At 70.5% G+C, this 111092-nt stretch carries 107 protein-coding genes and 1 pseudogene (1 of these 108 running past the window's edge); 51 read left to right on the top strand and 57 right to left on the bottom strand.

What is annotated here, in order from left to right:
- From tuf to BM144_RS08575, 9 genes are all read right to left on the bottom strand, one after another.
- Positions 1–950, bottom strand: a 950-nt coding sequence (tuf, locus tag BM144_RS08535; RefSeq protein ID WP_092951168.1) for an elongation factor Tu, incomplete at its 3' end; no start/stop codon positions are given.
- A 223-nt stretch (positions 951–1173) separates the two neighbouring features.
- Positions 1174–3276 carry an elongation factor G gene (gene fusA / locus BM144_RS08540; protein WP_092951170.1) on the bottom strand — a complete coding sequence of 701 codons (2103 nt, stop codon included), beginning with the start codon at positions 3274–3276 and terminating at the stop codon, positions 1174–1176.
- An 82-nt stretch (positions 3277–3358) separates the two neighbouring features.
- Positions 3359–3832 (bottom strand): 30S ribosomal protein S7, encoded by a 474-nt coding sequence (gene rpsG, locus BM144_RS08545; protein ID WP_011793519.1) that lies wholly within the window; start codon positions 3830–3832, stop codon positions 3359–3361.
- A 167-nt stretch (positions 3833–3999) separates the two neighbouring features.
- Complete coding sequence (rpsL, locus tag BM144_RS08550; RefSeq protein ID WP_092951172.1) at positions 4000–4377, bottom strand: 30S ribosomal protein S12; 378 nt, start codon at positions 4375–4377, stop codon at positions 4000–4002.
- A 156-nt stretch (positions 4378–4533) separates the two neighbouring features.
- Entirely contained in the window at positions 4534–5715 is a 1182-nt protein-coding gene (locus tag BM144_RS08555) for a D-alanyl-D-alanine carboxypeptidase family protein (RefSeq protein WP_092951174.1), read from the bottom strand.
- Between the two features lie 92 nt (positions 5716–5807).
- Positions 5808–6449, bottom strand: a complete 642-nt coding sequence (locus tag BM144_RS08560; RefSeq protein ID WP_092951176.1) for an alpha/beta hydrolase — start codon at positions 6447–6449, stop codon at positions 5808–5810.
- 93 nt (positions 6450–6542) lie between these two features.
- Complete coding sequence (locus BM144_RS08565) at positions 6543–6893, bottom strand: (2Fe-2S) ferredoxin domain-containing protein (RefSeq protein ID WP_092951178.1); 351 nt, start codon at positions 6891–6893, stop codon at positions 6543–6545.
- A gap of 9 nt (positions 6894–6902) precedes the next feature.
- The gene (locus BM144_RS08570) at positions 6903–8021 is read right to left on the bottom strand and encodes a VanZ family protein (RefSeq protein WP_092951180.1); all 1119 of its coding nucleotides are present in this window, start codon (positions 8019–8021) and stop codon (positions 6903–6905) included.
- A gap of 16 nt (positions 8022–8037) precedes the next feature.
- Positions 8038–8466 carry a CopD family protein gene (locus BM144_RS08575; protein ID WP_092951182.1) on the bottom strand — a complete coding sequence of 143 codons (429 nt, stop codon included), beginning with the start codon at positions 8464–8466 and terminating at the stop codon, positions 8038–8040.
- Between the two features lie 83 nt (positions 8467–8549).
- Between BM144_RS08575 and hemB the strand changes: the two genes are divergently transcribed.
- The 6 genes from hemB (at position 8550) to BM144_RS08605 (ending at position 16184) form a co-directional block, all read left to right on the top strand.
- Complete coding sequence (hemB, locus tag BM144_RS08580; protein WP_092951817.1) at positions 8550–9557, top strand: porphobilinogen synthase; 1008 nt, start codon at positions 8550–8552, stop codon at positions 9555–9557.
- Between the two features lie 39 nt (positions 9558–9596).
- The gene (locus BM144_RS08585; protein ID WP_092951184.1) at positions 9597–10850 is read left to right on the top strand and encodes a magnesium transporter CorA family protein; all 1254 of its coding nucleotides are present in this window, start codon (positions 9597–9599) and stop codon (positions 10848–10850) included.
- Between the two features lie 222 nt (positions 10851–11072).
- Positions 11073–11567 (top strand): MarR family winged helix-turn-helix transcriptional regulator, encoded by a 495-nt coding sequence (locus BM144_RS08590; protein WP_092951186.1) that lies wholly within the window; start codon positions 11073–11075, stop codon positions 11565–11567.
- 34 nt (positions 11568–11601) lie between these two features.
- Positions 11602–13164 (top strand): efflux transporter outer membrane subunit, encoded by a 1563-nt coding sequence (locus BM144_RS08595; RefSeq protein ID WP_092951188.1) that lies wholly within the window; start codon positions 11602–11604, stop codon positions 13162–13164.
- An 85-nt stretch (positions 13165–13249) separates the two neighbouring features.
- On the top strand, positions 13250–14581 hold the full coding sequence (locus tag BM144_RS08600) for an HlyD family secretion protein (protein ID WP_092951819.1): 1332 nt from the start codon (positions 13250–13252) through the stop codon (positions 14579–14581).
- A 34-nt stretch (positions 14582–14615) separates the two neighbouring features.
- Positions 14616–16184, top strand: a complete 1569-nt coding sequence (locus tag BM144_RS08605) for a DHA2 family efflux MFS transporter permease subunit (protein ID WP_092951190.1) — start codon at positions 14616–14618, stop codon at positions 16182–16184.
- A gap of 132 nt (positions 16185–16316) precedes the next feature.
- Here BM144_RS08605 and BM144_RS08610 read toward each other — a convergent pair whose 3' ends face one another.
- Positions 16317–17006 (bottom strand): dienelactone hydrolase family protein, encoded by a 690-nt coding sequence (locus BM144_RS08610; RefSeq protein ID WP_092951192.1) that lies wholly within the window; start codon positions 17004–17006, stop codon positions 16317–16319.
- 141 nt (positions 17007–17147) lie between these two features.
- Between BM144_RS08610 and BM144_RS08615 the strand changes: the two genes are divergently transcribed.
- The 6 genes from BM144_RS08615 (at position 17148) to BM144_RS08640 (ending at position 22784) form a co-directional block, all read left to right on the top strand.
- Positions 17148–17897, top strand: a complete 750-nt coding sequence (locus tag BM144_RS08615) for an SDR family oxidoreductase (protein WP_092951194.1) — start codon at positions 17148–17150, stop codon at positions 17895–17897.
- Between the two features lie 44 nt (positions 17898–17941).
- Positions 17942–18577, top strand: a complete 636-nt coding sequence (locus BM144_RS08620) for a MarC family protein (RefSeq protein WP_092951196.1) — start codon at positions 17942–17944, stop codon at positions 18575–18577.
- Between the two features lie 2 nt (positions 18578–18579).
- Positions 18580–19263: a response regulator gene (locus tag BM144_RS08625; RefSeq protein ID WP_092951198.1), complete on the top strand. Its 684-nt coding sequence runs from the start codon at positions 18580–18582 to the stop codon at positions 19261–19263.
- Positions 19264–19474: 211 nt separating this feature from the next.
- A complete protein-coding gene (creC, locus tag BM144_RS08630; protein ID WP_092951200.1) occupies positions 19475–20935 on the top strand; it encodes a two-component system sensor histidine kinase CreC in 1461 nt (486 codons plus the stop codon).
- A gap of 104 nt (positions 20936–21039) precedes the next feature.
- Complete coding sequence (gene creD, locus BM144_RS08635; protein ID WP_092951202.1) at positions 21040–22452, top strand: cell envelope integrity protein CreD; 1413 nt, start codon at positions 21040–21042, stop codon at positions 22450–22452.
- Positions 22449–22784 (top strand): hypothetical protein, encoded by a 336-nt coding sequence (locus BM144_RS08640; protein WP_092951204.1) that lies wholly within the window; start codon positions 22449–22451, stop codon positions 22782–22784. The genes creD and BM144_RS08640 overlap by 4 nt, the downstream gene beginning before the upstream one ends.
- Positions 22785–22809: 25 nt before the next feature.
- On the opposite strand, the gene BM144_RS08645 is transcribed toward BM144_RS08640, so the two are convergent.
- The 5 genes from BM144_RS08645 to BM144_RS08665 all read right to left on the bottom strand — a co-directional run bounded on the left by BM144_RS08645 (position 22810) and on the right by BM144_RS08665 (position 26665).
- The gene (locus BM144_RS08645) at positions 22810–23994 is read right to left on the bottom strand and encodes a hypothetical protein (RefSeq protein WP_139225679.1); all 1185 of its coding nucleotides are present in this window, start codon (positions 23992–23994) and stop codon (positions 22810–22812) included.
- A gap of 190 nt (positions 23995–24184) precedes the next feature.
- A complete protein-coding gene (locus BM144_RS08650) occupies positions 24185–24703 on the bottom strand; it encodes a hemerythrin domain-containing protein (protein WP_092951208.1) in 519 nt (172 codons plus the stop codon).
- Between the two features lie 202 nt (positions 24704–24905).
- Positions 24906–25484, bottom strand: a complete 579-nt coding sequence (locus tag BM144_RS08655) for a hypothetical protein (RefSeq protein WP_092951210.1) — start codon at positions 25482–25484, stop codon at positions 24906–24908.
- A 105-nt stretch (positions 25485–25589) separates the two neighbouring features.
- Positions 25590–25811 (bottom strand): CsbD family protein, encoded by a 222-nt coding sequence (locus BM144_RS08660; protein ID WP_092951212.1) that lies wholly within the window; start codon positions 25809–25811, stop codon positions 25590–25592.
- Between the two features lie 227 nt (positions 25812–26038).
- Positions 26039–26665 carry a phosphoadenosine phosphosulfate reductase domain-containing protein gene (locus BM144_RS08665; protein ID WP_092951214.1) on the bottom strand — a complete coding sequence of 209 codons (627 nt, stop codon included), beginning with the start codon at positions 26663–26665 and terminating at the stop codon, positions 26039–26041.
- Positions 26666–26856: 191 nt separating this feature from the next.
- Between BM144_RS08665 and BM144_RS08670 the strand changes: the two genes are divergently transcribed.
- The 6 genes from BM144_RS08670 to BM144_RS08695 all read left to right on the top strand — a co-directional run bounded on the left by BM144_RS08670 (position 26857) and on the right by BM144_RS08695 (position 33371).
- Complete coding sequence (locus BM144_RS08670) at positions 26857–27447, top strand: RNA polymerase sigma factor (protein WP_092951216.1); 591 nt, start codon at positions 26857–26859, stop codon at positions 27445–27447.
- Positions 27437–28411: a FecR family protein gene (locus BM144_RS08675; protein ID WP_092951218.1), complete on the top strand. Its 975-nt coding sequence runs from the start codon at positions 27437–27439 to the stop codon at positions 28409–28411. Before BM144_RS08670 ends, BM144_RS08675 begins: the two co-directional genes overlap by 11 nt.
- Before the next feature lie 243 nt (positions 28412–28654).
- Positions 28655–31057: a TonB-dependent siderophore receptor gene (locus BM144_RS08680; RefSeq protein WP_092951220.1), complete on the top strand. Its 2403-nt coding sequence runs from the start codon at positions 28655–28657 to the stop codon at positions 31055–31057.
- Positions 31058–31279: 222 nt separating this feature from the next.
- Positions 31280–31942, top strand: coding sequence for a DUF8616 domain-containing protein (locus tag BM144_RS08685; protein ID WP_092951222.1), 663 nt, complete (start codon positions 31280–31282; stop codon positions 31940–31942).
- Entirely contained in the window at positions 31939–32643 is a 705-nt protein-coding gene (locus BM144_RS08690) for a hypothetical protein (RefSeq protein WP_092951224.1), read from the top strand. The genes BM144_RS08685 and BM144_RS08690 overlap by 4 nt, the downstream gene beginning before the upstream one ends.
- Before the next feature lie 8 nt (positions 32644–32651).
- Entirely contained in the window at positions 32652–33371 is a 720-nt protein-coding gene (locus BM144_RS08695) for a hypothetical protein (protein WP_092951821.1), read from the top strand.
- Between the two features lie 86 nt (positions 33372–33457).
- Here BM144_RS08695 and BM144_RS08700 read toward each other — a convergent pair whose 3' ends face one another.
- The 4 genes from BM144_RS08700 to BM144_RS08715 all read right to left on the bottom strand — a co-directional run bounded on the left by BM144_RS08700 (position 33458) and on the right by BM144_RS08715 (position 37158).
- Positions 33458–34129 carry an ABC-type transport auxiliary lipoprotein family protein gene (locus tag BM144_RS08700; protein WP_175525983.1) on the bottom strand — a complete coding sequence of 224 codons (672 nt, stop codon included), beginning with the start codon at positions 34127–34129 and terminating at the stop codon, positions 33458–33460.
- Between the two features lie 62 nt (positions 34130–34191).
- Positions 34192–35172, bottom strand: a complete 981-nt coding sequence (locus BM144_RS08705) for an MlaD family protein (RefSeq protein ID WP_092951226.1) — start codon at positions 35170–35172, stop codon at positions 34192–34194.
- The gene (locus tag BM144_RS08710; protein ID WP_092951228.1) at positions 35172–36026 is read right to left on the bottom strand and encodes an ABC transporter ATP-binding protein; all 855 of its coding nucleotides are present in this window, start codon (positions 36024–36026) and stop codon (positions 35172–35174) included. The genes BM144_RS08705 and BM144_RS08710 overlap by 1 nt, the downstream gene beginning before the upstream one ends.
- Before the next feature lie 4 nt (positions 36027–36030).
- A complete protein-coding gene (locus BM144_RS08715) occupies positions 36031–37158 on the bottom strand; it encodes an MlaE family ABC transporter permease (protein WP_092951230.1) in 1128 nt (375 codons plus the stop codon).
- Between the two features lie 335 nt (positions 37159–37493).
- On the opposite strand from BM144_RS08715, the gene BM144_RS08720 reads away from it, so the two are divergent.
- On the top strand, positions 37494–39188 hold the full coding sequence (locus BM144_RS08720) for a GMC family oxidoreductase (protein WP_092951232.1): 1695 nt from the start codon (positions 37494–37496) through the stop codon (positions 39186–39188).
- A 492-nt stretch (positions 39189–39680) separates the two neighbouring features.
- Positions 39681–40439, top strand: a complete 759-nt coding sequence (locus tag BM144_RS08725; RefSeq protein WP_092951234.1) for a sulfite exporter TauE/SafE family protein — start codon at positions 39681–39683, stop codon at positions 40437–40439.
- Here BM144_RS08725 and BM144_RS08730 read toward each other — a convergent pair.
- Positions 40418–41389, bottom strand: a complete 972-nt coding sequence (locus BM144_RS08730) for a LysR family transcriptional regulator (RefSeq protein WP_245783597.1) — start codon at positions 41387–41389, stop codon at positions 40418–40420. The genes BM144_RS08725 and BM144_RS08730 overlap by 22 nt on opposite strands.
- 154 nt (positions 41390–41543) lie before the next feature.
- Between BM144_RS08730 and BM144_RS08735 the strand changes: the two genes are divergently transcribed.
- The 5 genes from BM144_RS08735 (at position 41544) to BM144_RS08755 (ending at position 46756) form a co-directional block, all read left to right on the top strand.
- Positions 41544–42932 (top strand): L-serine ammonia-lyase, encoded by a 1389-nt coding sequence (locus tag BM144_RS08735; RefSeq protein ID WP_092951236.1) that lies wholly within the window; start codon positions 41544–41546, stop codon positions 42930–42932.
- 172 nt (positions 42933–43104) lie between these two features.
- Positions 43105–43872, top strand: a complete 768-nt coding sequence (locus BM144_RS08740; protein WP_092951238.1) for an ABC transporter substrate-binding protein — start codon at positions 43105–43107, stop codon at positions 43870–43872.
- Between the two features lie 225 nt (positions 43873–44097).
- Positions 44098–44880 (top strand): amino acid ABC transporter permease, encoded by a 783-nt coding sequence (locus BM144_RS08745; RefSeq protein WP_092951240.1) that lies wholly within the window; start codon positions 44098–44100, stop codon positions 44878–44880.
- Entirely contained in the window at positions 44877–45626 is a 750-nt protein-coding gene (locus BM144_RS08750) for an amino acid ABC transporter ATP-binding protein (RefSeq protein ID WP_092951242.1), read from the top strand. Before BM144_RS08745 ends, BM144_RS08750 begins: the two co-directional genes overlap by 4 nt.
- A 215-nt stretch (positions 45627–45841) precedes the next feature.
- Positions 45842–46756: a DMT family transporter gene (locus BM144_RS08755; protein ID WP_092951244.1), complete on the top strand. Its 915-nt coding sequence runs from the start codon at positions 45842–45844 to the stop codon at positions 46754–46756.
- A 51-nt stretch (positions 46757–46807) separates the two neighbouring features.
- Here the strand turns inward: BM144_RS08755 and mrdA are convergent, their stop codons facing one another.
- The 4 genes from mrdA to BM144_RS08775 all read right to left on the bottom strand — a co-directional run bounded on the left by mrdA (position 46808) and on the right by BM144_RS08775 (position 51398).
- On the bottom strand, positions 46808–48748 hold the full coding sequence (mrdA, locus tag BM144_RS08760) for a penicillin-binding protein 2 (protein WP_092951246.1): 1941 nt from the start codon (positions 48746–48748) through the stop codon (positions 46808–46810).
- Positions 48749–48793: 45 nt separating this feature from the next.
- On the bottom strand, positions 48794–49312 hold the full coding sequence (gene mreD / locus BM144_RS08765; RefSeq protein WP_092951248.1) for a rod shape-determining protein MreD: 519 nt from the start codon (positions 49310–49312) through the stop codon (positions 48794–48796).
- Positions 49309–50226 (bottom strand): rod shape-determining protein MreC, encoded by a 918-nt coding sequence (mreC, locus tag BM144_RS08770; protein ID WP_092951250.1) that lies wholly within the window; start codon positions 50224–50226, stop codon positions 49309–49311. Before mreC ends, mreD begins: the two co-directional genes overlap by 4 nt.
- Before the next feature lie 128 nt (positions 50227–50354).
- Entirely contained in the window at positions 50355–51398 is a 1044-nt protein-coding gene (locus BM144_RS08775; protein ID WP_092951252.1) for a rod shape-determining protein, read from the bottom strand.
- Positions 51399–51603: 205 nt separating this feature from the next.
- Here BM144_RS08775 and gatC point away from each other — a divergent pair, with 205 nt between their 5' ends.
- Genes gatC through gatB form a run of 3 tightly spaced genes read left to right on the top strand, consistent with a single transcriptional unit; the run spans position 51604 to position 54875 of the window.
- Positions 51604–51903 carry an Asp-tRNA(Asn)/Glu-tRNA(Gln) amidotransferase subunit GatC gene (gatC, locus tag BM144_RS08780; protein ID WP_092951254.1) on the top strand — a complete coding sequence of 100 codons (300 nt, stop codon included), beginning with the start codon at positions 51604–51606 and terminating at the stop codon, positions 51901–51903.
- Positions 51904–51925: 22 nt separating this feature from the next.
- Complete coding sequence (gene gatA, locus BM144_RS08785) at positions 51926–53422, top strand: Asp-tRNA(Asn)/Glu-tRNA(Gln) amidotransferase subunit GatA (RefSeq protein WP_092951256.1); 1497 nt, start codon at positions 51926–51928, stop codon at positions 53420–53422.
- Between the two features lies 1 nt (position 53423).
- Entirely contained in the window at positions 53424–54875 is a 1452-nt protein-coding gene (gene gatB / locus BM144_RS08790; protein WP_092951258.1) for an Asp-tRNA(Asn)/Glu-tRNA(Gln) amidotransferase subunit GatB, read from the top strand.
- Between the two features lie 82 nt (positions 54876–54957).
- Here the strand turns inward: gatB and BM144_RS08795 are convergent, their stop codons facing one another.
- Both BM144_RS08795 and pyrE read right to left on the bottom strand, forming a co-directional pair.
- Entirely contained in the window at positions 54958–55635 is a 678-nt protein-coding gene (locus BM144_RS08795; RefSeq protein WP_434802658.1) for a DUF4124 domain-containing protein, read from the bottom strand.
- Positions 55636–55698: 63 nt separating this feature from the next.
- Complete coding sequence (gene pyrE, locus BM144_RS08800; protein WP_245783598.1) at positions 55699–56421, bottom strand: orotate phosphoribosyltransferase; 723 nt, start codon at positions 56419–56421, stop codon at positions 55699–55701.
- Between pyrE and BM144_RS08805 the strand changes: the two genes are divergently transcribed.
- Positions 56420–57235 (top strand): exodeoxyribonuclease III, encoded by an 816-nt coding sequence (locus BM144_RS08805; RefSeq protein ID WP_092951262.1) that lies wholly within the window; start codon positions 56420–56422, stop codon positions 57233–57235. The two genes, pyrE and BM144_RS08805, sit on opposite strands and share 2 nt — an antisense overlap.
- Positions 57236–57351: 116 nt before the next feature.
- Here BM144_RS08805 and dkgB read toward each other — a convergent pair whose 3' ends face one another.
- Positions 57352–58179: a 2,5-didehydrogluconate reductase DkgB gene (gene dkgB, locus BM144_RS08810; RefSeq protein WP_092951264.1), complete on the bottom strand. Its 828-nt coding sequence runs from the start codon at positions 58177–58179 to the stop codon at positions 57352–57354.
- Positions 58180–58335: 156 nt separating this feature from the next.
- Entirely contained in the window at positions 58336–59538 is a 1203-nt protein-coding gene (locus BM144_RS08815; protein WP_092951266.1) for an MFS transporter, read from the bottom strand.
- Positions 59539–59655: 117 nt separating this feature from the next.
- Here BM144_RS08815 and BM144_RS08820 point away from each other — a divergent pair, with 117 nt between their 5' ends.
- Positions 59656–60555 (top strand): LysR substrate-binding domain-containing protein, encoded by a 900-nt coding sequence (locus BM144_RS08820; RefSeq protein ID WP_092951268.1) that lies wholly within the window; start codon positions 59656–59658, stop codon positions 60553–60555.
- A 150-nt stretch (positions 60556–60705) separates the two neighbouring features.
- Here the strand turns inward: BM144_RS08820 and BM144_RS23790 are convergent, their stop codons facing one another.
- Positions 60706–61887, bottom strand: coding sequence for an SRPBCC family protein (locus tag BM144_RS23790; protein ID WP_092951270.1), 1182 nt, complete (start codon positions 61885–61887; stop codon positions 60706–60708).
- A gap of 90 nt (positions 61888–61977) precedes the next feature.
- On the opposite strand from BM144_RS23790, the gene BM144_RS08830 reads away from it, so the two are divergent.
- The 3 genes from BM144_RS08830 to BM144_RS08840 all read left to right on the top strand — a co-directional run bounded on the left by BM144_RS08830 (position 61978) and on the right by BM144_RS08840 (position 64931).
- Entirely contained in the window at positions 61978–62502 is a 525-nt protein-coding gene (locus BM144_RS08830) for a GAF domain-containing protein (RefSeq protein ID WP_092951272.1), read from the top strand.
- An 82-nt stretch (positions 62503–62584) separates the two neighbouring features.
- Positions 62585–63223 (top strand): MBL fold metallo-hydrolase, encoded by a 639-nt coding sequence (locus tag BM144_RS08835; RefSeq protein WP_092951274.1) that lies wholly within the window; start codon positions 62585–62587, stop codon positions 63221–63223.
- A gap of 175 nt (positions 63224–63398) precedes the next feature.
- Positions 63399–64931, top strand: a complete 1533-nt coding sequence (locus BM144_RS08840) for an SLC13 family permease (protein WP_092951276.1) — start codon at positions 63399–63401, stop codon at positions 64929–64931.
- Positions 64932–65057: 126 nt separating this feature from the next.
- Here BM144_RS08840 and BM144_RS08845 read toward each other — a convergent pair whose 3' ends face one another.
- Complete coding sequence (locus BM144_RS08845; RefSeq protein ID WP_092951278.1) at positions 65058–65957, bottom strand: M48 family metallopeptidase; 900 nt, start codon at positions 65955–65957, stop codon at positions 65058–65060.
- A 66-nt stretch (positions 65958–66023) separates the two neighbouring features.
- Positions 66024–66998, bottom strand: coding sequence for a DMT family transporter (locus tag BM144_RS08850; RefSeq protein ID WP_092951280.1), 975 nt, complete (start codon positions 66996–66998; stop codon positions 66024–66026).
- 149 nt (positions 66999–67147) lie between these two features.
- On the opposite strand from BM144_RS08850, the gene BM144_RS08855 reads away from it, so the two are divergent.
- The gene (locus BM144_RS08855; protein ID WP_092951282.1) at positions 67148–67627 is read left to right on the top strand and encodes a hypothetical protein; all 480 of its coding nucleotides are present in this window, start codon (positions 67148–67150) and stop codon (positions 67625–67627) included.
- A 31-nt stretch (positions 67628–67658) separates the two neighbouring features.
- Here the strand turns inward: BM144_RS08855 and BM144_RS08860 are convergent, their stop codons facing one another.
- Positions 67659–68423 carry an AraC family transcriptional regulator gene (locus tag BM144_RS08860; RefSeq protein ID WP_245783599.1) on the bottom strand — a complete coding sequence of 255 codons (765 nt, stop codon included), beginning with the start codon at positions 68421–68423 and terminating at the stop codon, positions 67659–67661.
- A 103-nt stretch (positions 68424–68526) separates the two neighbouring features.
- Here BM144_RS08860 and BM144_RS08865 point away from each other — a divergent pair, with 103 nt between their 5' ends.
- From BM144_RS08865 to BM144_RS08875, 3 genes are all read left to right on the top strand, one after another.
- Entirely contained in the window at positions 68527–69900 is a 1374-nt protein-coding gene (locus BM144_RS08865; protein WP_092951284.1) for an AmpG family muropeptide MFS transporter, read from the top strand.
- 99 nt (positions 69901–69999) lie between these two features.
- Positions 70000–70719 carry a response regulator gene (locus tag BM144_RS08870; RefSeq protein ID WP_092951286.1) on the top strand — a complete coding sequence of 240 codons (720 nt, stop codon included), beginning with the start codon at positions 70000–70002 and terminating at the stop codon, positions 70717–70719.
- Between the two features lie 233 nt (positions 70720–70952).
- Positions 70953–72245 (top strand): HAMP domain-containing sensor histidine kinase, encoded by a 1293-nt coding sequence (locus tag BM144_RS08875; protein WP_092951288.1) that lies wholly within the window; start codon positions 70953–70955, stop codon positions 72243–72245.
- Positions 72246–72326: 81 nt separating this feature from the next.
- Here BM144_RS08875 and BM144_RS08880 read toward each other — a convergent pair whose 3' ends face one another.
- On the bottom strand, positions 72327–73637 hold the full coding sequence (locus tag BM144_RS08880; RefSeq protein WP_092951290.1) for a YbfB/YjiJ family MFS transporter: 1311 nt from the start codon (positions 73635–73637) through the stop codon (positions 72327–72329).
- Positions 73638–73694: 57 nt separating this feature from the next.
- Here BM144_RS08880 and BM144_RS08885 point away from each other — a divergent pair, with 57 nt between their 5' ends.
- The 6 genes from BM144_RS08885 to BM144_RS08905 all read left to right on the top strand — a co-directional run bounded on the left by BM144_RS08885 (position 73695) and on the right by BM144_RS08905 (position 79128).
- Complete coding sequence (locus tag BM144_RS08885; RefSeq protein WP_092951292.1) at positions 73695–74567, top strand: LysR family transcriptional regulator; 873 nt, start codon at positions 73695–73697, stop codon at positions 74565–74567.
- A gap of 283 nt (positions 74568–74850) precedes the next feature.
- On the top strand, positions 74851–75048 hold the full coding sequence (locus BM144_RS22705; protein ID WP_139225680.1) for a hypothetical protein: 198 nt from the start codon (positions 74851–74853) through the stop codon (positions 75046–75048).
- A gap of 48 nt (positions 75049–75096) precedes the next feature.
- A complete protein-coding gene (locus BM144_RS08890; protein WP_092951294.1) occupies positions 75097–75612 on the top strand; it encodes a type 2 periplasmic-binding domain-containing protein in 516 nt (171 codons plus the stop codon).
- Positions 75609–76946, top strand: a complete 1338-nt coding sequence (locus tag BM144_RS08895) for a DUF6421 family protein (RefSeq protein WP_139225681.1) — start codon at positions 75609–75611, stop codon at positions 76944–76946. Before BM144_RS08890 ends, BM144_RS08895 begins: the two co-directional genes overlap by 4 nt.
- A 72-nt stretch (positions 76947–77018) precedes the next feature.
- Positions 77019–77939, top strand: a complete 921-nt coding sequence (locus tag BM144_RS08900) for a branched-chain amino acid transaminase (protein ID WP_217644336.1) — start codon at positions 77019–77021, stop codon at positions 77937–77939.
- 112 nt (positions 77940–78051) lie between these two features.
- Entirely contained in the window at positions 78052–79128 is a 1077-nt protein-coding gene (locus BM144_RS08905) for an NAD(P)H-dependent flavin oxidoreductase (protein ID WP_092951300.1), read from the top strand.
- 95 nt (positions 79129–79223) lie between these two features.
- On the opposite strand, the pseudogene BM144_RS23795 reads toward BM144_RS08905, so the two are convergent.
- The 8 genes and pseudogenes from BM144_RS23795 to radA all read right to left on the bottom strand — a co-directional run.
- Positions 79224–79367: pseudogene (locus BM144_RS23795) on the bottom strand (DUF6402 family protein); the annotation flags it as partial.
- A 304-nt stretch (positions 79368–79671) separates the two neighbouring features.
- A complete protein-coding gene (locus tag BM144_RS08910) occupies positions 79672–80646 on the bottom strand; it encodes a glycosyltransferase (RefSeq protein ID WP_092951302.1) in 975 nt (324 codons plus the stop codon).
- 51 nt (positions 80647–80697) lie between these two features.
- The gene (locus BM144_RS08915; protein ID WP_092951304.1) at positions 80698–82005 is read right to left on the bottom strand and encodes an O-antigen ligase family protein; all 1308 of its coding nucleotides are present in this window, start codon (positions 82003–82005) and stop codon (positions 80698–80700) included.
- Complete coding sequence (locus BM144_RS08920; protein WP_092951306.1) at positions 82005–82826, bottom strand: glycosyltransferase family 2 protein; 822 nt, start codon at positions 82824–82826, stop codon at positions 82005–82007. Before BM144_RS08920 ends, BM144_RS08915 begins: the two co-directional genes overlap by 1 nt.
- Before the next feature lie 114 nt (positions 82827–82940).
- Positions 82941–83147, bottom strand: coding sequence for a zinc-finger domain-containing protein (locus BM144_RS08925; protein ID WP_092951308.1), 207 nt, complete (start codon positions 83145–83147; stop codon positions 82941–82943).
- 48 nt (positions 83148–83195) lie between these two features.
- Positions 83196–84134, bottom strand: coding sequence for a branched-chain amino acid transaminase (locus BM144_RS08930; protein ID WP_092951310.1), 939 nt, complete (start codon positions 84132–84134; stop codon positions 83196–83198).
- Between the two features lie 54 nt (positions 84135–84188).
- Positions 84189–84647: a glycerate kinase gene (locus tag BM144_RS08935; protein ID WP_092951312.1), complete on the bottom strand. Its 459-nt coding sequence runs from the start codon at positions 84645–84647 to the stop codon at positions 84189–84191.
- Between the two features lie 119 nt (positions 84648–84766).
- Entirely contained in the window at positions 84767–86146 is a 1380-nt protein-coding gene (gene radA / locus BM144_RS08940) for a DNA repair protein RadA (protein ID WP_092951314.1), read from the bottom strand.
- 271 nt (positions 86147–86417) lie between these two features.
- Here radA and BM144_RS08945 point away from each other — a divergent pair, with 271 nt between their 5' ends.
- The 3 genes from BM144_RS08945 (at position 86418) to BM144_RS08955 (ending at position 88780) form a co-directional block, all read left to right on the top strand.
- Positions 86418–86822, top strand: coding sequence for a hypothetical protein (locus BM144_RS08945; protein WP_092951316.1), 405 nt, complete (start codon positions 86418–86420; stop codon positions 86820–86822).
- Between the two features lie 176 nt (positions 86823–86998).
- The gene (locus BM144_RS08950; RefSeq protein WP_092951318.1) at positions 86999–87991 is read left to right on the top strand and encodes a 2-dehydropantoate 2-reductase; all 993 of its coding nucleotides are present in this window, start codon (positions 86999–87001) and stop codon (positions 87989–87991) included.
- A gap of 147 nt (positions 87992–88138) precedes the next feature.
- Positions 88139–88780: a glutathione S-transferase family protein gene (locus tag BM144_RS08955; RefSeq protein WP_092951320.1), complete on the top strand. Its 642-nt coding sequence runs from the start codon at positions 88139–88141 to the stop codon at positions 88778–88780.
- Between the two features lie 38 nt (positions 88781–88818).
- Here BM144_RS08955 and BM144_RS08960 read toward each other — a convergent pair whose 3' ends face one another.
- From BM144_RS08960 to alr, 3 genes are all read right to left on the bottom strand, one after another.
- Positions 88819–90399 (bottom strand): ABC transporter substrate-binding protein, encoded by a 1581-nt coding sequence (locus tag BM144_RS08960; RefSeq protein WP_092951322.1) that lies wholly within the window; start codon positions 90397–90399, stop codon positions 88819–88821.
- A gap of 119 nt (positions 90400–90518) precedes the next feature.
- Positions 90519–91415, bottom strand: coding sequence for a hypothetical protein (locus BM144_RS08965; protein WP_092951324.1), 897 nt, complete (start codon positions 91413–91415; stop codon positions 90519–90521).
- Entirely contained in the window at positions 91415–92521 is a 1107-nt protein-coding gene (gene alr, locus BM144_RS08970) for an alanine racemase (RefSeq protein WP_092951326.1), read from the bottom strand. The genes BM144_RS08965 and alr overlap by 1 nt, the downstream gene beginning before the upstream one ends.
- A 140-nt stretch (positions 92522–92661) precedes the next feature.
- Here alr and lplT point away from each other — a divergent pair, with 140 nt between their 5' ends.
- The 4 genes from lplT to BM144_RS08990 all read left to right on the top strand — a co-directional run bounded on the left by lplT (position 92662) and on the right by BM144_RS08990 (position 96726).
- Positions 92662–93942 (top strand): lysophospholipid transporter LplT, encoded by a 1281-nt coding sequence (gene lplT / locus BM144_RS08975; RefSeq protein ID WP_092951328.1) that lies wholly within the window; start codon positions 92662–92664, stop codon positions 93940–93942.
- Positions 93943–94045: 103 nt separating this feature from the next.
- The gene (locus BM144_RS08980; RefSeq protein WP_092951330.1) at positions 94046–94921 is read left to right on the top strand and encodes a DMT family transporter; all 876 of its coding nucleotides are present in this window, start codon (positions 94046–94048) and stop codon (positions 94919–94921) included.
- Positions 94922–95163: 242 nt separating this feature from the next.
- A complete protein-coding gene (locus tag BM144_RS08985; RefSeq protein WP_092951332.1) occupies positions 95164–96195 on the top strand; it encodes a TRAP transporter substrate-binding protein in 1032 nt (343 codons plus the stop codon).
- Positions 96196–96231: 36 nt separating this feature from the next.
- Positions 96232–96726 (top strand): glutathione peroxidase, encoded by a 495-nt coding sequence (locus BM144_RS08990; protein ID WP_092951334.1) that lies wholly within the window; start codon positions 96232–96234, stop codon positions 96724–96726.
- 30 nt (positions 96727–96756) lie between these two features.
- Here the strand turns inward: BM144_RS08990 and BM144_RS08995 are convergent, their stop codons facing one another.
- Together BM144_RS08995 and BM144_RS09000 are read right to left on the bottom strand one after the other, a co-directional pair.
- On the bottom strand, positions 96757–97230 hold the full coding sequence (locus BM144_RS08995; protein ID WP_092951336.1) for a hypothetical protein: 474 nt from the start codon (positions 97228–97230) through the stop codon (positions 96757–96759).
- 14 nt (positions 97231–97244) lie between these two features.
- Entirely contained in the window at positions 97245–97970 is a 726-nt protein-coding gene (locus BM144_RS09000; protein WP_092951338.1) for a hypothetical protein, read from the bottom strand.
- 287 nt (positions 97971–98257) lie between these two features.
- On the opposite strand from BM144_RS09000, the gene BM144_RS09005 reads away from it, so the two are divergent.
- Positions 98258–99838 (top strand): hypothetical protein, encoded by a 1581-nt coding sequence (locus BM144_RS09005; protein WP_245783600.1) that lies wholly within the window; start codon positions 98258–98260, stop codon positions 99836–99838.
- 10 nt (positions 99839–99848) lie between these two features.
- Here BM144_RS09005 and BM144_RS09010 read toward each other — a convergent pair whose 3' ends face one another.
- The 11 genes from BM144_RS09010 to BM144_RS09060 all read right to left on the bottom strand — a co-directional run.
- Positions 99849–100532, bottom strand: coding sequence for a helix-turn-helix transcriptional regulator (locus BM144_RS09010; protein ID WP_092951342.1), 684 nt, complete (start codon positions 100530–100532; stop codon positions 99849–99851).
- Between the two features lie 94 nt (positions 100533–100626).
- Positions 100627–101055, bottom strand: a complete 429-nt coding sequence (locus BM144_RS09015) for a VOC family protein (RefSeq protein WP_175525985.1) — start codon at positions 101053–101055, stop codon at positions 100627–100629.
- A 188-nt stretch (positions 101056–101243) separates the two neighbouring features.
- Positions 101244–102125 carry a ProQ/FINO family protein gene (locus tag BM144_RS09020; RefSeq protein WP_092951344.1) on the bottom strand — a complete coding sequence of 294 codons (882 nt, stop codon included), beginning with the start codon at positions 102123–102125 and terminating at the stop codon, positions 101244–101246.
- Between the two features lie 171 nt (positions 102126–102296).
- Positions 102297–103193 carry an alpha/beta hydrolase gene (locus BM144_RS09025; protein WP_092951346.1) on the bottom strand — a complete coding sequence of 299 codons (897 nt, stop codon included), beginning with the start codon at positions 103191–103193 and terminating at the stop codon, positions 102297–102299.
- A complete protein-coding gene (locus BM144_RS09030; protein ID WP_092951348.1) occupies positions 103190–103981 on the bottom strand; it encodes a TSUP family transporter in 792 nt (263 codons plus the stop codon). Before BM144_RS09030 ends, BM144_RS09025 begins: the two co-directional genes overlap by 4 nt.
- 25 nt (positions 103982–104006) lie before the next feature.
- Positions 104007–105125: a Fe(II)-2OG oxygenase family protein gene (locus BM144_RS09035; RefSeq protein ID WP_139225682.1), complete on the bottom strand. Its 1119-nt coding sequence runs from the start codon at positions 105123–105125 to the stop codon at positions 104007–104009.
- A 179-nt stretch (positions 105126–105304) separates the two neighbouring features.
- Positions 105305–106564, bottom strand: a complete 1260-nt coding sequence (gene glcF / locus BM144_RS09040) for a glycolate oxidase subunit GlcF (protein ID WP_092951352.1) — start codon at positions 106562–106564, stop codon at positions 105305–105307.
- Positions 106565–106586: 22 nt separating this feature from the next.
- Positions 106587–107384: a YoaK family protein gene (locus BM144_RS09045; protein WP_092951354.1), complete on the bottom strand. Its 798-nt coding sequence runs from the start codon at positions 107382–107384 to the stop codon at positions 106587–106589.
- 16 nt (positions 107385–107400) lie between these two features.
- Positions 107401–108579: a glycolate oxidase subunit GlcE gene (gene glcE / locus BM144_RS09050; protein ID WP_092951356.1), complete on the bottom strand. Its 1179-nt coding sequence runs from the start codon at positions 108577–108579 to the stop codon at positions 107401–107403.
- Positions 108580–108740: 161 nt separating this feature from the next.
- The gene (locus BM144_RS09055) at positions 108741–109724 is read right to left on the bottom strand and encodes an SMP-30/gluconolactonase/LRE family protein (protein ID WP_092951358.1); all 984 of its coding nucleotides are present in this window, start codon (positions 109722–109724) and stop codon (positions 108741–108743) included.
- Between the two features lie 258 nt (positions 109725–109982).
- A protein-coding gene (locus tag BM144_RS09060) for an ammonium transporter (RefSeq protein ID WP_092951360.1) crosses the window boundary here: on the bottom strand, positions 109983–111092 show its 3' portion. Its footprint extends 333 nt past the window's final position; the window shows 1110 of its 1443 coding nt (coding positions 334–1443); the start codon falls outside the window, past its right edge; the stop codon is at positions 109983–109985.

Consider the following 111092-nt stretch of genomic DNA (forward strand, 5'->3'; position numbering starts at 1 on the left):
TCCTTGGACAGGACATACACCTCAGCGGTGAAGTGGGTGTGTGGCTTGATGGAGTTGGGCTTGCACAGCACTTGGCCACGCTCCACGTCTTCACGCTTCGTACCGCGCAGCAGCAGGCCGACGTTGTCGCCAGCCTGGCCTTGGTCCAGCAGCTTGCGGAACATTTCCACGCCGGTGCAGGTCGTCTTCTGCGTGTCGCGGATACCGACGATTTCGATTTCTTCACCGACCTTGATGATGCCGCGCTCGATACGGCCGGTCACCACGGTGCCGCGGCCGGAGATGGAGAACACGTCTTCCACGGGCATCAGGAAGGCGCCGTCCACAGCGCGCTCTGGCGTGGGGATGTAGGTGTCCAGGGCTTCAGCCAGCTTGTCGATGGCTTGCTCGCCCAGAGGGCCCTTGTCGCCTTCCAGCGCCAGCTTGGCGGAGCCGCGCACGATCGGGGTGTCGTCGCCGGGGAAGCTGTACTTGTCCAGAAGTTCGCGCACTTCCATTTCGACGAGTTCGAGCAGCTCTTCGTCGTCCACCATGTCGCACTTGTTCAGGAACACGATGATGTAGGGCACGCCCACCTGACGCGCCAGCAGGATGTGCTCGCGGGTCTGGGGCATCGGGCCGTCAGCGGCCGAGCACACCAGGATAGCGCCGTCCATCTGGGCAGCGCCGGTGATCATGTTCTTGACGTAGTCGGCGTGGCCGGGGCAGTCCACGTGGGCGTAATGGCGGTTGGCCGTTTCGTATTCCACGTGAGCGGTGTTGATGGTGATGCCGCGGGCCTTTTCTTCAGGTGCCGCATCGATTTCGTCGTACTTCTTGGCTTCGCCGCCGAACTTGGCGGACAGCACCGTGGCGATCGCTGCCGTCAGCGTCGTCTTGCCATGGTCCACGTGGCCGATCGTGCCCACGTTGACGTGGGGCTTGGTACGTTCGAACTTACCTTTTGCCATTTTTCAATCTCCAAAGAGCATTGCTTGTGTCAGGGTTTAACGTCTGCACCCGATTGCTTGTTCGCCCCGCACAAGGCCACAGGACGGCACCGGATCGCAGATTGCAAGAATCTTGCTGCTGTCTTGATCGCTGCCGGCGCTTGCACAACAAGGGCCGGCAGGGATCTCACTCAAACCAACCAGGAAAGCGGCCGTCGAAACAGCCGCCTCTCCTCTGTGCCAATTACTTGGCGCGCGCCGCCATGATGGCTTCGGACACGTTGCGAGGAGCTTCGCTGTAGTGCTTGAATTCCATCGTGTAGGTGGCACGGCCTTGCGTCGCGGAACGCAGCGAGGTCGAGTAGCCGAACATTTCGGACAGGGGCACTTCGGCCTTGATGGCCTTGCCGCCACCGACCATGTCGTCCATGCCTTGCACCATGCCGCGGCGCGAGGACAGATCGCCCATCACGGTACCGGCATAGTCTTCAGGCGTTTCGACTTCCACAGCCATCATGGGCTCCAGGATCACGGGGTTGGCCTTGCGGCAACCTTCCTTGAAACCGAAGATCGCGGCCATCTTGAACGCCAGTTCGTTCGAGTCCACGTCGTGGTACGAACCGAAGTGCAGCGTGACCTTGACGTCCACCACCGGATAACCGGCCAGCACGCCTTGCGTGACCGCTTCGTTGAAGCCCTTTTCCACCGCAGGGATGAATTCGCGAGGAACCACACCGCCCTTGATGGCGTCGACGAACTCGTTGCCCTTGCCGGCTTCGTTCGGTTCGATCTTGAGCACGACGTGGCCGTACTGGCCCTTGCCGCCGGATTGGCGCACGAACTTGCCTTCGGCTTCTTCCACCGTCTTGCGGATGGTTTCGCGGTAGGCGACCTGGGGCTTGCCCACGTTGGCTTCCACGCCGAATTCACGTTTCATGCGGTCCACGATGATTTCCAGGTGGAGCTCGCCCATCCCGGCAATCAGCGTCTGGCCGGACTCTTCGTCGGTCTTCACGCGGAACGAAGGATCTTCGGCGGCCAGGCGCTGCAGGGCGATGCCCATCTTTTCCTGGTCGGTCTTCGTCTTGGGTTCCACGGCCTGCGTGATCACAGGCTCTGGGAACACCATGCGCTCCAGAATGATCTGCGAGTCGAGATCGCTCAGCGTTTCGCCGGTCGTCACGTCCTTCAGGCCCACGCAGGCAGCGATGTCGCCGGCGCGGATTTCTTCGACTTCCAGGCGTTCGTTGGCGTGCATCTGCACGATACGGCCGATACGCTCCTTCTTGCCCTTGATCGGGTTGTAGACGGTGTCGCCCTTCGTCAGCACGCCGGAATACACGCGCACGAAGGTCAACTGGCCCACGAACGGGTCGGTCATCAGCTTGAACGCCAAGGCCGAGAACTTCTCGTTGTCGTCCGCCTTGCGGGTCACGGGGTTCTCGTCCTCGTCGGTGCCCGTCACGTCGTCGATGTCGGTGGGCGCCGGCAGGTAGTCGATCACGGCGTCGAGCATGCGCTGCACGCCCTTGTTCTTGAACGCGGTGCCGCACAGCATCGGCTGGATTTCCGTCGCGATCGTGCGCGTGCGCAGACCGGTCTTGATCTCTTCCTCGGAGAGGTCGCCCTCTTCCAGGTACTTGTTCATCAACTCTTCGGAGGCTTCAGCCGCGGCTTCGACCATCTTCTCGCGCCATTCCTTGGCGGACTCCACCAGATCGGCCGGGATGTCCTCGAAGGTGAACTTCATGCCTTGCGAGGCTTCGTCCCAGATGATCGCCTTCATCTTGAGCAGGTCGACCACGCCGGTGAAGTTGTCTTCCGCGCCGATCGGGATCACCACGGGCACGGGGTTGGCCTTCAGGCGCAGGCGCATCTGGTCATAGACCTTGAAGAAGTTGGCGCCGGTGCGGTCCATCTTGTTGACGAACGCGAGGCGGGGCACCTTGTACTTGTTGGCCTGGCGCCAGACGGTTTCCGACTGGGGCTGCACGCCACCCACGGCGCAGTAGACCATGCAGGCACCGTCCAGCACGCGCATGGAACGCTCCACCTCGATGGTGAAGTCCACGTGGCCGGGGGTGTCGATGATGTTGAAACGGTGCTCGGGGTAGGACATGTCCATGCCCTTCCAGAAGCAGGTGGTGGCGGCGGACGTGATCGTGATGCCGCGCTCCTGCTCCTGCTCCATCCAGTCCATGGTCGCAGCGCCGTCGTGCACTTCGCCGATCTTGTGGTTCACACCCGTGTAGAACAGGATACGTTCAGTCGTCGTGGTCTTGCCAGCGTCGATGTGGGCCGAGATACCGATGTTGCGGTAGCGCTCGATGGGAGTCTTGCGTGCCATGATGGTCTTTCGTTAACAGCCAAAGAGCCCGCCCGCCGGTATGGCGGATCGGGCTCCAGGCCTTCGAGATGAAGGGATGGGCTTAGAAGCGGAAGTGGCTGAATGCCTTGTTGGCTTCTGCCATGCGGTGCACTTCGTCACGGCGCTTCATCGCACCGCCACGGCCTTCCGTGGCTTCCAGCAGCTCGTTGGCCAGGCGCTGGGCCATGGACTTCTCGCCCCGCTTGCGGGCGGCTTCCTTGAGCCAACGCATCGACAGGGCCAGGCGACGCACGGGGCGCACTTCGACGGGCACCTGGTAGTTGGCACCACCGACGCGGCGGGACTTCACTTCCACCATGGGCTTCACGTTGTTGATGGCAACGGTGAACGCCTCCAGGGGGTCCTTGTCGGGGTGCTTCTTCTGGATCAGTTCCAGGGCGCCATAGATGATGCGCTCTGCAACTGCCTTCTTGCCGCCTTCCATGATCACGTTCATGAATTTGGACAGCTCGACGTTGCCGAACTTCGGGTCCGGCAGGATTTCACGTTTGGGGACTTCGCGACGACGTGGCATTTCTCACCTCTATCTTTGCTTCAGTTGGCGCCTTTCCAGGCACCGCGAGAGCCATTCAGGACTCCCACTTACTCGGCCCGCGCAGAACACCTGCGGGTGGGGCCACTACGCTGCTTCACCGCGCCACGCGGGAACAGCACCGAAATTCCTGTGCAAAAGCGCAGGGCTTACTTGGCCTTGGGCTTCTTGGCACCGTACTTGGAACGGGCCTGCTTGCGATCCTTCACGCCTTGCAGGTCCAGGGAACCGCGCACGATGTGGTAACGCACACCGGGCAAGTCCTTGACACGACCGCCACGGACCAGCACGACGCTGTGTTCCTGCAGGTTGTGGCCTTCGCCGCCGATGTAGGAGATGACTTCGAAGCCGTTGGTCAGGCGCACCTTGGCGACCTTCCGCAGAGCGGAGTTAGGCTTCTTGGGCGTCGTGGTGTACACACGGGTGCACACGCCACGGCGCTGTGGAGAGTTTTGCATCGCGGGGCTTTTGGACTTGGTCGTTTCGACCTCGCGCCCGTGACGCACAAGCTGGTTGATGGTTGGCATGAATCGTCCCTAAACGTGAAAACTTCGCCCGATGGATTCGGTTCGGGCAAAGACGTGAATCCCTTCGGAAATTCCGAAAAGCCTTCTAATGTATCAGCTTGGCCAGACCGAGGCAACAGGCAGCCCTCTTGCAGAGCGCCGCCCGCCAGGGGACCTTCACTTGATCCAGAGCCGGATGGCGTCCCAGGCACGGCCGAAGATGCCGGCCTGCTCGACGGTCTCCAGGGCAACGAGCGGCACTTCGGCGATAGGCTGCTCGCCCAGCGAGACCTTCAAGGTACCGACGGACTGCCCCTTGGTGAACGGCGCCACCAGCGGATCCTGGCGCACGATCTGTGTCGTGACCTTGCCGGCAGAGCCCGAGGGCACGGTGACGACGATGGGTTCGGGGCGCCCGATCTTGAGGGTGTTCTGCGTGCCCTTCCAGACGGCCGGCGTGGCCGCGGGCTGGCCGCCATCGAAAAGCTTGACGGCGTCGTACGCGGTGTAGCCCCAGTTCAGCAGCTTCTGGCTCTCGTTGGCCCGGGCATTCTCGCTCGCGGTGCCGAGCACGATGGACAGCAGGCGGCGCTGGCCCACATTCGGGAAATCGCGCTTGGACGTGGCCACGAGGCAGTAGCCGGCCGCCGCGGTGTGCCCGGTTTTGAGGCCATCCACGGTCGGATCGCGGAACAGCAGCGAGTTGCGGTTGGTGCCGTTGGAGGGCGGCGTGCCCGGATAGGCGTAATGCTTGGTGGAGTAGTAGTGCATGTACTCCGGGAAATCCTTCATGAGCCGCGTCGCGAGCACGCCCAGGTCGCGTGCCGTGGTCGTGTGGCCCGGCTCCGTGAGGCCTTCGGGGTTCTTGTAGGCCGTGTTCTTCATGCCCAGGGCCTTGGCCTGGTCATTCATGAGCTTCACGAAATTCTCGGCAGAGCCCCCCACGCCCTCGGCCAGGGCCATGGATGCATCGTTGCCCGACTGCACGATCATGCCCTTGAGCAGGTCGTCCACCGGCACCTGCATCTTCGGGTCGATGAACATGCGCGAGCCGGGCATCTTCCAGGCCAGCGTGCTCACCGGCAGCTTCTGCTCCAGCGTGATCTTCTTGGCGCGCAACGCGTCGAACACCAGGTAGGCCGTCATGAGCTTGGTGAGGGAGGCCTGCTCCACCGGAGCGTCGATGTCCTTGGCGGCCAGCACCTGGCCGGCGGTCACGTCCAGCAGCAGGTAATTGCGCGCGGCGATCTCCGGCGGCTGGGGCACCTGGCCCTGGGCCCAGAGCACGGGGGGCGCGAGCGCGGCCGCCAGGGCAAGAGAGCGCAGCAGGGGCGGAAAGGACTTCAGGGAAACAAGCATTGCGAAACGGTCCGGGAAAAGGGGAAGCGGGGAGCAAAAGCAGATCGGGAAAAGGCGAAGCGGAGCCGACTCGGCGGGAGGGGCGGAGCGCGTCAGGCCTGCGCCGCGAGATGCCGGGCCACGAGGCTCTTGAGCAACGGCAATTGTCCGTGAAAGAAATGCCCGCCGCCGGGCACGACTGTCACAGGGAGTGTCTGCGGGCGGGCCCAATCCATGACGGCTGCGAGCGGCACGGTGTCGTCCTGCTCGCCATGCACGACGAGCGTGCGCTCATGCGCCTCCGGGGGGACGGGGGCGACGGTGAAGCGGCTGGCGGCGGTACCCACGAGCACGGCACGTTCGATGCTGCGGGCACCCCATAGCCGCGCGAGCGCATGGCTGGTGACGAAGGCGCCGAAAGAAAAACCCGCCAGCGCGATGGGACCCTGGGGTGCAGCCTGCTCGATCACGGCCAGCAGGTCATCGAGTTCGCCGCGCCCTTCATCGTGGGTACCGGCCGTGCCGCCCACGCCGCGGAAATTGAACCGCACCGCCGTCCAGCCATGGGCGACGAAGGCACGGGCCAGGGTCTGCACGACCTTGTTGTCCATGGTGCCGCCGAAAAGCGGATGGGGGTGCGCGATCACGGCGACGCCGCGGGATGCGCTGCCTTCGGCCGGCGCGGCCGCGTCGCGCAGCGCTTCGATGGCGCCGGCCGGACCGGAGAAGGTCAGGCGTTCAGTCTGGGCATTCACGTCGATTTGCTATTAAAAATATAGCTGCAAGCCCAATAAAACCGGCGGCATGCAGCTCAAAACACTGAAAACAACGGGAGGTATGAACCGGGATCAGCGCCCGAGTTCCGGCGGCGTGACGAGCCGCTCGACCACCTGGCCGTTCTTGAGGTGGGATTCCACGATCTCGTCGATGTCGCTCGTGTCCACGTAGGTGTACCAGGTGCCTTCGGGATAGACGACAGCGATGGGGCCGCCGGCGCAGCGGTCCAGGCATCCGGCCTTGTTCACGCGCACCTTGCCCGGGCCGGAGAGCTTCTCGGCCTTCACGCGCGCCTTGCAGTGGTCGAAAGCCTCTTTCGCGCCGTGGTGGGCGCAACTGTCCTCGCCGTTGATGCGCTCGTTGAGGCAGAAGAAGATGTGGCGGGCGTAGTAGCCGCCGGACGTGGGGGTGTCGTCGGTCATGGCGGGATTCTAGGAGGCGGGGAGGACCTGCGCCTCCCTGGCCGGGCGCCGCGCCACCTGCTGCACCACGTAGATCAATGTGGCGTAGGGCCACAGCCAGCCCAGCCACTGGCCGATGCCATAGAAGCGGATGAAGCGCCCCTGCTCCCAGGCCAGCAGGGTTTCGGCGAAGTAGGCGCTGGTGGGCGCCTGGTTCAGCAGGTTCAGGTGCCAGACCAGCACCAGCAGGAGCAGCACCCCCGCAGCCCGGCGCGGCAGCGCGACCAGCAGCAGTGCGGCGACCAGGCCCGCGCCAATGCCTGCGCGCGTGGGCAAGCCGAGCCACTCCCACGCATGCGCCGGCCCGTAGCTCAGCGCGGCGGACAGCGCGGTCACCCCCACGCCCGCGACCACCATGCCGAGCGCATAGGCCACACGGCGGCCGATGGGCCGGATGACGCAGTAGCCCAGCAGGCAGGGGATCAGCAGCCCCAGCAGCACCGCGAGCAGTTCGGCGCCGGGCAGCAGGGGCTCCAGCGGCGTATCGCGCAGGGGCAGCCATTCCAGGAAGGGGGTGTCGGCCAGCGTATCGGCCAGCGCGGCTTCGAGGCGCTCCCACATCTGTCCCAGACCGAAAGGTACGGCCGCCGGAAACAGCAGTGCCAGCGGCCAGAGCGCGATGAGCACCAGCGCACCGCTCGCTTCAGGCACGAACCAGCGCGCACGGAAGCGGCTCCAGCGCGCGATGGCGCCCAGGCGCTCCAGCAGTGCGGCCACGAGTGCGCCCAGCAGCGTGCCGGCCGCATTGAGCAACAGATCCATGTTGGAGGGCACGCGGCGCGGCAGGTAGATCTGCAGCAGCTCCATGAGCATGGCGAGCATGCCGCCCGAGAGCACGGCGACCGGCACGGCGGAGCGGGGCCAGCCCGTGCGCAGCAGCGCAAGCGCGAGCAAGAAGCCCAGCGGCGCGTATCCGGCGATGTTGATGTTGACGTCGAACCACGTCCAGTACGGCGGCGGGACGCGCGCGGTCAGGAAGACGAGTGGCGAGATGCCCTGTTCCCGCCAGCCCTCGAAAGGAAAGAGGCTCGCGAAAACGATGAGCGCCATGTAGATCAGCGCGAGCGGCCAGGCGGAGGTCTTGTGCACGGCGACCGCGCCCGGATCAGAACGGCTTGACGACCACCAGCACCACCGCGGCCACCAGCAGCAGCACGGGCACTTCGTTGAACCAGCGGAACCAGCCGTGGCTGCGCCGGTTGCGCCCGGTGGCGAACTTGCGCAGCAGCACGCCGCAGGCATGGTGATAACCCACGGCCAGCACGACCACGGTGAGCTTGGCGTGCATCCATCCGTTGCCGGGACCGCGGCCGATGCCGTAGCCCAGGTAGAGCCACAGGCCCAGCGCCAGGGCCGGCACGGCCAGCAGCGTGGTGAAGCGCAGCAGTTTGCGCGCCATCAGCAGCAGGCGCTCGCGCTCGGCCGTGGAATCGTTCGGCACCATCGCGAGGTTCACGAAGATGCGCGGCAGGTAGAAAAGGCCCGCGAACCAACTGGCCACGAACACGATGTGGAAGGCTTTGACCCAGAGCATGGGCCGCAGTGTACGTGCCGCGGACGGTGGGCCGGGCCGGTGCGGCGAAGGGCGGGCCCGGCGAATGGGAGCACAATTTCGGGATGCACCTCTCCAGCCCCCCGCCCTTCCCACAGCACCGCCCGCGCCGGCTGCGGCGCGACGCATTCACCCGCAACATGGTGCGCGAGCACCGGCTTTCGCCGCACGATTTCATCTACCCCGTGTTCGTGCACGAAGGCACGAACCACCGGCAGGCCGTGGCCTCGATGCCGGGCGTGGACCGGCTGAGCCTGGACCTGCTGCTGCCCGTGGCGGAAGACTGCGCGCGCCTGGGCATTCCGGCGCTGGCGCTCTTTCCGTCGATTGACGCGGCACTCAAGACGCCCGACGGCAAGGAAGCGCTGAACCCCGAGGGACTGATCCCGCGCGTGGTGCGGGCGCTGAAGAAGGAATTCCCCGACCTCGGCGTGCTCACCGACGTGGCGCTCGACCCCTACACGAGCCACGGCCAGGACGGCATGCTCGACGACACCGGCTACATCCTCAACGACGAGACCGTGGAGATCCTCGTGGGCCAGGTGCTCACGCATGCCGAGGCGGGCGTGGACATCGTCGCGCCCAGCGACATGATGGACGGCCGCATCGGCGCGATACGCGAGGCACTCGAAGTGCAGGGCTACATCCACACGCGGATCATGGCCTACAGCGCGAAGTACGCGAGCGCCTTCTACGGGCCGTTCCGCGACGCCGTGGGCACGCGCGGCGCCCTGGGCAAGGCCGACAAGAACGTCTACCAGATGGACCCCGGCAACACCGACGAGGCGCTGCGCGAGGTGGCGCTGGACATCGCCGAGGGCGCCGACATGGTGATGGTCAAGCCCGGCATGCCCTACCTGGACGTGGTGCGCCGCGTGAAGGAGGAATTCCGCGTGCCGACCTTCGCCTACCAGGTGAGCGGCGAGTACGCGATGCTCAAGGCCGCCGCGGCCAACGGCTGGCTCGACCACGATGCGGTGATGCTCGAATCCCTGCTCGCCTTCAAGCGCGCCGGGGCCGACGGCATCCTGACCTACTTCGCCCGCGACGCCGCGCGCCTGCTATCGAAATAAGAGCACCATGCCGCCAGAAACAGTGCGCCGGGGGCCACCTTGACCCAGGACCCCTCCGGCACCGTCCGCATCTTCCACATCCAGCCCCAGGGCGCCCGCGAACTCGACGCCATTCCGCAGCGCATGCCGGCGCAGGGCTTCGTCTGGATCGCGTGCACGCGCGCGACCTTCGCCGAGCGGTTGCCGGCGCTGCAGTCCGCGCTGCAGGCGCTGGCCGGCCAGCAACTCGTCGACCTGCACGTCTCCGACCTGCTGAACGCGCAACTGCCATCGCACTACGACTACACCTCGCAGTACGACGTGCTGGTGTTCCGACGCCTGAGCGCCACGCAGTGCGACACCGGCGAGGTGCCCAGCCTGGCGAGCCTGGCGGGGCTGGCAGCCGCCAAGCGCACGGGGCCACCGGTGCTGCGCCGCATCGACACGAGCCCGGTGGGCTTTGCCGTGTTCGACCAAGTGCTGCTGTCGGTCCACCCGGACGACTGCACGGTGCGCGACGCATTCGCCGCGCGCCTGCTGACCGCCAACCAGGCGGTCGCGCCCGCCTCCGCCACGGCCCCTGCGCCGCCCCCGGTGCCCGAGCCTTCCGCGGCCATCGCCACACCGGAGAACCCTCCGTCGGAAACCCTGGCGCGTGAGCTGCGCACCGGGCCCGTGCCGGGATCGCGCCTGCCGACCAGCCCCGCCGACCTGATGCTGCGCGTGGTCAACCTGATCGTGGACAACTACCTCGACCTGCGCCGGGAGCTGTCGCGCCAGCTGGACCACTGGCAGGCCGAGCTGCTCAAGCCGCGCGGGCGCTTCGCCAACTGGAGCGCGCTGCTGGATGCGCGGCTCACGCTGCACCAGCTCGACGAGATCTGCGAAGACCAGCGCGCCGCCGTACAGGACTGGGTCGATACGCTGGAGACCTGGGCGCTGCCCGACAACGTGGTCGCGCTGCGCGAGCTGGACCTGCTCAAGGTGCGCAGCCGCGACGTGCTGGAGCACATCGAACGCGTGGTGCACCACGTGCGCCGGCTGGAGCAAAGCACCGAGACGGCCGTGCAGATGCATTTCAGCGTGCAGAGCAACCGCACCAACGACATCATGCGCACCCTCACGGCGCTCACCGCCGTGTTCCTGCCGCTCAACCTCATCGCCGGCATCTTCGGCATGAATTTCGAATTCATCCCGCTGGTCCACAAGCAGGACGGCTTCTGGTGGGCGATGGGTTCGATGACCGTGATCGCCATCGCGCTCGTGGCCCTGTTCTGGCGCAAGCGCTACCTCGCCCGGACCGGCCAGCACTGACGCGCCGCCGCCCGCATGCGCCGGGCGGCGCGAGGCCCCTCGCGCAACCCCCCGCACCGCGCGCTGCCCTCCCCTGGCGGGAGCCGGCACGGCGGATCTGCGGCGGGCGCGCCTTCCTTCCGCTCCCCATCCCCCGCCGTTCAGCGGCGTGCCATCGCGCCGCGGCAGCGCAGGCAATTGTCAGACTTGACAATAATTGTCTAGTCAATTATTGTTCAGGCCATGAGTTTGCCGAACGATCCCCTGCTTTCCTCCGTCGACCCCGAGTTCATCGAACAGAGCGTGGGCTACCAGATGCGCCGCATCGTGAACCTGATGGCCAGCGAAGTGGATCACCGCATGGAGCCCCTGGGCCTGACGGATGCGCAGTGGCGCCCGCTGCTTCGCCTTTTCCTGGCCCCCGGCCAGGAGAGCACGGTCGCCACGCTGGCGCGCGGTTGCCAGCTCGACGCGGGCGGCATGACGCGGCTGCTGGACCGCCTCGAAACCAAGGGCCTGTGCCGCCGCGAGCGGTCGCAGGAAGACCGCCGCGTGGTCAACCTCGCGCTCACCGATGAAGGGCTGACCGCCGCGGCCCAGTTGCCCGATCTGCTGATGGATGTCCAGGGCATCGCCCTCGATGGCTTCAGCGACGCGGAGGCGGGCCAGTTCCGGAAATACCTGGCCCGCATCCACGAAAACCTCGCCGCGCGGCTGGCGCCACCCAGCGGCGAGTAAGCCGCCGTCCCCTTTCCCGAGAGCACGACACAACATGAAAAACCTTCTGGCTCCTTCCTCCACCGCCCCGGCTGCCGTGCCGGAGGCTGCCGGTTTCGCGCCCCGCTGGCATGGCGCGGCGCTGTATTTCGGCACGCTGGCCTTCGCTCTGCTGGGCCTCACGGCCTGCGCCGACATGTCGGGCATCGCCCCCCAGGCCCGCATGCGCGATGCGGCCTCGCTGGGGTTGGCGGCGCACGCCCAGGGCGTCGCGGACGCCGCGCGCAGCTTTGCCGACCCCGCCGTGGCCACCGACTGGTGGCGCGGCTTCGGGGATGCACAGCTCGATGCGCTCATCGGCCAGGCCCTCGACCAGAGCCCCAACCTGAAGCTTGCCGAGGCGCGCATCGCCCGGGCCCAGGCTTTCACCGAAGCGGCCGCCGCCGCCGACCGGCCGCAGATCAACGGCAGCCTGGACGCCACGCGCCAGCGCTACAGCGCGAACGCCATCTACCCGCCGCCCCTCGGCGGCAGCACCGAAAACAGCGCCACGGGCCGCCTCACGGGGAGTTGGGAGCTGGACTTCTTCGGCAAGAACCGTGCGGCCATCGATGCCGCCGTCGGCAGCGCCAATGCCGCCATCGCCGATGCGCAGGCCGCGCGGCTGCTGCTGGCCACCAACGTCACGCGCCAATACGTGGAGCTGGCGCGCCTGCAGGCCCAGTTGGGCGTGGCCGAACGCACGCTCGCGCAGCGCGGAGAGACCCTCTCGCTGGTGCGCGACCGCGTGGCCGCCGGGCTGGACACGCGCCTCGAAGAGCGCCAGAGCGAGGGCGGCCTGCCCGAGACGCGCCAGCAGATCGAAGCCCTGCGCGAGCAGATCGCCCAGGCCCGCAATGCGCTCGACGCGCTCGTGGGCCAGCCGGGCGCCACGCAGGCGCTGGCCGCGCCCGCGCTGGCGTCGCTCACCCCCGTGGCGCTGCCCGCCACGCTGCCCGCCGACCTGCTGGGCCGGCGGGCCGACATCGCGGCCGCGCGCTGGCGCGTGGAAGCCGCCACGCAGGATGTGGCCGTGGCGCGCGCGCAGTTCTATCCCAACGTGAGCCTCACCGCGTTCGTGGGCCTGTCCTCCCTCGGCTTCGGCGAATTCCTGCATGGCAGCAGCCGCGAGTGGGGCGTGGGCCCGGCGATCCGCCTGCCGATCTTCGAGGCCGGCCGACTGCGCGCCAACCTCCGCGGCAAGGCCGCCGATGCGGATGCCGCCGTGGAGAGCTACAACGCCGCGCTGCTCGATGCCTTCCACGAGGCCGCCGACCAGATCGCCGCGTCGCGTTCCATCGAGCGCCAGATGGCCGAGCAGCGCGAGGCGCAGACCGCCGCCGAGAGCGCCTACGCCATCGCGCAGCAGCGCTACAAGGCAGGCCTCGGCAACTACCTGAACGTGCTCACCGCCGAGACCAGCGTGCTGCTGCAGCGCCGCCAGGCCGTGGACCTGGTCGCACGCCGCCTGGACAACCAGGCCCGGCTGGCACGCGCGCTGGGCGGCGGCTATGCCGCGGCCGACCCGGTGCTGGCCACCGCCGGCCCGGCCCCGGCCGCCGCGGCCGTGGCGCACTGACCCCGGCACGCCCGCACACCTTCCCGCTTCCTTTTTCCCTTCCTTGCAGCGCAGGCCGATGGTGGCCGCGCTGGGAGACACCACCATGAACGCACCGCAGACCGCTTCCGCCCCCTCCGCCGCTCCGGCCTCCCCGCAGGATGCCAAGGCCCGCCGCCGCAAGACCCTCGTGGCCCTCGCCGCCGTGGTCGTCCTGGCGGGCGCCGCATGGGGCGTGTACGACTGGCTCGTCGCGAGCCACTACGAAGACACCGACAACGCCTACGTGCAGGGCAACGTCATCCAGATCACGCCGCAGACGGGCGGCACGGTGATGTCCATCCTGGCCGACGACACCGATTTCGTGAAGGCCGGCGCACCGCTGGTCAGGCTGGACCCGGCCGACGCCCGGGTGGCGCTCGCGCAGGCCGAGGCCGGGCTCGCGCAGGCCGTTCGCCAGGCGCGCACGCTGTACGTGAACAACGGCTCGCTGGCCGCCCAGGTCACGCTGCGCCAGGCCGACGTCTCCAAGGCCCGCACCGACATCGCCCGCGCGCAGGACGACCTGCAGCGCCGCCAGTCGCTCTCGGGCAACGGCGCGGTGTCCCAGGAAGAACTGCAGCACGCGCGCAACCAGCTCGATGCCGCGCGCTCCACGCTGGCGGCGGCCGAGGCCGGCGTGGCGGCCGCGCGCGAACAGCTCACCAGCAACCAGTCGCTGACCCAGGGCGTGCCGGTGGAAGAGCACCCCAACGTGCTCGCCGCCGCCGCCAAGGTGCGGGAGGCCTTCCTGGCCGACCGCCGCACCGCCCTGCCCGCGCCGGTGGACGGCTACGTGGCCAAGCGCACCGTGCAGCTCGGCCAGCGCGTCGCGGCCGGCGCACCGCTCATGACCATCGTGCCGCTGAACCAGGTCTGGGTGGACGCCAACTTCAAGGAAAACCAGCTGCGCAACCTGCGCCTGGGCCAGCCGGCCACGCTGACGGCCGACCTCTACGGCAAGAAGGTGGAATACACCGGCAAGGTGGCCGGCCTGGGCGTGGGCACGGGCGCGGCCTTCGCGCTGCTGCCCGCGCAGAACGCCACCGGCAACTGGATCAAGGTGGTGCAGCGCGTGCCCGTGCGCATCGCGCTCGACGGCGAGCAGCTCAAGGCCAACCCGCTGCGCGTGGGCCTGTCGATGGATGTGACGGTGAACACGCAGGACCGCGGCGGCGCGCTGCTGGCCGATGCGCCGCGCGGGCAGGCGGTGGCGCAGACGGCGGTGTACGCCGACCTCGACAAGGGCGCCGACGAAGACGTGGCCCGCATCATCGCGGCCAACGCCGGCTCCCGCAGCCCGGGCGCAGCGGCGCCCGCGCCGCTGGCCGCCGCGCCGGGCCGGCAGGCGGTGCACACGGCCCGTGCCGCGCAGGCCCCGGCCACCGCGGTGCATTGAACGGCGGCGCGTTTCTCCTCCTCCATCCGACGCCATGTCTTCCCCCACCCACACACCGCCCCTGGCACCGCCGCCGCTCGAAGGCAGCGCGCGCATGTGGGGCACGCTGGCCCTGTCTGCGGCCACCTTCATGAACGTGCTGGACACGTCGATCGCCAACGTGTCGCTGCCCGCCATCGCGGGCGACCTGGGCGTGAGCCCCACGCAGGGCACCTGGGTCATCACGAGCTTTGCCGTGGCCAACGCCATCGCGGTGCCGCTCACGGGCTGGCTGTCGCAGCGCTTCGGGCAGGTGCGCCTGTTCGTGGCGAGCGTGACGCTGTTCGTCATCGCCTCGCTGCTGTGCGGCATCGCGCCCAACATGGCGACGCTGATCGCCTTCCGCGCGCTGCAGGGCTTCGTGGCGGGTCCGATGATTCCGCTGTCGCAGTCGCTGCTGCTCTCCAGCTACCCCAAGGCGCTGGCCGGGCTGGCGATGGCCATGTGGTCGATGACCACGCTGATCGCGCCGGTGATGGGGCCGCTGCTGGGCGGCTGGATCACCGACAACCTGAGCTGGCCGTGGATCTTCTACATCAACGTGCCCGTGGGCATCGCCGCGGTGGTGGTCACCTGGGGGATCTTCCGCAAGCGCGAATCCGAGCGGCGCGCGCTGCCCATCGATTCCGTCGGCCTGGCGCTGCTGGTGATCTGGGTCGCGGCCATGCAGGTGATGCTGGACATCGGCAAGGAGCACGACTGGTTCGCCTCCCCCTGGGTGGTGGCCTGCGGCGTGGTGGCCGTGGTGGGCTTCGCGGCCTTCATGGCCTGGGAGCGCGGCGAGGAACACCCGGTGGTGGATCTGACGCTCTTCCGGATCCGCAACTTCTGGGCCGGCGCGCTCGCCACCTCGGTGGGCTACGGCCTGTTCTTCGGCAATGTGGTGCTGCTGCCGCTCTGGCTGCAGCAGTACATGGGCTACACCGCCACGCAGGCCGGGGAGGTGCTGGCGCCGGTGGGGCTGCTGGCGCTGGTGCTCTCGCCCGTGGTCGGCAAGAACATCGCCAAGGTGGACCCGCGCCGCTTCGCGACCTTCGCCTTCCTGGTGTTCGCGCTGGTGCTCTGGATGCGCTCGCGCTTCAACACCCAGGCCGACCTGATGACCATCATGGTGCCCACCGTCATCCAGGGCATCGCCATGGCGTTCTTCTTCATCCCGCTGGTGACGATCACGCTGTCGGAGATCGCGCCCGCGCGCATCCCATCGGCCTCGGGGCTGTCGAACTTCATGCGCATCACGGCCGGGGCCATCGGCACGTCGATCTCGACCACGCTCTGGGAACGCCGCGCCACGCTGCACCACGCGCAGCTCACCGAAGGGCTGCAGCAGGGCGGGCAGGTGGTCACCCAGACGCTGCAGGGCCTGCAGGCGTCCGGGCTCACGGCGGAGCAGGCGCTCGCGCAGCTGGAGCGGCTCGTGAACCAGCAGGCGTTCATGCTCGCGGCCAACGACATCTTCTATGCCTCGGCCGTGCTCTTCCTGCTGCTGATCCCGCTCGTGTGGCTGGCCCACCCGGTGCGCGCGAGCGCGGGCAGCGCCGACGCAGCGGCCGGCGCCCACTGACAATTGCTACAAATTTAATAGCAAACTATTGAATGGATCCGGCGGCATGGAGGGGTTTTTGCCTCCAGCCGACGCTTCCGGAGCCCTGGAGCGGCCGCCGGTGCACGACCGGGGCCGCCCGCGCGCCCGGCCTCAGCCCAGGTGCTTCGCGAAGAACGCCAGCGTGCGCTCGCGCGCCGTGTCGGCCGAGGGCTGGTCGTAGGAGCCGCGCTGGTCGCAGTTGAAGCCGTGGTCGGCCTCGTACACGTGGGCCTCGACCTCGGGGTGCGCCTGGCGGAAGGCTTCCACGCCGTCCAGCGGGATGTAGTGGTCGCGTTTGCCGAAGTGTGCGATCACCGGGCAGCGCGGCGTGCGGGCCACTTCGTCGGGGCCGGTGATGCCGCCGCCGTAGTACACGGCCGCGGCCGAGAGGCCCTTCAGCTCGCAGGCCGCGCGCCAGGACAGCAGCCCGCCCCAGCAGTAGCCCACGATGCCGACCTTGCCGCCGCCCTGCTGCGCCGCGTGGTCGATGGCCGCCTGGATGTCGGGCAGCACGCCGGCGCCGGGCAGCGCCTCCACCTGCTGCATGATGCCGAAGCCTTCCTTCATGTCGGCCTCGGCGTAGCCCAGCTCCACGCCCTGCTTGACGCGCGCGAAGGTCGAGGGCGCCACGGCCAGGTAGCCCGCGGCCGCATAGCGGTCGGCCACGGAGCGGATGTGCGAATTGACGCCGAAGATCTCCTGCAGCACCACCACGGCGCCGCGCGGCGCGCCCTCGGGCCGCGCCACCCAGGCCGGCACCTTGAAACCGTCGGCCGAGGCCAGATCCACGAAACTGCCCATGCTGTCACTCCTTCGTTGTTGCCTGTAAGAATTGCGCCCCGCACCGGGAACCGGCAGACCGGCCGCCGCGGCAAGACCGCGCGGCACGATGCAGCGGCGGTGCTGTAATCGCGCCACGGCATTCTTGCAGGAGACGCACCCATGGACAAAAAAGTGGTTTTGGTGACGGGAGGCAGCCGGGGCATCGGCGCGGCGACGGCCCGGCTGGCGGCGCAGCGCGGCTGGGCCGTGGCCGTGAACTACGCGAAGGACGCGGCAGCGGCCGAAGGCGTGGCGGACAGCATCCGCGCGGCCGGCGCCGAGGCCTTCGCGGTGCAGGCCGACGTGGCCGACGAAGCGCAGGTGGTGGCGATGTTCGAGGCCGTGGACGTGCGCCTGGGCCGGCTGTCGGCGCTGGTCAACAATGCCGGCGTGGTGGACGTGCCGGCGCGCGTATCGGAGATGACCGGCCGGCGCCTGCGGCGCATGTTCGACATCAACGTGCTGGGCAGCTTCTACTGCGCCCGCGAGGCCGTGCGGCGCATGAGCACGCAGCGCGGCGGCCAGGGCGGCAGCATCGTGAACGTCTCCAGTGCCGCGGCCCGCCTGGGCGCCGCGCACCAGTACGTGGACTACGCCGCCGCCAAGGGCGCCATCGACGTGCTCACCGTGGGCCTGGCGCGCGAGGTGGCCGCCGAGGGCATCCGCGTGAACGCGGTGCGCCCGGGCCTCATCGACACCGGCATCCACGCCAGCGGCGGCCTGCCCGACCGCGTGCGCGACCTCGCCCACCAGGTGCCCATGGGCCGGGGCGGCACCGCGCACGAGGTGGCCGAATCCATCGTCTGGCTGATGTCGGACGCCGCGAGCTACACCACCATGAGCCTGATGGAAGTCTCCGGCGGCCGCTGAGCCCGCATCCCGCAGAAAAACGACCACGGACAACGAGCACCCCCATGGACCTCAAACCCCTCATCACCCTGCTGGCCATCGTGAACCCGCTGGCCATCGTCCCGTTCTTCATCCACTACACCGACGGCTTCTCGCCGCGCCAGCGGCGCCGCACCATCCAGGTCGCCGCGTTCAGCGCGTTCTGCGTGATCGCGGCCTGCGCGCTGCTGGGCCTGCAGATCCTGGAGTTCTTCAACATCTCGCTGCAGAGCTTCCAGGTAGGCGGCGGCATGCTGCTGCTCATCAGCGCGATGAACATGCTGAACGCGCAGCCCGCCGAGGCCAAGCCGCACACGCACGAGCTGGAGGAAGGCGTCGAGAAGGCCGCGCAGGGCGACAGCATCGCCGTGGTGCCGCTCACCATCCCGCTGCTCACCGGTCCGGCCAGCATGTCCACCGTGGTGATCTACGCCGACCGCGCGCAGACCTTCTGGCAACACCTGGCGCTCGTGGGCTACGGCGTCGTCATCGCCCTGGCCACGGCGGTGTGCTTCGCGCTCGCCGACCCGATCGCGCGCGTGCTGGGCAAGACCGGCATCAACGTGATGACGCGGCTCATGGGGCTGATCCTCGCCGCGCTCGCGGTGGAGGTGATGGCCGAGGGGCTGGGCAAGCTCTTTCCCGTGCTGGTCGCCCGCTGAGCATGGGGGCCCGCCTGCTGCTCGTCGAGGACGACCCGGCCATCGCGCGCACCGTGGCCTACACGCTGGAGCGCGAAGGGCTCGCGGTGACCCACAGCCTGCTGCTGAGCGACGCCCGCAGCCTGCTGCGCACCCAACGCTTCGACCTGCTGGTACTGGACGTGGGCCTGCCCGACGGCAACGGCCTGGATCTGCTGCGCGAACTGCGCCAGGACCGGCAGGCCGTTCCCGTGCTCATGCTCAGCGCCCAGGGCGAAGAGATCGACCGCGTGCTGGGCCTCGAGCTGGGCGCGGACGACTACCTGCCCAAGCCCTTCAGCCCGCGCGAACTGGCCGCGCGCGCCAAGGCCCTGCTGCGGCGCGCCGCCGCCGCGCCGGCTTCCGCGGCGCAGGTGCCGGGCGGCCCTTTCCACGACGACCGCGCCGGCCAGCGCATGCACCTGCACGGCCGGCCGCTCGCACTCACGCGGCGCGAATACCGGCTGCTCTCGGCCCTGCTCGCCGGCACGGGCCGCATCCACGCGCGCGATGCGCTGCTGGCCGCCGCCTGGGGCGACGACAGCGAAAGCACCGACCGCACCGTGGACACCCATATCAAGACCCTGCGCGCCAAACTGCGCGAGGCCGACCCGGCGCGCGAGTACATCCTCACGCACCGGGGCATGGGTTACTCGCTGGAGCCATGAATCCCCCCCGGAGGCGCTTCGCGCCCTTCCCCCGAGGGGAGACGACGCCGGTGGCCCGGCGAAGCCGGTTCCACGGCATCCGCTGGCATGGCCTGCTCCGCGGCCCTTGGAGGAGCAGGGCCCAGGGGCGTACGGATGCCGCGCATGCGGGGATCGCCCCGCGGGGCCCCGGTGGCGCGGCTTCGCTGCCGGCAGTATCGGAGGATTGACCATGCGCCTCGGGTTGCGGCTGCTCTTCGCCTTCTTCCTCATCAACGGCATCGCGGCGTTCTTCGTGCTGCGCGTGTTCACGGCCGAGATCAAGCCCAGCGTGCGCGAGGTGATGGAGGACATGATGGTGGACACCGCCAACCTCCTGGCGGAGCTGGCGAGCGACGACCTCGCGAGCGGGCGCCTGTCCGCCGCGCCCGGCGCCGCCGAGAGCGATTTCGCGCGGCACGTGCGCCGCTATGCGGCCCGCCCGGTGGACGCGTCGATCTGGGGCCTGTCGAAACAGACATTGGACTTCCGCATCTACGTGACCGACGAGCGCGGCCGCGTGCTCTTCGACACCGAGCGCCGCGCCGTGGGCGAGGACTACTCGCAGTGGCGCGACGTGGCCCGCACGCTGCGCGGCGAATACGGCGCGCGCGCCACCCGCGACGTGCAGACCGACGACACCAGCGGCGTGATGTACGTGGCCGCGCCCATCTGGGTCGATGGCGGCGCCAGCGGGCCCCGCATCGGCGGCGTGCTCACCGTGGCCAAGCCCACGCGCACGGTGCAGCGCTTCATCGACCGCGCCGAACGCAAGGTGCTCCAGGGCGGCCTGCTGCTGCTCGCCCTCTCGGCCGCCGTGGGCGTGGGCGTCACTGTCTGGACCGTGTGGCACGTGCGCCGCCTGCGCGACTATGCGCTCAGCGTGCAGGCCCCGGGCGCCGGCACCGGCCTGCCGCCGCCCACCGTCCCGCGCGTGCCCGGTGAACTGGGCGACCTGGCACGCGCCATGGACCGCATGCGCGAACGCCTCGAAGGCCACGACTACATCGAAGGCTACGTGCGCGCGCTCACGCACGAACTCAAGAGCCCCGTGGCCGCCATCCGCGGCGCGGGTGAACTGCTGCAGGACGATCTGCCGGCAGGCGACCGCCGCCAGTTCGCCGCCCAGGTCGTGGACCAGAGCGAGCGGCTGCAGCGCCTGGTCGACCGGCTGCTGGAGCTGAGCAAGCTGGAGCAGCGCCAGCACGCGGAGGCGGGCGCGGCGCCCGTTTCGCTGCGCGCCTGCGCCGAGGCCGCCCAGCACCAATGCGCGGCCCGTGCGCACCAGCGCGGCGTGCGGCTCGAACTGGAGGGCGAAGGCGCCAGCGGACCCTGGGAGGCCGAACTCGTCACGCTCGCGCTCGGCAACCTGATCGACAACGCCATCGACTTCTCGCCCGCAGGGGGCACGGTGCGCATCGCACTCGACGGCGCCAGCGTGTCGGTGCGCGACGAAGGCCCCGGCGTGCCGGAGTACGCGCTGCCCCGGCTGGGCGAGCGCTTCTTCACCACCGCGCGGCCCGACGGCTCGCGCAGCGGCTCGGGCCTCGGGCTGGCGATCGTGAAGCGGGTGATGGCGCTGCACGGAGGGCGGTTCGACCCGGTGGCCGGCCCCGGAGGGTTCCAAGCCCGGCTGGTCTTTCCCGCGCCCTAGAACGGCGCGTTGTGAACTTCACCGGGGCCTCACAAACTTCTCACCGCGCTCACCCGCCGCGCGAACACTGCGCCTCCATCACCCCATGCCGGAGGAGCAGTCCCTTGAAATACCCCTTTCTCACCAAATCCGCCGCACTCACCGCGGTCATCCTGCTGCTGCTCTTCGGCCTGGGCCGGATCGAGGACATCGTGCGCGACCGGCAGTTCTACCGGAGCGAGGCCGCGCGCAGCGTGGCCCAGAGCCTGGCCGGCCCGCAGACGCTGCTGGGCCCGATGCTGCACAGCGCCTGCGTGGAGACCTGGGAGGTCGTGACCGGCAAGGGGCCAGAGCGCCGCACGGGCGAAGAGCGGCGCGAGTTCATGCTCACGGCGATGCCCGAGCAGCTCCAGGTGCGCTCGGGTGCCACGATGCAGGAGCGGGCGCGCGGCCTGCACAAAGTCAACGCCTATGCCCTGAAGACCCACCTCACCGCGCACTGGCCCTCGCTGGCGGCCCTGCAGCCCCGCTCCACGGTGAAAGGCTCGCGCATGCAGTGCGGCGCGCCGATCCTGATGCTGGCCGTGGGCGATGCGCGCGGCATCCGCACGGCGCGCGTGGAGGTGGACGGCCAGGCGATGGCGCTCAAGCCCGGCACCTTCCACCCCACCTACCCGCGCGGCCTGCACACGCCGCTGCCCGAGGCGCTGCGTGCGCGCGGCGACGGCCTGAGCGCATCGATCGAACTGGAACTGGTGGGCACCGAACGGCTGGCCATCGTGCCCCTGGGCGGCACCACCGATGTGCAACTGCACAGCAGCTGGCCGCACCCCTCGTTCGCCGGGCGCTTTCTTCCTTCCGACCGCACGCTGAACGCCGACGGATTCACGGCGCGCTGGACCCTCTCGTCGCTGGCCACCACCGCGCAGCAGGACGTGGCCGCGGGCCTCAAGCTCTGCGACGGCGCGGTGGACGCGCCCTACGCGGAGTCCGCCGACACCGCGGCGCGTGGCTGCGCGGACAGCTTCAGCGTGGCCTTCGTGGACCCCGTCAACCCGTACTCGCTGTCCGACCGCGCCGCCAAATACGGCGTGCTGTTCATCGCGCTCACCTTTGTGGCGGTGGGCATGTTCGAGCTGATGCAGCGGCTGCGCGTGCATCCGATGCAATACCTGCTGGTGGGCAGCGCACTGTGCAGCTTCTTCCTGCTGCTGGTGAGCCTTTCGGAGCACCTCGCATTCGGCGCCGCCTACGCCCTGGCCGCCAGCGCCTGTGTGCTGCTGCTGGGCTACTACGCCAGCCACATGCTGCGCAGCGCGCGGCGGGGCCTGCCCTTCGGCGCCGGCATCGCGCTGCTGTATGCGCTGCTCTACCTGCTGCTGCAGCTCGAACAGACGGCACTCGTGGTGGGCGCCATCGCGCTCTTCGCGGTGCTGGCGGCAGTGATGGTGGCCACGCGCCGGCTGGACTGGTACGCGCTGTCCTCGCGCCGGGGTGGGGGCGCCACCTCGGCGGCGCAGCCGGGGGCCGGAGCATGACCGGCGCCGTCACGCCGGGCGGGGCCGCCGGCCCGGCGCCGGCATGGGCGAGCTACCTGTCGTCCACGGCCGGAGTGGGTGCGCCTTCTGCACCGGCGCCCGCGCTCTCCGTCGCCGAAGCAGAACGGCTGGCCCAGTACCGCGACCGTCTGTTGCAGGCGTGGGAGTCCAGGAACAGGGCCGCCCTGCGGGCTGCGAAGCAGGCGGTGCTGGAGGCAGCCGCCGCGCGTTCCGGGCCCGAGGCGGCCCCGCCCCTGCGGGGCGCGCTGCGCTTGCTGGCATGGCGCATGGCGGCCCTGCGGCCACAGCGCGCGCCGGTGGAATGGGGATGACAGCGAAGAGGGAAGTGCGACGCGGCTACAGCGCGTCAGCCTTGCGGTCCACCGTGTCTGCGATCAAGGCCAGGCTGGCGGCTTCGATCTGCGGTGCCAGTGCCTCCAGCTCGGCGTCCCCGGTCACCCCCGCGGCCCTCGCCACGTGGATCGCCTCGGCGGTCCGGTGCTGCATGGATGCCTCGTCGAAGCGGTCCAGCTGGTCGATCACGCGGCGCGCGAAATCGGGGGCGATCACCGGCATGGGCCTCCAGCTGTTTGCCGAGGCCCGATCCTCGAACCAATGCACGAGCGGGGCGATCCCCCCCGGGGGTTGCATCATGGCCACCATGCGATCCAGCTCCTGCGGCTGCCGGCGCAGGGTTTCGGTGTTCACGATGATCTCCCGGGCCGTCCGGATGGCGTCTGCCCCGACCACGCCGAACCCCGAGTCGGGCTTGTCCTTCGCGGTCGCCAGCATGCTGTCTTCGACCAGGATGGCAGGCCCGTCGGTCCATGCGTCCAGCACGATGGTCCGCTCCGGCTGTCCAGGGATGCGCGCCTCCGCCCAACTGTGCTTCAGCGCAGAGCTGCTCAGCTGGTAAACACTTTCGGCCGAGTCCATGCCGTCCGCCTCCAGGCGCTGCGCGTACTGCCCGAGCACGATGGCGGCGCGCCCGTCGCAGTTGGCCGCTCCGGCCGCCAGCGAGGCCGCGGCCAGATGGACCGCGCTCTTGCGCAGGCTGTCGGCGTCGCTGTTCCGCAGGTGTGCGTCACGGTCCATCCGGTGACTGACCATGTACGCAGCCTGCGCGCGGTACCGGCTCCGGTAGCCGGAAGCCAGCGCATCCGCCAGCACGTTTCCGCGTCCGAGCGGTAGCGCTTGCCGTGTATCCAGTACCGCGTCCTGGGCCCGCTGCAGGCGGAGAATGTCCTCAGGCGGTAGCGGGCGGCCATCCAGTCGGCGGGCCAGCGCGTAGCCCAGCAGGGGCAGGTGGGTGGCATCCGATGCGGGGCGGCCATGGCGGGCCTGCGAGGCATCCATGGGCGTGGCACGCGACCGCCTCTCGGGGCTGGCCTGCTGCGGTGCCCGCAGAGCGGCTCCGCCGAACGAACCCGCGCCCGCGGAAGGTGACAGCTCTCTCTGCGGGATGCCGCCCCGGTCCGGCGCGGCAGATGACACGGGTCTGCCGGCGGGCGGGCGGGCGGTGGTGGATGCCGTGGCTGGCACGGGCGGCAGTGGTGCTCGGGGTGATGTTCCGGACAACCTGTCAGGCATGTTGCGTCCTCGATGGCATGGCGGAGCGGCGCTCCACCCCCGATGCTGCAGCACGAGACATGCGCCGGCGCGGGTCAGGCGAAACCGTGCCGGGGCGCGCGAAGCGGCTGGCGGGCGCGGTGCGCCCTCGGTCATCGATCCGTCAGGCCACGGCGGGCTCGGAATGCAGCGCCGTGCCTTCCGCGGCGAGGTCGCTGGAGCAGGCACCGCCGCACCCCTGGATGGGCTCGGCCGGCAGTGCCCCGGGCGCGTGCACGGCGCCACTGACGGGGTCGTAGCCCACGCGGCGCAGGTGCAGGGCGAGGGCGGCATCCATGGTCTGCGTGTGCTGCGGGAACCACACCGCCAGCTCGGCGGCCATGTGGCGCAGCACGTCCGTCTCGCCGGCTTCGGCGCGGGCCGTGCCTTCGCCCATCACTTGCAGCACCACCTTGTGCTGCAGGCTGTGGCAGTTGCCCGAAGCGAAACGCGTCGCCGCCATCCAGCCGTCTTCGCGGGCGAAGTGGTCTGCCGTGTGGTCCACGAGCGCGCGCCATGCGGGCAGCAGGGCGTCATCGCCCGCGCCTTCCACCGCGGCGAGCAGCGCCACGAATTCCTCGTGCGTTTCATCCATGAGGGGCAGGTCCAGGGACAGTCCCTGCGACCATTCCAGTGCGGCCATGCGTCTCTCCGTTCCTTGGGCGTCGGTTGAGCGGGCAGCTTAGGCCCGCACCCGGCGCAAAGGTTTGACGCAGGTCAGCCTCCGGCGGGGGCGCGCGGCCCGGGCGCATGCGGCAGGCCATAAAAAAAGGCCGAAGCCCCCTTCGCGGAGAGCTTCGGCCCACAGAGGGCCATGGCGTGGCGTGCCATGGCTCCCACCAGTCTTACTGGTTGTACATGCGCTTGGCGTCGGCCTGGCACTTGTCCTTCACGTCGCCGGTCATGGTGTCGCAACGTTCCTTGGCAGCCTTGTAGTCGGCTTCACGCTTTTCGTGGGCAGCGTCCTTCTTGGCTTCTGCGACCTGGGCGCTCTTCTGGGCGCTGCTGTCGGCAGGCTTGGCTTCGGCGCGGGCGACCTTGGCGTCTTCCTTGGCCTTCACGTGGGCAGCCTTGGCATCCTTCTGGCAGACGTTCTTGGCATCGCCCTGCAGGTCGTCGCACTTTTCCTTGGCGACGTCGTAGGCGGCATCGGCGCGGGCTTCGGACACCTTGTAGGTGTTCTTGTCGCTCGGCTTGTACTGGGCTTCCAGCTCGGCCTTGGCGACCTTCTCGTTGCCCTTGGCTTCCTTCTCGCAGATGTCCTTGGCGTTGTTCTTCAGGCTGTTGCACTGGGCCTTGGCGGCCTTGTAGTCGGCGGAGATGCGGTCGCCGGCGGCCTTGTGTTCTTCCTTGGTCATGGCCATGCCGGAAGTGGCGAGCAGGCCAGCGACGGCCAGGGCGAGCAGATTGCGTGCGTGTTTCATGGTTTTTCTCCTCAGGTCGGTCAGTAAGGGTGGGAATTCCGAGGCGTCTGCGGGAGGGGCCCGCGCAGCCGCCGGTGTTTGTTTTTCAGGGGGTTGCGGGTGCGATCACTTGTCGTCGAAGCGGAAGTCGGGGTGACGGTCCTGCCACGACTTCAGTTCCTTCTCGGCTGCGTCGCGGGCGAGGCCCTGGCGCTCCTGCAGCTTGCCCAGGAACTGGTCGCGCTTGCCGGCCACGACATCCAGGTCGTCATCGGTCAGCTTGCCCCATTGCTCTTTCATCTTGCCGGTGAATTGCTTCCAGTTGCCCTTGATGGTGTCTTCGTTCATGGGACGTGTCCTCTCTTGGTGCTTCGCCTCTGCCATCCACTCCGATACGGGGCGGAACCCTTGCGTGATGCGATGGAAGCCACTGTAAAAGTCGGGTCGCCACGGTCGCGTAGGCACGCGGGTTCAGGCCGCGTCAGCCCAGGACTACTGGCCTCGTGGGCACCCAGCCATAAAAAAAGGGCATGCGAGCATGCCCTTCGTCCAGCAGTGGAAAGCCGCGACGGGTGTCAGTGCGAAAGGTGCAGCCCGCACTCGCGGTTGTCCTCGCCCTTGGTGGGATCCACGTAGTCGAAATTGTTGGGCAGGCCATGCGCCTGGCAGTATTCGTACAGATCCTTGGAGGTCCAGTGCAGCAGCGGCGCGACCTTGATGAGCCCGTCCGGGTTGATGCTGACGGGCTCCATCTGCGCGCGCACGGCCGTGTCGGTGGCGCGCAGCGCGGTGAACCAGACCTTGGGCGCGGTCTCGCGCAGCGCGCGGGCGAAGGGTTCGAGCTTCACCTCTTCCGTGAAGGCGGCATGGCGCGGATCGTCCAGCGCCGGAGTGGGACCCTGAACGGCCTCGCGGTGCGCGCGCGAACGCAGCGGCAGGTAGATGCGCAGGTTCAGTTGCAGCTGGCGCGCGACCTCGTCGGCGAAGCGGTAGGTGGCCTCGGTGTTGTAGCCGTTGTCCATCCACACCACGGGAATGCCGGGCTGCGCACGCGTGCACAGGTGCAGGATCACGGCCTCGAACGGGCGGAAGTTGGTGGTGACGATGGCGGGCTGGCCCAGGCCGATGGCCCAGTCCACGAGGCCCTGCGCGTTGCGGCCGAGTTCGGCGTTGATCTGGGCGAGGTCGATGTGGCTGCTCATGGAAATGCGTGGCTCCTGTGGCGCGGCCGGAGGCCTCCGGCGGCAAGGCTGGCATTGTGCCGCCCCCGTGCGCCCGGCTGCCGAGCCCTTGCGCACGCCCCCGCCGCGCGCAGGGCGATGGAACGGGATTCCGCATTTCCGCCCATTCAATAGGAATCATTCCTATTACTTTTTCTATAATCGTGGCGCCCATGAACGCCACCGCTGCCGATCCCCGCAACGCCCCCCGCCCCGAGCCCCTGCTGGCGGCGCTGGTGCAGCATTACGACGAGCTGGTGGGATCGCTGCGGCACCGCTTCGGCGAGGACTGCTTCCCGCGCGAGATCGTCAACGAGGTCTGCGTGCGCCTGTTGGAGCGGTCCGTGCCGCAGGAGGTGGCGAATCCACTGGCCTTCCTGCGGGCGGTGGCGCGCGATCTGGCGATCGATCGCCACCGCGCCCGCGCGCGCCGCCCGGAGACCCCGCTGGAACCCGAGGCGCTGGAGGAGCGTGCCACGCCCGCCACGGCCGCGCGCCTGTCGCCGCCGGAGCTGGCCTGTGCGGCGCGGCAGCGCCAGCGCGCACTGCTGGCGGCCATCGGTGCGCTGCCCGAGGCCTGCCGCGAGGTGTTCATCCTGACCAAGCTCTACGGCATGCCGCAGGACGAGGCCGCCCAGCGGCTGGGCATCTCGCGCGGCATGGTGGCCCGCCATCTGGCGCGCGCGCTGCGCAGCGTGCAGCCGGTGCTGCAGGACCTGCCCGCGCCCCACGGTCTTGCCGGGCGGCACGCCGATGGCGGCTGATCCGGCGCCAGGCCGGCCCGCCCGCGCCGGCCGCAGCCCCCACCTGCCGGTGGACGATGCGCTGGCCCCTTTCGCCGATGCGCTGCGCCGGCACCTGCCCTCGCCCGAAGAGATTGAGCGCTCCGCCGCCGCGCGGCGCCGGCAGGGCCTGCGCCAGCGCCTGGCCAAGGCCGCGGGCACCGGCTCGGTACTGGCCGCGCTGCTGGCCGCCGGGCTGTGGTGGGCCGATCCGGCCTGGCACCGCGACACGCTGGTCACCGCCGTGGGCGAACGCCGCACGGCGCGCCTGCCGGACGGCAGCGAGGTCCGCCTGCACAGCCGTTCGCGCGTGGAGGTGGCGCTGCACCTGCGATCGCGCCGGCTCGCGCTGCCCGAGGGCGAGGCCTCGTTCGAGGTGGCCCACGCCCCCTGGCACCGCTGGCTGCCGTGGCTGCAGCGGCCCTTCACCGTGCAGGCCGGCGCCTTGCGGGTGCTGGACATCGGCACCGTGTTCCAGGTGCGCCGCCATGCGCCCGGGCCCGCAGGCGCGCCCGGGCGGACCGACGTAACCGTGCTGCAGGGCCGCGTGCGCGTGCACCCGCTGCACGGCGGCAGCCCGGCCGTGGAGCTGGGCACGGGCGAGCGGCTGCGCGTGCCCGACACCGCCTCCGCCCACCTGCCGGCACCGCAGCGCCTGGAGGCGGCCGCGCTGTCCGCCGCCACGGGCTGGCGCGAGGGCCGGCTGCTGCTGGAAGGCACCCCGCTCGCCGAGGCCGTGGCGGAGATGCAGCGCCACCATTCCGCGCCCATCGCCATCGCGGACGCGCAGGCCGCGGACCAGCGCCTCTCGGGCGCCTTCGACCTGGACCGCATCGACCAGCTCATCGACCTGCTGCCCCGCCTGGCGCCCGTGAGCGTGCACCGGCAGGCCGACGGCCGCGTGCTGATCGCCTCGCGCAGTGCCGGGGCCCGCGGCGCGCCCTGACCGGCTGCCGTGGCCACCCGTGGGGTGGTTCGTGCGCCATACATGCTCCATGCCGCCGGTTCCATTGAATAGTTAGCTATTAAAAACATAGCAAAAAGGGCTCGAAAAAATCCGCTCGGCGCAGGTGTACAAACTTGCGCGCCCGTTCGGCATGCAGGCAGGCGGGCGGCCCGGGGATGTCCGGGCCGGCCCTGCCTTTTCCTACCGCTTTGTTTGGCGTCTTTTCCCAGGAGCTTCCGTCCCATGCCGACCCCGACCCGCCGCACGTCCCCGCGCCACCGCCCTCCCTTTGCCGCCCGCGGGGCCGCCCTGGCGGCGGCGCTGTGCATCGCCGCCGCCGCGCACGCCCAGCCCGTGGCGATCGACCTTCCCGCCCAGCCGCTCGCGCAATCGCTGGCTGCGCTCGCGCGCCAGAGCGGCGCGCAGATCGTCTTCGGTACCGACACCGCCCAGGGCCTGGGCGCGCCCGCCGTGCGCGGCACGCTGGAAGTGCGCGAGGCGCTGGACCGCCTCGTGGCCGGCACCGGCCTCGTGGTGCGCGCCCAGGACGGGCGCACGTTCACCGTGGAACGCGCCGCCGCCTCCGCCAACCCGGGCGCCGCGGCAGGCGGCGGATCGGCCTCGCTGGGCGAGGTGCGCGTGCAGGCCGCGCGCGGCGCGGACACCACCTACTACGCGCCCTCGTCCGCCAGCGGCACCAGGACCGAGGCCGCGCTGCGCGACGTGCCGCAGACCATCGACGTGGTGCCCCAGCAGGTGATCCGCGACCAGGGCGCCACCTCCATCCAGGACACGCTGCGCAACGTGGCCGGCGTGGGCCTGTCCACCGGCGACGGCCAGCGCGACCAGGTCAGCATCCGCGGCTTCACCAGCATCGGCGACCAGTTCGTCGACGGCTTCCGCGACGACGCGCTCTACTTCCGCGACCTCTCCAACATCGAGCGCGTGGAAGTCGTGAAGGGCCCCGCCGCCGTGCTCTACGGGCGCGGCTCCTCGGGCGGCCTCGTGAACCGCGTCACGAAAAAGCCCGGCACGGACGTCTCCGACGTGGCGCTCAGCGTGGGCAGTTGGGCCGACAAGCGCGCCGAGTTCGACGTGGGCCGTGCGCCCGCGGGCAGCGACTGGTCCTGGCGCGTGACCGGCGCGGCCGAGGACGCCAACAGCTACCGCAGCCAGCAGTTCCTGGAGCGCCAGGCCATCGCGCCTTCGGTGCTCTGGAAGCCCGACGGCGCCACTTCGCTCATGCTGCAGGCCGACTACCTGCACGACAAGCGCGTGACCGACTTCGGCATCCCCGCCTACCGCGGCCGGCCCGTGGCCGTGGACCCGCGCACCTATTACGGCGCGGCCAACGCGCGCGATGCGGACACCTCCGAATCCACCGTGGGCTCGTTCACCGCCACGTTCGAACACCGCTTCTCCGACACGCTGCGCGTGCGCAACGCGCTGCGCTACTACCACTACGAACTGGACCGCCAGAACACCCTGCCCTCGGGCGGCGTGAACGAAGCGGCCGGCACCGTGGCCCTCACGCGCTCGGGCATCGACCGCAGGGAGCATGGCGTCTTCAACCAGACGGAGCTGGTCCAGAACCTGCGCACCGGCAGCATCGCGCACGAGGTGCTCTACGGCCTGGAGCTGGGCCAGCAGAACAAGGACGCGCTCACCTACTCCGGCGGCACGCTGGGCACCGTGAACCTCTGGAACCCGGTGCTGCCGGTGGCGCCGCTGAACGGCGGCGGCGCGCTCACGGGCAGCACGCTCAACCGCTACCTGACGCGCGCCGCCTACGTGCAGGACCAGATCACCTTCACGCCCGAATGGAAGCTGCTGGCCGGCCTGCGCTACGACCGCTTCGGCCAGGAGACCGACAACCGCCTGCCCGGCCAGGCCGACTTCGAGCGCACCGACACCACCTGGAGCCCGCGCCTGGGCTTGGTGTGGCAGCCGGACACCGTGCAGTCGTACTACGCCTCGGTGAGCCGCTCCTACCAGCCATCGGCCGAGATGTTCGCGCTCTCGGCCACCAACGCCGCCGTCAAGCCCGAGCGCACCACCAACTACGAGGTGGGCACGAAGTGGGAGCTGCTGGGCGGCCGCGCCACGGCCACGGCCTCGCTGTTCCAGCTGGAGCGCACCGACATCAAGACCGCCGACCCCGCGCGGCCCACGGTGCTGATCCCCATCGGCACGCAGCGCACGCGCGGGCTGGAGCTGTCGCTCTCGGGCGAGCTGCGCGCCGGCACGCAGGCCACGTTCAGCTACGCCTACCTGGACACGCGCGTCACCCGCTCCACCGCCACCGACGCGGGCCAGTCCGTGGAAGGCAAGCGCGCCACCCTCACGCCGCGCAACGCGTTCTCGGCCTGGATCACGCAGCAGCTCGGCGAGGCCTGGAGCGTGGGCGGCGGCGTGAACTACGTGGGCGACCGCTTCGCCAACCCCGGCAACACCGTCACCCTGCCGTCCTACGTGGTGGTGGACGCCATGGCGCAATACCGCATCGGCCGCGCGACCACGCTGCAGCTCAACCTGCGCAACCTGTTCGACCGCAGCTACATCGTCTCGGCCCACGGCTCCAACGCCAACCTGAACCTGCCCGGCGCGCCGCGCAATGCGACGCTGACGCTGCGGCACAGCTTCTGAGGCGAGCAGCCTGCGGCAAGGAATCACCCCCGACACGCAGACACCGAACGGTCCGTCAAGACGGCCCGGAAGAACATTCCTTCCTGTGGAAAAATCCGGGCCGCCGGCTGGAAAACAGCCGGCTTCCGGGGCACAGTGCGGCTCCGCGCGGTGCCATCACACGGCCAAGCCGGACCGCTCGCGGCCGGCTTTCCACCGCGCTACACAAGAAGAGAAAAACCAATGTCGCTTGCGTACTGGTTCCGGGAGGGACCTGCCGAGCCCATCGAGAATGGGCGGATTCAATATGGGCCGGGGAAGGGGTTGCCCAAGCTGGTGTTCAAGGGCTTGGACAATTCACAGAAGCTTGTCCAGAAGATCGCCACCATTGATCCGGTGCGCAAGAAGATCATCCTGATCCAGCCCAGGGAAAAAGCCTTGTACGTCTCGGGCCTGCGGGAACGTGGAGTTCCGGGGTACCTGTACCTGTTCGCCCATGCGAGTGCAACCAGCCTTCAGGGAGCAACACATATCGGAGAAATTGTCAGCGTCATCCATCGCAGCGGCATCTGGCGCAGGCAGCCCATCCTGATCGATGCCTGCAATGCCGGGGCTTCCCCCAATGGAGTCGCCAGCGCTCTGGCCCGAGCGCTTCTCACTTATGTCACCGCGCCTACAACGCTTACCTGGAACCATCCCCTGGGCGGCTCCGCTATCGGCCAGGGCACCTTCGAGAAACTGCCCGGCGTGCTGGACCGGTTGCCCATTCCCGACTTCCTGCGCCCAGGGCAATGGCGCACCTGGGGGCAAGACGGCCACCCCATCGCCACCACACGCACCTCGCCGCGCGACGGCGGCGAACTCGTCAAGGGCCCGCTGGCCCATGAACTACTGAGGAAACGATGATGTTGCAATGGTGGAAACGCATCGGCTGTGGATTCCAACTGCTTCTGATCCTCTCGCTCCTGATCGGCACCTACACGGCATGGTGGTGGATCGACAGTGCGCGCACATGCGAAACGCAGGACCAGTACACACTGCACGGTATCTGTCTGATGCAAATACGCGACCGCGCCGAAGCGGGAGACAACGCCGCGCAGTGGGCCTACGGCAATTACCTCGAAGCGCAACGCCGGGAGCCGGAGGCCCGTGTCTGGCAAATGCGGGCCATGCACCGCGCCAGCATTGGCGCTGACCTGCGCGACAACATGGTTGGTTACTGCGACCGTATCCCAGGCTTCGAGGCGCGCACGGTCGAATCCATCATGCTGCGCGTAGCGCCGAACAGCCCTGATGCACACCTGCGCCTGCTGCAGCTCTATACCTACCCCGGTTGCGGCGCCTTCGATCTCGACAAGGCCAGCGTACAGATCCCCCTACTGACGCAGTGCGCGCACCTTGCCATCGCGCGCTATCTGCAGGCTGCCGAAGAAAAACACCACCGCGTATCGCCATCCACCCAGGCGGCCATTCGCGCCAATATGGCGGTATGTGAAAAGGAACTGGCTGGACACATCCCACCAGACACGACCGTGCAGGAAATTCTTTCCGTACGACGAGAGGATCTAGACGCCCTGTCGCAAAGCCTTGCGGCGCTGAAGCCATGAGGCACCTAATGTCACAAACCCTATGGCTCCTGGCATGGCGGAAACGCATCGGCTGCGGCCTTCAACTGCTCCTGATCCTCTCGCTCCTGATCGCCACCTACACCGCATGGTGGTGGATCGACAGTGCCCGTACCTGCGAAACGCAGGACCAGTACACCCTGCACGGTATCTGCCTCATGCGGATACACGACCGAGCCAAGCAGGGGGACAACGCCGCGCAGTGGGCCTACGGTAACTACCTCGAAACCGAAGGCCAACAGCAGGAAGCGAATGTCTGGTACCTCCGAGCCATGCATGGCGCTCGTGACGGATTGGATCTGCGCGACGACATGAAAGCCTACTGTGACCGTATTCCCGGCTTCGATGCGCGCGCTGTCGAGGCCACCATGCTGCGCGTGGTACCCAATAGCCCCGATGCGCACCTGCGTCTTCTGCAACTCTATATCTACCCTGGCTGTGGCGCTTTCGATCTCGACAAAGCCAGCGTGCAAATTTCTCTGCTGACCCAGTGCGCACACCTTGCGCTCACCAACTATTTACACCGGGCCGAACGCACACGGCATCGCATTTCAACCGCAACGCGGGCGGCCATTCGCTCGAACATGAACCTTTGCGAGCAGGAATTGGTGAACCCACCTCCAATCGGTGATACGGTCCGGGAGGCCATCCCCGTTCGCAAAGAGCATCTGGACGAACTGTCGCACCGTCTCGCTGCGCTGGAGCCATGAAGCCATGACCCGCCGAGCTCGCACCACCGCCGACACAAGGCCACGCGAGCACCGAAGCGCCCACTACCGCGCTACAAGCAGAGCCCTCACCGCCCTGCCTGCTCCAGCCACGCCTCCACCTCCTGGGCGGCCTGCGCGGCGGCCTCGGACATGGCGTGGGTGCCGCCACGCGCGTCGGCCGTGGGGGCCGGCTTCTGGACGATGAAGACGCGCTGGGCGACGAGCTTTTCGCCGGCCTGGGTGGAGTCGGCCAGCGAGGCCCGCAGCCGCAGCACGCCGGTGCTGGCCGTGGTGGACTGGAAGACCTGGCTGAATTCCTCGATCTCCACGCGCAGCACGGCGGGCGGCTTGCCGCCCTCGACGAGCTGCATGGCGCCTTCGTCGCCCATGAGCACCGGGCGGCGCAGGCCCAGCTGGTCGCGCAGCGCCTGCTGCACGAGCTGCGCGGGCGGCTGGCTCCAGCGGGCCTGGCCGTAGGGGCGCAGGCGGCGCGGGTCGTCGTAGGCCAGGCGGTAGAGCACGGCGGTGCTGCCTTCCACCGGGCCGGTGACGGCCACTTCGGGCAGCGCGATGGGCGGCAGCGGTGCGCGGCGGTCGGCCGGCGCGGTGGCCAGCAGGCCCGGGCCGAAGTCGTACACGTCGGCGCGCACGGGCGGCGCGGGCAGGGCCGAGCAACCGGCCAGGAGCGCGGCCGCGGCCACAATGCCCCAGAGGCCGGATGCCGTCGTATTCACTGCATTATTTGCTATGTTTTTCATAGTGACCAGGAGGAGGTTTCCAGGGCGTTCATGCGGAAGGGGGGAGGCGGTGCCGGTACGCGTCACCGGGCCGCGGCGGCGGGAGCCTCGAAGCCGGGCTCGCCCGGGCCGCCGGCCGCGCGGCCGGGCCCGTAGATGAGCGATTGCGGGTTGTCGCTGAGGTTGCTGGCTGCGCGGCCCAGGCGGCGCACGGCGCGCGAGGTTTCGTCGGCGGCATGGTTCACGCGCGGCAGCGTCACGCGGCCGAAGCGGTCGGCCGCGAGCGACAGCGATTGCGAGCTTTCGGCGATCTGGTCGAGCGGCCCGCCCTCGGCGCTCAGCTTGCGCACGGCGGTGGTCACCTCGCTGGCCGCATTGCCGGCGTTCGTGCCCGCCTGGCGCAGGGCCTGCAGGGTTTCTCGCGCATCGCTGGCCAGCACCGGCACGGTGGCCAGCGCCGGGTCCAGCCGCTGCGCCACGGTGGCGTCGAGCCGCTTCATGAGCGCGTTGGCGCTGCCCGCGGCCTGCCCGAGGTTGTCCAGCGCGAGGGTGAAGCGTTTCTGGTTCTCGTCGCCCAGCAGGTCGTTGATGCGGTCGGTGGCCTGCTGCACCTGCGCGAGGATGGCCGGCCCCTGTTCGGCGAGCTGGCTGAAGGGCGAACTCTTGAGCGGCAGGCGCGGCAGGCCGCTCGACCCGCGCGGCAGCGCGGGCTGCGGCGAGGAGCCGTCGTCCAGCAGCACGTGCGCGAGGCCGGTGACGCCCTGGTAGCCCAGCACGGCGAAGGTGGCGGGCGTGACGGGCGCCTGGTCGTTCACGGCGATGCGGATCAGCACGTTGCCGGCCACGTCGGGGTCGAAGCCGATGCGCGTGACCTTGCCCACGGCCACGCCCTTGTAGCGCACGGCCGCCTGCGGCTGCAGGCCGCCCACGCTCTCGCGCGTGGAGAGTTCATAGACCTGGTAGCTCGCCCGGTCGCGCGTGAGCCACAGGCCCAGGGCGGCGAGCAGGGCCGCCACCACCACCACGAAGATGCCCGCGGCAAGGGCGTGGGACTTGTTTTCCATCAGGCCTCCTGTCCCGGGGCGGCGGAGCCCGGCGAGGGCGCCGGAGCGGGTGCCATCGCGCGGCGGCCGCGCTCCCCGAGGAAAAATTGTTGAATGAACGGGTGCTCGAAATGCGCCACTTCCTGCGGCGTGCCGCTGGTGATGACGCGTTTCTCGGCCAGCACGGCCACGCGCGTGCTGAGCGCGAAGAGCGTGTCGAGGTCGTGGGTGACCATCACCACGGTGAGGCCCAGCGCCGCGTGCAGCTCGCGCAGCAGCTCGCAGAATTCGTCGGAGCTGTTCGGGTCCAGGCCCGCGGTGGGCTCGTCCAGCAGCAGCAGCGGCGGATCCATGATGAGGGCGCGCGCGAGCGCCACGCGCTTGATCATGCCGCCCGAGAGGTCGGCCGGCATGCGCGTGGCGTGCTCGGGCTTGAGCCCCACGAGGCGCAGCTTGACCATGGACGCATCGCAGATCAGGTCCTTGGGCAGCGTGCCCTGCTCGCGCAGCGCGAAGGCCACGTTGTCGAGCACGCTGAAGGCCGAGAACAGCGCGCCGTGCTGGAACAGCATGCCCACGCGGCTCGCCGCGCCCGCGCGGCCCATCTCGGCGGCGGGCCGGCCCAGCACGGTGACGCTGCCCTTGGCCGGCCGCGTGAGCCCCAGCATCTGCCGCAGCAGCACGGTCTTGCCGGTGCCCGAGCCGCCCACGAGCGCCAGGATCTCGCCGCGGCGCACCGTGAGGTCGAGGTTCTCGTGCACGGCGAAGGCCTCGTCGCCCTTGCCGAACACGGTGGAGAGGCCGCGGATCTCCACCACCGGCGGCGCGTCGGCGTCGGGCGGCGGGGGGGCGGCGGCGGGTCCGGTCTCGGCCATGGCGTCAGATCCCGAGGTTCTTGAACGCGATCGCGAAGAGCGCGTCCACGATGATGACCATGGTGATGGCGTTCACCACCGAGGCCGTGGTGCCCTCGCCCAGGCTCTGGGTGTTGGGCTTCACGCGCAGGCCCCAGTGGCAGCCGATGAGCGCGATGCCCACGCCGAACACCACCGACTTGACCATCGCGAGCACCAGGTTGGAGAAGCTCACCGCATTGGGCAGCGCCTGCACGAAATAGGCGGGCGAGACATCCATGGCGATGTCGGCCGCGAGCATGCCGCCCGCGAGCGCGCACAGCGTGGTCCACACGGCGATGAGCGGCATCGCGATGGCCAGCGCCACGGCGCGCGGCATCACGAGCCGGAAGCCGTGCGGGATGCCCATGACGCGCATCGCGTCCAGTTCCTCGGTGACGCGCATCACGCCGATCTGCGCGGTGATGGCCGAGCCCGAGCGCCCGGCCACGAGGATGGCCGCGAGCATGGGTCCCAGCTCGCGGATCAGCGAGATGCCCAGGATGTTGACGATGAACGATTCGGCGCCGAACTGGCGCAACTGCAGGCTCATGAGGTAGGCCAGCACCACGCCGATCAGGAAACCCACGATGGCCGTGATCGGCAGCGCGGTGGCCCCCATGCGGTAGAGGTGGCCGGAGATATCGCGCCAGGGCGCGCGGCCGGGCGCACGCACCACGCGGGCCAGGTCGATCACGAGCTGACCCACCAGCTCCAGCAGGTGCTTGCCGTGCCCCAGCGCGTGCAGGACCTTCACGCCGAGGCGGTCCACCTCCTCGGCCAGGCGCCAGGGCGGATCGGGCGGGCGGTCGGTGACGGTGAATTCGGCCACGCGATCGAGCATGTCGCGCTGGGCGTCGTCCAGGGCCACGCGGTCCGGCCAGGCGCGGCCCCAGTGGTTCCAGAGCAACTGGGCGCCCACGTGGTCGAGCCAATCGACCGCGCGCAGGTCCCAGCCCAGGCCGGCATCCGGCGGCGACTGGGCGAGCTGCGCGGACAGCGCACGCCAGTTCCTGCGGGTGCCCAGGTCTGCCGCCCCCCAGCGGCCGTGCAGCGCGGCGACCGGCCCCTCGGGCGTGTCGGTGCGTGAAATGCGGGGCAGGCTGTCGCTCATGGAGTCGGCGGTGGGTCGGCAGGGGTGCGGGTGGCGTGGACGGGATTCGGAGGGGCGGGCAACGAAAACACGGCAGGAGCGGGAACCGGATGGTAGCGGAGCGCGGCGCGGCGCCCGCGTCAGCGCAGAGCGCGTTCCACTGGCGGCGGGCAGCGGATGAAATTTCATCAAAAGTGCTCCATGCCGCCGTATCCATTGGATTGATTGCTATCAAAAAAGGAGTAGCCGGGCTTCCCCTATCGACAGCCCCACCCCGCCGCGCACAATGGTCGCGCCGCCCCCTGGCGGCCCGCACGGCCCGGGGCCGCGCGCCGGAACGGCCTTCTCCTTCTTCCATGAGCGACACCACTTTCGACACCATCGTCATCGGCGGCGGCACGGCCGGCGCCCTGCTCTGCAACCGTCTGAGCGCCGATCCGCGCCACCGCGTGCTGCTCGTGGAGGCCGGCCGCAAGGACGACTACCACTGGATCCACATCCCCGTGGGCTACCTCTACTGCATCGGCAACCCGCGCACCGACTGGCTCTACCAGACCGAGCCCGACGAAGGCCTGAACGGCCGCAGCCTGCGCTATCCGCGCGGCAAGACGCTGGGCGGCTGCAGCAGCATCAACGGCATGATCTACATGCGCGGCCAGGCGCGCGACTACGACCACTGGGCCCAGGCCACGGGCGACGACACCTGGCGCTGGGACAACGTGCTGCCGGCCTTCCGCCGCCACGAGGACCACTGGCGCCTCGACCGTCCGGATGCCGCCACCGACGAATTCAGGCGCCTGCACGGCAGCAAGAGCACCGGCGGCAGCGGCGAATGGCGCGTGGAGCGGCAACGGCTGCGCTGGGACGTGCTCGACGCGTTCTCGCTCGCCGCGCAGCAGGCGGGCATTCCCTCCACCGACGACTTCAACCGCGGCACCAACGAGGGCGTGGGGTACTTCGAGGTCAACCAGAAGGGCGGCTGGCGCTGGAACACCGCCAAAGCGTTCCTGCGGCCCACCTGCTACGGCCGCCCCAACTTCGAGATGTGGACGGGCGCGCAGGCCAGCCGCCTGCTGCTGGAAACCCGGCCGGACGGCAGCAGCCGCTGCACCGGCGTGGAGGTCTGGAACGGGCACGAGATGGTCACCGCCCATGCCGCGCACGGCGTGGTGCTGAGCGCGGGGGCCGTGAATTCGCCGCAGCTGCTGCAGCTCTCGGGCATCGGGCCCGGCGCGCTGCTGCAGGCGCACGGCATCGGCGTGGCGCACGACCTGCCCGGCGTGGGCGCCAACCTGCAGGACCACCTGCAGATCCGCGCCGTGTTCAAGGTGAACGGCGTGCCCACGCTCAACACGCTGGCCGGCAACCTCTGGGGGCGCGCGCGCATCGGGCTCGAATACGCCCTCAAGCGCAGCGGCCCGATGAGCATGGCGCCTTCGCAGCTCGGCGCCTTCACGCGCAGCGCGCCCAACCGGCCGCATCCCAACCTGCAGTACCACGTGCAGCCGCTCTCGCTCGATGCGTTCGGCGAGCCGCTGCATGCGTTTCCCGCGTTCACGGCCAGCGTGTGCAACCTCAACCCGACCAGCCGCGGCACCGTGCGCATCAAGAGCCCGCGCTTCCAGGACGCGCCGGCCATCGCGCCGCGCTACCTGAGCACGCCGGAAGACCGCCAGGTGGCCGCCGACTCGCTGCGCGTCACGCGGCGCATCGTCGCGCAGCCGGCCCTCGCGCCCTACCGCCCCGAGGAATGGAAACCCGGCACGCAGTACGAATCGGACGAGGACCTGGCGCGGCTGGCGGGCGACATCGCCACGACCATCTTCCACCCCGTGGGCACCACCCGCATGGGCGCCGACGGCGACCCGGGCGCCGCGCTCGATGCGCGCCTGCGCGTGCGCGACGGCCGCGGCGGCACCATCGCGGGCCTGCGCGTGGTGGACGCCGGTGCCATGCCCACCATCACCAGCGGCAACACCAACTCGCCCACGCTCATGATCGCTGAGAAGGCGGCCGAATGGCTGCGGGCGGAGATCCGGGGCGGCGACTGAGCGGCCCGGCCGCGTGCGTCCCGCCGAGAACGCCCGCGCGGGCCGGCAGGAACGCGGGGCCACAGCCCGGCCGCCGGCAGGAAGGCGATTCTTCCCGCGCAAATCTCCAGAAAAGCCGCCAACGGCACGGAACAGCGGCCAAAGCGATCCGGCAGCGGGGGGCCGAACGCACCATTGCGGCGCCCCCGCACCGGGCCCGGGCAGGCCCCGCCTGCGGGAAAACCCCCGATGCACCAGGGCAGTGCGCGAGTTACATTGCGGTTACTCGATAGCGCGCAACGCCGCGCAACGAGGGGACCGAGGAGACAAACTCGAACTCGAAAACACCAATCCAAAGCATCCCCCTATAAGATGCATTCCTTCAAGCGCCGGCGATCCCGGCGCTTTTTTTTGCCCGGCCGTCCGCTGAACCTTCGGATGTTTTGCGCCCCATGCCGCCGTATCCAGGACTTTTCCAGCTATTGAAACGATAGCGGGTGCGACAATCCCGGGATGGAATGGATCATTGTTTCGCTGGCCTCGCTGCTGGCCGGTTTCGTGGATGCCATCGTGGGCGGCGGCGGACTCATCCTCGTGCCCGCCCTGTTCGCCACCTTCCCCACCGCCCCGCCCGCCACACTGATGGGCACCAACAAGAGCGGCTCCATCTGGGGCACCGGCATCGCCACCTGGCAGTACAGTCGCCGCGTGGACATGCGCTGGCAGGCGCTGCTGCCGGCCGCCGCGGCCGGCTTCGCGGGGGCATTCGCGGGGGCCTGGACGGTCACCGTGGTGCCGGTGGACTTCCTGCGGCGGCTGCTGCCCTTCATTCTGCTGGCCGTGCTGGCCTACACCCTCGCGCGCAAGGACCTCGGCAAGCACCATGCCCCGCGCTTCGACGGACGCACCGAAACCCGCGTCGCCTGCCTGATCGGGCTCACGATCGGGTTCTACGACGGCTTCTTCGGCCCCGGCACGGGCAGCTTCTTCGTCTTCCTGTTCGTGCGGCTGCTGGGCTACGACTTCCTGAACGCCTCGGCCTCGGCCAAGCTGCTGAACCTGGCCACGAACGTCGCCGCGCTCATCCTCTTCACGGCCAAGGGCCATGTGTGGTGGCACTTCGCCCTGCCGCTCGCCGTGGCCAACGTGGTGGGCAGCGTGCTGGGCACGCACATGGCGATGAAGCACGGCACGGGCTTCGTGCGCGGCATCTTCATCGTCGTGGTGGGGGCGCTGATCCTCAAGACGGGCTACGACGGGTTCCTGAAGTGAGCGCCTGCCGGGCGGCACCGCACGGCCGTCAGGCCTCCCGGGCCGGCCGCGGGCACAGCCGGGCCGCGGGCTCGCACGATCTCGTCGATGAACACCGTCACGGCCGGGTGGGCGCGCTCCCCGCGCCGGTAGGCCACCGAGATCTCGCGCCCCCCGTCGGGGCGCAGCGGCACGGCCCGCGTGCCCGGCAGCGGCCGCAGCAGGCGCAGGCCCGGCACCACGGTCACGGCGCAGCCCGCCGCGACCATGGCGGAGACCACCTCGAACCCCGAGGCACGCACATCCATGCGCGGCTCGAAACCGGCCTCCAGGCACCGCTGGCGCACGAACTCGCCAAAACTGCTCGACGCCGCATCCATGGCCCAGGATTCATGCCGCAGGTCGGCCACGCCGAGCCAGGGGCGGCCCGCCAGCGGGTGCGTGTCGGGCAGCAGCACATGCAGCGAATCCTGCGCCAGCGGCACGAAGCCGAAGCCGCCCTGCCGCCGGTCCATGCGCAGCGCCAGGTGGTCGATGAGCGCGATGTCGGCGCGCCAGGCGCCCAGGGCCACCAGGCCGTCGTCCGGCTCCATTTCCTCCACGGCGAGGCGCAGACGCGGGTAGGCGGCCCGCAGCGCCTGGATGGTTCCGGGCAGCAGGGCCGAGGCGATGGACGGGAAGGCCGCCACGCGCAGCTCGCCCGCGATCTCCCTGCGCAGCAGCGCCAGTTCGGACTTCGCCTCGTCCAGCACCGCCATGAGGCGCTCCGCGTGCCGCACCAGCGCCTCGCCCCCCGGCGTGAGGCGCACGCCCCGGCCCTGGCGCTCGGTGAGGGCCAGCCCCGCCTCCGCCTCGAGTTGCGCGATCTGCTGCGAGACGGCCGAAGGCGTCAGCGCGAGGGCCTCGGCGGCGGCCGCCATCGTTCCGCAGCGGGCCAGTTCGCGCAGCGCGCGCAGGCGGGTCATGTCCATGTGCTTTTTTCCAAGAGCCGGGCCGGCTTCAATCATCAGATTGTCTAACGCATCCCTTCACGAAAGATCAGTAGACCTGATGAAAAGCGCAGCCTACGCTGTGCCCCGTCCTGCGGCAGACGGCCCGCGGGCATTCCCCACGAAAGACGTTTCCATGGCCATCAGCGTTTTCGACCTCTTCAAGATCGGCATCGGCCCATCCAGCTCGCACACCGTGGGGCCGATGCGGGCCGCGCGCATGTTCACGCACGCCCTCGAGCACCAGGGCCTGCTGGCGGCCACCGGCCGCGTGGTGGCGGAGCTGTACGGCTCCCTGGGCGCCACCGGCAAGGGCCACGGCAGCGACACCGCCGTGCTGCTGGGCCTGTGCGGCCACGAGCCCGACACCGTGGACGTGGACCGCGTGGGCGGCTATGTCGAGGGCATCCGCGCGCACGGGTCGCTGGCGCTCGCCGGCCGGCACGCCATCGCCTTCGACGAAAAGCGCGACCTGCGCTTCTATGCGCTCAAGACCCTGCCCTTCCATGCCAACGGCCTGCGCTTCGCCGCGCATGCGCCCTCGGGCGCGCTGCTGCACGAGGCCACCTACTACTCGGTGGGCGGCGGTTTCGTGGTCAGCGAAGCCGTGGCCGCGGACGGCGCGCGCCAGAAGGTGATAGCGCCCGATCCGTCGGTGCTGCCGCTCCCGTTCGAAGACGCCGACGGATTGCTGCGGCTCACCGCCACGCACGGGCTGGACATCGCCGGCGTGATGCGCGCCAACGAACGCCACTGGCGGACCGATGCCGACATCGACGCCGGTCTGCTGGCCATCTGGCATGCCATGCAGGCCTGCGTGGAGCGCGGCTGCCGCACCGAGGGGCTGCTGCCCGGCGGTTTCAGGGTGAAACGGCGGGCCGCGGCCCTGGCGCGCCGCCTGGGCGCCTTCGAGCCGCAGCCGACCGATCCGCTGCGCGTGCTCGACTGGGTGAACCTGTGGGCCCTGGCGGTCAACGAGGAGAACGCGGCCGGCGGGCGGGTGGTCACCGCGCCCACGAACGGCGCGGCCGGCATCGTGCCCGCCGTGCTGCACTACTACATGCACACCGCAGGGCACGCCAGCGACCGCGGTGCGATCGACTTCCTGCTCACCGCCGGCGCCATCGGCATCCTCTACAAGAAGAACGCCTCGATCAGCGGGGCCGAAGTGGGCTGCCAGGGCGAGGTGGGCGTGGCCTGCTCCATGGCCGCGGGCGCGCTCTGCGCGGCCCTGGGCGGCACGCCGGCACAGGCGGAGAACGCGGCGGAGATCGGCATGGAGCACCACCTGGGCCTCACCTGCGACCCGGTCGGCGGGCTGGTGCAGATCCCCTGCATCGAACGCAATGCCATCGCCTCGGTGAAGGCCATCAACGCCGCGCGCATGGCCCTCTATGGGGACGGCACCCATTTCGTGAGCCTGGACCAGGTCATCAAGACCATGCGCGAGACCGGCGCGGACATGCTGACCAAGTACAAGGAGACCGCGCGCGGCGGCCTCGCCGTGAACATCGTGGAGTGCTGAAGGCGGCCCGGGGCCATCCGCGTTTGCGATGAGGCATGAGCTCATACCCGCTACTTATAATGTGACCACTCCGTGACGTCCGCCACCGGACGCCGGGCCCCACGATCTCCGGCTTCGCCACCCGCCTAGCCGGATTTTTTGTACCCTGCCTTCACCCCACCAGGAACCGCAGATGAAGATTCTCAAGACGATGGCTACCGCCGCCGTGGCGCTGTGCGCGGCATTCTCGGCACAGGCGCGATCGATCGACGCCATCCAGAAGGACGGCAAGATCATCATCGCCACCGAGGGCCAGTTCGCTCCCTTCAACTACTTCAACGGCACGCAGCTCACGGGCTTCGAGGTCGAGGTCGCCAACCTGGTGGCCAAGAAGATGAACCTGAAGGTCGAGTGGAAGACCCTGGGCTTCGACGCCCTGCTGACCGGCCTGGCGCAGGACCGCTGGGATCTGGCCATCGCCTCGCACGGCGTGACCGAAGAGCGCTCCAAGGCCGTGACCTTCGCCACGCCGCACTACTGCTCGGGCGGCATGGTCATCGCCATGGACCCGGCCATCCGCACGGGCAAGGACCTCGCCGGCAAGGTGGTCGCCGTGCAGACCGGCACGAGCTACCTCGAGAACGTGAAGAAGGTCTCCGGCGTCAAGGACGTGAAGAACTTCCCCACCGACGTGGACGCCCGCAGCGCCCTCACATCCAAACGCGTGGACGCCTGGGTGACCGACAAGTTCGTGGCCAAGGAAGTCGCGGCCAAGAACCCCAAGGCGGGCCTGAAGCTCGGCGACATGCTCTTCATCGAGAAGATCGCCCCGGCCGTGGCCAAGGGCAACACGGGCCTGGCCGATGCCTGGAACAAGGCCTTCGGCGAGATCCTGGCCGACGGCAGCTACGCCGCCGTTTCCAAGAAGTACTTCAACGAAGACGTCCGCTGCGCCCCCTGATCCCTGAGAAGGTGTGAAAGAACCCGACATGCCCGCTCATCACGCCAGAACACGCCCGCTCGGCGTTGCAAATGCTCGCCATGGCCCGAGCCATGTCTGCGCTTTGCGCCTTGATCGACCGCGCTCTGGCGGTTTGCTCGGACACGCCGGATTCATCCACACCTTCTGACCGCCGCCTGGCGCCCTGACGCGGCGCCGGTGCCGGCCTTCCGGACGTTTCGCTTCATGTTCACCGCTCTCTGGCCCCGCCACTGGAGCCGCCAGCAACGCAGCAATGCCACGCTGGTCTCTGCCCTGGTGCTGATGGTGCTGGCACTGGCCCTGCTCGGCCATGCCCTTTCCTTCCTTCCCGACCCCATCGGCCCGAATGCGCAGGCGTTCGCCGATGGTGCGCGCACCACGCTCTGGCTCACGCTCGTGAGCGGGCTGTGCGGCCTGGTCCTGGGCACCGGCGCGGCCCTGGCCCGCACGGCGCGCTGGACGCTGCTGCGCTGGACGGCCCGCTGCTACATCTGGGTCATCCGCGGCACGCCGCTGCTGGTGCAGATCCTGTTCGTCTATTTCGCGCTGCCGGTGCTCGTGCCGGGCCTGAACCTGCCCGACTTCGCCGCCGCCGTCGTGGCGCTGGGCCTGAACGTGGGCGCCTACAACGCCGAGGCCATCCGGGCCGGACTGCTCGCCGTGCCGCGCGGCCAGACCGAGGCCGCGCGCGCACTGGGCCTGTCGCGCACCTACGTGTTCTTCGACGTGGTGTTCCCGCAGGCCTTCAAGATCTCGCTGCCGCCGCTCGTGAGCAACTTCGTGGCGCTGCTCAAGGATTCCTCGCTCGCCTACGCGATCGGCGTGGTGGAGCTGACCAACGTGGGCAACCGCATCCAGTCGGCCACCTTCCAGCCCATCGCCACGCTCTCCACCGTGGCCGTCACCTACCTGCTGCTCACCACGCTGGTGACTCAGGTGTCCAACGCCATCGAGCACCGTTTCGACGTCGAAGGGCGCGCCCAATGAATACCGCGCCCTCGACGCCCTACATCGTGGCGGAGAATGTCTGCAAGGCGTTCGGCACCCACCAGGTGCTCAAGAACGTCTCCACCGTGTTCAACACCGGCGAGGTCACCGTGATCATCGGCGCCTCCGGCTCGGGCAAATCGACGCTGCTGCGCGCGATCAACCGGCTGGAGCCGCACGACAGCGGCCGCATCGCCATCGGAGGCACCGAAGTCACCGACGACCCGCGCACCCTGCAGTTGCAGCGCAGCGAGGTCGGCATGGTGTTCCAGCAGTTCAACCTGTTCGGGCACATGAGCGTGCTCGACAACGTGACGCTGGCGCCGCGCCGCATCCGCCGCACGCCGCGCGCCGAAGCGAACACGCAGGCCCTCAAGCTGCTGCAGCGCGTGGGCCTGAAGGACCATGCGCACAAGTACCCCTGGCAGCTCTCGGGCGGGCAGCAGCAGCGCGTGGCCATCGCACGCGCGCTGGCCATGCAGCCCAAGGTCATGCTGTTCGACGAACCCACCTCGGCGCTCGACCCGGAGATGGTCCAGGAGGTGCTGGACGTGATGCGCGAACTCGCTCGCGGCGGCATGACCATGATCGTCGTCACCCACGAAATGGGCTTTGCCCGCGAGGTGGCCGATCGCGTGATGTTCTTCGACCAGGGCTGCATCCTGCACGACGCACCGCCTGCCGAATTCTTCGGCAACCCGGCCAACGACCGCATCCGCGCCTTCATCGGGCGCATGACCGCGTGAGTCGCAACACCCCCTGAGACGCCTTCGGCGCCTTTCCCCTGAAAGGGGACGACGCCGTTGGCCCGGGGGAGCCGGTCCCACCGCGTCTGGCCGGCATGGCCTGCTCCGCGGCCCTCTGGCGAGGTAGCGCAGCGCCGCTTCATGCGCCCTGGAACAGCCGACAAACCGCCCTGCCGCGCACGTCGGCAACGCGAGCCACTGACTTCCCCACCCCGATGTCCACTGCAGCCCCTTCCTCCCAGCGCCTGGGCCTGATCGCCCTCCTCGTCGTGACCCTCGTGTGGGGCACGACTTTCCCGTCCATGAAGCTGCTGGCCTCGTCCGGCCTGGACGCGCTGCAGCTCATCTGGGCGCGCTTCGCGATCGCGCTCACCGTGCTGGCGCCGTTCTGGTGGAGCATGCGCCGCGCCGAGCGGCGCTGGGGGCTGGTGCTGGGCCTGCTGCTGTTCTTCGCCTTCTGGCTCCAGATCGAGGGGCTGGCGCGCACCAGCAGCAACCGCAATGCCTTCGTCACCGGGCTCAACGTGCTGGTGGTTCCGCTGCTGGCGATGGCCGCGCTGTCGCGGCGGTATGGCTGGCAGCTCTGGGCCGCCTGCGCGCTGGCCCTGGCCGGCATGGCGCTGATGTTCCACGAGGACGAGCCCTGGAACCTGGGCGATACCCTCACGCTGGCCAGCACGCTTTTCTACGCGATCTACATCCTGGCGCTGGAAGAATGCGCGCGGCGCACGGCCGCGCAGCCATTGCGCGCCACGCGCATGGCCGCCGCGCAGGCCGCCGCGATGCTGGTGGCCTCGACCGCGCTGCTCGGCATGCGCCATGGCGGCGTGGCCTCGACGCTGGAGGCCCTGTCCGCCCTGCCCGTGCCCTCGGCCGCCGCGCTGGCCTACCTGGGCGTGGTCGCCAGCGTGGTGGTGGTGACCCTGCAGGCCTGGGGCCAGCAGCGCGTGGACGCGATGCGCAGCGCCATCGTGTTCGGTCTGGAGCCGGTGTTCGCCGCCCTCACCGCCTGGTGGCTGATTGGTGAACGCCTGGGCATGCTGGGCATCGCGGGGGCGGCGCTCATCGTGGCGGCGCTGGTGTTCAGCCAGTGGCAGCCGGGCCCCGCACCGGCACGCGCGGCGGAATAGCCACGCGGCGGCCGGCCACCGCCGCGTGGCGGTTCCGCCGGCGCCTGCCCTTCAAGGCTCCACGACCTGCACATCCTCGGCGCGCAGGGGCGTGCCGATGGGCGCAGCGGCTTGGCCCTTGCGCACGGCGTCCATGTCCTGCGCGTTGGGGTATTGGCCGAGCAGCCAGTAGTCGAACACGCGCCGGGCGATGGGCGCGGCATGCGCGGCGCCGAAGCCCGCGTTCTCGACGATCACGGCCAGTGCGATGCGGGGCTCTTCGGCCGGAGCGAATGCCGCGAAGAGCGAGTGGTCGCGCTGGTGCTCTTCCAGAGCGCGGGCGTTGTATTTGACGTTCTGGCCCAGCGACACGGCCTGGGCCGTGCCCGTCTTGCCCGCCGAGGTATACGGGGCGCCCGCGAAGACGCGCGTGCCCGTGCCGCCTTTGTTCACGGCCACCAGCGCGTTGCGGACCAGGTCCACGTTCTTGCGTGAAAAGCCGAGGTTCACGCCCGGCGGCTGCTCGATCTGCGTCACCTGCCCCGTCACCGTGTCGCGCACCGCCTTCACGAGGTGCGGCGTATAGCGCGTGCCACCGTTGGCGAGCGTGGCCTCCGCCACTGCCAGCTGCAGCATCGTGAAATTGTTGTAGCCCTGCCCGATGCCCAGCGACACCGTCTCGCCCGAATACCAGCGGCGCGTCTCCGGCCGCTTGTAGGTATTGCGTTTCCATTCGGTGCTGGGCAGCACGCCGCGCACTTCGCCGTTGATGTCGATGCCCGTGGGCTGCCCGAACCCCAGGGGCTTCATGAAATCGTGGATGGCATCCACGCCCATGTCCACCGCCAGCGAATAGAAATACGTGTTGCTGGAGAACTGGATGGCGCGGTGCATGTCCACGCCGCCCAGGCCGCCCTCGTGGCTGCGGAAGGTGTGACCGCCATAGGTGTAGAAGCCCGGGTCGTTGTAGACCTGCGTGGGAGAGCGCTTGTTCAATTGCAGCGCGCCCAGCGCCATGAAGGGCTTGTAGGTCGACCCCGGGGGATAGGTGCCGCGCAGCGCGCGGTTCAGCAGCGGCTTGTCGATCGACTCGTTGAGCGCCTGCCAGTTTTCCGAATCGATGCCCTCCACGAACAGGTTCGGGTCGAAGGTGGGCTTGGAGACCAGCGTGAGGATCTCGCCATTGCGCGGGTCGATCGCCACCAGTGCGCCGCGGCGCTCGCCGAACATGTCCTCGACGAGCTTCTGCAGCTTGATGTCGATCGAGAGCATCACCGTGTTGCCCGGCGTGGCGGGATGGCTCGCGAGGCGCCGCACCGCATGGCCGCCGGCCGAGGTTTCCATGCGCTCCACGCCGGTCAGGCCGTGCAGCGTGTTCTCCTGGCTCTGCTCGATGCCGAGCTTGCCGATATGGTCGGTGCCGCGGTAGTTGGCGGCATCCTCGGAATCCTCGATGCGCTCCTTCTCGCGCTGGTTGATGCGGCCGATGTAACCGATGGCATGGCTTCCGATGTCGCCCAGCGGGTAGTTGCGAAAGAGCCGCGCCTTGATGTCCACGCCGGGGAAACGGTACCGCTGTGCGGTGAAGCGCGCCACCTCCTGGTCCGTGAGGCGCGTGCGGATGGGCAGGGACTCGAAGCTCCGCGACTCGTCCATCAGCCGCTTGAAGCGCCGCCGGTCGCGCGCGTGGATCTCCACGACCTTGGACAGCTCGTCGATCGTCTCTTCGAGCGATCCCACCTTGGAGGGCGTGATCTCCAGCGTGTAGGCGGAGTAGTTGGTGGCGAGCACCACGCCGTTGCGGTCCTGGATGAGGCCGCGGTTGGGCACGATCGGCACCACGGCCGTGCGGTTGCTCTCGGCCTGGTCGGCGAGGTCTTCGTGCCGCACCACCTGCAGCACGAGCAGGCGCGCCACGATGAGGCACATGGCGAGCAGCACCACGAGCCCCACGACGATCACGCGCGTGCGGAAACGCGAGAGATCGGCTTCGGTATTGCGCAGCTCGGTCATCGCAACTCGGTCAGGTCGGCAGGACGGGGGGCAACAGGAACGGCCTCAGAGCGGCCGGTTCTCGTCGCGGTCGGGCGGGCGGCGCTGCGGCGCCAGCAGCACCCAGCTGGCCAGCGGCCACAGCAGCGCCTCGAGCGCCGGAGCGATCAGCCCGTCGAGCCGGGGAAGGATGCCGCCGGACACCATGCGCACGAGCAGTTCGATCACATGCGCCACCACGAACAGCGGCAACACTTGCAGCGCCTGCGAGAACGGGCTGAACCACAGGAGGCGACGGTGCAGATAGATGGCGCCGTACATCATGGCGCAGTAGGCCAGCGCGTGCTGGCCCAGCAGCGCCGTCTGGTAGACATCCATGCACAGGCCCATGCCGAAGGCCACGCCCATGCCGACGCGCTGCGGCTGGTGGACACCCCAGAAAACCAGCAGCACCATGACGAGATCGGGCGTCCACACCACGCGGCCGAGCGGCAGCATGTTGAACGCCAGCGCCAGCAGCAGGCTGAGGGCGATGAAGGCGGGGCGAACGGGCAGCAGCAGCTGCTCGCCACGGGGCATGATCATCGGCGGCTCCCCTTGCGGGTGGGTGCGGCTTCCGCGGCCGGGCGCTCGGGCAGGCCGGGGTCCAGCGGCTGCAACACCATTACGTGCCGCGCTCCTTGCGCCTGCGCGAGCGGCGCGCAGTAGATGCGGGCAAATGCGGAATCGGCGCGGCGCTCCACGCGCACGATGCGCGCCACGGGCAGCCCCGGCGGGTACAACCCGTCCACGCCGCTGGTGGTGAGCAGGTCGCCTTCCTGGACATCGGCATTGCTTGGCATGAAGCGCAGCTCCATGCCGCCGCCGTGCGCGATCACGGGGTCGCCATACGCCACGCCGCGCGCGCCCGTGCGCACATTCATGGTGGGGATCGCCTGGTCGCGGTCGATGAGCAGGGTGACCTCGCTCAGGAAGGGGTGCACCCGGGTGACCTGTCCGAGCATGCCCGATTCGTCCATGACGGGCGAACCCAGCGCAATGCCGGCCACCTGGCCCTGGTCGATCATCACGCGGCGGGTGTAGGGATCGGCCGCGTCGTAGATCACCTGCGCGGCCTTCGCGGGGGTCTTCAGCCGGTCGCGCAACTGCAGCAGCTTGCGCAGCCGCTCGTTCTCCTGGAGCAGCTGGTCGCCCTGGTTGGCACGCTGCGCCATCTCCACCATGCTGCGCCGCGCGGCGTCCACCTCGGCATGGGCCGACTCCTGCGTGCGCAGGTAGGCGAGGCCGCCGCCCACGAACTCCACCGGCTGCAGCATGACCCATTGCACGGGATAGAGCGCCACGGCAATGGCCTTGCGCAGGGGCTCGGTCACCTGGAAACGCGCATCCGCCACCATCAGGAACAGCGCCAGCGCGCTGCACAGGGCCAGGCGGGCCCGCGGCGACGGACCTTGTTTCAGGAAAGACGGCGCGGACCGTTCGAGGGTACCGAGGGGCATGGCTGGGAGGAACTGCCGCTGGAAATCGTCAGGCGGGGTGGCCCGGGCCGGGCCGGGCCGCGCATGCGCCGGACGGGCGGGACGCCCGACCCGCGGTCCTGCGGCCCCATCCCTCCAGCGCGGTCATGTCATTCGCTCGTGAAAATGCTGCCCTGGCGGTCCATGCGCTCCAGCGCGATGCCGCAGCCGCGCACCACGCAGGTGAGCGGGTCTTCGGCCACCAGCACGGGCAGGCCGGTTTCTTCGGCCAGCAGGCGGTCCAGGTCCCGCAGCAACGCGCCGCCGCCCGTCAGCATCATGCCGCGTTCGGCGATGTCGGCCCCCAGCTCGGGCGGGGTCTGCTCGAGGGCATTCTTGACGGAGGAGACGATCTGGTTGAGCGGATCGGTCAAGGCCTCCAGCACTTCGTTGCTGGAGATGGTGAAGCTGCGCGGCACGCCTTCCGAGAGGTTGCGGCCCTTGACCTCCATCTCGCGCACCTCGGAGCCGGGGAATGCCGATCCGATGCTCTTCTTGATGGCCTCGGCCGTGGGCTCGCCGATCAGCATGCCGTAGTTGCGGCGGATGTAGCTGATGATGGCTTCGTCGAACTTGTCGCCGCCCACGCGGACGCTGCCCTTGTAGACCATGCCGCCCAGCGAGATCACGCCGACTTCCGTCGTGCCGCCGCCGATGTCCACCACCATGGAGCCCGAGGCCTCGGACACGGGGAGCCCGGCGCCGATGCCGGCGGCCATGGGTTCTTCGATGAGATAGACAGCGGTGGCGCCGGCGGCCTCGGCCGCATCCTTGATGGCGCGGCGCTCTACCTGGGTGGAGCCGCAGGGCACGCAGATGATGATGCGCGGGCTCGGCGTGAGCAGCGTGCGCGGATGCACCATCTTGATGAACTGCTTGATCATCTGCTCGGTGATCACGAAATCGGCGATCACCCCGTCCTTCATGGGACGGATGGCTTCGATGTTGCCCGGCACCTTGCCGAGCATGGCCTTGGCTTCGCTGCCGACGGCCTGGATGACTTTCTTGCCGTGGGGTCCGCCTTCGTGGCGGATGGCGACGACGGAGGGTTCGTCGAGCACGATGCCCTTGTCGCGGGCGAAGATCAGGGTGTTGGCTGTGCCAAGGTCAATGGCAAGGTCGGTGGAGAAGTACCGACGGAAAGCTCCGAACATTCAAAAATCCTCTCGGGCACGGCATGCACGTCGGCCTGCCATCGCCGGGTGTTTAGGGGGTGTTTATTGGCTTTTTTCGCACAATGACCGGCAGTTGGGAGGGTATTGCGGCAAAGCCGGGATAATACCGCATCCCCTGTGAATAACTTCCGCTCGCCCAGAGCGCGGCGCAGCTTTACATCCCGTTTCCGCACCCGTTTTTCCTATGGCACTGACACCCCAGGACATTGGCCGCATCGCCCATCTGGCACGGCTCGAATTGAGCCCCGAAGAAAGTGAGCGCATGCTCGCGCAACTCAATGGTTTCTTCGGCATCGTCGAGAAGATGCGGGCTGTGGATACCGCGGGCGTGCACCCCCTTTCCCACCCTGTCGCGGCCATTCAGGACATCGCCCTGCGGTTGCGCGAGGACGCCGTGGGCGAGCCCGATCGGCGCGAGGCCAACCAGCGCAGCGCCCCGGCGGTGGAGGGGGGCCTGTTCCTGGTCCCCAAGGTGATCGAATAACAAGAATAAACAAACGCAATCCATGACCGAACCCTCTTCCCTGCACACCCTGGGCGTGGCGGAACTCGCCTCGGCGCTGCGCAGCAAGCGCGTCTCCGCCGTCGAGGCGGCCCGACACTTCCTCTCCCGCATCCGGCAGCACACCGACCTGGGCGCATTCGTGAGCGTCAACGAAGACGCCACCCTGGCCCAGGCCCGCGCGCAGGATGCGGCCATCGCAGCCGGCACGGCCGGGCCGCTGGCCGGCGTGCCGATCGCCCACAAGGACATCTTCGTCACGCGCGATTTCCCCAGCACGGCAGGTTCGAAGATGCTGGCGGGCTACCAGTCGCCCTTCGACGCCACCGTCGTCTCGCGGCTGGCCGATGCCGGGGCCGTGACGCTCGGCAAGCTCAACTGCGACGAATTCGCCATGGGCTCGGCCAACGAGAACTCGGCCGTTCCGCCGCTGGATGCCGGCGCACCAGCGCCGGTGCGCAACCCCTGGGCCACGGACCGCGTGCCGGGCGGCTCCTCGGGCGGCAGCGCGGTGGCCGTGGCCGCGCGCCTGGCGCCCGCAGCGACGGGCACCGACACGGGGGGCTCGATCCGCCAGCCCTCGTCGTTCTGCGGCATCACCGGCATCAAGCCCACGTATGGCCGCGCAAGCCGCTACGGCATGATCGCCTTCGCTTCCAGCCTCGACCAGGCCGGCCCGATGGCCCGCTCGGCCGAGGATTGCGCGTTGCTGCTGTCCTCGATCTGCGGGCCCGATCCCGACCGCGACTCGACCAGCCTCGACGTGCCCGCCGAAGACTTCTCGGCCCGGCTGAACGACGGCCTGGAAGGCCTGCGCATCGGCATCCCTGCCGAGTTCTTCGGCGATGGTTTGGCCGACGACGTGCGCGCCGCGGTGGAGGGCGCGCTGAAGGAATACGAGAAGCTCGGCGCAACGCTGGTGCCCATCCACCTGCCGCGCACCGAACTGTCCATCCCCGTGTACTACATCATCGCGCCGGCCGAGGCCTCCTCCAACCTCAGCCGTTTCGACGGCGTGAAGTTCGGCCACCGCGCGAAGGATTACACCGACCTGCTGGACATGTACAAGAAGACGCGCGCCGAAGGTTTCGGCGACGAGGTCAAGCGCCGCATCATGATCGGCACCTACGTGCTCTCGCACGGCTACTACGACGCGTACTACCTGCAGGCACAGAAGATCCGCCGCATGATCGCCGACGACTTCCAGCAGGCCTTCAAGGAATGCGACCTGATCGCCGGCCCCGTGGCCCCCACCGTGGCCTGGAAGCTCGGCGAGCACGGCAACGATCCCCTGGCCGACTACCTGGCCGACATCTTCACGCTGCCCGCCTCGCTGGCCGGCCTGCCCGGCATGAGCGTGCCCGCCGGCTTCGGTGCAGGCGGGCTGCCCGTGGGCCTGCAGCTCATCGGCAACTATTTCCAGGAAAGCCGGCTGCTGAATGCCGCGCACCGCCTGCAGCAGGCGACCGATTTCCACCTCCGTGCGCCGGGGGGCATCTGACATGACCGCGAAATTGATCCAGGGCTACGAGGTCGTCATCGGCTTCGAGACGCACACCCAGCTCGCCACGCAGAGCAAGATCTTCAGCCGTGCCTCCACCGCCTTCGGCGCCGAGCCCAACACGCAGGCCTGCGCGGTGGACCTCGCGCTGCCGGGCACCTTGCCCGTGATGAACCGCGAGGCCGTCGCCTGCGCCATCCGCCTGGGGCTGGCCCTGGGCTCCACCGTCGCGCCGGAGAGCATCTTCGCGCGCAAGAACTACTTCTACCCCGATCTGCCCAAGGGCTACCAGATCAGCCAGTTCGAGATCCCCGTGGTCCAGGGTGGCGAGGTGTCGTTCTATCTGGGCGAAGAGAAGAAGACCGTGCGCCTGGTGCGCGCGCATCTGGAGGAGGACGCGGGCAAATCGCTGCACGAGGATTTCATCGGCCAGTCCGGCATCGACCTCAACCGCGCGGGCACGCCGCTGCTGGAGATCGTGACCGAGCCCGACATCCGCTCCAGCGACGAGGCCGTGGCGTATGCCCGGGAACTGCACAAGATCGTCACCTGGATCGGCATCTGCGACGGCAACATGCAGGAAGGCTCGTTCCGCTGCGACGCCAACGTCTCCGTGCGCAAGCCGGGCCAGCCGCTGGGCACGCGCCGCGAGATCAAGAACCTGAACAGCTTCAAGTTCATGCAGCAGGCGATCGACTACGAGATCCGCTGGCAGATCGATCAGATCGAGGACGGCCACGCGATCCAGCAGGCCACCGTGCTCTTCAACCCCGACACGGGGGAGACACGCGCCATGCGCACCAAGGAAGACGCGGCCGATTACCGCTACTTCCCCGACCCGGACCTGCCGCCGCTACGGATTTCAGAGCAGTGGATCGAGCAGGAACGCCGGCACATGCCTGAATTGCCCCGCGCCATGGCGGCACGCTTCGTCGCCGACTACGGTCTGCCCGAGTACGACGCCACCACGCTCACGCAGAGCAAGGCGATGGCCGCCTACTTCGAAGAAGCCGCCAACGCCTGCGGGCAACCGAAGCTCGCCAGCAACTGGATCATGGGTGAGGTCTCGCGGCGCCTGAATGCCGGCGAGATCGCCATCGACGCGGTTCCGGTCAGCGCGGCGCAACTGGCCTCGCTGATCCGGCGCATCGCGGACGGCACGGTGTCCAACAACGCGGCCCGCCAGGTCTTCGAGGCGCTCTGGAGCGGCGAAGGCTCCGATGTCGATGCGATCATCGAATCCAAGGGCCTCAAGCAGATGAACGACTCCGGCGCCCTGGAGAAGATCATCGACGAGGTGATCGCCGCCAACCCCGACAACGTCGCCCAGTTCAAGGCCGGCAAGGACAAGGCGTTCAATGCGCTCGTGGGCCAGGCCATGAAGGCCAGCCGCGGCAAGGCGAACCCGCAGCAGGTGAACGATCTGCTGCGCGCGCGGCTCGCGGCCTCCTGAGGCCCTACCTCGGGGTGCCCGGTGTCTGCCGGGCATGGGTTCCGGCGGTGCCGGGGCACGCAGCCGGAGGCCGGCGCGGCGCTCAGGGCGCGGCCGGTACGGGCACCGGCACGCGCTGCTGCGCGGCCCAGAGCTGGCGCAGCACGGCCAGTTCCGCATCGAAGCGCTGGTGCACGCGGCGCTTTTCCTGTTCCTGCGCAGCGATGAAACGCTGCTGCTCGGCCACCGCATCTTCCTGTTCGGCGATCTGGCGGCGCAGCGCCATGGGCGCCTTGGCCGGATCGCGGCGGTAGAACTCCATCTCGGCATCGAGCCCCTTGCGCTGGCGGCGCAACTCCGCCACGCGCTTCTCGGCCACGGCGGTCACGTCGTCGACCTGCGCGATGGCCGCGGCGCGCTCGGCATCGTGCGCGGCCTGGTCCGGATAGCGCGCGACCAGCACGCGCTCGCGGCGCCGCTCATCGGCAATGCGGGCGCGCTCCTCGGCATCCTTGCGGCGCTGGGCCTCCAGGGCAGCGCGTTCCTGGTCGGTGAGCACCGGGCCGACCCGGGCGCGCTCGGTACCCGACGGGCTCAGCACGCGCTGTTCCCGGTCGGAGCATTCGGCAATCGGGCGGTCGGCCGTGAGGCGCCGGCCTTTGGCGTCCACGCAGGTATAGATGCCACCGGCGCCGGACTGCGGCTGGGCGCCCGCGGAAGTCGAGCACAGCGCGGTCAGTACCGCTCCGCCTCCCACGCTCCAGATGGCCAGTTTCTTCACCTGAGGGATTTCCTTTGTTGTCCCGCTTCCCTGCGCCGCCCCGACCGGGGCCGGCGCAAGGATTCAGACGCCGTAGCGCTGGCGGTAGGCCAGCACGCGTTCGTGGTGGGACGCCGTCTCGGAGCCACCACGCTCCTGAAGATACTGCAATAAATCTGCCAGCTTGGCGATGGTGCAGACCTGCATGCCCAGTTGCTCGCGCACATACTGGACGGCGCTGTGATCGACATCGCGGCCACCTTCGGTCGCCTTTTCCTGGCGGTCGAGGGCGATGGCCATGGCATGCGGCACGGCACCGGCGGCACGGATGAGCGCGATGGATTCGCGCGCGGCGGTCCCGGCGGACATCACGTCGTCCACGATGAGCACCCGGCCCTGCAAGGGTGCGCCCACCAGCGTGCCGCCTTCCCCGTGGTCCTTGGCTTCCTTGCGGTTGTAGGCAAAGGGCACGTTGCGCCCGTGGCGTGCCAGTTCCACCGCCACGGTGGCGGCCAGGGGGATGCCCTTGTACGCGGGGCCGAAGACCATGTCGAATTCGATCCCGCTCGCCAGCAGGGCTTTTGCATAGAATCCCGCGAGCCGGCCCATCTTGGCGCCGTCGTCGAAGAGCCCCGCATTGAAGAAGTAGGGGCTCATCCGGCCCGCCTTGGTCTTGAATTCGCCGAAGCGCAGCACCCCCGCCTCCACGGCGAAGTGCACGAATTCCTGCGCGAGGCGGTCCGGCGAACCGCCCTCGCCCTCCACCACCGCCCCCGTCTGCTGCTGCCGCGTGCCGTCTGCCACCATGGATGCTTCCCTTTTCAAATTGACCAGCCTGAACCTCAACGGCATCCGCTCCGCCACTTCGAAAGGGGTGGAAGCCTGGATCGCCGAAACGCGGCCGGATTGTATTTGCGTGCAGGAAATCAAGGCCCAGTCCGCCGACATGGAAGGCCGCTTCGAGACCCTGGCGGGGCTCAAGGGGCACTTCCATTACGCGACCAAGAAGGGCTATTCGGGCGTGGGCATCTATACGCGCCACGAACCCAGCGACGTGCGCGTGGGCTACGGGTCCACCGAGTTCGACGCCGAAGGCCGCTACGTGGAGGCCCGCTTCGATACCCCCGCGCGCAAGCTTTCGGTCGTCAGCGCGTATTTCCCGAGCGGCTCGTCCGGGCCGGAGCGCCAACTGGCCAAGTTCCGCTTCCTGGCCGAGTTCCACGTGCACCTCATGCGCATAAAGGAAGAGCGCGAATTCATCCTGTGCGGCGACGTGAACATCGCTCACCAGCAGATCGACCTCAAGAACTGGCGCAGCAACCAGAAGAACAGCGGCTTCCTGCCCGAGGAGCGCGAGTGGATGACAAAGTTGTTGCACAAGACCGACCTCGGCGGCGGGCTGGTGGACGTCTACCGCCTCCTGCGGCCCGACACCACCGAAACCGCCTACACATGGTGGAGCAACCGCGGGCAGGCCTATGCGAACAACGTGGGCTGGCGGCTCGACTACCACCTGGCCACCCCGGCCATCGCTGCGCTGGCGCGCAACGAGCACATCTACAAGGACGTGAAATTCTCCGACCACGCACCGATCACGGTGGACTACGAACTCGGTATCTGAGCGCCGGCTCCGGAGCCGCCGTCGGTGTCCTGGTGCGCAAGGACCGGTTTTCCCGTCCGTAGCAGCACGTCCAGGATGGCGGCGCTCCGCCCCGCCGCGCGGTGCGGGGAGGCCGTTCAATCCCACACCGGAGCCAGCCCCTCCGGGTCCACCAGCCGTCCGCCGCGCTCCAGCGCCGCGATGCGCTGCAGCTGCTCCGGCCCCAGCACCCATTGCGATGCACGCAGGTTGCTCTCCAGGTGCGCGCGCCGGGTGGACGATGGAATCACCGCGAACCCCGACTGCATCGCCCACGCCAGCACCACCTGTGCCGGCGTGGCGCAGCATTCCTGCGCGATGTCCTGGATGACCGGGTCCTTCAGCATCTGGCCGTAGCCCAGCGTCATGTACGACGTGGTGTGGATGCCCTGGCTGCGGGCGAAGTCCACCACCGTGCGGTTCTGCAGATAGGGGTGCAGTTCGATCTGGTTCGTGGCGATGGCGCCGGCCCCCACGGCGGCGATGGCTTGCTTCAGCAGCGCGACCGTGAAGTTGGACACGCCGATCCGCCGCGCGAGGCCTTGCGCCTGCGCCTCGGCCAGCGCGCCCATGAACTCGGCCACGGGCACGGCGCCCCCGGGCGAGGGCCAGTGGATCAGAGCCAGGTCCACATGGCCGGTGCGCAGCCGGTCCAGGCTTTCCCTCAGGCTGGCGGCCAGCCGGTCCGCGGCGAGGTTGTCGGTCCAGACCTTGGTGGTGAGGAACAGCTCGCTGCGCGCCACACCGCTCGCCGCGATGGCTTGGCCCACGGCGGCCTCGTTGCCGTAGATCTGCGCGGTGTCGATGTGCCGGTAGCCCAGGTCCAGCGCGGTCGCGACCGAGTCGATGGCGGCCTGGTCTTTCAGGCGGAACGTTCCCAGGCCGAAGGCCGGGACGGGGGCGGTGGAAGTTTCAAGGGTCGGCATCGGGAAGCTCCTTCATAGAACGCCAGAGGAAAACAGAGGAAGAGGAAGGGAAAAGGTGCGCGCGGCGTCGCAGCGGGTGCGCAGGGATCCGGCGACCCCGGGCGGGCGGGCCGATGGGCCGCACCGGAGAGACCGGCCCAGGAGCGAGGCGGCGCCTCAGTGCGCGGCCGGTGCCGGCCCGCCACCGCGCACCGGAAGGCCGCCGCGGGCGTCGAGCACGCCGCTCGCGTGGGTGAGGGCCAGCGCTCCCAGCACCACGGCCGCGCCGATCCACGGCGTGTGCATCAGGCCCCGGTGCGTCACGATCAGGCCCCCGGCCCAGGCCGCTCCGGCGATGCCGAGGTTGAATGCCGCGATGTTCAGGCCCGAGGCCACATCGACGGCCTGCGGAGCGAAACGCTCGGCCTGCTTGACCACGTACACCTGCAGCCCCGGCACGTTGCCGAAGGCGACGGCGCCCCAGAGCAGGACGGTTGCCAGCGCCAGCCAGGGATGCGGCGCGGTGAACTGGAACAGCAGCAGCACGGCGGCCAGCAGCGCGAAGATGATGCGCAGCGCCGGGATCGGCCCGCGGCGGTCGGCCAGCCGGCCGCCCCAGAGATTGCCCACGGCCACGGAAACGCCGTACACCAGCATCACCCAGCCCACCGCGCCCGCACTGAAACCCGACACGTCGGTGAGGATGGGGACGAGGAACGTGAACGGGACGAACGTGCCGCCATAGCCGACGGCCGTCTTCGCGTACACCAGCAGCAGCCGCGGCTCGGACAGCACGCGGGCCTGCTCCCGCAGCGAGGCCGGCCGCGCGTGGGCGATGCCGCGCGGCACGAAGAGCGCACTGCCGGCGAAGGCCGCCACGCCCAGGCCGGCCACGGCGAGAAAGGTCTCGCGCCAGCCGAAGTGCTGCCCGATGAAGGTGCCCAGCGGCACACCGGTGACCAGCGCCACGGTGAGCCCCGTGAACATGATGGCGATGGCGCTGGCCGCCTTCTCGCGGGGAACGAGGCCCGTGGCGATGGTGGAGCCGATCGAGAAGAACACGCCATGCGCCAGGCCCGTGAGCACGCGCGCCGCCACCAGCGCGCCGTAGCCCGGCGCCTGCCACGCGAGCAGGTTGCCGGCCGTGAACAGCGCCATCAGCGCGAGCAGCAGTGCCTTGCGCGGCAGCCGGCCGGTGAGCGCGGTGAGCACCGGCGCGCCCACGGCCACGCCGAGCGCATAGAGGCTGACCAGCAGGCCGGCCGAGGGCAGTCCGATACCGAGGTCCGCCGCCACGGTGGGCAGCAGGCCGACGATCACGAACTCCGTCGTACCGATGGCGAATGCGCTGAGCGTCAGCGCGAAGAGGGCAATGGGCATGGAAAAACACTCCTTCAGCGATCGGCCTGGAGTGTGGGCGCTCCTCCTTTGCAGAAAAACCCCTGTATCCGCAGAATATATTTGCGCTGGAATCAACAATCACCGCACCGCCGACCGATGAAGACCACTCTCGAGGAACTGCAGGCATTCGCCGCCGTGGTGGATGCCGGCTCCGTCACCGCCGCGGCCGGACAACTGGGCCAGACGGTCTCGGGCATCAGCCGCGCGCTCGCGCGGCTGGAGAAGAAGCTCGAAACCACGCTGCTGCGGCGCACCACGCGCCGCATCGAACTCACGGAGGAGGGCCAGGCCTTCCTGGCCCGCACCCGCGCCATCCTCGCGGCGATGGACGAGGCCGAAGAGCACCTGGCCGCGCGCCGCCGCCAGCCCGCCGGGCGCCTGCGCGTGAACGCCGCGACACCGTTCATGCTGCACGTGGTGGCGCCGCTCGTGCCCGCCTTCCGCAGGGCCTACCCGCAGATCGCCCTGGAGCTGGACACCGACGAACTCAACATCGACCTGCTGGAGCGCCGCACCGATGTCGCGATCCGCATCGGCGCGCTGCGCGACTCGACGCTGCATGCCCGGCCGCTGGGCACGAGCCGCCTGCGCGTGCTGGCCAGCCCTGCCTACCTGGCCGAGCATGGCCGGCCCCGCGCGGTCGCCGATCTGGCGCGGCACACGCTGCTGGGTTTCACCCAGCCGGAATCGCTGAACCGCTGGCCCCTGCGCGGCCCGCACGGCGATGAATGGGCCGCCGCACCCGCCATCACCGCGTCGAGCGGCGAGACGCTGCGCCAGCTCGCGCTGCAGGGCGCGGGGATCGTCTGCCTGTCGGACTTCATGACCGCCCAAGACCGCACGCGCGGCGACCTCGTGCCATTGCTGGCCAAAGACACGGCCGACGTGCGCCAGCCCCTGAGCGCGGTGTACTACCGCAACACGCAACTGGCCTCGCGCATCGTCTGCTTCCTGGACTTCCTGGCCGGGCACATGGCCCGCGGCGCGGCGCGCTGACGGCGCGCGAAGCGCTCGGCCCGTTCCGCGCCCGCTTAGAGCGGCCAACAAAACTCAGCGAAGCGGTTCTGGCCAGGCGCTGCGTCGCAGGCAGTACGAGTAGTACGACAAGACGTGGCAACGACGCCAGAAGAGTTTTGTTGGCCGCGCTCAGGCGTCGAGCGCGTCTCCCGTGGCGTAGAAGCGGCCACCCGCAACATAGTGCAGACTGCGCCAGCCCGGGCCGGCAGACTCGAAATGCCAGTGGCCATCGCGGAACACGCGGTCGTCGGCCCAGGCGCCGACCACTTCGCCGATGAAGAGATCGTAGGCCTGCTGGTTGTGCGGCTCCGGCACGACGCGGCAGGCCAGCCAGGCGGAGCACCCTGCCACGAAAGGCAGGTCGTGCCCCGGCATGCCGAAGAGCTGGACGCCGGCCTCGGCCAGCTTGCCGGGCTCATCGCGCTGGCTGCGGTGGCCCACGCGGTGCGTGAGTTCGAGCAGCGCCGCCGTGGGCACCTGGACCACGAAGCTGCCCGCACCCTCGACCAGTTCGCGGGTGCGGGTGGCCTTGTCCAGCACCACCGTGAGCTTGGGCGGCGCGAAATCCAGCGCACACGCCCAGGCAGCGGCCATCACGTTGTCGGTGCCGCCGTGGCGTGCCGACACCAGCACCGTGGGCCCGTGGTTGAGCAGGCGGTAGGCCTTCTCCAGCGGGACCGGTGCGATGTGTGTTTCCGCCGGGTGGCCCGCTGCGGGCGCCATCTCGCGCAGGTGGCGCTGCAGTCCGGCGTGCCCGGCCGAGAAAATGCCCTGGACCGCCTGCGCCAGAACGCCCTCGGGATCGGGAGCGCGCAGATCGAAGCGCGCGGACCATTGCAGGACCGAGCGCGCCTGGCCCGTCAGCGGCAGCAGGCGCAACGTCGCCACATAGCGATCCACCGGCATGGGCGACGCTTCGATGCCGTAGGACAGCACGTAGCCCGCATCGTCCAGCGACAGGAGGCGCTCGCGCACCCGGCTGCCGTCGGGCAGTGCGAGCCAGCGCACGGCCCCGGCCGCATCCTGGGGATGCGCACCCTCGATGCCGCTGCCGGCCAGTTGCGGGTGCCATGCTCCGATCTCGCCGAAGCGCCTCACCACCTGCCACGCGCGATCGGCGCCAGCGTCGATCAGTGCGGAAAACTCCACCTGGGGCATGCCCGGTACCTCCGATGTGTGCGGCCCCTGCAGCGCACGGCAGACGCGGGCGCGGCAGCAATGACCGGTATGGACACTGCACAGGGAACCCCCAGTCGGCCAACCGCCATTCCGGGTCCCGTGCGTGCCCACGATTCTGGCCCCACGCCCCATCCTCCGGGAAATCCTGCCAGAGACCGCATCGAACGTTTCGACACTACCTCGTCCTCACCGCCATGTGGCCGAGCCCTTAGACTGGGCCGCATGTTCCTGGACTATGACCCCGACGACCTCGACGTCACCATCTCGGAGTTGCTGGTGGCAACCAGCGACTCTGCCGACCCGGACCTTCCGCCCGCGGTGCCGGCGGTGCTGAAGCTGCTGCGCAATCGCCTGGGCATGGATGTGGCCTTCGTCTCCCAGATCGCGGACGGCCGCCGCACCATCAAGGCCGTGGACAGCGCGCCGGACTTCGCGCCGCTGCAGGAAGGCACGTCCGACCCGGTCGAGGAGACCTGGTGCCAGCGGGTCGTCGAAGGCCGTTTGCCGGAGCGCATGGAGAATGCCGCAGCCTACGTGGCCTCCGGGAAGGCGCCGAAACCGGAATTCCCCATCGGCACGCACCTCAGCACGCCGGTGCGCCTTCCGGAAGGTACGGTATACGGCACGCTGTGTTGCTTCAGCCGCGGCATCCGCGCCGATGCGGACATCGACCGCCTGCGCTATACCGCCAACCTGCTGGCCTCCAGGCTCGCGCTGCGCCCGGAAGGCTCCCAGCCGGAGGATTGAACCCTCCGGGGCGAGCGCGCCGCGTTGGTAGCATGGCGCCGCGGGACACCGCCGTTCCGGCGCCCGGCTTCCAGAACCATCCATGCTCCACTACCACACCATCCCCGTCACCGCCTTCCAGCAGAACTGTTCGCTCGTCTGGTGCGACGCCACGCAGGCCGCCGCCGTGATCGACCCGGGTGGCGATCTCGAGCGGGTGCTGGCCGAGGTGGAGCGGCGCGGCCTGCGGCTGGAACAGATCTGGCTCACGCATGCGCACATCGACCATGCGGGCGGGGCGGGCGAGCTGGCGGAGCGGCTGTCGCTGCCGATCACCGGGCCGCACCCGGGCGACCAGTTCTGGATCGACGGGCTCGCGCAGCAGAGCGCGATGTTCGGCTTTCCGCCGGCGCGGCCCTTCACGCCCGCGCGCTGGCTGCACGATGGCGATACGGTGCGGATCGGCGAGGAGACGCTGCACGTGCGCCACTGCCCGGGGCATACGCCGGGGCACGTGGTGTTCCATGCGCCGCAGATCGAGCGCGCCTTCGTGGGCGACGTGCTCTTCGCGGGCAGCATCGGCCGCACCGACTTCCCGCAGGGCAACCACCAGCAGCTGATCGACAGCATCACCCAGCGGCTCTGGCCCATGGGCGATGCGACGGTGTTCATCCCTGGCCACGGGCCCGAGAGCAGCTTCGCGCGCGAGCGGCAAAGCAATCCCTACGTCGGCGGCACCTGACCCCGGCGCGCAGGAGCGGGCGGCCCACGGCCGGGCATCCGCTGCGGCTTGATGCCGGTCAATACCGGCGCGGCGGGCCGAGGGCACTCTTCCCTCCAGGCCCGACGGCGCCGCGCGCTCGGCTCTTTTCCGAGCGGCGGCACGCCAGGGCCTTCACCGTGAAAGAGCCCCCGCCATGCCGACGTCTGCCTCCGCACCCGACCACGACCACGCTCCCACCCCCGCCGCCCCCATCACCTCGCGGCCGGAGCCCAGCTCCAACCGCAAGTTCGGCTTTCTGCTGCTCGCCTTCGGCCTCTATGCCGCGGTGCTCGCCCTGCCCACGCCGGCCGGGCTCTCGTCCTCGGGGCAGGTGGCCCTCGCGCTGCTGACGCTGGTCATCACGCTGTGGATCAGCGAATGCGTGTCGCCGGCCAACAGTGCCGTGATCCTCACCGGCATGGCCGTGGTGGGGCTGATGGGCAAGCCGCTCACGCCGGGCGCCAGGCCGATGGGCTCGTCCGACGCGCTCACGGTGATGCTGGGCGGCTTCTCCTCCACGGCCGTGCTGCTGGTGGCGGCCGCCCTCTTCCTGGCCGTGGCGCTCAAGCACACGGGGCTGGACAGGCGCGTGGCGCTGCTGGTGATGGGCCGGGTGGGCATCTCGCCCGCGCGGCTCACGGTGGGCGCGATGCTGGTGGGCTTCGTGCTGGCGCTGTTCATTCCGTCGGCCACGGCGCGCGTGGGCGCGGTGATACCGATCATGGTGGGCATCACCGCGGCGCTGGGCCTGCCGGTGGGCAGCACCCTGGGCGCCACGCTGATGATCGTGACGGCGCAGGCCTGCTCGATCTTCAACATCGCGGTGAAGACCGGCGCCGCGCAGAACCTCATCAGCCTGAACTTCATGCAGGGCGCCTTCGGCCACGGCGTGACCTGGGGGCAGTGGTTCGTCACCGCCCTGCCCTTCACCGTGGGCATGAGCGTGGTGCTGTTCTTCGTGTCGCTCTGGCTGCTGCGCCCCGAGGTGCCCGTGGCCGAGAACGCCGCGGAACAGCTGCGCGCGCAGCTCCGGGCACTGGGCCCGGTCACGGCGCCCGAGAAGCGCCTCATCGCCGTGGCGCTGCTCCTGCTGGTGCTCTGGTCCACCGAGGGCACGCTGCACCCCTTCGACACCACCACCACGACGCAGCTGGGCATCGCGCTGCTGCTCATGCCCAAGATCGGCGTGATGCACTGGGCGCAGGCCGAAAAGCTCGTGCCCTGGGGAACGGTGGTGCTGTTCGCGGCATCGATCTCGCTCGGCACGCTGCTGCAGCGCACCGGCGCGGCCGGCTGGCTGGCGCAGCAGACCCTCGGGCAGATGGGGCTCTCCGCACTGCCGGTGGTGTCGGTGATCGCCGCGCTCTCGGTCTTCAGCATCGTGCTGCACCTGGGCTTCGCCTCGGCCACGGGCCTGGCGAGCACGCTCATCCCGATCTTCATCGCCTTCGCACAGACCCTGCCCGTATCGAAGGACACCGCCTTCGGCATCGTGCTGGTGCAGAGCTTCGTGGTGTCGTTCGGCTTCATCCTGCCGACCAACGCGCCGCAGAACATGCTCTGCTACGGCACCGGCGCGTTCGCCACGGCGCAGTTCGCCAAGGTGGGGCTGCTGGTGACCCTGGCGGGCCTGGCGCTGATCCTGCTGCTGTCGGTCACGCTGTGGCCGATGATGGGGGTGCTCTGACGACAGCGGCGCGGCTGGCGTGCCGCGCGGCCGCCCTCCGCCGCACCACCATTACGCTATCAAATAAATAGCAAACTATTCAATGGATCCGGCGGCATGGATGGGTTTTCACCCCAAACCCGGTCCTCAGCCACGCCGGGCCGCCTCGTAGAGCCCCTGCACGCGGGGCACGTTCTGCTCCAGCTCGCGGATGCGCTCGGGGCCGCTCGGGTGGGTGGAGAGGAAGGCCAGGCCGCCCTGCCCGCCCGTGGCCTCGCCCATCTTGCGCCAGAGGGTGACGGCGGATTCGGGGTTGTAGCCGCCGCGCGCTGCCAGCTCCAGCCCGACCAGATCGGCTTCGGTCTCGTCGCTGCGGCTGAACTTGAGCGAGATGAGCTGCGTGCCGAGGTTGGCGGCCGCGTTGCCCAGGTCTCCCAGGCCCAGCAGCTGCGCGCCGAGCGACAGGCCCATGCTCGTGGCCTGCGTCTTGGCCAGGCGCGCACGGGCGTGTTCTCGCAGCGCGTGCGCCATCTCGTGGCCCATGATCATGGCGGACTCGTCGTCGCTGAGCTTGAGCTGGTCGAGGATGCCGGTGTAGAACGCGATCTTGCCGCCGGGCATGCAGAAGGCGTTGATCTGCTTGCTGCCGATCAGGTTCACCTCCCACTTCCATTGCTTGGCGCGGTCGTTCCACTGCGGCGTGAACGGGATCAGCCGCTGGCCGATGGTGCGCAGGCGCTGCAGCTGCGGATGCCCGTCGCCCGCCAGCGCGCGCTGCGCCTTGGCCTTGGCGAGCATCTGGTCGTATTGCTGGTCGGCCGCGGCCTCGAGCTGCTCGGCCGGCACCAGGCGGCGCATCGACGAGGCGGAACCCACGTCCACCTGCGCCAGCACGGGGCCCGCGGCGGCGGCGCCGGCCGCCAGGAGGAAACCGCGCCGCGCATTCCACGGGCCCGAGCGCAGCACCGCGCAGAAACGGCAGCCGGTGCCGGTATCGGGCGCATGGGAGGCGGGCGCCGGGGAGGGGGTCGGATGGTCGTACGGCATGATGGCCGGGAGTCTAGTGCGCCCCCGCACAGCCCGGCTGTAGGCCGGCGCGCAAAAACGGCCCGGTCAGGGGGCCCGGGCGGAGCGCGCAGCGCGGATCTCCGCCCACACCACGATCAGCAGCCCGCCCAGCACGCCCGCCAGGCCCCACACCGCCATCATCGACGGCGTCTCGCCCACCACCGCCACGGCCAGCGCGAACGCGGTGACCGGTTCGGCCAGCGCCAGCGTGACCCCGGTGGCGCCGCTGATGTGCCGCAGCGCATGGGTGAAGAGCAGGTACGCCACCCCCGTGGCCACCAGCCCCAGGTACAGCACCACGCCCCAGGTGCGCGCCGACACCGCGAGCGGCCCCGCCAGGGCGAAGGCGGCGGGCACCGAGATGAGCGCCGCCGTACCGAACACGGCCAGGTTGACGGCCCCCGGCGCCGCGCGCGCCGCCAGGCGCTGGTTGACGAGCGCATAGGCCGCGTACGACAGCCCCGCCAGCAGGCACAGCGCGATGCCGCCCGGCGGCGCCTGCACGCTGGTGCGGCCGTCCAGCGCCATCGCCGCGCCGCCCGCCACGCCCAGCAGCGTGCCGGCCCACCAGACCGGCGCGGGCCAGCGCCGCTGCGCCACCGTCTGCAGCAGGCCGGCCCAGATGGGGCCGCTGCCGATCGCGATGGCCGTGCCCAGCGCCACGCCGCTCGCCTTCACCCCGGCGAAGAAGCTCAGGTTGTAGGCGGCCACGCACCCCCCCGCCAGTGCCACCCAGCGCCAGGGCAGCGCCGCCAAGCCGCGCGCGCCGCCGCGCCACAGCAGCAGCGCCGCGAAGAACGCACTGGCGATCAACAGCCGCAGCGCGCCCACCCACACCGGCGCCAGCCCCGAGGGCGCCAGGCTCTGCGCCGTGCCCGTGGTACCCCAGAGCACCGCCGCCAGCAGCACCATGGCGATGCCGCGCGAGGCGCGCAGCAGGCCGGCCGCGTGCGGCGGGGCTGCCGGGGAGGGCGAAGAGGGCACGTACGAAGCAGAAGAAGAGGCGGAAGGCGACGGCATGCCGCCGAGCGTGCCACGGCCGGCGCCCCGGAAATGTCGCGCAACGCTCGGGGAGCACGGCGGGCGGGGGAAGGTCCACGGCCGCGTTTGCGCGGCGATACTGGCCTCCATCGCCAATCCCGCGCCGCCCCTGCCTCCCGGCCCATCGCATGGAATTCACCTTCGCAGACCCCGCCCTGCTGGCCGATGCCTTCCGCGGCAGGCTTTTGCATTGGGCGATGGTGGTGGCGGGCAGCGCGGCCGTGGTCGGCATGCTCGACCGCCGCGGGCACGGGCCGCCGCTGTTCGGCCTGCCCACGCTGGGCGCGCTGGCGCTGTGCGCCTGGGGCATCGCGGCGGCGGCGAGCTACTTCGGCACGGTGGCGCGCTTCTCGGCCCTGGAAGTCCATGCCGGCACCGTGCGCGTGCACTACCGCGCCGGGCCGTTCCCGCGCAGCGTCAGCATGCCTGCGGACGACGTGCAGCATGTGCTGTCCGGCCAGCCCGGCAAGGGGACGTACCCGCGCGGCCCCTGCTACCTGCGGCTGGTGCTGCGCTCGGGCGAGACGCACCGCAGCGCCCCCACCCAGGCCGCCACGGACTGCAAGCAGCTGAGGGGCGACGTCGCCCGCGCCGTGCGGGCGCCGTGAGGCGCATCGGCCGGCGCCCCGCAACGCAGCCTCACTGCCGGCGCAGTCCCCGTGCGCCGGTGCCGCGCTCGCGGCGCAGCGCGCTCGCCAGCGCACTGGCCGTGGCGTAGCCGCAGGCCAGCGCCGCATCCTCCAGCCGCTGCCCGCGCGCCAGGCGCTGCGCGGCGGCATCCAGGCGCAGGCCGCGCAGCCAGGCCTGCGGCGTGCTGCCGGCCAGCTCCAGCCAGCGCGCGTGGAAGCGCTGCGGGCTCATGTGGCACAGGGCCGCCATGCGCGCCGTGGGCCACGGCTCGTGCAGCGCCGCCGACACGGCCTGCTGCAGGCGCTCCAGCGGCAGAGCGCGCCGCGCCAGGATGCGCGGCGCCCGGCCCAGCAGGGCGCAGAACTGGGCCGCCACCCGGGCGCCGTCGCCGATGGGCAGGGTCCACACGCCCGGCAATCCGGGCAGGGCGCCGCCCTCGGCTTCGAGCGCGCCCGCGGCCAGCCCCAGACCGTGCCGCGCCTCGGCCGGCACGGCGAAACGGCGCAGGCGGTCCAGCCCCGGCTGCGGCGCGGCATCGATCACGCAGAAGCGCGCGCCGGGCAGCGCCAGGTAGCCGTGCACCGCCCCGGCCGGAATCACGATGCCGCAGGCGGCATCCACGAAGGCGGCGCGCCCCTGCACCTCCAGCTCCATGCGGCCCTGCACGCCGATCAGCACCTGCGCATGGTCGTGCGCGTGCGCGGCGTGCTCGCCGCTGTAGCGGCGCAGGGTGCAGGAAAGCGGGAGGTCGGGGCCGGAGCGCATGGCCTGCATGGTACGGCCGCCGGCCGGGCAAGCCCGGGCGCGGGCGCACGGATAATGCCGCGCAGGCCGCTCCGCGGCCCGGCCCGCGAGGGCACCTGCCCATCCTCCGCCCATGACCGCCACCCCTTCCGAGCCCTCCGCGCCGCCACCGGGCGCCCCCTCCCCCCGCCGTTCCTGGCGCGCCGCCTGGCGCGTGTACGGCGAGCCCGCGAGCCTGCGCATGCTGGCGCTGGGCTTCTCGGCCGGGCTGCCGCTGCTGCTGGTGCTGGGCACGCTGTCGTTCTGGCTGCGCGAGGCCGGCGTGGACCGCACCACCATCGGCTACCTGAGCTGGGTGGGCCTGGCCTATGCCTTCAAGTGGGTGTGGGCGCCGCTGGTGGACCGCATGCCGCTGCCGCTGCTCACGCGCGCCCTGGGGCGGCGGCGCGGCTGGCTGCTGCTGTCGCAGGCGATGGTGATCGGCGGGCTCGCGGGCATGGCCTTCAACGACCCGCGCGTGGACCTCGCGCCCCTGGTGTGGTGCGCGCTGGCGGTCGCCTTCGGGTCGGCCACGCAGGACATCGCGCTCGATGCCTTCCGCATCGAATCTGCCGACACCGACCGGCAGGCCGCGCTCGCGGCCACCTACCAGACGGGCTACCGCCTCGCGATGATCTGGGCCGGCGCCGGCGTGCTGTGGCTCGCGGCGCGCGCCGAGGTGCCGGGCGCCGAGGGATACCAGGGCGGCGCCTGGCGCTTCGCGTACCTGGCCATGGCGGCATCGATGCTCGTGGGCGTGGTCACCGTGCTGTGCTCGCGCGAGCCCGCGCCCCGCGCGCTGGCGCCGGCGCGCACGCCGGCCGAATGGCTGCGCGGCGCGCTGTTCGATCCGTTCGCCGATTTCATCCGCCGCTACGGCGCACAGGCCGCGCTGATCCTCGCGCTCATCGCGGTGTATCGCATCAGCGACGTGGTGATGGGCATCATGGCCAACCCGTTCTACGTGGACATGGGATACACCAAGGACGAGGTGGCCGCGGTGACCAAGGTGTTCGGCGTCTTCATGACGCTCGCAGGCGCGTTCGTGGGCGGCGTGCTGTCGATGCGGCTGGGCGTGATGCGCGTGCTCATGCTGGGCGCGGTGCTCTCCGCGCTCAGCAACCTGCTGTTCGCGTGGCTGGCGACGCGCGGGCACGACCCGCTGGGCCTGGTGCTGGTCGTGTCGGCCGACAACCTGGCGGGCGGCATCGCCTCGGCGGCGTTCATCGCCTACCTCTCGGGCCTCACCAACGTGCAGTATTCGGCCACGCAGTACGCGCTGTTCAGCTCCATGATGCTGCTGCTGCCCAAATGGCTCGCGGGCTTTTCCGGAAAGTTCGTGGACACCTACGGCTATGCGGAGTTCTTCATCGCGACCGCCGTGCTGGGCCTGCCCGTGCTCCTGCTGGTCGCGCTGGCAGCGCGCGCGCACGGCCGCGAGCGGCCCGCTGCGGGCGGCGCAGGCTGAACCCGGGCTGTTTACCTAACTTTACGGAGACTTCAACGCCCCGAGATGCACCGCGGCGAGCATGAAGCCTCCGCCTTCCTGCGGAGAAGACCACACGCCATGAGTACCGCACAACTGTTGATGATCGAAGACGACTTCCGCCTCGCGCAGATGGTCATCGAATACCTCGCCCAGTCGGGGCTGGAGGTCGCCCACACGGCCGACGGCCAGAGCGGCATGGCGCGGCTGCAGGGCGGCGACGCCGGCCCCCTGCCGGACCTCGTGATCCTGGACCTGATGCTGCCCGACATGGACGGCCTGGACGTGTGCCGCCGCATCCGTTCGCTGCCCGGGCCCGCCGCGCAGGTGCCGGTGCTGATGCTCACGGCCAAGGGCGACCCCATGGACCGCATCATCGGCCTGGAGATCGGCGCGGACGACTACCTGCCCAAGCCCTTCGAGCCGCGCGAGCTGCTGGCCCGCATCCGCGCCATCCTGCGCCGCCGCGAGAGCGGGCCGGCCGCGCCCTCGCAGGCGATGCGCTTCGGCACGCTGGAGATCGACCGCGACGCGCGCTCGGTCACCGTGGGCGGCCAGCCCGCCGACCTCACCTCCTACCAGTTCGACCTGCTCGTGGCACTGGCCGAGCGCGCGGGCCGCGTGCTCACGCGCGACCAGATCATGGAAGCCGTACGCGGCCGCGAACTGGAGGCCTTCGACCGCTCCATCGACGTGCACATGGGCCGCATCCGCGCGGCCATCGAGGCCGACCCGAAGAATCCGCGCCGCATCCTCACGGTGCGCGGCGTGGGGTACGTGTTCGCCAAGCAGCAGGACTGATGGTGGGCATCCCCCTGTGGCGCTGCGCGCCTTCCCCCTTCTCTCGCCGCGCTGCGCGCGGCGGGAAGGGGGACGACGCCGGTGGCCGGGCGGAGCCCGCTCCATGGCGTCCGCTGGCGTGGCCTGCTCCGCGGCCATCGGACCGGCGGCCGCCGTGCGCAATTCGCGGGCTGCGCGCATGGCGTAGCGCAATGGACCTCCGAGCCGGCGCAAACCGCGCCTGAAATCACCCCATGTCCAATCCCTTTTCCCGCCGCCTCTACCTGCGCATCTGGCTCGCCGTGGTCGGGGGCGTGGCCGTGCTCACGCTCGCCGTGGGCTGGGCCTGGCGCATCGCTTCGGAGCAGAACGCGCTGTCGCAGCCCGCGCCGCCGCCGCGCGAGATCGTGCTGCTCGATCCGGCGGGGCAGCCGGTGCTGCGGGGCCTCGCGATCCGCGTGCCGCCGTCCGAGGGCGGGCCGCCCGAGGGGCTGGAATTCCGCGTGGAGGCCGAGGGCGCCGAGCTGCCCTACACGCTGCAGTTCTCGCCGCGCATGCGGCCGCCCGGGCACGACCGGCGGGGCGGGCCCGAGGCGGCCTTCTGGACGCGGCCGCCGTTCGGCTTCCTGTGGCTGCTGGGGCTGGTGGGCGTGGCGGTGGCCGTGGGCGTGTTCCCCATCATCCGCCGGTTGCTCAAGCGACTGGAGAACCTGCAGCGGGGCGTGCAGCGCTTCGGCGAGGGTGACCTGTCGGTGCGCGTGGCCGAGCACGGCCTCGACGAAGTGGCCGACCTCTCGCGCCAGTTCAACGCCGCTGCCGCACGCATCGAGACGCTGGTGAAGTCGCACAAATCGCTGCTGGCCAATGCATCGCACGAGCTGCGCTCACCGCTCACGCGCATCCGCATGGGGCTGGAGCTGATGCAGGGCAGCACGCCCTCCCCGGCCTTCCGCGAAGAGATCCTGCGCAACATCGCCGAGCTGGACCAGCTCGTGGACGAGATCCTGCTCGCGAGCCGGCTGGATGCGCGCGAGGCCGACATGGGCACGGTCGAGGCGGTGGAATTGCTGGGCCTGGCCGCCGAGGAATGCGTGCGCGTGGACGCCGAGCTGGATGCAGGCATAGGCAGCGATGCCCTCGAAGTGCAGGGCGTCGCCAAGCTGCTGCGCCGCGCGCTGCGCAACCTGCTGGAGAACGCGCGCCGCTACAGCCAGGGTGAGATCACCGTGCACCTGCAGCGCGCCGGCGGCCACGCCGAAGTGCGCGTGTGCGACCACGGCCCCGGCGTGCCGCCGGCCCAGCGCGAACGGATCTTCGAGCCGTTCTACCGCCTGCCGGGCGCGAGCGAGCGCGCGGGCGGCGTGGGCCTGGGCCTCTCGCTGGTGCGCTCCATCGCCGAGCGACACGGCGGCAGCGTGCGCTGCGAAGACCGGCCCGACGGGCAGAGCGGCGCGTGCTTCGTGCTCTCGCTGCCGTTGGCGGGCGCCCCGGCACCGCAGTCCGGCGCCCCCGCTCTGCAGACCCCGCCCATCCCGCCCGTTCCCTGAGCGGCACCCGGCCGAGGCGGGTGTTTCTCCCGCGGCGCCGCCCCGCACTGCCCTGCCCTGCCGGCCGCAGGGCTCACGGAATCAAGGCCGTGCCGGCGCGCCGAGCGGCCAGCGCCAGGCCATGAAGGCGAAGAGCGCAGCCCCCAGCACCAGTGCCGATGCGGCGGCGCCCAGGCCGAGCGTGAAACCCGCCGCCTCGCTGGCCGTGTGGTGCAGCATCCAGGCCACCATCGGCGGGCCGGCGATCTGCCCCACCCCGTAGGCGGCCGTGAGCAGGCCCGGGAAGCTGTCGCTCGCCAGGGGCCAGAGGCGCCGCGCCTCCTGCAGCGCGTAGAAGGTGATGGCGGTGAACGGCAGGCCCAGCACCAGGCTGCCCAGCGCGAACCCCGCCGCCCCCGGCCATGCCAGGCCCAGGCCGATGGCGCCCGCCTGCACGAGGTAGGCGGCCAGCAGCAGGTGGCGCCGGTCCCAGCGTGCGGGCGTGCGCGTGGAGAGCCAGGCCCCCAGCGCCACGCCGGCGCCGAAGATCGGCCAGAACAGATCCACCCAGACCGAGCCGGCCGGCAGCGCCGACCGGGCGATCACGGGCAGGAAGGTGGCGGTGACGATGTAGCCCAGCCCGGCAAGGCCGTACGCCACGGTGAGCAGCACGCGCGCCAGGACTTCGCCCTGCCCGCCCGCCATGGGCGATGTCGTAGCCGCTGCAGTCGCCGTGGCGGCCGCGGGCTGCGCGCCCTGCCGGACGGCCGCCGGGCCCGGAGCCTCCGGCGCACCGTGCACGACCGGCCACGCCGCCGCGCAGAGCACCACGGCCAGCACCCCGAACGCGGCCCAGCCCGCGGCAGCCGGCCAGCCGCCGGCCACCATCGCGCTGGCCGACAGCCCCGTGAGCAGGATGCCGAGCCCCGGCCCGCAGAAGATCAGCCCGCCCAGGGCCGGGCGGCCCAGCGCCACGAGGCGCGCCATGCACCATGCCGAGATGTTGAGGAAGACGAAGGCGCTGGCCACCCCGGCCAGGAACCGCAGCGTCGGCCAGGCGCCCGGCACGGGCAGGGCCATCGCCAGCGTCAGCACGCCCGCCGCCACCAGGCCCGCGCGCGCCATGCGCGCCGCCGGCCAGGCCCGGCCCGCGCGCCGCGCCCACCAGGGCAGCGCCATGCACAGCAGCGCGCCGAGCAAATAGCCCAGGTAATTGGCCGTGGCGAGCCAGCTGCCGCCCGCGAGCGTGAGCGCGCCGTCCTGCAGCATCATGGGCAGCAGCGGCGTGAAGGCGAATCGGCCGATGCCCATGGCCGCGCCCAGCGCCGCCATGCCGGCCAGCGCGACCGCCAGCGGGCTGTGCGCGGGCAGGGAAGGAGTGGCCTGGAGGTCGGAGGGCGGAGATAAATTCATCTTGTTTTGTGATCTAATTTTTATAAATCATCTCACATCGAGATTTCACATACCCCCATGGACCTCATCGCCCTCGAGATTTTCCGCGCCGTGGCCACCGAAGGCAGCGCCACGCGCGCGGCCGAGCGCCTGGGCCGTGCGCAGTCGAACGTGACCACGCGCGTGCAGCAACTCGAAGAGCAGCTGGGTGCCACGCTGTTCCTGCGGGAGGGCCGCGGCATGGTGCTCACGCCCGAGGGCGAGACCCTGCTGGGCTATGCGCAGCGGCTGCTCGCGCTGGCGGACGAGGCGGCGCAGGCCGTGCACCCGGACCGGCCCGGCGGCCGGCTGCGGCTGGGCGCCATGGAGAGCACGGCCGCGGCGCGCCTGCCCGGCCCGCTGGCCGCGCTGCATGCGCGCTGGCCCGGGGTGCGCATCGAACTGTGCACCGGCCCTTCGCGCGCCCTGGTGGAGCAGGTGCGCACGCACGCACTCGACGCGGTGCTGGTGGCCTGGCCCCCGCCGGGCCTCGATGCGGCCGCGGACGCACTGGAGATCACCCCCGTGGTCACCGAGGCGCTGCAGCTCGCGCTGCCGGCCGCGCACGGCCCGGTGGCCGGCCCGTCCGACCTCGCCGTCGATACCCTGGCCGCCTTCGCTCCGGGGTGCACCTACCGCCGCATGGGCGAGGACTACCTCGCGCGGCGCTCGCCGGATGGCACGCTGCCGCAGGTGCTGGAACTCGCCTCCTACCATGCCATCCTGGCGTGCGTGGCCGCGGGCCGCTGCGCGGCCGTGGTGCCCCAGGCGGTGATCGATCTCATGCGCGATCCACCGCCCGTGCGGCTGGTGCCGATGGGCGAGTGCGACACGGTGCTCGTGCAGCGGCGTGGCTACCGCTCGGCAGCGCTGGATGCGCTGCGCGCGGCCCTGCCGCGACCGGGCGGCTGAAGGCCTGCACGGCCGCGCGGCCATCAAGGACACCCCTCCCCGCACACGGCAGGGGAAACGCATGGACGGCAGCAGGCCACGCTGCTTGCAAGCCGCCTCTACCCGCAGACACCGGGCCGTGGCAAGGGCCTGTCCATAAACAATCGTTAGGCATCGGTTCCAGAACGGCGGTGCCGGCGATGCGGCTTCCGCCCGTATGCTCTTTTCCGCCTCACGGAACGACCGTGGGCATTCCGCAAGCAGCGGCGCGGGCCTCCGGCACCGCCCGGGAAAGAGCCAACCGATGAGCGATCTCCGCGCACCCATGCGCCCCTGGCCAGGACGGCTGCTCCACGCCGTGCAGGCGGTGCTCCGGCCCACCCGTGGCCTGGCGCCCGGGCCTGCGCTACCGCCCGTGCGCCCGGGGCCGCGCACGCCGCTCTTCCTGGTCCACCACACGCACTGGCCGGCCTGCGCCCGTGCGGGACACGCGCAGGACTGACCGCATGCCGGCCGTGCCCGGCGCGGCCACCACAAGGAAAAAAGAGACATGGCAATCGAGGACATTGAAGTCATCCATACCCTGGGGCCCGCGGGCACCAATTGCGAAGCGGCGGCCCACGAGTGGTTCCGGCGGCGGGGCCGGGAGGGCTCCGTGCACCTGCACCCCACGCTGGAAGCCGCGGTGGGATCCCTGCAGGACGATCCGCGCATCGCGCTGCTCGGCTGCGTGGCCTACCCGGACCTGCACACGCTGGTGTTCTCCAATCTCGAACGCTTCCAGATGCTGGACATCTTCGTGATGCCCACCTTCAACATGGTCCTGGCCTCGCGCACGGGCGATGCGCCCGCCACCGTCGCCACGCACCCGGCACCGCAGAAGCTCGCACCGGCCGGCGCGCAGCTCTCCTACGCCAACAGCAACGCGCAGGCGGCGCTCGACTGCCATCTCGGCAAGGCCGAGGGCTGCGTGACCACGGCCAAGGCCGCCCGGTCGCTGGGCCTGAAGACGGTGCGCGACTACGGCCCGGTGCCGATGGGCTTCACGATCCACGCCGCCGCATGACCGCCCAACCGGACGCCCCGGCCCGGGTCCGCGCGCGCCATGCCGCGCGGCCGCCCGGCGCTTTCTCCAGCCCGATCCCCGCTCCGCTCGACCCCATGAAGACCACCCAACAGGACAAGACCGTGCAGGCGCTGGAGCGCCAGTTGAACGCGTTCCGGCAACGGCAGGCATTCGACGGCAGCATCGCCCACCCCACGCAGGAAGACCAGGCCGCGCTGCGCCGCATCCAGGCCACCGGCACCCTGCTGCACTCCCGCTACGGGCAGGCCCGCATGGTCGATGCATGGGAACGAGACATCGACGCCTGGCTGGCCGCAGGCCTCGCCACCCCGCCCTGCTTCGACCGGGTGCGCGACACCTACCAGCCGCCGCCCGACGGCATGGACGGCCTGTTCATCGGCCCGGTGATCACCGCCAACGGCCCCCCGCCGCGCGGCTACCACCTCGAATTCTTCATCGCGCGGCGCGAGGACCCGCCCGAGGTGAGCGATCTCGAATGGACCTACCCGCACCCGAAGAACAAGTGCGAATCCGCCCGCCTCCTGGCCGCCTCCGCCGGCTTCATGGAAGGCAACTGCATCGTCTTCTTCCCGGAAAACGTCCGCGCGCGCGAGAAGGTCAGCCACCAGCAGTACGCGCTGTTCTTCTTCAACAAGTTCCAGAAGATCTACGAAGAGATCACCGTGCGCAACACCGCCTCCCTGATCGGCCCGGACCTGGCCGAGTCCTGGGTGGGCGCCTCCCGCGGGATGGCCCCCGAGGACTGCTACCGCGCCCGCTGCGTGTGGGGCTACCTGCACGACTACTACCACCACCGCGGGCCGATGCCGCTGGACACGCACCTGCAGCTCAAGCTCAATTGGCACGCCGGCCTGCTGGAGGAGATCAAGGTGGACAGCCAGGTGGTGCTCGAATGCCTTGACCCGCGCATCGCCTACGGCGCCTCGGTGATCGAGTTCGTGCTGCTGGAGCGGCTGTTCCGCTACCCGCTGCAGCCCGACGTGCAGCGCAATTTCGACTCCGGCACGGGCGTGTTCCTCTTCGAATGGCTCGCGGAACACGGCGCCATCGCGGTGGACGGCGCCCGCATCACCGCGTTCGACCGCGAGGCCATCTACGGCGCATTGCGTTCGCTGGTGGAAACCATCGAGGCCCTGGAGCGCTGCGCGCGCGGCGAGGACTACAAGGCGCTGGCGCGGCAGTTCGTGCACCGCTACCTGCATCCGCCCAGCCAGGAAGGCGACCGCTTCGACATCCCGCCGCGCATGCGGGCCGTTCTCGACGCGGCGCACCGGCCCGGGCGCGAACTGCAGTTCGCGGACCTGGCCTACTGAAACCGCGACCGACGACGGACCGCGCCCGGTGCGCCGGCGCCCGCACGCGGGGCGCCGCGCGGCGCGGCGAGTATGGATAAGGATACGAAGACGGGCACCGCCCCGGCCTGCGAGGAGAACGAGACCATGAGCGACCTGGCCCGGACCGTCCGGCACATCTGGCTGGACGGAGAGATCGTGGCGGGCGAAGACGCCCGCCTGCACGTGCTGAGCCACGGGCTGCATTACGCGCAGAGCGTGTTCGAGGGCATCCGCGTCTACCACGGCGAGCCGTTCCGGCTGCGCGAGCACAACCAGCGGCTGATCGATTCGGCCCGGCTGATCGGGTTCGACCTGCCCTTCGGCGCCGACACGCTGGACCGCGCCACCCTGGATCTGCTGCGCTGCGAAGGCGTGCGCACCGGCTACATCCGGCCCGTGGCCTGGCTGGGCAGCGAGACGCTGTCGATGCTGCCCACGGGCGCCACACCGCACGTGGCGATCGCGGCCTGGGACTGGCCCGACATCTTCGGCCCGCAGGCGCGCCGCGAGGGCATCACGCTCGCGGTGTCGGAATGGCTGCGCCCAGGCCCGGCCTCCACGCCCGTGCAGGCCAAGTGCGCCGGCAACTACGCGCTGGCGGTGCTGAGCCGGCACTCGTCCGAGCGCAAGGGCGCGGACGACGCGCTGCTGCTGGACGCGCAGGGCCACGTCGCCGAGTCCACCGGCGCCAATCTCTTCATGGTGCGCGGGGGCGTGCTGGTCACGCCGCCGCCCGACTACGTGCTCAACGGCATCACCCGCCAGGCCGTGTTCGGCATCGCGCAGGCCTTGGGGCTTCCGGTGGAGGAACGCACCGTGCCGCTGCAGGAGCTGTGGGCGGCCGACGAGGTGTTCCTGTGCGGCACGGCCTATGAGATCCAGCCCGTGCGCGCCATCGACGCGCACACCTTCGCGGTGGGCGAGGTGTCGCGCGCCGTGTCGGAGCAATACCGGGCCATGGTCGGGGCCTGACCCGGGCAGCGGCCAGGCCCGCCCTGCGCCGGTGCGTAGTCGACCGGACTGGATGGCCGGGCGCCCCGCCGACATACTCCGGGGCATCCCCACCCGCCCCAGGAGACACCCCATGCCCGCCTTGCTGCCATCCACCCTCGGACTGCGCCTGCCCGTGTTCCAGGGCCCCATGACGGGCGCCGACACACCGGCCCTCGCCGCCGCGGTCTCGGAGGCCGGCGGCCTGGGCATGCTGGGCTGCGGCATGCGTTCGCCCGCCGCCATGGCGGACGCCGCGGCCGAGGTGCGGCGCCGCACCGCGCGGCCTTTCGGCATGAACCTCTTCGTGCAGGACACCCCCCGGCCCGACGAGGCGACGGTGCAGGCCGCGCTCGCGCGGCTCGCACCGCTCTACGCGCGCTTCGGCCTGGAACCGGCCGTGCCCGCGCAATGGTGCGAAGACTTCGCAGCGCAGTTCGAAGCGCTGCTGCAGGCCCGCCCGGCCGTGGCGAGCTTCACCTTCGGCATCCTCTCGGCGGCGCAGGTCGACCGGCTGCATGCCGCGGGCTGCACGGTGGTGGGCACGGCCACGACGGTCGCGGAAGCGCGCGCCTGGGAGGCCGTGGGCGCCGACGCGGTCTGCGCCTCGGGGCTCGAAGCCGGCGGCCACCGCGGCACCTTCCTGGGCGACTTCGATGCCGCGATGGTCGGCACGCTGGCGCTGGTGCCGCAGTGCGTGGACGCCCTCGCCATCCCCGTGGTCGCGGCGGGCGGCATCATGGACGGCCGCGGCATCGCCGCCGCGCTGGCCCTGGGCGCGCAGGCGGTGCAGATGGGCACCGCCTTCCTGGTGTGCGACGAATCGGGCATCGCGCCCGCCTACCGCCAGGCCCTGGCCACCGCGCGCGAGACCGACACCCGCACCACGCGCACGATCTCGGGCCGCCCCGCACGCGGCATCGTCAACGCGATGATGGACACGCTGGCCACCGACGAAGGCGCCGTGCCGGCCTACCCCGTGCAGAACGCGCTCACCGGCGCGCTGCGCAAGGCCGCGGCGGCCCAGGGCGATGCGCAATACCTCTCGCTGTGGGCCGGCCAGGGCGTCGCGCTCGCCCGGCCCCAGCCCGCCGCCGCGCTCGTCGAACGCCTGGAGGCCGAATGGCGCGCCGCAGCGGGCCGGGCGGCACGGGATGCGGCAGCGCCCTGACAGGGGCATGCCTTCACCCGAGCGCCGCCAGGGAAATCGCATCTGAACCCTCGGCCCGCCGTCGATGGGAGAAACTCCAGCGCTGAATCTCTCCCCAACGCCGCCGCCACCGGCCACCCCAGGCGCGAGCGCATCACGCCCGGAATGTCATCGAGCTGGAAGCGCCGGGTCTTGGGCGGCAGTTTCTTTTCGAGTTCCGCGCGCGTGCGCTCCCTGTCCACATGGACGATATCGCTCACCGGCTTCTCCCCCCGCTTGGGTTTACTAGTTTTTACGGGACCGGATTCTCAAGGGAAAGACGGCGGGGCACGGGAGAAGTCACGGATTTTTGGTGACTGCGGGTAACGTTCGCTGCTGGACTCGCGGGCTGGAATGCGGTCTCTCTGGCAATTCCACTGGGGCTATCGGGTTGGTTGGATGCACTTGCCTGCCCGCGCCGCCAGTTTGCTATGTTTTTAATAGCAAACTATTGAATGAATCCGGCGGCATGAGAGCAAAAAACACCTGAAAGCCCCTGGCCTGGGGCTTCCGCGCGCGGCGGCGTCAGTCCTTCCAGGGCAGCGATCGCGCCTCGCCCTGGATCACCGGCGCCTCGGCGTTCAGCGTCTCGCCGGCCAGTACGCGCTCGTACATGCGCAGGTAGTCGCGCGCCATGCGCTCGGCGCCGAAGTGGCGCACCACGTGGTCGTGGCAGGCGCGCGGATCGAAGCGGTTGACGCGCACGGCCTCGGCCAGCGCCGGGGCGTTGTCGGCCAGCACGCCGCAATCGCCGGGCACCAGTTCGGGCAGCGCGCCGTAGGGCGTGGAGAACACGGGGCAGCCGAAATACAGGCTCTCTATCACGGCCAGGCCGAAGGGCTCGTGCCAGCGCACCGGGAAGATCAGCCCGCGCGATGCGCCCAGCAGTTCGGTCTTCTGCGTGCCGCCCACCATGCCGAAGAAATGGATGCGCCGCGACAGCGTCCAGCGGAAGCCCCGGCGGAAGTTGATGCGGTCGCCGCCCAGCACGTCCAGTTCCACACCCGCGAGCTTGGCCACGCGGATCGCGCCGCTCACGTTCTTCACGCGCCACGCGGCCTTGCCGAGGAAGTGGTAGTGGCCCCGCGGCCGCGCGAAATCGACGGCGCCGTAGCCCTCCCAGAGCAGGCCGTTGTGCACGTACTCGGTGGAGCCGTAGCGCTGCGCATGGTCGCGCGAGAGGAACACGGTGTTGCGCGGCAGCGGCTTGGGCTTGCGCGCGTTGCCGTGCTCGGTGACGAGGTAGGGCTTGCCGATCTCGGAGCGCGGGTTGAACTGGAAGTGGGTGATGTCCACGTCGTCGGGGATCTGCGGCTCCCAGGGCGCGTCGGGGCGGATCGGCAGCACGCGCCCGAAGTCGCAGGTGGAGCCCTCGGGCACGAGGTAGCTCACGCGGTGGCCCAGGCGCACGAGCGTCTGGCCCAGGTCCCAGATGACGCGCTCCGTGCCGCCGTAGCCGTAGACGGGAATGGGGGAGTTGTTGACGAGCAGGACGTGCATGGTTCTGTCTTCTGTCAGTGTCGGGGAATCGGGGAGATGGGGCGGGCCGCTTCAGGCCCGGGCGCGTGCGGAGCGCTCGCGGCCCTGCAGTATGGCGAGCACCGCCATGTTCATGAACAGGTAGAACATCGTCCCGCTGTTGTGGCCCAGGAAGACCTGCGTGGTGCCGAAACCCGCATACGACAGCGGCACCAGCACGCCCATGATGCGCAGCGCGAGGCCTTCGCAGTCGGGCTGCCCGTCCGGCTGCAGCACGCGGCGGCGCGTGGGCCAGAACAGCACCAGCGGCACGCCGTAGAAGAGCACGAGCGCGCAGACCCCCATGAGCCCGCGCTTGGCGAACAGGTCCAGCGCCTCGTTGTGGGCGTGGCTGAACTGCAGCACGTAGGGATGGGCCAGGCCGGCGTCCACGCGGCGCTGCTTCTCGACCTCGTAGCCGTAGCGGCCCCAGCCGAAGAAGGGCCGGTCGGTCCCCATCTGCCAGGCCAGCTTCCAGTGCGCGAGCCGCTGGCCCACCGAGTTGGCCGCGTCGCCGCTCGCCTCGTACTGTGTGACTTCCTGGCGCGCCTGGTTCACGCGCGTGCGCACCTCGTCGGCCTTGAACGACATCAGCGCACCCGCGCCCACGATGATGAGGGCCGCGCCGGCCACCGCCATGCGCCGCTGGCCGCAGCGGGCCTGCAGCCACGCGCACACGGGCAGCGCCAGCGGCAGCACGATCCAGCTGCCGCGCGATTCGGACAGCAGCGCGCCCTCCACGCCCATCAGGATCGCCACGGCCCAGCCCGCGCGCTGCCACGGGCGCCAGCGCTCCCAGAGCGTGAGCAGCGCGGCCGAGGCCATCAACGCCAGCAGCAGGCTGATGCCGCCGTACTGGATCGGGTTGGTGTAGCCCGCGGCGCGCGGGAAATACGGCCACGGCGCGCGGTACCAGCCGTGCTCGGCCGAAAGCGTCTGGTAGATGCCGATGCAGCCCGCGCCCACGGCGCCCAGCGCCACGCCGCGCCAGAGCCATTCGGCGCGCGGCGGGTAGGCCAGCAGGTAGAACAGGCACGGCAGCGCCAGCAGGTACTTGGAGGAACGGTCGAGCGTGCCCATGCCGATCCCGGCATTGAAATCGAGCGCCCAGACCGCGCCCATGCAAACCATCGAGGCGAACAGCCACCAGGCCTCGCGCCCCGGCGGCCGGCGCAGCCACACGCCCGCCGTGAGCAGGCTGCACAGCAGCAGCAGGGCGGCACCCCACGAATAGCCCGAGCGCACCCACAGCGCGATGCCGGGGACCATGAACACCGCGGCGCACGAGAGCCGCGTGAAGAGCTCCGTGCGGGACGGAGGCAGCAGGGATCGGACAACCATCAGCGGCGCACGCTCCCGGAGAGCTGGTCGCGGTCGTACTCCAGCGCGGCGTAGCGGAAGAACGCCTCCAGCGCGACGAACAGGCAATACAGGAAGCCCGCGCCGCCGCACAGGAAGCCCAGGCGCAGCACGTAGAGCCGCACGAACATGCTCGACCCCGATGCCAGCCCCCGCAGCACGCCGCCGCGCTTGCCGAGCGCCGCGCGCTTGGCGGCGCCGAGCATGGCGTACTGCGTGAGCTTTTCGAGGCTGCCGCGCACCGTCTCGCGCGAGTGGTGCAGCAGCGGCGCGCGCACCTCGTGGCGCGGCGCCTGCGGCTCGGTCAGCACGGCTTCTTCATGCACCACGCCGATGTACTCGCGCAGCATGTCGCGGCGGAACAGCCGCTCGATGGCCGAGGTGGTGCGCAGGTGGCGCAGCGGATGGCCGAACGCCACCATGCGCCAGCGGATCTTCCAGACGGCGCGCGCACCCGAGGCGACGATCGCCTGCAGCTCCTCGCGGAACGCGGGTGTCATCACTTCGTCGGCATCCAGGAAGAAGATGTAGTCGCCCGTGGCGTAAGAGAGCAGGCGGTTGCGCTGCACCGCGAAGCCCTGCCAGTCGGGATGCACATGCACCTCGGCGCCCAGGCGGCGGGCTTCCTCCACGGTGTTGTCGGTGCTGCCGCTGTCCACCACCACGAGCTGGTCGGCAAAGGCGGCGCTTTCCAGGCACGCGGCGATGCGGTGGCCCTCGTTGAGCGTGAGCACGGCCACCGTCAGGGTGGGGCGCGGCGCGGCGGGGCCGCTGCCGCCGTGCGGCGGGGGGGAAGTCTGCATGCCCGGGAACAATCGAAGTGGAGGGAGGTGGTCTGGTTGCCGGGCGGACTGTGCCGCCGCCCGGCCGGCACCGCGCAACGCGGTGCGGCTTCGATTGCGAGTGGTATCCGCCGCTCAGTGGCCCGCGTGGACCCGTTCGCCTTCTTTCAGGCGGTACACGGTGCCGCAGTAGGGGCACTTGGCCTCGCCCGTGTGCGCCACGTCCAGATACACCTTCGGGTGGGTGTTCCAGATCTTCATGTCGGCCTTGGGGCTGGGGCAGAAGACGCCGCCCTGCGGGTTCAGGTCCTTGGCGAGCAGTTCGATGGTGGCTTGCGGCATGGTGGGTTTCGCGTTCAAGGGCTGGAAAAAGAAGGAAAAAAAAGCGGCTCAGACCAGGGTCAGCCAGTGGGCGTACCGGGGGTTGCGGCCGTTCACGATGTCGAAGAACGCGCTCTGGATCTTCTCGGTGATCGGGCCCCGGCTGCCGGCACCGATGGCCAGGCGGTCGAGTTCGCGGATGGGCGTGACCTCGGCGGCCGTGCCGGTGAAGAACGCCTCGTCGGCGATGTACACCTCGTCGCGCGTGATGCGCTTTTGCACGAGTTCGAGGCCGAGGTCCTTGCAGATGTGCAGGATGGTGTTGCGCGTGATGCCGTTGAGCGCGCCGGCCGACAGGTCGGGCGTGTAGACCACGCCGTTCTTGACCACGAAGATGTTCTCGCCGGCGCCTTCGGACACGAAGCCCGACGCATCGAGCAGCAGCGCCTCGTCGTAGCCGTCGTCCGTGGCCTCCATGTTGGCCAGGATGGAATTGGTGTAGTTGCTCACCGCCTTGGCCTGCGTCATCGTGATGTTGACGTGGTGGCGCGTGTAGCTGCTGGTCTTCACGCGGATGCCGCGCTGCAGGCCTTCCTCGCCCAGATAGGCGCCCCAGGCCCAGGCCGCGACCATGAGGTGGATCTGGTTGCCCTTGGGCGACACGCCCAGCTTCTGCGAGCCGATCCAGGTGAGGGGGCGCAGATAGCACGAGGCGAGGCCGTTCTCGCGCACCACGGCGCGCTGGGCCTCGTTCACGTCGTCCTGCGTGAACGGGATCTGCATGCGCAGGATCTTGGCGCTGTTGAAGAGCCGCTCGGTGTGCTCCTGCAGGCGGAAGATCGCGGTGCCCTGCGGGGTCTGGTAGGCGCGCACGCCCTCGAAGGCGCCGCAGCCGTAGTGCAGCGTGTGGGTGAGCACGTGGATCTTGGCGTCGCGCCAATCGACCATCTGGCCATCGATCCAGATCTTGCCGTCACGGTCGGCCATGGAAGGAACTACGGGGCTCATGGGAATCCTTTTCGGGGGGCGGCGGCACCTGCGGGCGCCGCGAAGCCAGCGATTTTACGGGGCGGCCGGCCCCGGGGCGGGCGGCAGCGCGGCCGGCGCGGCTGCGGCGGGCCCGGGCACGTCCGGCGCGGGGCGCACCAGCTCCCACGAAACCAGCCGCCCGCCGCGGAACTCGCAGGTCACATGCGAGCCCGTGCCGTCCGTCCAGCGGTAGCGTTCGGGCTCTTCGCCGTCGGCCGAGAGCATCTCGCCCAGCGCGCGGGTCATGGCCACCACGTGCATCAGGTTCACGCCCTTGCGCAGGCGGGCGTTCAGCATGACGGCGCTGCCCACGTGGCCGATGGGCCGGTCCGCCGCCTTGCGCATCACGTTCATGAGCCGCGTGAAATGCAGCAGCGCCCACATGATGAGCCCGCCGCCCAAGGCCAGGATGCCCTGCCAGCCATAGCTGCGGTAGGCCGCGATGATCAACAGGGCGATGAGGACGGGAACGAAGAGTCTGCGCAGGTTCATGGGGGCCGATTGTCGTCGCCCCGCCACCGCTCCGGTGTGTGGATGGTGCGTACCGGCCCGAGCCGACCGGCCGCGCCCGCCGCGAGGCCGCGAAGCAGGCCCTGCGGCACCGGGGCGGATCACGCCAGTCCGCGCACCACTTCCATGGCCTCCTCCACGCGCTCGACGGCATGGATCGAGAGGCCCTCGATGGGTTTCTTCGGCGCATTGGCCTTGGGCACGACCGCCACGGTGAAGCCGAGCTTGGCGGCTTCCTTCAGGCGCTCCTGCCCGCGCGGCGCGGGCCGCACTTCGCCGGCCAGGCCCACCTCGCCGAACGCGATGAAACCCTTGGGCAGCGGCTTGCCGCGCAGGCTGCTCGTGATGGCGAGCATCACCGCCAGATCGGCCGCGGGCTCGCTGATGCGCACGCCGCCCACGGCATTCACGAACACGTCCTGGTCCATGCAGGCCACGCCCGCATGCCGATGCAGCACGGCCAGCAGCATCGCGAGCCGGTCGCGGTCCAGGCCCACGGACAGGCGCCGCGGGCTGGGCCCGCCCTCGTCCACCAGCGCCTGGATCTCCACCAGCATGGGCCGCGTGCCCTCCAGCGTGACCAGCACGCACGAGCCCGGCACGGGCTCGCTGTGCTGCGACAGGAAGATGGCGCTCGGGTTGGCCACGCCCTTGAGGCCCTTCTCGGTCATGGCGAACACGCCGATCTCGTTGACCGCGCCGAACCGGTTCTTGATGGCGCGCACCAGGCGGAAGCTCGAATGCGTGTCGCCCTCGAAATACAGCACCGTGTCCACCATGTGCTCCAGCACGCGCGGCCCGGCGAGCGCGCCTTCCTTGGTGACGTGCCCCACGAGCACCATCGCCACGCCCGTGGACTTGGCCGCGCGCGTGAGGTGGGCGGCGCACTCGCGCACCTGGGCCACCGACCCCGGCGCGCTGGTGAGCTGGTCGGAATAGACGGTCTGGATCGAATCGATCACCGCCACCGCGGGCTGCGTGGCCTCGACCGTGGCGAGGATCTTCTCCAGCTGGATCTCGGCCAGCACGTTGACCTGGCTGTGGTCGAGCCCCAGCCGGCGCGACCGCAGCGCCACCTGCGCGCCGCTTTCCTCGCCCGTCACGTAGAGCGTGGGCAGGCCCATGCGCTGCAGCGCATCGAGCGCCTGCAGCAGCAGCGTGGATTTGCCGATGCCCGGGTCGCCGCCGATGAGCACGACGCCGCCCTCCACGATGCCGCCGCCGAGCACGCGGTCGAGCTCCTCGATGCCGCTCGCGGTGCGCGCCACGTCCGCCGCCTCGATGGCCGCGAGCGGCGTGACGGCCTGCGCCTGCGCGAGGCCGGAATACTGCGGCGTGCTCAGGCGGTTCTTGCCCGGGCCGGCCTCGGGCACCGATTCCACCAGCGTGTTCCAGGCCCCGCAGGCGGGGCATTTGCCGAGCCAGCGCGGGCTGGTGCCTCCGCACTCGGAACAGGTGAAAACGGTCTTGTCTTTGGCCATGGGGAAAGCGATTCGCGGGGAGGGAGGGGAAAAGGAAGAGAAGGTAGCGCACCGGGCGCCGTGCGGGCGCGCGGGCCACGCCGGCCCAGCCGATGGAGATGGGGACGGACGCCCCGTTTTTCCATGCGCTGCCCCCCGAACGGGCGGCAAAGGCCTGCAACGGTAAGCAAATGCGTCGTCAACCCTATCCTACTCCGCGGCCTGTGCGCGGTTCCTAGGATGGTGCTCCCCGGCGGCATCGCGCCGCCTTTCCTGAACGGAGAAAAAACCCATGTCCCAGAACAACGCACCCACCGCTTCGCACACCGCATCGCCTTCGCGCGGCTCGCGCCGCTGGCTGGTCGCCGCCCCGATCGCGCTGGCCTCCGTGCTGGCGCTGTCGGCCTGCGACCGCAACAAGGAAAGCAATGTGAACACCGCCCCGGCCAGCACGCCCGCTCCGACCACGGCGCCCGCGGCTTCCGACACCATGGGCACCGGCACGGGCAGCAGCAGCATGGGCTCGGGCAGCAGCACCGGCACCACCGGCAGCGGCACGACCGGCACCGGTACCGATGCCACGACGGGCGCCGCGTCCACCCCGCCACCCGCCGGTGGCGCGACCTTCGGCGGCACGGCACCCGTGCCGGCCGCACCGGCCTCCGCCGCGTCGGACGCTGCCAGCGCCGCGCGCTGATCCACCCGCCCACGGGCCACGGGCCCACCCGCCCGTAGCCCGTCGCCCGTTCCCGGGCGGCTCCGGCCGCCCGCAGCACAATAGCCCTTCCCCGGCCCCGAGCACGCCCATGGCACCTGCGCGGGGCCTTTCTTCGTGTGCACGGGCCCGCGGCCCGCAGAGGGAGGCAGGAGACGATGAAGGTTGCGATCTATGGCGCGGGCGCCATCGGCGGCTGGATGGGCATGGCGCTGTCGCGCGCCGGCGCCCGGGTGTCCTTCGTGGCACGCGGCGCCACGCTGCAGGCGCTGCGCGGCGACGGCCTGCGCTGCATCCGGCCGGACGGCACGCTGGAGCACGCCCGCGTGGCCGCGGAGGAAGACCCCGCGGCGCTCGGCGCGCAGGACGCCGTCGTGCTGGCCGTGAAAGCCCCCGCCCTGCCCGATGTCGCCGCGCGCATCGCGCCGCTGCTCGGGCCGCAGACCGTGGTGCTGACCGCCATGAACGGCGTGCCCTGGTGGTTCCTGGAGGGCTGCACCGGCCCCGCGCGCGGCCAGGCGCTGCAGGCCGTGGACCCGGACGGCGCCCTGGCGCGCGCCATTCCCGCCGCCCGCGTGATCGGCGGCGTGGTGCATGCGAGCTGCTCCCTCGACGCGCCGGGCGTGGTGCGGCAGCATTTCGGCAACCGGCTGATCCTGGGCGAGGCGTCCGGCGCGCCCACCGCGCGCCTGCAGTCGATCGTGGACATGCTCGCGCGCGGCGGCATCGATGCGGAGCCATCCGCCCGCATCCAGCAGGACATCTGGTTCAAGCTCTGGGGCAACCTCACCATGAACCCGATCAGCGCGCTCACCGGCGCCACCACCGACCGCATCCTGGACGACGACCTCGTGCGCGCGTTCGTCTCCGACGTGATGCGCGAGGCGCGCACCATCGGCGAGCGGCTGGGCCTGCCGATCGACCAGCAGCCCGAAGACCGCCATGCCGTCACGCGCAAGCTCGGCGCGTTCAAGACCTCGATGCTGCAGGACGCCGAGGCTGGCAAGCCGATGGAGATCGACGCGCTGGTGGGCGCCGTGCATGAACTCGGCCGGCTCACGCAGACGCCCGTGCCCGCCACCGGCGCGCTGTTCGGACTCGTGCGGCTGATGGGCCGAACGCGCGGGCTCTACGGGGTGCCGGCGCCTTGATTACTACCAAAACAATAGCAAACTATTCAATGGAACCGGCGGCATGACGCCAAAAAGGCTTCAAACTCCTATTCCAGTCACACACCCCGCGCCGGTTCACCCATCCGCCCGGCCTTCCATCGCCACGCCTTCCGAAAGGGATCTTCCATGACCGTGTCTCCCGCGCCTTCCGCGCCACCCGCCCTCACCCTCTACTACGCCCGCGGCACCTGCGCCCTGGCGGTGCGCATCGCCCTGGAGGAGGCCGGTGCCGAGTACACGCTCGCGCGGCTGGATTTCGCGGCCCAGCAGCAGCGCTCGCCCGAATACCTGGCGGTCAACCCCAAGGGCCGCGTGCCGGCGCTGGTGACCGAGACCGGCGTGCTCACCGAGACACCCGCGCTGCTGGCCTACGTGGCGCAGCGCTTCGCGCAGGCGCGGCTCGCGCCCGTGGCGCCGCACGCCTTCGCGCGCATGCAGGAGTTCCACAGCTACCTGGCCTCCACGGTGCACGTGGCCCACGCGCACGGCCGCCGCGGCGCCCGCTGGGCGGACGAGCCCGAGGCCATCGCGGCCATGCAGCGCAAGGTCGCCCCCAACATGGTGGAGTGCTTCGAGCTGATCGAGCGCCACTACCTGCAGGGCACCTGGGTGCTGGGCGAGGACTACTCCGTGAGCGATGCCTACCTGTTCACCGTGGCCGGATGGCTGCAGAGCGACGGCGTGGACATCGCGCGGTTCCCGAAGGTGCAGGCCCACCACCAGCGCATGGCGCAGCGCCCGGCCGTGCAGGCGGCCCTGAAAGACTGAACGCCCCCGGAGGGGCGGCCGGGCGGCCGGTCGGTCGGTCAATTCACCTTGAGCACGCGCCAGTCGATGCGGTTGTCGGCGCGGTGCGGCACATCCACCTTCTGCGTGGAGGCCCAGGGGATGATCTGGTTGTAGAGCGGGATGTGCGAGACCAGTTCGTGGTCCTTCAGCAGCGCCTGCTCGATGAGGCCGTTGCGCGTGGCGGCGTCGGTCTCCTTCTTGATGCGCTCGATCAGCGCGTCCTGCTGCGGATCGGAGAAACGGCCCAGGTTGAAGTTGCCGTCACCGCCCGCGCCCGGCGAGCGGATCAGCGACTGCAGCGAGTAGAACGCGTCGAAGGTCGGCACGCCCCAGCCCAGCAGGTAGATGCTGGCCTCGTTGCGCTGGATCATCGGGAAATACGTGGCGAACGGCTGGGTGCGCAGCTTGGCGCGCACGCCCACCTTGGCCCACTGCGCGGTGATGGCCTGGCAGAGCTGCTCGTCGTTCGTGTAGCGGCCCGCGCTGCACGCGAAATCGACCTCGAAGCCCTGCGGGTAGCCAGCGTCGGCCAGCAGCTTCTGCGCGGCGGCGGGATCGTAGGGCCAGCGCGCGTCGGCCTTGGGCGTCCAGCCGTTCACCTGCCGCGCGATGAGCGCGCCCGTGGGCTGGGCCAGGCCGCGCAGCGTCACGCGCTGGATGGTGGCGATGTCGATGGACTGGTAGAGCGCGCGGCGCACGCGCACGTCCTTGAGCGGGTTCTTGCCCTTCACGTTCGAGCCCTGCAGCTCGTCGCGGAACTGGTCCAGCCCCAGGAACAGCGTGCGGTTCTCGGGGCCCTCCAGCACCTTGAAGCCGCCCGTCTGGCGCACGCGGGCGATGTCCTGCGGGCTGGGATCGATCACGAAGTCCACCTCGCCCGAGAGCAGCGCCGCGGTGCGCGTGGCATCGGACTTGATGGGCGTGTAGACCACGTCGGTCACATTGCCCGCGAACTTGCCCTTGCCCCACCAGTGCGGATTGGCGGCCAGCACCGTGCGCTGGTCGGGCGCCCACGACTTGAGCACGAACGGGCCCGTGCCGAGCGCGTTGCGGTGCGTGTAGGGCTCATCGGGGGTCTTGATGTCCTTCGGCGTGGTGGCGTTGTTCTTCTCGGCCCAGGGCTTGCTCAGGATGCGCAGTTCGGTGAGCTGGTTCACCAGCACGGGGTTGGGCACGTCCGAGAAGATGTCGATCGTCTGCGCATCCACCACCTGCACGCGGTCCACGCCCTGCGCGTACACGGCGTAGTTGGAGGTCTTGGCCTTCGCGCGCTCCAGCGAGAACTTCACGTCCTCGGCCGTGAGCGGCGAGCCGTCGCTGAACTTCACCCCCTGGCGCAGCGTGATGCGCAGCTGCGTGGGGCTGACCTGCTTCCAGGCCGTGGCCAGCTGCGGCTCGGGCTTGAAGGTCTTGCTGTTGTATTCGACCAGCGTCTCGTACACGGCCGAATGCAGCACGTTGTTCGGGCCCACGTTGTGCGCGTGCACGTCCCAGGTGGTCACGTCGGCGGAACGCGCGAAGCGGAAGGTGGCGGCCTGCGCGGCCAGGGGAAGGGCCACGGCAAGCGCGGTGGCCAGGAGGGTGCGTGCGAATCGCATGGTGTGTCGTCGTCCCGGAAGTGGAAGGCTGCAGCGCAGCGCGAGCCGGCCACTATGCCCACCTGCCCGGCCGCAGCGAACGACTTTGTGGTTGTATCGATATGCGCGTGGCCGGCGGTTCAGTGGGTGCCGCGCGTGAGCATGCGCACGGCCGCGGGCAGCGATCCCGCATCGGGCAGGAACCGGTCGATGGCGGCGCCCAGCACGATGGCGCACAGCAGCGCGCCGAGCAGCGGCTTCCAGGTGAGGCGCACGGCGGCCGTGAGCCAGCCCGCGCGCTCCACGCCCATCGCCGCGCGCGCGGTGGCGTAGGAGAACGCCAGTTCCACCGCCACGGCCAGCAGCACGTCGACGCCGAAGTACAGCAGCGCGAGCGCCCCCGCGCCGAACAGCACGGCCGCCCCGATGAGGAAGATGGCCACCACGGGCACCACCACCACCGCTCCCTCGTCGGCGTCGGCCGCCGCACCGAGCGCGCCGCCGGCCATGTCGCCCAGGGAATCGCCCAGCGAGCCGCCCACGGCATCGCCGAAGTGCCCGTCGGCCCCGGCCCCGGCGAAGTCGCCGCCGCCCGCGCGCGGCAGCGGCGGCGTGCGCCCGCCGGCGCCGCGCAGCGCACGCGCGGCGAGGTCGCCGGCGTCATGGATGAGTTCGGCCGCGTCGAGCGCGTCCCCGGCGCCCGGGCCATCGTCGCCGTCTTCCGCGCGGTCCCGCGGGCGGCGCTCGGGCAGCCGCACGAGGCGGGCGGCCCAGAGGCGCAGCACCACCAGGTAGGCCGCGTAGCCGGCCCCGAGCGTGACGAGGTAGCGCACGGCGAGCGAATCCACGCCCAGCACCATCTGCGTGTGCGAGACAGCCCACATGAAGGCCATCATGAAGGCGCCGATGCACCAGCCGTGCACCCGCAGCCGGTAGCGGCTCTGCAGCGATTCCTGCAGCGCGCGGCCGGGCGTGCGGACCCGGCGCCAGCCCGATCCTCCGGTGCGCTGCCCGGGCCGGGCCTTGCCGCCGCGCATCAGTCCACCACCACGGGCACGCGCGCAGCCAGCGCGCACATCAGCTCGTAGCCCACCGTGCCGGCGGCCCGCGCGACCTCGTCGATCGGCAGCACGGCGCCGCCGGCCGCGCGGCCCCAGAGCGTGGCCTCGGCGCCCACGCCCGCCGGCACGCCGGCCTCCTGCAGCGGCGCCAGGTCCACGGTGACCATGTCCATGCTCACGCGGCCCACGAGGCGCGTGCGCACGCCGTTCACCAGCACCGGCGTGCCGGTGGGCGCGTGGCGCGGGTAGCCGTCGGCGTAGCCGCAGGCCACGACGCCGATCGGCATCGGCCGGTCGGCCGTGAAAGAGGAGCCGTAGCCCACGGTGTCGCCCGCCTGCAACTGCTGCGTGCCGATGATGCGCGCCGACAGCGTCATGGCGGGAGCCAGCCCCCAGTGCGCCGCCGAGTGCTCGGGGAAGTCGGGTGCGCTGCCGTAGAGCACGATGCCCGCGCGCACCCAGTCGCCGCGCACCTGCGCATCGCCGGCATGCCGCAGCGTGGCGGCGCTGTTGCTGACCGTGCGTTCGCCCGGCAGGTCCTGGGTGGCCGTGGCGAAGGCATCGACCTGGTGGGCGATGCCGCGCGGGCCGTCGGCATCGCTGAAGTGGGTCATGAACGAGATCTCGTCCACCTGCGGCAGCGCGTTGAGCCGCGCCCAGGCCGCGCGGTAGCGCGCGGGCGGGAAGCCCAGCCGGTTCATGCCGGAGTTCATCTTGAGGAAGACGCGGTGCGGCGCATGCGTCTTGTGGGCCGAGAGCCAGTCGATCTGCTCGTCGCAGTGCACCGTGTGCCACAGCGACAGGCGCGAGCACAGCTCCAGGTCGCGCGGCTCGAACACGCCCTCCAGCAGCAGGATGGGCCCGCGCCAGCCCAGCCGGCGCACGCGCTCGGCCTCGGCCAGGTCCAGCAGCGCGAAGCCGTCCGCCCCGCGCAGGCCCTCGAACACGCGCTCGATGCCGTGGCCGTAGGCGTTTGCCTTGACCACCGCCCACGCGCGGGCGTCGGGCGCGCCGGCACGGGCACGGGCCAGGTTTTGCTGCAGTGCAGCAGTGTGGATGGTGGCTTGTATGGGGCGCGGCATGGGGGCGGAGCTGCAGGGCGAAAAGGGGGGAATTCTGGCATCGGGGCGTCCGGAGCGCGTGATATAACCGCCAGTCACTTGCAGCCGGTTCCGAGATTTAACAGGGCATCAGTTGTGCTGATGCACCCCACAGCCATTCGATGAAGCGCGGTTTCTACACCATCATGTCGGCGCAGTTTTTCAGCTCGCTGGCCGACAACGCACTCTTCGTGGCGGCCGTCGAACTGCTGCGCACCAGCGGATCCCCGGAATGGCAGCGGGCCGCACTGGTCCCGATGTTCGCCCTCTTCTACGTCGTGCTGGCGCCCTTCGTGGGCGCCTTTGCCGATGCGCTGCCCAAGGGCCGGGTCATGTTCGTGAGCAACGCGATCAAGGTCGTGGGCTGCCTCATGATGCTGTTCGGGTCGCACCCGCTCATCGCCTACGCGGTGGTCGGCCTCGGGGCCGCGGCGTACTCGCCGGCCAAGTACGGAATCCTCACCGAGCTGCTGCCCGCATCGCAGCTGGTCAAGGCCAACGGCTGGATCGAGGGGCTCACGATCGCCTCGATCATCCTGGGCGTGCTGCTGGGCGGCCAGCTCGTGGGGCCCAACATCTCGGCCTGGCTGCTGTCGGTGGACTTCCCCCTCATCGACACCGGCGTGGACACGGCGGCCGAGGCGGCCATCGCCACGCTCATCGCGATCTACATGGCGGCCGCCTGGTTCAACACGCGCATCCCCCACACCGGCGTGGAGATGCGCGCGATGCCCGCCAACCCGCTTGCGCTGCTGCCCGATTTCTGGGCCTGCAACAACCGCCTCTGGCGCGACAGGCTCGGCCAGATCTCCCTGGCCACCACCACGCTGTTCTGGGGCGCGGGCGGCAACCTCAAGTTCATCGTGCTGGCCTGGGCCGCGGCGGCGCTTACCTACAACACCACGCAGGCCTCGGCGCTCACGGGCGTGGTGGCCATCGGCACCGCGGTGGGCGCGGTGGTGGCTTCCATGCGCATGCGGCTGGACATGGCCACCAAGGTCATCCCCCTGGGCATCGCCATGGGCGTGCTGCTGATCCTGATGGTGTTCATCAAGAGCATCTGGATCGCCATCCCCTTCCTGATCCTGCTGGGCGGCCTGGGCGGCTACCTCGTCGTGCCCATGAACGCGCTGCTGCAGCACCGCGGGCACAACCTCATGGGCGCGGGCCGCTCCATCGCCGTGCAGAACTTCAACGAGCAGGCCGCCATCCTGGGCCTGGGCGCGTTCTACAGCCTCTCGCTGAAGATGGGGCTGTCGGTGTTCGGGGCCATCACCGCCTTCGGCCTCGTGGTGGCCGGCGTGATGTGGGCGATCCGCCGCTGGCACCAGCACAACTGCGTGCGCTACCACGACGAGGTCGAGCACCTGCTGCACATCGCGCGGCACGACCACCACCACTGACGGCGGCGCCTCGCCCGCACCAGCGCCGGGGCGCACCCGGCATTTGCTATTGTTTCAATAGCAAAAAATCCAGCAGATTCACCGGCATGGACCGGATTTCGCCATGACCTCGCCGCTGCCCATCCTCGCCCTGCTGTTCAACGCCTTCGTGTGGGGCCTCGCGTGGTGGCCGTTCCGCCTGATGCACGGGGCGGGCCTGCACCCGCTGTGGGCGACGGCGGCGATGTACTGCGGCGTGCTGCTCACGCTGCTGGCGCTGCGGCCCGGCATCTGGGCGCAGGTGCGCGCGCACCCGCAGCTCTGGCTGCTGGCCCTGAGTTCGGGGCTGAACAACGTGGCCTTCAACTGGGCGGTCACCGTGGGCGACGTGGTGCGCGTGATCCTGCTCTTCTACCTCATGCCCGCCTGGGCGGTGCTGCTGGCCTGGAAGGTGCTGGGCGAGCGGCCCACGGGCCAGGCGGTGGCGCGGCTGGCGCTGGCCTTCGCGGGCGTGGTGCTGGTGATCTGGCCCGAGGGCGCCTCGGCCCGGGCCCTGCTGCACGGGCTGTCGATGGCCGACGGGCTGGCGCTGCTGGGCGGCTTCATGTTCGCGCTCACCAACGTCACGCTGCGCCGCCTGCACGCGGTGCCGGGGCAGGCGCGCATGTTCTCGATGTTCGGCGGCTGCATGCTGATGGCGCTGGCGGTGGGCGCGATCGGCCTGCAGGCGGGCGTGGTGGAGCCCTTCCCGGCGCCCAACGCCACCTGGATGGCGACGGCGGTGCTGCTCGCGGGCGTGCTGCTGCTGGGCAACTGGGCGCTGCAGTTCGGTGCCTCCCGGCTCGCTGCGGGCACGACGGCCGTGGTGATGCTCTCGGAGGTGGTGTTCGCCAGCGTCTCGTCGGTGCTGCTCTCGGCCGCCACGCTGCAGCCGCGCACGCTGCTGGGCGGCGGGATGATCGTGCTCGCGGCGCTGCTGGCCTCGCTGCAGCGGCGCTGACGGCCGGGCCGGCCTGCGCGCGCCGGGCCAAGGCGGCCCCCCGGCCCCGCCGACGTGCAGATGAAAAACAACGGTCGGCGCCCGTGGCCGCGCCTCGGCGCGGCTTTTGGGGCCATGGGCGTTCCGCAGCATGGATTCCGGTGAACCCCGCCGTCCGCGCGGCACGGTTGTCGCCACCATCGCTCCCCAGCGCGTCGCGGCTGCCGCACCGGTGCCCCGCGCGTTTCCGAGGAGCCGACCGGATGATCCCCACGACACGCCGTTTCTTCGCCCGCGCAGGTGCCCTGGCCCTGGCCGCCGCCTGCCTGGCCCCATCCATGGCGGCCGCGCAGGCGGCCTGGACGCTGGCCTCCGGCTACCCGGCCGACCTGTTCCACACGGTGAACCTGCGCCAGTTCGCCGACGACGTGAAGGCCCGCACGCGCGGCGCCCTGGCCATCGATCTGCGCGCCGACAACAGCGCCGCCAGGCTTTCGGAGATCGCGGCCAAGGTGCGCTCGGGCGAGATCGCCGCGGGCGAGGTGCTGCTCAGCTCGCTGGCCGGCGAGGCCAGGATCGCCGGCGCCGACGCCATCCCCTTCATCGTGAACAGCTACGAGGACGCGCAGCGCTTCTGGACCGCGCAGCGCCCGGTCCTGCAGGAAGCCCTCGACCGGCAGGGGCTGGTGGTGCTGTACGCCGTGCCGTGGCCCGCCCAGGGGCTGTTCACCGCCCGGCCCATCCGCGCCATGGCCGATCTGCGCGGCGCCAAGATGCGCACCTACAACCCCAGCACGGTGCGCATCGCCCAGCTGGTGGGCGCCACGCCGGTGGACGTGCCCACCCAGGGCATCCACCAGGCGTTCGTGGAGCGCCGCGTGGACGCGATGTTCACCTCGCCCGCCACGGGCGTGGACGGCAAGGTCTGGGAAACGCCGGTCAAGTACTTCTACAACGTGCGCGGCTGGTACCCCAAGAACCTCGTCATCGCCAACAAGGCGAAGTGGATGGCCCTGCCGGAGGCCACGCGCCAGGCCGTGCAGGCCGCCGCCGCCGAGGCGCAAAAGCGCGGGTGGGCCGCGAGCGATGCGGCGGCGTCCGCCTCGGTGGCCGAACTCGCGCGCAACGGCATCAAGGTGGAGACCCCCGAGCCGGAGCTGAGGCGCGAGCTGCGCCGCCTGGGCGAGCACTTCTCGATCGAATACCTGCGCGAGACCGGCGCCGAGGGCAACCGCGTGCTGATCCCCTACTTTGCTGGCGACAATGGGGGCCCCGCAGCGGCGAAGTCCCCCTGACCGCGCTGGCCGCGGGGACCTCCGGAGGAGCCCGCCATGACCCGCGCCTATGACTTCGAAGCCCTGCAGATGGACGGCCAGACCGTGCCGCTGCGCCAGTACGAGGGCCGCGTGCTCCTCATCGTCAACACCGCCAGCGCCTGCGGCTTCACGCCGCAGTTCGCGGGGCTGCAGGAGCTGCACCAGCGCTATGCCGCGCAGGGCCTGGTGGTGCTGGGCTTTCCCTGCAACCAGTTCGGCCGCCAGGACCCGGGCACGAACGAGGAGATCGCCACCTTCTGCCAGCGCAACTACGGCGTGGATTTCCCCATGATGGCGCGGATCGACGTGAACGGCGGCGATGCGCCCCCGCTCTACCGCTGGCTCACGGCCGAGGCCCCCGGCCTGCTGGGCACCAAGGCGATCAAGTGGAACTTCACCAAGTTCCTCGTGGGCCGCGACGGCCAGGTGGTGCGCCGCTATGCGCCCACCGACAAGCCCGGATCGCTGGCCAGCGACATCGAGGCCGCGCTCGCGCAGCCCGCGCCCTGAAGCGCACCCGGCGGACTGGTACCTGGCCGGTCAGTCCGACAGCTCGCGCTGCGGCCGCCCGGAGATCTCGAAGTGCCGCGAGAACCCGAGCGGGCGCGACACGCCGCGCGCCTCGGGCAGCAGGGGCACGCGCAGCCGCGGGCGCGGCAGCACCTTGAGCCGCCAGTCCGTGCCACCGATGAACCGGAAGCGCACCGTGTCCGTGCCCTCGACGCCCAGCAGCAGGAAGCTGCCGGTCGAATACATGCTGCCGAGCGTGGCGGTGTCCAGCAGCTCGAACGTGTGGCTGAAGAGGTGGATGCCGAGGAATTCCTCGCACGGCACGTCGTCGGTGGTGAACAGCAGGTAGCCGCTGGCGCAGCGGAAGGCGGCCTCCAGCACGGCGGCCTCCACCGTGCGGTCCACCGGCCGGCCGGCCAGCACGATCTCGCTCAGGGGTTTGTGGCGGTCGTCGGCCTCCCGCAGGATCTGGAGGGAAATCTCTTCAGCGGAAAGAACATCCATGGCGCCGCGTGCCTTTACCAGAGCAGGTCCGTTCCGAAGGCGGCCAGCGCGCCGCCCACGAACGCGCCCACGGCCACGCAGACCGGCGCGCCGGGCCCGCAGGCCAGCCCCGCGAGCGCACCGCCCGCGATGCCGCCGCCGATGCCCGCGCCCGTGACGGCCACCTCCTTGCCGGCGGCGGCCACCTTGTCCTGGGCGGTGGCGACGTTGTAGACCGACAGCGCGAGCGACAGCACGATCAGCCCGCGCCCCGCGCGCGAGAGGCCGCGCATCGCCTGCGTGACCCGCGGATTGGACTTGCCCGCCGACTTCACGATCTCGCCGTACACCGCGTTCTGCTGCGCCGCGGAGAGCCGGTCGAATCGCGCCCCCGGGCCGTGCAGTTGCTGCACCTTGCGCGCGATGAGTTCGTTGAGCGTCTTGCCCTCGGCCTTGAGCTGCTGCGCCATCGCGCGGCCGAACGGCGTGCTGCGGCCGCGGACCATTTCCATGATGGCGTTGCGCGTGTCCTGCGCCTGCTGCGCGGCCTGCGCCCAGCTGATGCGCCCGGCGCTGGCCTGCGCGCGCAACTCGTTGGCCATCGCGTCGATCTGCCGCGTGTACGACAGCCGCGCGTTCGCGTCGATGGTCATGTGCGCGCCCGCATTGGCCATTTCCACCTTCAGCAGCCAGATGGCGGTCTCGAACGCGGAACGGTCCTTGTCGTCGGCGGTGCCCGCGGCGGGCGTGCTGGTGGCCATGTCGTCTCCTTTTTTTATGGGTCTCCTCCCGGACAGGGGCCGCAACGCCTGCGCAACCTGCCTGCCCGCTCGGCTACGGCGACCGTACCAGCGGCCCGCCCGATCGTTCCGCAACCGGGGGTCAAAGAAGTGACTTTTGGTATCGACCGTGGACGCCTGACCTTTTTTCCCTACTGCGGAGGGGTTGGCGGATGCCCTCACGCATGTTCCATTAGCGCTCTTTTTTTGACGTTTGGTTTCATCTCCGAAGGACCGCGATGCACCCCACATCTCTACGCCCACCGCTCTTGAACGCCTGCATCCTGGCGGCCGCGCTGGCCACTGCTGCGGCCCCGGTGCACGGGCAGGTGGCCCCCTCGGCAGAGCCCGTGCCGGGCATGTGGGCCTTCGAAGGCGAACTCACCGGGCAGCCCGGCCGCAGCCTGCAGATCGACACCCAGCTGGGCCGGGGCATGGTCGTGTCCTACCTGGGTTACCGCGCCGACGGCTCGGCGCTGTTCCTGCAGGCGAGCGGCTACCGCGCGGCCGGCGACAACGGCTTCACAGGCGAGCTGCGCGAGTTCCGCAACGGCCCGGTGATCGGCGGGGGGGCCGGCAGCGGCGAAGTCGCGGGCAGCGCAGGCCCGCTGCGTCTGGCCTTCGATACGCCGACCTCCGGCACGGTGACGCTGCCGGGCGATGCGCCGCGGCGCATCGTGCGTTTCGCCTATGGCGAGCAACGGCTGTCCCGCGTCACCAGCTTCGAACAGGACATGCAGTTGACGGTGCATTCCACGGCGGTCCGCCCGGAAACAGCGATGTACAAAATGCGCTTCGCCAACGGGACCTTCCAGCTGTCGCAGACCAGCACGGACAGCGGCAGCCTCTGCACCTACACGGGCCCTTACCGGTTGCAAAGCGAGAGCATCGCCTCGGAAGGCACGCGCATCTGCACGAATGCTTCCGGCACCCAGCAACGGAGCACCTACCAGTCGGGGCAATTCAGGTTCGACAACGAGAACTTCCTCTCCGGGTCGGTGCGCATCGATGGCCGCGATGTCTTCTTCACGGGCCCCTGCAAAGCCTGGGCCCAGCTCGGCAACAGCCCCATAGCGCCCTGCTCCCTCGCTTGGTATGGCGCCGAGGCGCTGCAGCCGGGCATGTGGAGCTTCGACGGCGAACTGGACGGACGGCCCGGCCGCAGCCTGCAGATCGACCGGCTGGACAACAGCGGCATGCTCGTCCTGTCCTACCTCGGCTACCGCAACGACGGCTCCTCGGTGTTCCTGCAGGGCGCCACCTACTTCGGCGGCTCCCTGCGGATCAACACCTATTCCTTTCCCCTCAAAGAGTTCCGCGGCGGACCCGTGATCGGAGGCCCCGTGACCCCCGGCGAGGAAGCGGCCACCGTCGGGGACATACAACTGGCTTTCGACAGCCCCACCAGCGGCACCATCACCCTGCCCGGCGAGGCGCCCCGCCGCATTTCGCGCTACCGCTACGAAGACCACACCGTGCGTTTCGACAAAGCGTTCGAGGGCTACGGCTATCCGCTCGCACAAGCTCCCGGCAACCCGATCTCCATCGACCTGGTCGCGCGCGCCGGTGTGTTCCGCATGGACAGCTACGAGACGCCCACCTATCGCAGATGCCAGTACCGAGGCACTTACCAATGGACCGGCGAGGGGCTGGCGACGGAAGGCACCCGCTCCTGCGCGGTCTCCGGCAGCACCACGACGACGGGCTACAGCGGCCGGTTGGCGGTGGACGAGAACGGCCTGCTGCGTGCCCGCATGACCGAAGACGGCGGCCGCTCCCCTGTCCTGATCACGGCAGGCTGCAGCAACGACCGCCTCTGCACCCGCGAGGAACTGCAGCGGCCGCGCTGAAGAAGCCGCGTCAACCCGCGCCCCGGACTTGCCGCAGCAGGTCCGGCAGCGTGCGCCCGGGCTCCAGCGCGAAACGCTCGTCCAGCACCTGCAGCGCCGCGATGCGGTCGACGCGGAAGCCCCGGAAGTCCTCGCGCAGCTCGCACCACGCGGCCACGGTCCAGACCTTGCCCCAGAAGAAGCAGCCCAGCGGCCGGATGCGCCGCACGCTGGCGCGGCCCTGCTCGTCGGCGTAGTCGATGCGCGCGATGCACCGGGCGTGCACGGCGCCCCGCAGCGGCGCGAGCAGCGCTTGGGTGCGCGGGTCCATGCCCGGGCCGGGCGCGTAGAGGGCCTGCGCTTCGGCCGCTGCCCGCGCGGTGGGCGGCAGCACCGACAGGATCTTGCCGAGCGCGCCCTCCACCTGCAGGGCCAGCGCCGGATCGAGCCAGGCCTGTGCGAGCCGCGCGGCCACCACGAGCGCATCGGCCTCGCCCTGGCTGAACATGAGCGGCGGCAGCTCGAAGCCCGCGCCCAGCCGGTAGCCCACGCCCGCCTCGCCCTCGATGGGCACCCCCTGGCGCTGCAGGTCGGCCACGTCGCGGTAGACGGTGCGCACCGACACCTCCAGCCGCGCCGCCAGGAATTCGGCGGTGGTCAGCCGCCGCCCGCGGATGAGCTGCACGGTCTGGAACAGGGGGTCTGCGCGGCGCATGGGGAAAAAGCAGTGGGTTCAGGCAAAAACCGACGGATGCCGCCGGTTTCATTCAATAGTTAGCTATTATTTTTATAGCAAACATATCGGCGGTTCACCGCCCGGCGGCGTGCAGGCCGATGGTATTGCCCTCGGTGTCGCGCAGGTGGGCGATGAAGCCGATGCCGTGGGGCAGCTCGATGCAGGCATCGATCACCTCGCCGCCGGCCGGGGCGACGCGGGCCACGGCAGCGCCCAGGCCGGGCTCGCAATCGAGGTAGATGCGCACGCCGCCATCGCCGGCCGCGCGGCGCGTGGGGCCGGCCGCCAGGCAACCGCCGGTGCCTCCGTCGCCCCGGGCGAAGACGGCCATCGGGTCGCCGCCGAAATCCTCGCGGCGCATCGGGCGGCCGAGCACGCGCTCGTAGAAGGACTGCGCGCGGCCGAGGTCGGCGCACGGGATCTCGAACCAGTTGATGGCGCGCACCGCGGCAGCGGCGGTGGCAGCGGCGGTGCCGGGGACGTGAGAGGTGGCTTGGGTCATGGAATGCTCCTGGGTTGCGAAGGACTCCATGGTGCGGGGCCCCTGCTGACAGCGTGGTGTCAGCAGGGTGGTTGCGGCGCACCCCGCCGGGCGGGGCCTGCCGTGCGTCAGGCGGGCGGTGGCGGCGCGCCGGCGGGGTCTTGCGCCAGCGGGCCGGTATCGGGCGCGGCTTCGGACTCCGGTGCGGCCTAGGCGTGCGGTGCGGGCGCCTGGGCGCGGGCTTCGGCGGCGCTGCGCAACTGGCGCGCGCGCTGCAGCGAGCGCTCCACGGCGCGCACGTCCATGCCGTACATGTCGGCGAACTGCGCCACGTCGGCGCTGCCGCTGGCCTCGAAGGCGCGCAGCAAGGCTTCGGCCTTCGCGTCGCGCTCGGCGACTTCGGCGAGGGCCTCGTCCAGCAGGGCGTTGGCCTTTTCGTCGCGGCCACGCACGAGCGCGTCGTAGCCCGCGCGGTCCAGGCCCGAGGCCTCGAAGGCCTGCGCGATGCGGCGGCGCAGCTTGGCCTGCAGGTCTTCGCCGTCGCGCGGCTTGCGGCGGCGGAACACTTCCATCAGCGCGTGGTGCACGTGCTCGGGCGCCATGGCCTCGACGGCCTGCCCGGCGAGGTCATGGCGCGGGCGGCCTTCGGCCACCACCTGCAGGTAGCGCGTGGAGCGCGTGTGCAGGCCCAGCGCCACCTTGAGCGCGTCGCGCTCGAACACGCCGGGATGCGCATCGAGCAGGTCCTGGAAGATGCCGCGCTTGAGCGGCAGGAATTGCGCGCCGAAGTGCCTGGGATACAGCGCTGCGAGTTGTTCCAGCGCGGGGTGGACGCGGCGCCCGCCGGGTGCGGCGGCAGCGGCGGCGGCCGGCGCGGCCCCATCGGCGGGGGCGCCTTCCGCGCCCTGGCGCTGCGGCCGGCCACCGCGGCCACGGCGGCCCGCACGGCGGCGATCGGCCGGTGCGGCGCTGCCATCCTGCGAAGGAGCGGCAGCCTCGGGGGCCGGCGCTGCGGCTGCGGCGGTGGCCGCATCGTCGGGGGTGGAAGCCCCGGGGGCCTCGGAATCGGGTGCGTTCACGGTATCGTTCATGGCAGGGGAAAAGCCCGGTGGCACAGTCGCGCCGACGGCCCGCGGGGCGCGGCGGCGGCAGGAAGAAAACCCGCCATCATGCCAGCGTCCGCGCCGGCCGGTCCGCGCGGCAGTGCGCGGCTGCGGGTAACGGGCCGCGCGGCGGGCCGGATGGAAGGCCGGTGCACCGCGTCAGCCGAGGAATGCCAGCACCTGCCGGCCCAGCGCTTCCACACGCCCGGGATCGCCGCGCAGCCAGCGCGAGACGGCATGGTCGCAGCCCGGCAGGACGATCTTGCGCAGGCGCCCGGCCGCTGCGCGCTCGATCGCTTCCACGGCTTCGTACGGGATCACGCTGCTGCGCGGCAGGCCGTCCCGCAGCACGGTGCCCGCGGAGCGGCCGTCCGGCTGGCCGTGCTCCCGCGCGCGCAGGCCGTCGTATTCGCCGATCACGAGGAGCACCTCGCCGTCCCAGCCGGCCAGGAAGGCGAGCGAGGACGCATCCAGGAAGCCGAAGGGCCGCGAGATGGCGGCCGTGAAGGCCGGCCCGAACGGCTGCGCGTGCGCGGCTTCCGGGTAGAGGGCCGGGCAGACCAGGATCAGCTTGCGCACCGCGCCCGCGCTGCCCTCGGCCAGCTTGAGCGCCAGCGCCCCGCCGAGGCTCTGGCCCATCACCACGGACGCCGCGGGCTGCATCGCCGCGTGGAAGCGCCGCGCCTCCTGCAGGTTGCGCGCGAGCGAGGTCTGCCCGAGCGCCAGCGGCGACCCGGGGCCGTGGCCCGAAAGGTTGCACGCCAGGCTGCCCACGCCGTGCCGCTGCAGCCAGAACAGCAGCGGATTGAGCCGCGTGTAGTCGGAGCGCGCGCCATGCAGCGCGAACACCGGGCCCGCCGCGGCGGGGCCCGGCACGCCCTGCGCGGGGAGCACGCGGGCTTCGAGCGCATAGGGGCCGGGGCCGTCGCCGCGGCCCTCGCCGAAGGTTTCTTCGAAGTAGCCCGCGGGCCCGGGCACGGGTTCCGCGCAGGTCCAGGCGGCATCGCTGCGCGGGTGCGGAGCCAGGGGCCGGGGCACCATCGCCATGGCCGTCATGCGGCCCGCAGCGCGCCCGCAATGGCCTCGCGCAGCGGATTGCCGGGCATGCTGAGCAGCTTGGCGGCGAGCGCGCAGCAAACGACCACGATCATGGGCTTCACGAGGCGCGGGCCCACTTTCACCGCGCAGCGCGCGCCCAGCTGCGCGCCGGCAAAGGCCGCGCACGCCATCGCGATCGCGAGCGGCCAGAGGATCGCCCCCTTGGCGATGAAGACCAGCAGCGAGCCCACGTTGCACGAGGCATTGCCGAGCTTGGTGAAGCTCACCGCCTGCATCGTGCGCAGGCCGCACAGCAGCACCAGGGCCACCATGAAGAAGGAGCCCACGCCGGGGCCGAACACGCCGTCGTAGAACCCCAGCAGCGGCGCCACCGTCGCCGAGAACAGGAAGAGCGAGAGCCGCGCCTTGCGCTGCCCCTGGTCCAGCCTGGGGGCGAGCGCGAAGTACGACGCCACCAGCAGCAGCAGCACGGGCACGCTGGCCTCCAACCAGCGCTTGCTGAAGAAGCTGACCAGCAGCGCGCCGCACACGCCGCCCCCCATCGCGAACGGGATGAGGTACTTGCCCTCGCTCCAGTCGATGAGCCCCTTGCGCGCGAAGGTGGCGGTGGCCGACAGGGTGGCCGAGGCCGCCTGCAGCTTGTTGGTGGCGATGGCGCTCACGGGCTCCACGCCCGCCAGGAACAGCGCGGGCAGCGTGATGAGCCCGCCGCCGCCCGCGATCGCGTCGAAGAAACCGGCGAAGAACGCCACCGCGGCCAGGGCCGCAATCGTTTCGATGTCCATGGATTCGGTCTGCGGAGGCGGCGGTTCAGCCCTGCACGATCAGCGGCGAATCGCTGAGCGTGATGGCCGTGGCGGCCCGCGAATAGCCGAAGACGCGCACCAGCAGGCGGCGGTTGTCGCGCACGATGTCGCGGCAGTGCAGCGCACGCGTGTTGTTGATCACGATGGCCGACTCCTGCGACAGCACGCACTGCAGCGGCCGGGCTTCGCCTACGGCCTGGCAGAAGGCCGCGAAGGCCTGCTTGACCAGCTCGGAGGCGCCCGCGTCCACCGAGAAGCGGTAGGAATTGAAGCGCGCCGCGAAGCCCACGCGCGGATCGAAGTCGAGGATGGACACGCCGCGCCCGTCCTCGCCCTGCCCGGCGTTGAACGAATCGCTGCGGCTGAAGTTGAAGCTCGGCGAGGTGAGGCACAGCGTGTGCGTGGGTCCGATGCGCTCCAGGATGTCGGGCAGCGGGATGACCGAGGTGGGCTCGCCGCCGGGGTTCCACATCGCGCTGAGGATCAGCGCCGAGGGAGACGGCGAATGGCCGTTGCGGTGGCCCACCGCGCACCAGTACGGCGCCTCGGTGTGCGGGCCCAGCGACAGCCCCGAATGGGAGCTGAGTTCGGCCTGCCCGGTCTCGCCGGCGAGCTTTTCCTGCCCGCCGCCCTTGAAGTTGCCCACCAGCCGCACGAGCTTGGCGGCGTTGTCGATGTCGTAGGCGAAGGCGCGGTGCTCCACCACCTTGAGCAGGATCTGGTTGCGCGCGCCCAGCCGCAGGATGGCCGGGTCGTTCTCCAGGGCCTCAGGTGCCGGCAGCGCCGCGGGCAGCGGCCGGCTGTCCACCACGGCCAGGCCCTCGAACACTAGGGCCGACATGGCGCCGCCGGCATAGAGCTCCGCGGTGCGCTGCTGCTCGGCGCTGAAGAGGGTGCGCAGCTCGGTGGCCGCATGGGCCGCCAGGATGCGCGCCTGCGGAGACTGCACCCCGCCCAGTGCGGCGATCTCGGCGGCCAGGCGGTCCAGCAGGCCGGACTGGCCCGGCGTGAGCCGCAGGGCCCCCACCTCCTGCCGCGGTGCGGACAGGGACCGCTGCGGTGCCGACTGCTGTGGTGGTTGTGCGTTTTGCTGTTGTTCTTCGTTATGGACGGACGGATGCATTTTTTATGGATTTCCTGGTAGAAACCCGCTCCCAGGCGGGCCGGGGGCGAATCTAGCAGCGAACCTTCCGGCGAATTCCGGGATGGAATAAGCAAAAAGAAACCCGTCCATAACGAAAAAAATGCAGTGCGGCCGCGTGCCTTTGCCCGGGCCGCGGCCGCCCTCCCGTCCGCGCGCCGTCAGGCGGCGCCGGGCCGCAGGGCTTCGTCCAGGACTTCGATCCAGTGGCGCACGGGCGTCGCCGTGCCGCTCTGCAGGTGCGTGATGCAGCCGATGTTGGCCGAGAGGATGGCCGCGGGCGGCTCCTCCGCGCAGGCCTCGTCCAGGGCGCCGAGCTTGCGGTCGCGCAACTGGCCCGCGATGGCCGGCTGCAGCAGCGAATACGTGCCCGCCGAGCCGCAGCACAGGTGCGATTCGGTGCGCGCCACGCGCAGGCGAAAGCCCAGGCGCGCCAGGTGCGTCTCCACGCCGCCGCGCAGCTTCTGGCCGTGCTGCAGCGTGCAGGGCGGGTGGTAGGCCAGCAGCGACTGCGGTGCGTCGATGCGGCCCGCGAGGCGCTCGGTCAGCGCGGGCAGCATGTCGGGCAGCAGCTCGGAGAGGTCCCGCGCGAGGGCGCTCACGCGCGCAGCGCGCCCGGCATAGTCGGGGTCGCCCTGCAGCAGGTGGCCGTACTCCTTCACGGTGACGCCGCAGCCCGAAGCGTTGACGACGATGGCCTCCACGCCGCCCGCTTCCACGTGCGGCCACCAGGCGTCGATGTTGGCGCGCATCTGCGCGCGGCCGCCCTCCTGGTCGTTGAGGTGAAACTTCACCGCGCCGCAGCAGCCCTCGCCGGCGGCGATGACGGTCTGGATGCCGGCCGCATCGAGCACGCGCGCGGTGGCGCGGTTCACGTTGGGCAGCATCGCCGGCTGCACGCAGCCCGCGAGCATCAGCACCTTGCGCGCGTGCTCGCGCACGGGCCAGGCGCCGGCCTCCTGCGGGCGCGGGACCTTGGCGCGCACGGCGGCCGGCAGCAGGCCGCGCACCGCCTGGCCCGCCTTGAGCGCGGGCGCGAACAGCGGCGAGGGCACGCCCTCCTTCAGCGCCCAGCGCCGCGCGCGCTCGGGCAGCGGGCGCGGCACCTTCTCTTCCACGATGCGCCGGCCGATGTCCACCAGGCGGCCGTACTGCACGCCGCTCGGACAGGTGGTCTCGCAGTTGCGGCAGGTGAGGCAGCGGTCCAGGTGCAGTTGTGTCTTGCGCGTGGGTGCGTCGCCTTCGAGCACCTGCTTGATGAGGTAGATGCGGCCGCGCGGGCCGTCCAGTTCGTCGCCCAGCAGCTGGTAGGTGGGGCAGGTGGCAGTGCAGAAGCCGCAGTGCACGCACTTGCGCAGGATGGACTCGGCCTCGCGGCCTTCGGGCGTGTCCTGGAATTCGGGGGCGAGTCGGGTTTGCATGGGGCGGTGTCTCGTGGTGTCTTCAGTGGGGTTCGGGCGTGCGGTGCGGTGCCGCGCCCTGCCGGCGCGCGCGCCACAGCGCGGCCAGGCGCTCGAAATCCGCGGCGAGCGGCGGCAGCGACAGCCCCAGCAGCACCGACGCGAGCGGCAGCACCCAGATGAAGCCCACGTGCTTGAAGCCCGCGGCGCCCACGATGCCGCCGGCCGTGAACATGCCCAGCAGGCTCGCGAACAGCACGAGCCGCGCGCGGTTGGAATGCACATGCGCCTCGGGAGGCGTGCCGCGGCGGTTCCAGTAGAGCATCTTGCCCATCTCGATGCCCAGGTCGGTGGCCACGCCGGTCATGTGCGTGGTGCGGATCTGGGCCGACGACATCTTAGTGACCACCGCGTTCTGCAGCCCCATGAGGAAGGCCAGCAGCAGCACCGTGAGTGGCACCGAGAACGGCGTGGGCCAGCCCAGCGTGATCGCGCCCATGAGCCCGAAGAGCAGCAGCAGCACGGCCTCCAGCAGCAACGGCAGCGCGAAGCCGCTGCGCAGCCGGTGGTGGCGTGCCCAGTTGACCATGATGGCCGTGGTGCCCGCGCCCGACATGAAGGCCCAGAGCGTGCCCACGGCGCCCAGCACCAGTGCCATGTTGCCGAGCACGAGGTTGTCGGCCACGGTGGAGAGAAAGCCCGTCATGTGCGAGGTGTAGCTGTGCACCACCAGAAAGCCGCCCGCGTTCACCGCGCCGGCATTGAAGGCCAGCAGCAGGCCCAGCAGCCGGTTGGTGGAGGGCGTGCGGTGCCGCCCCGTGAGATGCCGCAGCAGCCGCATGCCGTGGTCGCCCGCCCTACCCGGCCAGGCCGGCCAGACCGGCCAGGCGCCCGGGATTGAAGATGCCGGCCGGGTCGAACGTCGCCCGCAGGCGGGCGTGGATGCGCTCGCGCACGGCATCCGGGCCGGCATCGGCGCCGGGACCGCCCACGGCGACCGGCACGCAATCCTTTGAGCGATCCGGGCCGGATGCCGCCGGATCCATTGAATTGTTTGCTATGAAAACAGTAGCATCTCCGCCGGCAGCCCGCGCGGCTTCCCGCAGGGCCGGCCCCAGCGCAGCGGGCGCCTGCAGCCACCGCAGACCCCCGTGCCACTCGACCAGGGGCGGCCCCGCTTCGGCGGGCAGCACCAGGGCCGGCGCGGCCGGCGGCACCGACAGGCGCCAGAGCACGGAGCCCGAAGGCCGGGCCGCGAACCACGGCAGCGCCTGCTCGCGGCAGGCGGCCCAATCGGCCTGCGCCGCGGCCTGCGGCAGCCGCTCGCCGCCCAGCGCGCGGCAGGCCGATTCGACCGCCGCCGTGGCCCCGCGCAGGCGCAGGTGCAGCACACCGCCACCACCGGGGGCCGCGGACTCCCAGCGGCTGGCGTTCAGCGGCAGGGGCTGGCCGCCCCAGGCCTGCAGCCGGCGCAGGGCCTCGGCCTGCGGCAGCTCGAAGCGCAGCGTGGCCTCGGCCGGGGGGATGGGCAGCACCTTGAGGCTCACCTCGGTGATCAGCCCGAGCGTTCCCCAGGCGCCCACCATGAGGCGCGAGACGTCGTAGCCCGCCACGTTCTTCATCACCTGCCCGCCGAAGCGCAGGCACTCGGCGCGGCCGTTGACGATCTCCACGCCCAGCACGAAATCGCGCACCGCCCCGGCACTCGCCCGCGCCGGCCCCGACAGCCCCGCGGCCACCATGCCGCCCACCGTGGCCCCGTCGCCGAAGTGCGGCGGCTCGAACGGCAGGCACTGCCCGCGGCTGGCGAGCAGCGCTTCCAGCTCGGCCAGCGGCGTGCCGGCGCGCACGGTGACGACCAGCTCGCTGGGCTCGTAATCCACCACGCCGGCCAGCGCGCGCGTGTCGAGCACGTCGCCCAGCAGTGCCGCGCCGCCGTGGAAATCCTTGGTGCCGCCGCCGCGGATGCGCAGCGGCCGCTGCGTGGCGGCACTGTCGCGCACGCGCTCGATGGTCTGGCGAAGGGCGGAATCCATGGGGCCATCCTACCGGCAGGCCCCGCACCGGGCGGCGGGTACCGCCGTGAATTTTTTGAACGGCACGCGTGAACGCGGCATGGCGGGCGCGCCCGGCGCGAAGGAAACGGTGCCGCCCCGGCAGCGCGCGCGCCGGATGCGGCCCGGGCGCGGCGGTAGGGTCAGTCCAGCCCGGCCGGCAGCGCCGCCTCCTCGTACCACGCCACCGGCAGACCGGGCGCGGGCGCCGGCTTGCCGGCGCGCAGCAGGAAGCCGGTCCAGGGCAGGTGGGCGACCTCGTCCGCAGCCCGGCCCTCGCGCGCGGAGGTCACGAACAGCTCGCGGCCGGCGGCGCCGCCCAGGCAGGGCATGGTGGGGCACAGCACGGGCACCGGCACCTCGGCGGCGATCTCGCCCGAGGGCGCCAGCCGCAGCAGGCGCGAGCCCTCGTACATGGCGGTCCAGTAATGGCCTTCGGTGTCCACGGCGGAGCCATCGGGGCGGCCGGCGTACCCCGGGTCGCCGGGCTGCCACCCGGACGGCTTCGGGGGAAACGAATGGAAGACGCGCGGCTCGCCCACGGGCTCGCCCTGGGCATCGCAGTCCCAGGCGCGCACGGTGTGCGTCGGCGTGTCGGCCCAGTAGAGCCTGCGGCCGTCGGGCGACCATGCCAGGCCGTTGGCCGTCTTCACGCCGCCGAGCATGCGGCGCACCACGGGGGCGCTCGCGCTGCCGCGCCCGTCGATGCAGTAGAGCGCGCCGAGCGCCTCGCGCGGCTGCCCCGGCGGGGGCTCGTGCAGGGTGCCCACCCAGAACCGGCCCAGCGCGTCGCACTTGCCGTCGTTGGCGCGCTGGGTGGCCGGGTCGTAGGGCAGCGTGGCCACGGGCACCAGCGTGCCGCCCCACTCCCGCGCGCGGTAGATGCCGTCGCGCAGCGCGATCACCAGGCCGCTGGCCACGCCGGCGGTGCGGGCCGGCGCGATGCAGCCGGGCTCGCTGGGCATGGCCCAGTAGTCGATGCGGCCGGTGTCGGGCTCCCAGCGGGCCAGGGCACGGCCGGCGATGTCCACCCAGTAGAGGCGGGTCTCCAGCGGGTGCCAGAACGGCGACTCGCCCAGCGCATCGGGCTCCAGGCTGCCTGTGCGCCAGTCCATGTCCAGGGGCATGCGGTGTCCTCTCCTCGTGCGGCCCGCAGGCGCGACCGCCGCGCCTGCCTGACAAGCCAGCGCCGATTATTCGGCCATGCGCCCCACAGGGCAAAAAATAACCCCCTCGCCGGGTGCGGCGCCCGGGCCCCCGCAGACCCGTGCAGGCAAAAAAAGGCCCGCCTTGCGGGCGGGCCGAATGTCCATAGGAGTAGCTCGATCGTTGTGCCGGGTCCGGGTGGCGCCACCAGCCGCCGCCCCGGTCCGGATGGATGCGGCTCAGCGGTTGTAGGCCGTTTCGCCGTGCGATGTGATGTCCAGGCCCTCGCGCTCGGCTTCCTCGCTGACGCGCAGGCCCACGAGCAGGTCGGCGATCTTGTAGGCGATGAAGGCCACCACGGCGGACCAGACCAGCGTGATCGCCACGCTCTTGACCTGGATCCAGACCTGTGCGCCCATGGAGAACGTGTCGGGGGTCAGGCCGCCCGTGCCGCCCAGGCCCTGCGATGCGAAGACACCGGTCAGGATGGCACCCAGGATGCCGCCCACGCCGTGCACGCCGAACACGTCGAACGCGTCGTCGGCGCCCAGCATCTTCTTGAGACCGCCCACGCCCCAGAGGCAGACCACGCCGGCGATCAGGCCGAGCACGATGGCGCCCATCGGGCCCACGAAGCCGGCGGCCGGCGTGACGGCCACGAGGCCGGCGACGGCGCCCGAAGCGGCGCCCAGCATGGAGGCCTTGCCCTTGTGCAGCGATTCGCCCGCGAGCCAGCTCAGCGTGGCGGCGGCGGTGGCGAGCACGGTGTTCACGAAGGCCAGGCCCGCGGCGCCGTTGGCGGCACCGGCGGAGCCGGCGTTGAAGCCGAACCAGCCCACCCACAGCAGCGAGGCACCCACCATGGTCAGCGTCAGGCTGTGGGGCGTGAGCGCTTCCTTGCCGAAGCCGATGCGCTTGCCCACCATGTAGGCACCCACGAGACCGGCGATACCGGCGTTGATGTGCACCACGGTGCCGCCCGCGAAATCGAGTGCGCCGTCCTTGCCCAGCAGGCCGCCGCCCCACACCATGTGCGCGATCGGGATGTAGCTGAAGGTGAACCACAGCACCGAGAAGATCAGCACGGCCGAGAACTTGATGCGCTCTGCGAACGAGCCCACGATCAGCGCCACGGTGATGGCGGCGAAGGTGGCCTGGAACGACACGAACACGTATTCGGGGATCGTCGGGAGGGCGCCGGAGAGCGTGTCCGGCGCAATGCCCTTCAGGAAGATCTTGTCGAAGGTGCCGAAGAACGAACCGTCACCGCCGAACGTCAGGCTGTAGCCGTAGATGGCCCACAGCAGCGAGATCAGCGAGAAGATCACGAACACCTGCACGAGCACCGA

This window comes from Paracidovorax konjaci (assembly GCF_900112675.1).
Lineage (GTDB): Bacteria > Pseudomonadota > Gammaproteobacteria > Burkholderiales > Burkholderiaceae_C > Paracidovorax > Paracidovorax konjaci.

Excerpts from the sequence above, each read along its gene's own strand:
- mreC (WP_092951250.1), bottom strand. The coding sequence starts at position 50,226 with ATGCCCCTCGGTACCCTCGAACGGTCCGCGCCGTCTTTCCTGAAACAA.
- BM144_RS08860 (WP_245783599.1), bottom strand. The coding sequence starts at position 68,423 with ATGCAGGCCATGCGCTCCGGCCCCGACCTCCCGCTTTCCTGCACCCTG.
- rpsL (WP_092951172.1), bottom strand. The coding sequence starts at position 4,377 with ATGCCAACCATCAACCAGCTTGTGCGTCACGGGCGCGAGGTCGAAACG.
- BM144_RS08815 (WP_092951266.1), bottom strand. The coding sequence starts at position 59,538 with ATGCCCATTGCCCTCTTCGCGCTGACGCTCAGCGCATTCGCCATCGGT.
- gatA (WP_092951256.1), top strand. The coding sequence starts at position 51,926 with ATGACCGAACCCTCTTCCCTGCACACCCTGGGCGTGGCGGAACTCGCC.
- BM144_RS08720 (WP_092951232.1), top strand. The coding sequence starts at position 37,494 with ATGAGCGACACCACTTTCGACACCATCGTCATCGGCGGCGGCACGGCC.
- BM144_RS08880 (WP_092951290.1), bottom strand. The coding sequence starts at position 73,637 with ATGAATTTATCTCCGCCCTCCGACCTCCAGGCCACTCCTTCCCTGCCC.
- BM144_RS08925 (WP_092951308.1), bottom strand. The coding sequence starts at position 83,147 with ATGCCGCAAGCCACCATCGAACTGCTCGCCAAGGACCTGAACCCGCAG.
- BM144_RS08590 (WP_092951186.1), top strand. The coding sequence starts at position 11,073 with ATGAGTTTGCCGAACGATCCCCTGCTTTCCTCCGTCGACCCCGAGTTC.
- BM144_RS08725 (WP_092951234.1), top strand. The coding sequence starts at position 39,681 with ATGGAATGGATCATTGTTTCGCTGGCCTCGCTGCTGGCCGGTTTCGTG.
- BM144_RS08750 (WP_092951242.1), top strand. The coding sequence starts at position 44,877 with ATGAATACCGCGCCCTCGACGCCCTACATCGTGGCGGAGAATGTCTGC.
- BM144_RS09015 (WP_175525985.1), bottom strand. The coding sequence starts at position 101,055 with ATGACCCAAGCCACCTCTCACGTCCCCGGCACCGCCGCTGCCACCGCC.
- BM144_RS08625 (WP_092951198.1), top strand. The coding sequence starts at position 18,580 with ATGGGGGCCCGCCTGCTGCTCGTCGAGGACGACCCGGCCATCGCGCGC.
- BM144_RS08710 (WP_092951228.1), bottom strand. The coding sequence starts at position 36,026 with ATGGCCGAGACCGGACCCGCCGCCGCCCCCCCGCCGCCCGACGCCGAC.
- BM144_RS08805 (WP_092951262.1), top strand. The coding sequence starts at position 56,420 with ATGGATGCTTCCCTTTTCAAATTGACCAGCCTGAACCTCAACGGCATC.
- hemB (WP_092951817.1), top strand. The coding sequence starts at position 8,550 with ATGCACCTCTCCAGCCCCCCGCCCTTCCCACAGCACCGCCCGCGCCGG.
- BM144_RS08610 (WP_092951192.1), bottom strand. The coding sequence starts at position 17,006 with ATGGGCAGTTTCGTGGATCTGGCCTCGGCCGACGGTTTCAAGGTGCCG.
- BM144_RS08995 (WP_092951336.1), bottom strand. The coding sequence starts at position 97,230 with ATGGATGTTCTTTCCGCTGAAGAGATTTCCCTCCAGATCCTGCGGGAG.
- radA (WP_092951314.1), bottom strand. The coding sequence starts at position 86,146 with ATGGCCAAAGACAAGACCGTTTTCACCTGTTCCGAGTGCGGAGGCACC.
- BM144_RS08875 (WP_092951288.1), top strand. The coding sequence starts at position 70,953 with ATGTCCAATCCCTTTTCCCGCCGCCTCTACCTGCGCATCTGGCTCGCC.
- BM144_RS08655 (WP_092951210.1), bottom strand. The coding sequence starts at position 25,484 with ATGAAACACGCACGCAATCTGCTCGCCCTGGCCGTCGCTGGCCTGCTC.
- BM144_RS08850 (WP_092951280.1), bottom strand. The coding sequence starts at position 66,998 with ATGCCGTCGCCTTCCGCCTCTTCTTCTGCTTCGTACGTGCCCTCTTCG.
- BM144_RS08890 (WP_092951294.1), top strand. The coding sequence starts at position 75,097 with ATGGCAATCGAGGACATTGAAGTCATCCATACCCTGGGGCCCGCGGGC.
- BM144_RS08830 (WP_092951272.1), top strand. The coding sequence starts at position 61,978 with ATGTTCCTGGACTATGACCCCGACGACCTCGACGTCACCATCTCGGAG.
- BM144_RS08650 (WP_092951208.1), bottom strand. The coding sequence starts at position 24,703 with ATGGCCGCACTGGAATGGTCGCAGGGACTGTCCCTGGACCTGCCCCTC.
- BM144_RS08660 (WP_092951212.1), bottom strand. The coding sequence starts at position 25,811 with ATGAACGAAGACACCATCAAGGGCAACTGGAAGCAATTCACCGGCAAG.
- alr (WP_092951326.1), bottom strand. The coding sequence starts at position 92,521 with ATGCCGCGCCCCATACAAGCCACCATCCACACTGCTGCACTGCAGCAA.
- BM144_RS09035 (WP_139225682.1), bottom strand. The coding sequence starts at position 105,125 with ATGCATCCGTCCGTCCATAACGAAGAACAACAGCAAAACGCACAACCA.
- BM144_RS08820 (WP_092951268.1), top strand. The coding sequence starts at position 59,656 with ATGAAGACCACTCTCGAGGAACTGCAGGCATTCGCCGCCGTGGTGGAT.
- BM144_RS08555 (WP_092951174.1), bottom strand. The coding sequence starts at position 5,715 with ATGCTTGTTTCCCTGAAGTCCTTTCCGCCCCTGCTGCGCTCTCTTGCC.
- BM144_RS08840 (WP_092951276.1), top strand. The coding sequence starts at position 63,399 with ATGCCGACGTCTGCCTCCGCACCCGACCACGACCACGCTCCCACCCCC.
- BM144_RS08690 (WP_092951224.1), top strand. The coding sequence starts at position 31,939 with ATGATGTTGCAATGGTGGAAACGCATCGGCTGTGGATTCCAACTGCTT.
- BM144_RS08745 (WP_092951240.1), top strand. The coding sequence starts at position 44,098 with ATGTTCACCGCTCTCTGGCCCCGCCACTGGAGCCGCCAGCAACGCAGC.
- dkgB (WP_092951264.1), bottom strand. The coding sequence starts at position 58,179 with ATGCCGACCCTTGAAACTTCCACCGCCCCCGTCCCGGCCTTCGGCCTG.
- BM144_RS08705 (WP_092951226.1), bottom strand. The coding sequence starts at position 35,172 with ATGGAAAACAAGTCCCACGCCCTTGCCGCGGGCATCTTCGTGGTGGTG.
- gatB (WP_092951258.1), top strand. The coding sequence starts at position 53,424 with ATGACCGCGAAATTGATCCAGGGCTACGAGGTCGTCATCGGCTTCGAG.
- BM144_RS08730 (WP_245783597.1), bottom strand. The coding sequence starts at position 41,389 with ATGGACATGACCCGCCTGCGCGCGCTGCGCGAACTGGCCCGCTGCGGA.
- BM144_RS08855 (WP_092951282.1), top strand. The coding sequence starts at position 67,148 with ATGGAATTCACCTTCGCAGACCCCGCCCTGCTGGCCGATGCCTTCCGC.
- BM144_RS08615 (WP_092951194.1), top strand. The coding sequence starts at position 17,148 with ATGGACAAAAAAGTGGTTTTGGTGACGGGAGGCAGCCGGGGCATCGGC.
- BM144_RS09000 (WP_092951338.1), bottom strand. The coding sequence starts at position 97,970 with ATGGCCACCAGCACGCCCGCCGCGGGCACCGCCGACGACAAGGACCGT.
- BM144_RS08895 (WP_139225681.1), top strand. The coding sequence starts at position 75,609 with ATGACCGCCCAACCGGACGCCCCGGCCCGGGTCCGCGCGCGCCATGCC.
- BM144_RS08640 (WP_092951204.1), top strand. The coding sequence starts at position 22,449 with ATGACCGGCGCCGTCACGCCGGGCGGGGCCGCCGGCCCGGCGCCGGCA.
- BM144_RS08695 (WP_092951821.1), top strand. The coding sequence starts at position 32,652 with ATGTCACAAACCCTATGGCTCCTGGCATGGCGGAAACGCATCGGCTGC.
- BM144_RS08670 (WP_092951216.1), top strand. The coding sequence starts at position 26,857 with ATGAACGCCACCGCTGCCGATCCCCGCAACGCCCCCCGCCCCGAGCCC.
- BM144_RS08990 (WP_092951334.1), top strand. The coding sequence starts at position 96,232 with ATGACCCGCGCCTATGACTTCGAAGCCCTGCAGATGGACGGCCAGACC.
- fusA (WP_092951170.1), bottom strand. The coding sequence starts at position 3,276 with ATGGCACGCAAGACTCCCATCGAGCGCTACCGCAACATCGGTATCTCG.
- BM144_RS09045 (WP_092951354.1), bottom strand. The coding sequence starts at position 107,384 with ATGCGGCTGCTGCGGCATCTCACGGGGCGGCACCGCACGCCCTCCACC.
- BM144_RS08775 (WP_092951252.1), bottom strand. The coding sequence starts at position 51,398 with ATGTTCGGAGCTTTCCGTCGGTACTTCTCCACCGACCTTGCCATTGAC.
- BM144_RS23790 (WP_092951270.1), bottom strand. The coding sequence starts at position 61,887 with ATGGGGCGTGGGGCCAGAATCGTGGGCACGCACGGGACCCGGAATGGC.
- BM144_RS09010 (WP_092951342.1), bottom strand. The coding sequence starts at position 100,532 with ATGCGCCGCGCAGACCCCCTGTTCCAGACCGTGCAGCTCATCCGCGGG.
- rpsG (WP_011793519.1), bottom strand. The coding sequence starts at position 3,832 with ATGCCACGTCGTCGCGAAGTCCCCAAACGTGAAATCCTGCCGGACCCG.
- BM144_RS08605 (WP_092951190.1), top strand. The coding sequence starts at position 14,616 with ATGTCTTCCCCCACCCACACACCGCCCCTGGCACCGCCGCCGCTCGAA.
- mrdA (WP_092951246.1), bottom strand. The coding sequence starts at position 48,748 with ATGACCGAGCTGCGCAATACCGAAGCCGATCTCTCGCGTTTCCGCACG.
- BM144_RS08675 (WP_092951218.1), top strand. The coding sequence starts at position 27,437 with ATGGCGGCTGATCCGGCGCCAGGCCGGCCCGCCCGCGCCGGCCGCAGC.
- BM144_RS08715 (WP_092951230.1), bottom strand. The coding sequence starts at position 37,158 with ATGAGCGACAGCCTGCCCCGCATTTCACGCACCGACACGCCCGAGGGG.
- BM144_RS08845 (WP_092951278.1), bottom strand. The coding sequence starts at position 65,957 with ATGCCGTACGACCATCCGACCCCCTCCCCGGCGCCCGCCTCCCATGCG.
- BM144_RS08685 (WP_092951222.1), top strand. The coding sequence starts at position 31,280 with ATGTCGCTTGCGTACTGGTTCCGGGAGGGACCTGCCGAGCCCATCGAG.
- BM144_RS08935 (WP_092951312.1), bottom strand. The coding sequence starts at position 84,647 with ATGAACCTGCGCAGACTCTTCGTTCCCGTCCTCATCGCCCTGTTGATC.
- BM144_RS22705 (WP_139225680.1), top strand. The coding sequence starts at position 74,851 with ATGAGCGATCTCCGCGCACCCATGCGCCCCTGGCCAGGACGGCTGCTC.
- BM144_RS08945 (WP_092951316.1), top strand. The coding sequence starts at position 86,418 with ATGTCCCAGAACAACGCACCCACCGCTTCGCACACCGCATCGCCTTCG.
- BM144_RS08905 (WP_092951300.1), top strand. The coding sequence starts at position 78,052 with ATGCCCGCCTTGCTGCCATCCACCCTCGGACTGCGCCTGCCCGTGTTC.
- BM144_RS08985 (WP_092951332.1), top strand. The coding sequence starts at position 95,164 with ATGATCCCCACGACACGCCGTTTCTTCGCCCGCGCAGGTGCCCTGGCC.
- BM144_RS08755 (WP_092951244.1), top strand. The coding sequence starts at position 45,842 with ATGTCCACTGCAGCCCCTTCCTCCCAGCGCCTGGGCCTGATCGCCCTC.
- BM144_RS08835 (WP_092951274.1), top strand. The coding sequence starts at position 62,585 with ATGCTCCACTACCACACCATCCCCGTCACCGCCTTCCAGCAGAACTGT.
- BM144_RS08885 (WP_092951292.1), top strand. The coding sequence starts at position 73,695 with ATGGACCTCATCGCCCTCGAGATTTTCCGCGCCGTGGCCACCGAAGGC.
- BM144_RS08700 (WP_175525983.1), bottom strand. The coding sequence starts at position 34,129 with ATGAAAAACATAGCAAATAATGCAGTGAATACGACGGCATCCGGCCTC.
- BM144_RS08870 (WP_092951286.1), top strand. The coding sequence starts at position 70,000 with ATGAGTACCGCACAACTGTTGATGATCGAAGACGACTTCCGCCTCGCG.
- BM144_RS08565 (WP_092951178.1), bottom strand. The coding sequence starts at position 6,893 with ATGACCGACGACACCCCCACGTCCGGCGGCTACTACGCCCGCCACATC.
- glcF (WP_092951352.1), bottom strand. The coding sequence starts at position 106,564 with ATGCAAACCCGACTCGCCCCCGAATTCCAGGACACGCCCGAAGGCCGC.
- BM144_RS08950 (WP_092951318.1), top strand. The coding sequence starts at position 86,999 with ATGAAGGTTGCGATCTATGGCGCGGGCGCCATCGGCGGCTGGATGGGC.
- BM144_RS08910 (WP_092951302.1), bottom strand. The coding sequence starts at position 80,646 with ATGCACGTCCTGCTCGTCAACAACTCCCCCATTCCCGTCTACGGCTAC.
- BM144_RS08900 (WP_217644336.1), top strand. The coding sequence starts at position 77,019 with ATGGATAAGGATACGAAGACGGGCACCGCCCCGGCCTGCGAGGAGAAC.
- BM144_RS08955 (WP_092951320.1), top strand. The coding sequence starts at position 88,139 with ATGACCGTGTCTCCCGCGCCTTCCGCGCCACCCGCCCTCACCCTCTAC.
- BM144_RS08600 (WP_092951819.1), top strand. The coding sequence starts at position 13,250 with ATGAACGCACCGCAGACCGCTTCCGCCCCCTCCGCCGCTCCGGCCTCC.
- creC (WP_092951200.1), top strand. The coding sequence starts at position 19,475 with ATGCGCCTCGGGTTGCGGCTGCTCTTCGCCTTCTTCCTCATCAACGGC.
- BM144_RS08735 (WP_092951236.1), top strand. The coding sequence starts at position 41,544 with ATGGCCATCAGCGTTTTCGACCTCTTCAAGATCGGCATCGGCCCATCC.
- BM144_RS08595 (WP_092951188.1), top strand. The coding sequence starts at position 11,602 with ATGAAAAACCTTCTGGCTCCTTCCTCCACCGCCCCGGCTGCCGTGCCG.
- glcE (WP_092951356.1), bottom strand. The coding sequence starts at position 108,579 with ATGGATTCCGCCCTTCGCCAGACCATCGAGCGCGTGCGCGACAGTGCC.
- BM144_RS08865 (WP_092951284.1), top strand. The coding sequence starts at position 68,527 with ATGACCGCCACCCCTTCCGAGCCCTCCGCGCCGCCACCGGGCGCCCCC.
- BM144_RS09055 (WP_092951358.1), bottom strand. The coding sequence starts at position 109,724 with ATGCCCCTGGACATGGACTGGCGCACAGGCAGCCTGGAGCCCGATGCG.
- BM144_RS08620 (WP_092951196.1), top strand. The coding sequence starts at position 17,942 with ATGGACCTCAAACCCCTCATCACCCTGCTGGCCATCGTGAACCCGCTG.
- pyrE (WP_245783598.1), bottom strand. The coding sequence starts at position 56,421 with ATGGTGGCAGACGGCACGCGGCAGCAGCAGACGGGGGCGGTGGTGGAG.
- BM144_RS08665 (WP_092951214.1), bottom strand. The coding sequence starts at position 26,665 with ATGAGCAGCCACATCGACCTCGCCCAGATCAACGCCGAACTCGGCCGC.
- BM144_RS08965 (WP_092951324.1), bottom strand. The coding sequence starts at position 91,415 with ATGCGCGGCGGCAAGGCCCGGCCCGGGCAGCGCACCGGAGGATCGGGC.
- BM144_RS08930 (WP_092951310.1), bottom strand. The coding sequence starts at position 84,134 with ATGAGCCCCGTAGTTCCTTCCATGGCCGACCGTGACGGCAAGATCTGG.
- gatC (WP_092951254.1), top strand. The coding sequence starts at position 51,604 with ATGGCACTGACACCCCAGGACATTGGCCGCATCGCCCATCTGGCACGG.
- BM144_RS08920 (WP_092951306.1), bottom strand. The coding sequence starts at position 82,826 with ATGCAGACTTCCCCCCCGCCGCACGGCGGCAGCGGCCCCGCCGCGCCG.
- BM144_RS09030 (WP_092951348.1), bottom strand. The coding sequence starts at position 103,981 with ATGGACATCGAAACGATTGCGGCCCTGGCCGCGGTGGCGTTCTTCGCC.
- BM144_RS08680 (WP_092951220.1), top strand. The coding sequence starts at position 28,655 with ATGCCGACCCCGACCCGCCGCACGTCCCCGCGCCACCGCCCTCCCTTT.
- BM144_RS08980 (WP_092951330.1), top strand. The coding sequence starts at position 94,046 with ATGACCTCGCCGCTGCCCATCCTCGCCCTGCTGTTCAACGCCTTCGTG.
- BM144_RS08575 (WP_092951182.1), bottom strand. The coding sequence starts at position 8,466 with ATGCTCTGGGTCAAAGCCTTCCACATCGTGTTCGTGGCCAGTTGGTTC.
- BM144_RS08740 (WP_092951238.1), top strand. The coding sequence starts at position 43,105 with ATGAAGATTCTCAAGACGATGGCTACCGCCGCCGTGGCGCTGTGCGCG.
- BM144_RS09025 (WP_092951346.1), bottom strand. The coding sequence starts at position 103,193 with ATGACGGCCATGGCGATGGTGCCCCGGCCCCTGGCTCCGCACCCGCGC.
- lplT (WP_092951328.1), top strand. The coding sequence starts at position 92,662 with ATGAAGCGCGGTTTCTACACCATCATGTCGGCGCAGTTTTTCAGCTCG.
- BM144_RS08960 (WP_092951322.1), bottom strand. The coding sequence starts at position 90,399 with ATGCGATTCGCACGCACCCTCCTGGCCACCGCGCTTGCCGTGGCCCTT.
- mreD (WP_092951248.1), bottom strand. The coding sequence starts at position 49,312 with ATGATCATGCCCCGTGGCGAGCAGCTGCTGCTGCCCGTTCGCCCCGCC.
- BM144_RS08915 (WP_092951304.1), bottom strand. The coding sequence starts at position 82,005 with ATGGTTGTCCGATCCCTGCTGCCTCCGTCCCGCACGGAGCTCTTCACG.
- BM144_RS09020 (WP_092951344.1), bottom strand. The coding sequence starts at position 102,125 with ATGAACGATACCGTGAACGCACCCGATTCCGAGGCCCCCGGGGCTTCC.